At 40.2% G+C, this 115,343-nt stretch carries 118 protein-coding genes and 1 tRNA gene (2 of these 119 cut by a window edge); 73 read left to right on the top strand and 46 right to left on the bottom strand.

Annotated elements, in window-relative coordinates; genetic code table 11:
- The 3 genes from J4E76_RS18215 to htpG all read right to left on the bottom strand — a co-directional run.
- Nucleotides 1–967: the beginning of an ABC transporter permease gene (locus J4E76_RS18215; RefSeq protein WP_208506223.1), read on the bottom strand. It extends 1,541 nt beyond the left edge of the window; only the first 967 of its 2,508 coding nucleotides appear in the window; it begins with the start codon at nt 965–967; the stop codon falls past the left edge of the window.
- 182 nt (nt 968–1,149) lie between these two features.
- Nucleotides 1,150–3,651, bottom strand: coding sequence for an ABC transporter permease (locus J4E76_RS18210; RefSeq protein ID WP_208506222.1), 2,502 nt, complete (start codon nt 3,649–3,651; stop codon nt 1,150–1,152).
- A 200-nt stretch (nt 3,652–3,851) separates the two neighbouring features.
- Nucleotides 3,852–5,747, bottom strand: coding sequence for a molecular chaperone HtpG (htpG, locus tag J4E76_RS18205; RefSeq protein WP_208506221.1), 1,896 nt, complete (start codon nt 5,745–5,747; stop codon nt 3,852–3,854).
- A gap of 448 nt (nt 5,748–6,195) precedes the next feature.
- On the opposite strand from htpG, the gene J4E76_RS18200 reads away from it, so the two are divergent.
- The 12 genes from J4E76_RS18200 (at nt 6,196) to J4E76_RS18145 (ending at nt 13,904) form a co-directional block, all read left to right on the top strand.
- On the top strand, nt 6,196–6,423 hold the full coding sequence (locus J4E76_RS18200) for a hypothetical protein (RefSeq protein WP_208506220.1): 228 nt from the start codon (nt 6,196–6,198) through the stop codon (nt 6,421–6,423).
- A 13-nt stretch (nt 6,424–6,436) separates the two neighbouring features.
- Complete coding sequence (locus J4E76_RS18195) at nt 6,437–6,664, top strand: hypothetical protein (RefSeq protein WP_208506219.1); 228 nt, start codon at nt 6,437–6,439, stop codon at nt 6,662–6,664.
- 25 nt (nt 6,665–6,689) lie between these two features.
- The gene (locus J4E76_RS18190) at nt 6,690–6,923 is read left to right on the top strand and encodes a hypothetical protein (RefSeq protein ID WP_208506218.1); all 234 of its coding nucleotides are present in this window, start codon (nt 6,690–6,692) and stop codon (nt 6,921–6,923) included.
- 83 nt (nt 6,924–7,006) lie between these two features.
- On the top strand, nt 7,007–8,128 hold the full coding sequence (locus tag J4E76_RS18185; RefSeq protein ID WP_208506217.1) for a BF3164 family lipoprotein: 1,122 nt from the start codon (nt 7,007–7,009) through the stop codon (nt 8,126–8,128).
- On the top strand, nt 8,121–8,612 hold the full coding sequence (locus tag J4E76_RS18180) for a hypothetical protein (protein ID WP_208506216.1): 492 nt from the start codon (nt 8,121–8,123) through the stop codon (nt 8,610–8,612). Before J4E76_RS18185 ends, J4E76_RS18180 begins: the two co-directional genes overlap by 8 nt.
- Before the next feature lie 460 nt (nt 8,613–9,072).
- A complete protein-coding gene (locus tag J4E76_RS18175) occupies nt 9,073–9,432 on the top strand; it encodes a hypothetical protein (protein WP_208506215.1) in 360 nt (119 codons plus the stop codon).
- 87 nt (nt 9,433–9,519) lie between these two features.
- Nucleotides 9,520–10,749: a 6-bladed beta-propeller gene (locus J4E76_RS18170; protein WP_208506214.1), complete on the top strand. Its 1,230-nt coding sequence runs from the start codon at nt 9,520–9,522 to the stop codon at nt 10,747–10,749.
- The gene (locus J4E76_RS18165) at nt 10,734–11,294 is read left to right on the top strand and encodes a hypothetical protein (protein ID WP_208506213.1); all 561 of its coding nucleotides are present in this window, start codon (nt 10,734–10,736) and stop codon (nt 11,292–11,294) included. The genes J4E76_RS18170 and J4E76_RS18165 overlap by 16 nt, the downstream gene beginning before the upstream one ends.
- Before the next feature lie 435 nt (nt 11,295–11,729).
- On the top strand, nt 11,730–12,890 hold the full coding sequence (locus J4E76_RS18160; RefSeq protein WP_208506212.1) for a DUF4221 family protein: 1,161 nt from the start codon (nt 11,730–11,732) through the stop codon (nt 12,888–12,890).
- Nucleotides 12,891–13,019: 129 nt separating this feature from the next.
- Nucleotides 13,020–13,385 (top strand): hypothetical protein, encoded by a 366-nt coding sequence (locus tag J4E76_RS18155; protein WP_208506211.1) that lies wholly within the window; start codon nt 13,020–13,022, stop codon nt 13,383–13,385.
- Nucleotides 13,386–13,449: 64 nt separating this feature from the next.
- Nucleotides 13,450–13,668: a hypothetical protein gene (locus J4E76_RS18150; protein ID WP_208506210.1), complete on the top strand. Its 219-nt coding sequence runs from the start codon at nt 13,450–13,452 to the stop codon at nt 13,666–13,668.
- 11 nt (nt 13,669–13,679) lie between these two features.
- Nucleotides 13,680–13,904 (top strand): hypothetical protein, encoded by a 225-nt coding sequence (locus J4E76_RS18145; RefSeq protein WP_208506209.1) that lies wholly within the window; start codon nt 13,680–13,682, stop codon nt 13,902–13,904.
- A gap of 387 nt (nt 13,905–14,291) precedes the next feature.
- Here the strand turns inward: J4E76_RS18145 and J4E76_RS18140 are convergent, their stop codons facing one another.
- Together J4E76_RS18140 and J4E76_RS18135 are read right to left on the bottom strand one after the other, a co-directional pair.
- The gene (locus J4E76_RS18140) at nt 14,292–17,327 is read right to left on the bottom strand and encodes an efflux RND transporter permease subunit (protein ID WP_208506208.1); all 3,036 of its coding nucleotides are present in this window, start codon (nt 17,325–17,327) and stop codon (nt 14,292–14,294) included.
- A 5-nt stretch (nt 17,328–17,332) separates the two neighbouring features.
- Complete coding sequence (locus J4E76_RS18135) at nt 17,333–18,391, bottom strand: efflux RND transporter periplasmic adaptor subunit (RefSeq protein WP_208506207.1); 1,059 nt, start codon at nt 18,389–18,391, stop codon at nt 17,333–17,335.
- A gap of 62 nt (nt 18,392–18,453) precedes the next feature.
- Between J4E76_RS18135 and J4E76_RS18130 the strand changes: the two genes are divergently transcribed.
- Nucleotides 18,454–21,612, top strand: coding sequence for an efflux RND transporter permease subunit (locus tag J4E76_RS18130; protein WP_208506206.1), 3,159 nt, complete (start codon nt 18,454–18,456; stop codon nt 21,610–21,612).
- On the opposite strand, the gene J4E76_RS18125 is transcribed toward J4E76_RS18130, so the two are convergent.
- A complete protein-coding gene (locus J4E76_RS18125) occupies nt 21,581–22,825 on the bottom strand; it encodes a glycosyltransferase family 2 protein (RefSeq protein WP_208506205.1) in 1,245 nt (414 codons plus the stop codon). The two genes, J4E76_RS18130 and J4E76_RS18125, sit on opposite strands and share 32 nt — an antisense overlap.
- Nucleotides 22,826–22,941: 116 nt before the next feature.
- Between J4E76_RS18125 and J4E76_RS18120 the strand changes: the two genes are divergently transcribed.
- From J4E76_RS18120 to J4E76_RS18080, 9 genes are all read left to right on the top strand, one after another.
- On the top strand, nt 22,942–23,457 hold the full coding sequence (locus J4E76_RS18120) for an FKBP-type peptidyl-prolyl cis-trans isomerase (protein WP_208506204.1): 516 nt from the start codon (nt 22,942–22,944) through the stop codon (nt 23,455–23,457).
- Between the two features lie 62 nt (nt 23,458–23,519).
- Complete coding sequence (locus J4E76_RS18115) at nt 23,520–24,107, top strand: tRNA-(ms[2]io[6]A)-hydroxylase (RefSeq protein ID WP_208506203.1); 588 nt, start codon at nt 23,520–23,522, stop codon at nt 24,105–24,107.
- Nucleotides 24,108–24,235: 128 nt separating this feature from the next.
- Nucleotides 24,236–24,721: an RNA polymerase sigma factor gene (locus tag J4E76_RS18110; RefSeq protein WP_208506202.1), complete on the top strand. Its 486-nt coding sequence runs from the start codon at nt 24,236–24,238 to the stop codon at nt 24,719–24,721.
- Nucleotides 24,699–25,217: a hypothetical protein gene (locus tag J4E76_RS18105; RefSeq protein ID WP_208506201.1), complete on the top strand. Its 519-nt coding sequence runs from the start codon at nt 24,699–24,701 to the stop codon at nt 25,215–25,217. The genes J4E76_RS18110 and J4E76_RS18105 overlap by 23 nt, the downstream gene beginning before the upstream one ends.
- A 49-nt stretch (nt 25,218–25,266) precedes the next feature.
- Nucleotides 25,267–26,145 (top strand): DUF4097 family beta strand repeat-containing protein, encoded by an 879-nt coding sequence (locus J4E76_RS18100; protein WP_208506200.1) that lies wholly within the window; start codon nt 25,267–25,269, stop codon nt 26,143–26,145.
- Between the two features lie 3 nt (nt 26,146–26,148).
- Nucleotides 26,149–27,015 (top strand): hypothetical protein, encoded by an 867-nt coding sequence (locus J4E76_RS18095; protein ID WP_208506199.1) that lies wholly within the window; start codon nt 26,149–26,151, stop codon nt 27,013–27,015.
- Entirely contained in the window at nt 27,008–27,574 is a 567-nt protein-coding gene (locus J4E76_RS18090) for a hypothetical protein (RefSeq protein WP_208506198.1), read from the top strand. Before J4E76_RS18095 ends, J4E76_RS18090 begins: the two co-directional genes overlap by 8 nt.
- 2 nt (nt 27,575–27,576) lie before the next feature.
- The gene (locus tag J4E76_RS18085; RefSeq protein ID WP_208506197.1) at nt 27,577–28,353 is read left to right on the top strand and encodes a hypothetical protein; all 777 of its coding nucleotides are present in this window, start codon (nt 27,577–27,579) and stop codon (nt 28,351–28,353) included.
- Entirely contained in the window at nt 28,341–28,868 is a 528-nt protein-coding gene (locus J4E76_RS18080; protein WP_208506196.1) for a hypothetical protein, read from the top strand. Before J4E76_RS18085 ends, J4E76_RS18080 begins: the two co-directional genes overlap by 13 nt.
- 9 nt (nt 28,869–28,877) lie before the next feature.
- On the opposite strand, the gene J4E76_RS18075 is transcribed toward J4E76_RS18080, so the two are convergent.
- Nucleotides 28,878–29,375: a DUF4293 domain-containing protein gene (locus tag J4E76_RS18075; RefSeq protein WP_208506195.1), complete on the bottom strand. Its 498-nt coding sequence runs from the start codon at nt 29,373–29,375 to the stop codon at nt 28,878–28,880.
- A 129-nt stretch (nt 29,376–29,504) separates the two neighbouring features.
- Between J4E76_RS18075 and J4E76_RS18070 the strand changes: the two genes are divergently transcribed.
- From J4E76_RS18070 to J4E76_RS18055, 4 genes are read left to right on the top strand one after another with little or no spacing between them, the layout of a single operon-like run.
- Nucleotides 29,505–30,704 carry an acetyl-CoA C-acyltransferase gene (locus J4E76_RS18070; protein WP_208506194.1) on the top strand — a complete coding sequence of 400 codons (1,200 nt, stop codon included), beginning with the start codon at nt 29,505–29,507 and terminating at the stop codon, nt 30,702–30,704.
- 55 nt (nt 30,705–30,759) lie between these two features.
- Complete coding sequence (gene truA / locus J4E76_RS18065; protein WP_208506193.1) at nt 30,760–31,506, top strand: tRNA pseudouridine(38-40) synthase TruA; 747 nt, start codon at nt 30,760–30,762, stop codon at nt 31,504–31,506.
- A gap of 3 nt (nt 31,507–31,509) precedes the next feature.
- Nucleotides 31,510–33,291, top strand: coding sequence for an ABC transporter ATP-binding protein (locus J4E76_RS18060; RefSeq protein ID WP_208506192.1), 1,782 nt, complete (start codon nt 31,510–31,512; stop codon nt 33,289–33,291).
- A complete protein-coding gene (locus J4E76_RS18055; RefSeq protein ID WP_208506191.1) occupies nt 33,284–33,808 on the top strand; it encodes a hypothetical protein in 525 nt (174 codons plus the stop codon). Before J4E76_RS18060 ends, J4E76_RS18055 begins: the two co-directional genes overlap by 8 nt.
- Here J4E76_RS18055 and J4E76_RS18050 read toward each other — a convergent pair whose 3' ends face one another.
- Nucleotides 33,809–35,602, bottom strand: a complete 1,794-nt coding sequence (locus J4E76_RS18050; RefSeq protein WP_208506190.1) for an ABC transporter ATP-binding protein — start codon at nt 35,600–35,602, stop codon at nt 33,809–33,811.
- 150 nt (nt 35,603–35,752) lie between these two features.
- Here J4E76_RS18050 and J4E76_RS18045 point away from each other — a divergent pair, with 150 nt between their 5' ends.
- From J4E76_RS18045 to coaE, 7 genes are all read left to right on the top strand, one after another.
- A complete protein-coding gene (locus tag J4E76_RS18045; RefSeq protein ID WP_208506189.1) occupies nt 35,753–36,856 on the top strand; it encodes a Glu/Leu/Phe/Val dehydrogenase in 1,104 nt (367 codons plus the stop codon).
- A 66-nt stretch (nt 36,857–36,922) separates the two neighbouring features.
- Nucleotides 36,923–38,101, top strand: coding sequence for a transcription antitermination factor NusB (nusB, locus tag J4E76_RS18040; protein WP_208506188.1), 1,179 nt, complete (start codon nt 36,923–36,925; stop codon nt 38,099–38,101).
- A gap of 4 nt (nt 38,102–38,105) precedes the next feature.
- Nucleotides 38,106–38,411 (top strand): YtxH domain-containing protein, encoded by a 306-nt coding sequence (locus tag J4E76_RS18035; RefSeq protein WP_069842487.1) that lies wholly within the window; start codon nt 38,106–38,108, stop codon nt 38,409–38,411.
- A 12-nt stretch (nt 38,412–38,423) separates the two neighbouring features.
- Nucleotides 38,424–38,945, top strand: coding sequence for a DUF1573 domain-containing protein (locus tag J4E76_RS18030; RefSeq protein WP_208506187.1), 522 nt, complete (start codon nt 38,424–38,426; stop codon nt 38,943–38,945).
- 10 nt (nt 38,946–38,955) lie between these two features.
- Complete coding sequence (gene yajC, locus J4E76_RS18025) at nt 38,956–39,273, top strand: preprotein translocase subunit YajC (RefSeq protein WP_208506186.1); 318 nt, start codon at nt 38,956–38,958, stop codon at nt 39,271–39,273.
- Between the two features lie 6 nt (nt 39,274–39,279).
- Entirely contained in the window at nt 39,280–40,254 is a 975-nt protein-coding gene (locus J4E76_RS18020; RefSeq protein ID WP_208506185.1) for a hypothetical protein, read from the top strand.
- On the top strand, nt 40,247–40,855 hold the full coding sequence (gene coaE, locus J4E76_RS18015; RefSeq protein WP_208506184.1) for a dephospho-CoA kinase: 609 nt from the start codon (nt 40,247–40,249) through the stop codon (nt 40,853–40,855). The genes J4E76_RS18020 and coaE overlap by 8 nt, the downstream gene beginning before the upstream one ends.
- Here the strand turns inward: coaE and J4E76_RS18010 are convergent.
- Nucleotides 40,841–41,098 carry a hypothetical protein gene (locus tag J4E76_RS18010; protein ID WP_236017541.1) on the bottom strand — a complete coding sequence of 86 codons (258 nt, stop codon included), beginning with the start codon at nt 41,096–41,098 and terminating at the stop codon, nt 40,841–40,843. The genes coaE and J4E76_RS18010 overlap by 15 nt on opposite strands.
- 28 nt (nt 41,099–41,126) lie before the next feature.
- Nucleotides 41,127–41,504, bottom strand: coding sequence for a hypothetical protein (locus tag J4E76_RS18005; protein ID WP_208506183.1), 378 nt, complete (start codon nt 41,502–41,504; stop codon nt 41,127–41,129).
- A 284-nt stretch (nt 41,505–41,788) separates the two neighbouring features.
- Here J4E76_RS18005 and J4E76_RS18000 point away from each other — a divergent pair, with 284 nt between their 5' ends.
- From J4E76_RS18000 to J4E76_RS17990, 3 genes are all read left to right on the top strand, one after another.
- Nucleotides 41,789–42,574 (top strand): hypothetical protein, encoded by a 786-nt coding sequence (locus J4E76_RS18000; RefSeq protein WP_208506182.1) that lies wholly within the window; start codon nt 41,789–41,791, stop codon nt 42,572–42,574.
- Nucleotides 42,575–42,771: 197 nt separating this feature from the next.
- The gene (locus J4E76_RS17995) at nt 42,772–42,942 is read left to right on the top strand and encodes a hypothetical protein (protein WP_208506181.1); all 171 of its coding nucleotides are present in this window, start codon (nt 42,772–42,774) and stop codon (nt 42,940–42,942) included.
- Nucleotides 42,943–43,155: 213 nt separating this feature from the next.
- Nucleotides 43,156–44,406: a tetratricopeptide repeat protein gene (locus tag J4E76_RS17990; protein ID WP_208506180.1), complete on the top strand. Its 1,251-nt coding sequence runs from the start codon at nt 43,156–43,158 to the stop codon at nt 44,404–44,406.
- Here the strand turns inward: J4E76_RS17990 and J4E76_RS17985 are convergent.
- From J4E76_RS17985 to J4E76_RS17965, 5 genes are all read right to left on the bottom strand, one after another.
- Nucleotides 44,403–44,738 (bottom strand): hypothetical protein, encoded by a 336-nt coding sequence (locus tag J4E76_RS17985; RefSeq protein WP_208506179.1) that lies wholly within the window; start codon nt 44,736–44,738, stop codon nt 44,403–44,405. The two genes, J4E76_RS17990 and J4E76_RS17985, sit on opposite strands and share 4 nt — an antisense overlap.
- 60 nt (nt 44,739–44,798) lie before the next feature.
- Nucleotides 44,799–45,143: a hypothetical protein gene (locus tag J4E76_RS17980; protein WP_208506178.1), complete on the bottom strand. Its 345-nt coding sequence runs from the start codon at nt 45,141–45,143 to the stop codon at nt 44,799–44,801.
- Nucleotides 45,144–45,423: 280 nt separating this feature from the next.
- Nucleotides 45,424–45,499: transfer RNA gene (locus tag J4E76_RS17975), tRNA-His, on the bottom strand.
- A gap of 89 nt (nt 45,500–45,588) precedes the next feature.
- A complete protein-coding gene (locus tag J4E76_RS17970; protein WP_208506177.1) occupies nt 45,589–46,650 on the bottom strand; it encodes a hypothetical protein in 1,062 nt (353 codons plus the stop codon).
- A 65-nt stretch (nt 46,651–46,715) separates the two neighbouring features.
- The gene (locus J4E76_RS17965) at nt 46,716–48,056 is read right to left on the bottom strand and encodes a dihydroorotase (protein ID WP_208506176.1); all 1,341 of its coding nucleotides are present in this window, start codon (nt 48,054–48,056) and stop codon (nt 46,716–46,718) included.
- 65 nt (nt 48,057–48,121) lie between these two features.
- Here J4E76_RS17965 and J4E76_RS17960 point away from each other — a divergent pair, with 65 nt between their 5' ends.
- The gene (locus J4E76_RS17960) at nt 48,122–49,429 is read left to right on the top strand and encodes a DEAD/DEAH box helicase (protein ID WP_208506175.1); all 1,308 of its coding nucleotides are present in this window, start codon (nt 48,122–48,124) and stop codon (nt 49,427–49,429) included.
- A 73-nt stretch (nt 49,430–49,502) separates the two neighbouring features.
- Nucleotides 49,503–50,375 carry a DUF4097 family beta strand repeat-containing protein gene (locus J4E76_RS17955; protein ID WP_208506174.1) on the top strand — a complete coding sequence of 291 codons (873 nt, stop codon included), beginning with the start codon at nt 49,503–49,505 and terminating at the stop codon, nt 50,373–50,375.
- A gap of 18 nt (nt 50,376–50,393) precedes the next feature.
- Here the strand turns inward: J4E76_RS17955 and J4E76_RS17950 are convergent, their stop codons facing one another.
- Together J4E76_RS17950 and J4E76_RS17945 are read right to left on the bottom strand one after the other, a co-directional pair.
- The gene (locus J4E76_RS17950) at nt 50,394–51,311 is read right to left on the bottom strand and encodes a DUF1835 domain-containing protein (protein WP_208506173.1); all 918 of its coding nucleotides are present in this window, start codon (nt 51,309–51,311) and stop codon (nt 50,394–50,396) included.
- A gap of 66 nt (nt 51,312–51,377) precedes the next feature.
- Nucleotides 51,378–52,859: a M28 family peptidase gene (locus J4E76_RS17945; protein ID WP_208506172.1), complete on the bottom strand. Its 1,482-nt coding sequence runs from the start codon at nt 52,857–52,859 to the stop codon at nt 51,378–51,380.
- A gap of 185 nt (nt 52,860–53,044) precedes the next feature.
- Here J4E76_RS17945 and gcvP point away from each other — a divergent pair, with 185 nt between their 5' ends.
- Nucleotides 53,045–55,948: an aminomethyl-transferring glycine dehydrogenase gene (gene gcvP, locus J4E76_RS17940; protein ID WP_208506171.1), complete on the top strand. Its 2,904-nt coding sequence runs from the start codon at nt 53,045–53,047 to the stop codon at nt 55,946–55,948.
- A gap of 58 nt (nt 55,949–56,006) precedes the next feature.
- Here gcvP and J4E76_RS17935 read toward each other — a convergent pair whose 3' ends face one another.
- The 4 genes from J4E76_RS17935 to J4E76_RS17920 all read right to left on the bottom strand — a co-directional run bounded on the left by J4E76_RS17935 (nt 56,007) and on the right by J4E76_RS17920 (nt 58,697).
- Complete coding sequence (locus tag J4E76_RS17935) at nt 56,007–56,591, bottom strand: hypothetical protein (protein ID WP_208506170.1); 585 nt, start codon at nt 56,589–56,591, stop codon at nt 56,007–56,009.
- Nucleotides 56,588–56,929 (bottom strand): PadR family transcriptional regulator, encoded by a 342-nt coding sequence (locus J4E76_RS17930; protein ID WP_208506169.1) that lies wholly within the window; start codon nt 56,927–56,929, stop codon nt 56,588–56,590. Before J4E76_RS17930 ends, J4E76_RS17935 begins: the two co-directional genes overlap by 4 nt.
- Nucleotides 56,930–57,023: 94 nt before the next feature.
- Nucleotides 57,024–57,905 (bottom strand): lipoyl synthase, encoded by an 882-nt coding sequence (gene lipA / locus J4E76_RS17925; RefSeq protein ID WP_208506168.1) that lies wholly within the window; start codon nt 57,903–57,905, stop codon nt 57,024–57,026.
- 66 nt (nt 57,906–57,971) lie between these two features.
- Nucleotides 57,972–58,697 carry a hypothetical protein gene (locus J4E76_RS17920; RefSeq protein WP_208506167.1) on the bottom strand — a complete coding sequence of 242 codons (726 nt, stop codon included), beginning with the start codon at nt 58,695–58,697 and terminating at the stop codon, nt 57,972–57,974.
- Between the two features lie 59 nt (nt 58,698–58,756).
- Between J4E76_RS17920 and J4E76_RS17915 the strand changes: the two genes are divergently transcribed.
- A complete protein-coding gene (locus tag J4E76_RS17915; protein ID WP_208506166.1) occupies nt 58,757–59,164 on the top strand; it encodes an OsmC family protein in 408 nt (135 codons plus the stop codon).
- On the opposite strand, the gene J4E76_RS17910 is transcribed toward J4E76_RS17915, so the two are convergent.
- Both J4E76_RS17910 and ettA read right to left on the bottom strand, forming a co-directional pair.
- On the bottom strand, nt 59,148–59,855 hold the full coding sequence (locus tag J4E76_RS17910) for a hypothetical protein (protein ID WP_208506165.1): 708 nt from the start codon (nt 59,853–59,855) through the stop codon (nt 59,148–59,150). The two genes, J4E76_RS17915 and J4E76_RS17910, sit on opposite strands and share 17 nt — an antisense overlap.
- Before the next feature lie 62 nt (nt 59,856–59,917).
- The gene (ettA, locus tag J4E76_RS17905) at nt 59,918–61,597 is read right to left on the bottom strand and encodes an energy-dependent translational throttle protein EttA (RefSeq protein ID WP_208506164.1); all 1,680 of its coding nucleotides are present in this window, start codon (nt 61,595–61,597) and stop codon (nt 59,918–59,920) included.
- 96 nt (nt 61,598–61,693) lie between these two features.
- Between ettA and J4E76_RS17900 the strand changes: the two genes are divergently transcribed.
- The 6 genes from J4E76_RS17900 (at nt 61,694) to J4E76_RS17875 (ending at nt 68,045) form a co-directional block, all read left to right on the top strand.
- Nucleotides 61,694–62,929 (top strand): DUF349 domain-containing protein, encoded by a 1,236-nt coding sequence (locus J4E76_RS17900; protein WP_208506163.1) that lies wholly within the window; start codon nt 61,694–61,696, stop codon nt 62,927–62,929.
- An 82-nt stretch (nt 62,930–63,011) separates the two neighbouring features.
- On the top strand, nt 63,012–63,233 hold the full coding sequence (locus J4E76_RS17895) for a DUF2795 domain-containing protein (RefSeq protein WP_009196519.1): 222 nt from the start codon (nt 63,012–63,014) through the stop codon (nt 63,231–63,233).
- 162 nt (nt 63,234–63,395) lie between these two features.
- Nucleotides 63,396–65,147 (top strand): GMC oxidoreductase, encoded by a 1,752-nt coding sequence (locus J4E76_RS17890; protein ID WP_208506162.1) that lies wholly within the window; start codon nt 63,396–63,398, stop codon nt 65,145–65,147.
- A gap of 3 nt (nt 65,148–65,150) precedes the next feature.
- Nucleotides 65,151–65,774: a gluconate 2-dehydrogenase subunit 3 family protein gene (locus J4E76_RS17885; RefSeq protein ID WP_208506161.1), complete on the top strand. Its 624-nt coding sequence runs from the start codon at nt 65,151–65,153 to the stop codon at nt 65,772–65,774.
- Nucleotides 65,775–65,904: 130 nt separating this feature from the next.
- Nucleotides 65,905–66,096 carry a hypothetical protein gene (locus tag J4E76_RS17880; protein ID WP_208506160.1) on the top strand — a complete coding sequence of 64 codons (192 nt, stop codon included), beginning with the start codon at nt 65,905–65,907 and terminating at the stop codon, nt 66,094–66,096.
- A 248-nt stretch (nt 66,097–66,344) separates the two neighbouring features.
- A complete protein-coding gene (locus tag J4E76_RS17875; protein WP_208506159.1) occupies nt 66,345–68,045 on the top strand; it encodes a GMC oxidoreductase in 1,701 nt (566 codons plus the stop codon).
- A gap of 1 nt (nt 68,046) precedes the next feature.
- On the opposite strand, the gene J4E76_RS17870 is transcribed toward J4E76_RS17875, so the two are convergent.
- The 3 genes from J4E76_RS17870 to J4E76_RS17860 are packed head-to-tail and all read right to left on the bottom strand — an operon-like array spanning nt 68,047 to nt 70,923.
- A complete protein-coding gene (locus J4E76_RS17870) occupies nt 68,047–68,694 on the bottom strand; it encodes a response regulator transcription factor (protein WP_208506158.1) in 648 nt (215 codons plus the stop codon).
- Nucleotides 68,687–70,432, bottom strand: coding sequence for a tetratricopeptide repeat protein (locus tag J4E76_RS17865; protein ID WP_208506157.1), 1,746 nt, complete (start codon nt 70,430–70,432; stop codon nt 68,687–68,689). Before J4E76_RS17865 ends, J4E76_RS17870 begins: the two co-directional genes overlap by 8 nt.
- 2 nt (nt 70,433–70,434) lie before the next feature.
- The gene (locus tag J4E76_RS17860; protein ID WP_208506156.1) at nt 70,435–70,923 is read right to left on the bottom strand and encodes a hypothetical protein; all 489 of its coding nucleotides are present in this window, start codon (nt 70,921–70,923) and stop codon (nt 70,435–70,437) included.
- Between the two features lie 241 nt (nt 70,924–71,164).
- Between J4E76_RS17860 and J4E76_RS21235 the strand changes: the two genes are divergently transcribed.
- Nucleotides 71,165–71,377 (top strand): LuxR C-terminal-related transcriptional regulator, encoded by a 213-nt coding sequence (locus J4E76_RS21235; RefSeq protein WP_208506155.1) that lies wholly within the window; start codon nt 71,165–71,167, stop codon nt 71,375–71,377.
- Between the two features lie 336 nt (nt 71,378–71,713).
- Here J4E76_RS21235 and J4E76_RS17850 read toward each other — a convergent pair whose 3' ends face one another.
- The 7 genes from J4E76_RS17850 to queA form a co-directional block, all read right to left on the bottom strand.
- Nucleotides 71,714–72,445 (bottom strand): DUF1080 domain-containing protein, encoded by a 732-nt coding sequence (locus tag J4E76_RS17850; RefSeq protein WP_208506154.1) that lies wholly within the window; start codon nt 72,443–72,445, stop codon nt 71,714–71,716.
- A gap of 1 nt (nt 72,446) precedes the next feature.
- Nucleotides 72,447–73,496 carry a sugar phosphate isomerase/epimerase gene (locus J4E76_RS17845; RefSeq protein ID WP_208506153.1) on the bottom strand — a complete coding sequence of 350 codons (1,050 nt, stop codon included), beginning with the start codon at nt 73,494–73,496 and terminating at the stop codon, nt 72,447–72,449.
- Between the two features lie 2 nt (nt 73,497–73,498).
- Nucleotides 73,499–74,641: a Gfo/Idh/MocA family protein gene (locus J4E76_RS17840; protein WP_208506152.1), complete on the bottom strand. Its 1,143-nt coding sequence runs from the start codon at nt 74,639–74,641 to the stop codon at nt 73,499–73,501.
- Nucleotide 74,642: 1 nt separating this feature from the next.
- A complete protein-coding gene (locus J4E76_RS17835; protein WP_208506257.1) occupies nt 74,643–75,869 on the bottom strand; it encodes a nucleoside permease in 1,227 nt (408 codons plus the stop codon).
- Nucleotides 75,870–75,919: 50 nt separating this feature from the next.
- Complete coding sequence (locus J4E76_RS17830) at nt 75,920–76,702, bottom strand: DUF1080 domain-containing protein (RefSeq protein WP_208506151.1); 783 nt, start codon at nt 76,700–76,702, stop codon at nt 75,920–75,922.
- 53 nt (nt 76,703–76,755) lie between these two features.
- Nucleotides 76,756–77,418, bottom strand: a complete 663-nt coding sequence (locus tag J4E76_RS17825) for a 2-C-methyl-D-erythritol 4-phosphate cytidylyltransferase (protein WP_208506150.1) — start codon at nt 77,416–77,418, stop codon at nt 76,756–76,758.
- Nucleotides 77,419–77,483: 65 nt separating this feature from the next.
- Nucleotides 77,484–78,530, bottom strand: coding sequence for a tRNA preQ1(34) S-adenosylmethionine ribosyltransferase-isomerase QueA (queA, locus tag J4E76_RS17820; protein ID WP_208506149.1), 1,047 nt, complete (start codon nt 78,528–78,530; stop codon nt 77,484–77,486).
- 257 nt (nt 78,531–78,787) lie between these two features.
- On the opposite strand from queA, the gene J4E76_RS17815 reads away from it, so the two are divergent.
- Nucleotides 78,788–80,050: an ABC transporter permease gene (locus J4E76_RS17815; protein WP_208506148.1), complete on the top strand. Its 1,263-nt coding sequence runs from the start codon at nt 78,788–78,790 to the stop codon at nt 80,048–80,050.
- Nucleotides 80,051–80,124: 74 nt separating this feature from the next.
- Here J4E76_RS17815 and recA read toward each other — a convergent pair whose 3' ends face one another.
- Complete coding sequence (recA, locus tag J4E76_RS17810) at nt 80,125–81,144, bottom strand: recombinase RecA (RefSeq protein WP_208506147.1); 1,020 nt, start codon at nt 81,142–81,144, stop codon at nt 80,125–80,127.
- A gap of 93 nt (nt 81,145–81,237) precedes the next feature.
- On the opposite strand from recA, the gene J4E76_RS17805 reads away from it, so the two are divergent.
- The 11 genes from J4E76_RS17805 to J4E76_RS17755 all read left to right on the top strand — a co-directional run bounded on the left by J4E76_RS17805 (nt 81,238) and on the right by J4E76_RS17755 (nt 90,481).
- Entirely contained in the window at nt 81,238–82,278 is a 1,041-nt protein-coding gene (locus J4E76_RS17805; protein WP_208506146.1) for an aminopeptidase, read from the top strand.
- A gap of 10 nt (nt 82,279–82,288) precedes the next feature.
- Nucleotides 82,289–83,125: a DUF3108 domain-containing protein gene (locus J4E76_RS17800; RefSeq protein WP_208506145.1), complete on the top strand. Its 837-nt coding sequence runs from the start codon at nt 82,289–82,291 to the stop codon at nt 83,123–83,125.
- A 61-nt stretch (nt 83,126–83,186) separates the two neighbouring features.
- Entirely contained in the window at nt 83,187–83,873 is a 687-nt protein-coding gene (locus J4E76_RS17795) for a response regulator transcription factor (protein WP_208506144.1), read from the top strand.
- 2 nt (nt 83,874–83,875) lie between these two features.
- Nucleotides 83,876–84,973, top strand: a complete 1,098-nt coding sequence (locus J4E76_RS17790; protein WP_208506143.1) for a cell wall metabolism sensor histidine kinase WalK — start codon at nt 83,876–83,878, stop codon at nt 84,971–84,973.
- Between the two features lie 22 nt (nt 84,974–84,995).
- A complete protein-coding gene (locus J4E76_RS17785) occupies nt 84,996–85,706 on the top strand; it encodes an RluA family pseudouridine synthase (protein WP_208506142.1) in 711 nt (236 codons plus the stop codon).
- 167 nt (nt 85,707–85,873) lie between these two features.
- Nucleotides 85,874–86,320, top strand: a complete 447-nt coding sequence (gene rplM, locus J4E76_RS17780; RefSeq protein ID WP_208506141.1) for a 50S ribosomal protein L13 — start codon at nt 85,874–85,876, stop codon at nt 86,318–86,320.
- A 10-nt stretch (nt 86,321–86,330) separates the two neighbouring features.
- The gene (rpsI, locus tag J4E76_RS17775; protein ID WP_208506140.1) at nt 86,331–86,717 is read left to right on the top strand and encodes a 30S ribosomal protein S9; all 387 of its coding nucleotides are present in this window, start codon (nt 86,331–86,333) and stop codon (nt 86,715–86,717) included.
- 24 nt (nt 86,718–86,741) lie between these two features.
- Nucleotides 86,742–87,512, top strand: coding sequence for a 30S ribosomal protein S2 (rpsB, locus tag J4E76_RS17770; RefSeq protein ID WP_208506139.1), 771 nt, complete (start codon nt 86,742–86,744; stop codon nt 87,510–87,512).
- A gap of 95 nt (nt 87,513–87,607) precedes the next feature.
- Complete coding sequence (gene tsf / locus J4E76_RS17765; RefSeq protein ID WP_208506138.1) at nt 87,608–88,438, top strand: translation elongation factor Ts; 831 nt, start codon at nt 87,608–87,610, stop codon at nt 88,436–88,438.
- Between the two features lie 167 nt (nt 88,439–88,605).
- Entirely contained in the window at nt 88,606–89,406 is an 801-nt protein-coding gene (locus J4E76_RS17760; protein WP_208506137.1) for a LytTR family DNA-binding domain-containing protein, read from the top strand.
- A 109-nt stretch (nt 89,407–89,515) separates the two neighbouring features.
- Nucleotides 89,516–90,481, top strand: a complete 966-nt coding sequence (locus tag J4E76_RS17755) for a YceI family protein (RefSeq protein WP_208506136.1) — start codon at nt 89,516–89,518, stop codon at nt 90,479–90,481.
- Between the two features lie 130 nt (nt 90,482–90,611).
- Here the strand turns inward: J4E76_RS17755 and J4E76_RS17750 are convergent, their stop codons facing one another.
- The 6 genes from J4E76_RS17750 to J4E76_RS17725 all read right to left on the bottom strand — a co-directional run bounded on the left by J4E76_RS17750 (nt 90,612) and on the right by J4E76_RS17725 (nt 95,461).
- Complete coding sequence (locus tag J4E76_RS17750) at nt 90,612–91,760, bottom strand: 6-bladed beta-propeller (protein ID WP_208506135.1); 1,149 nt, start codon at nt 91,758–91,760, stop codon at nt 90,612–90,614.
- Nucleotides 91,761–91,816: 56 nt separating this feature from the next.
- A complete protein-coding gene (locus J4E76_RS17745; RefSeq protein ID WP_208506134.1) occupies nt 91,817–92,107 on the bottom strand; it encodes a hypothetical protein in 291 nt (96 codons plus the stop codon).
- A 616-nt stretch (nt 92,108–92,723) separates the two neighbouring features.
- A complete protein-coding gene (locus tag J4E76_RS17740) occupies nt 92,724–93,548 on the bottom strand; it encodes a mechanosensitive ion channel family protein (protein ID WP_208506133.1) in 825 nt (274 codons plus the stop codon).
- Between the two features lie 149 nt (nt 93,549–93,697).
- Nucleotides 93,698–94,672 (bottom strand): MBL fold metallo-hydrolase, encoded by a 975-nt coding sequence (locus tag J4E76_RS17735; protein WP_208506132.1) that lies wholly within the window; start codon nt 94,670–94,672, stop codon nt 93,698–93,700.
- Between the two features lie 2 nt (nt 94,673–94,674).
- Complete coding sequence (locus J4E76_RS17730; protein WP_208506131.1) at nt 94,675–94,848, bottom strand: hypothetical protein; 174 nt, start codon at nt 94,846–94,848, stop codon at nt 94,675–94,677.
- Between the two features lie 148 nt (nt 94,849–94,996).
- A complete protein-coding gene (locus J4E76_RS17725; RefSeq protein WP_208506130.1) occupies nt 94,997–95,461 on the bottom strand; it encodes a hypothetical protein in 465 nt (154 codons plus the stop codon).
- Nucleotides 95,462–95,719: 258 nt separating this feature from the next.
- On the opposite strand from J4E76_RS17725, the gene J4E76_RS17720 reads away from it, so the two are divergent.
- From J4E76_RS17720 to J4E76_RS17700, 5 genes are all read left to right on the top strand, one after another.
- A complete protein-coding gene (locus J4E76_RS17720; RefSeq protein WP_208506129.1) occupies nt 95,720–96,262 on the top strand; it encodes an RNA polymerase sigma factor in 543 nt (180 codons plus the stop codon).
- An 11-nt stretch (nt 96,263–96,273) separates the two neighbouring features.
- Nucleotides 96,274–97,140, top strand: a complete 867-nt coding sequence (locus tag J4E76_RS17715; RefSeq protein ID WP_208506128.1) for a DUF4097 family beta strand repeat-containing protein — start codon at nt 96,274–96,276, stop codon at nt 97,138–97,140.
- Nucleotides 97,141–97,144: 4 nt separating this feature from the next.
- Nucleotides 97,145–97,939: a hypothetical protein gene (locus tag J4E76_RS17710; RefSeq protein WP_208506127.1), complete on the top strand. Its 795-nt coding sequence runs from the start codon at nt 97,145–97,147 to the stop codon at nt 97,937–97,939.
- Between the two features lie 30 nt (nt 97,940–97,969).
- Nucleotides 97,970–98,896 carry a hypothetical protein gene (locus tag J4E76_RS17705; protein ID WP_208506126.1) on the top strand — a complete coding sequence of 309 codons (927 nt, stop codon included), beginning with the start codon at nt 97,970–97,972 and terminating at the stop codon, nt 98,894–98,896.
- Between the two features lie 139 nt (nt 98,897–99,035).
- A complete protein-coding gene (locus tag J4E76_RS17700) occupies nt 99,036–99,644 on the top strand; it encodes a hypothetical protein (protein WP_208506125.1) in 609 nt (202 codons plus the stop codon).
- A 59-nt stretch (nt 99,645–99,703) separates the two neighbouring features.
- Here J4E76_RS17700 and J4E76_RS17695 read toward each other — a convergent pair whose 3' ends face one another.
- Nucleotides 99,704–100,639 carry a carbon-nitrogen hydrolase family protein gene (locus tag J4E76_RS17695; protein WP_208506124.1) on the bottom strand — a complete coding sequence of 312 codons (936 nt, stop codon included), beginning with the start codon at nt 100,637–100,639 and terminating at the stop codon, nt 99,704–99,706.
- Between the two features lie 141 nt (nt 100,640–100,780).
- Here J4E76_RS17695 and J4E76_RS17690 point away from each other — a divergent pair, with 141 nt between their 5' ends.
- A complete protein-coding gene (locus J4E76_RS17690) occupies nt 100,781–101,203 on the top strand; it encodes a DUF2141 domain-containing protein (RefSeq protein WP_208506123.1) in 423 nt (140 codons plus the stop codon).
- A 1-nt stretch (nt 101,204) separates the two neighbouring features.
- Here the strand turns inward: J4E76_RS17690 and J4E76_RS17685 are convergent, their stop codons facing one another.
- Nucleotides 101,205–101,966 (bottom strand): DUF6503 family protein, encoded by a 762-nt coding sequence (locus J4E76_RS17685; protein ID WP_236017540.1) that lies wholly within the window; start codon nt 101,964–101,966, stop codon nt 101,205–101,207.
- Nucleotides 101,967–102,383: 417 nt separating this feature from the next.
- On the bottom strand, nt 102,384–103,592 hold the full coding sequence (locus J4E76_RS17680) for a sialidase family protein (protein ID WP_208506122.1): 1,209 nt from the start codon (nt 103,590–103,592) through the stop codon (nt 102,384–102,386).
- A gap of 144 nt (nt 103,593–103,736) precedes the next feature.
- On the opposite strand from J4E76_RS17680, the gene J4E76_RS17675 reads away from it, so the two are divergent.
- Complete coding sequence (locus J4E76_RS17675) at nt 103,737–106,847, top strand: hypothetical protein (protein ID WP_236017539.1); 3,111 nt, start codon at nt 103,737–103,739, stop codon at nt 106,845–106,847.
- Between the two features lie 4 nt (nt 106,848–106,851).
- On the opposite strand, the gene J4E76_RS17670 is transcribed toward J4E76_RS17675, so the two are convergent.
- The 3 genes from J4E76_RS17670 to J4E76_RS17660 form a co-directional block, all read right to left on the bottom strand.
- Nucleotides 106,852–107,295 (bottom strand): DUF4440 domain-containing protein, encoded by a 444-nt coding sequence (locus tag J4E76_RS17670; RefSeq protein ID WP_208506121.1) that lies wholly within the window; start codon nt 107,293–107,295, stop codon nt 106,852–106,854.
- An 80-nt stretch (nt 107,296–107,375) separates the two neighbouring features.
- Nucleotides 107,376–107,876, bottom strand: a complete 501-nt coding sequence (locus J4E76_RS17665) for a nuclear transport factor 2 family protein (protein WP_208506120.1) — start codon at nt 107,874–107,876, stop codon at nt 107,376–107,378.
- 62 nt (nt 107,877–107,938) lie between these two features.
- Nucleotides 107,939–109,585 carry a S41 family peptidase gene (locus tag J4E76_RS17660; protein WP_208506119.1) on the bottom strand — a complete coding sequence of 549 codons (1,647 nt, stop codon included), beginning with the start codon at nt 109,583–109,585 and terminating at the stop codon, nt 107,939–107,941.
- Between the two features lie 166 nt (nt 109,586–109,751).
- Between J4E76_RS17660 and J4E76_RS17655 the strand changes: the two genes are divergently transcribed.
- The 7 genes from J4E76_RS17655 to J4E76_RS17625 all read left to right on the top strand — a co-directional run.
- Entirely contained in the window at nt 109,752–110,504 is a 753-nt protein-coding gene (locus tag J4E76_RS17655) for a hemerythrin domain-containing protein (protein ID WP_208506118.1), read from the top strand.
- Nucleotides 110,504–110,914 carry a Holliday junction resolvase RuvX gene (gene ruvX / locus J4E76_RS17650; protein WP_208506117.1) on the top strand — a complete coding sequence of 137 codons (411 nt, stop codon included), beginning with the start codon at nt 110,504–110,506 and terminating at the stop codon, nt 110,912–110,914. The genes J4E76_RS17655 and ruvX overlap by 1 nt, the downstream gene beginning before the upstream one ends.
- Before the next feature lie 3 nt (nt 110,915–110,917).
- A complete protein-coding gene (gene def, locus J4E76_RS17645) occupies nt 110,918–111,478 on the top strand; it encodes a peptide deformylase (protein ID WP_208506116.1) in 561 nt (186 codons plus the stop codon).
- A 12-nt stretch (nt 111,479–111,490) separates the two neighbouring features.
- Nucleotides 111,491–111,898 carry a Dabb family protein gene (locus J4E76_RS17640; protein WP_208506115.1) on the top strand — a complete coding sequence of 136 codons (408 nt, stop codon included), beginning with the start codon at nt 111,491–111,493 and terminating at the stop codon, nt 111,896–111,898.
- Between the two features lie 86 nt (nt 111,899–111,984).
- Entirely contained in the window at nt 111,985–112,308 is a 324-nt protein-coding gene (locus tag J4E76_RS17635; protein WP_208506114.1) for a PadR family transcriptional regulator, read from the top strand.
- Nucleotides 112,309–112,340: 32 nt separating this feature from the next.
- The gene (locus J4E76_RS17630) at nt 112,341–114,959 is read left to right on the top strand and encodes an FtsX-like permease family protein (protein ID WP_208506113.1); all 2,619 of its coding nucleotides are present in this window, start codon (nt 112,341–112,343) and stop codon (nt 114,957–114,959) included.
- Between the two features lie 112 nt (nt 114,960–115,071).
- A protein-coding gene (locus J4E76_RS17625; protein WP_208506112.1) for a sodium:alanine symporter family protein crosses the window boundary here: on the top strand, nt 115,072–115,343 show its start. Its footprint extends 1,432 nt past the window's final position; the window shows 272 of its 1,704 coding nt (coding positions 1–272); its start codon is at nt 115,072–115,074; its stop codon lies off the right edge, out of view.

Raw genomic sequence — 115,343 nt, 5'->3', positions numbered from 1 at the left:
TAAAATTAATACTTGACAAGACTAGGATAAGGAAACCTACCGCTAGGAAAATTCTGACATAGGCAACATCCCCAACCGGACCAAGCCTGTTTCCTGAAGGAGGAGAATAAAGATAAGCCTCGTCAACTGGTTGCAGGTATAAGTCCCAAGTTCTCCCGTCCGACATGTACTGCTCATATGTTTGACCAAATACGCGTTTCATGGTAGCGGCTGTCCATTTGGGAGGGATGGCTTGTAGTTTTTCCTCCAACGCTTGTATGTCAGTACCTTCATTTACCAACCCATAGGTGACAAAAGTGGTCCAAATCCAAGTCCACTCTCGTTGCTTGATATGCTGATAAGTGCTCATGGAGGCAAGCATATCAAACTGAAGATGAGAATGCTTTGGGACCTCTTCAACAATTCCGGAAACCGTAAAAGGAAGGATTTCCTGACCCTGTTGTACTTCTAGCGTTTTGCCCATGGCGTCTTGATCATCAAAGTATTTAATCGCCATCTCTTTTGTGATCACAATGCTTGATGGATTTTTTAATGCCGTTTTTGGGTCACCTTCCAGAAGATTAAATGAAAAGATGTCAAAGAAATTTTCTTCTGCGATATAAAACTCTCGCTCGTTGAAAGTTCTTTGCCTTCCATTGTGAGGTTTATAAGTGACGATTTGGTCACCACTTTCATGAATACGAGTCACCTGTTCAAATTCAGGTAGGTCAGTTTTCAAGGCAACGGCAAGGTTTGGGCCAGTAGAGGCGAACTGATCATTCCAGTCTCCCCATATCATTGATTGGTTAATGCGATAGATGCGATCTCCTTTTTCATGAAATTTATCATATGACATTTCATCCTGAGCATATAACCCAATGAGGAGACAAGCGGTAATTCCTATAGATAGTCCAAGGACGTTCAAAAGCGTAAATTGCTTTTGTCTTTTGGCATTTCTCCAGGCTATTTTGAACATGTTCTTTAACATCGCAATCAATTTAATTATTCTAAATCAGATAATGCTTTCCAAAAGCAATGCCAAAAGAAAATGTACATTTTAAGATAGTAAGGGGCATTTTTGGTTTTGAAATTTGAATACTCTGTTCCCTCAAGAACAGTAGTGTTCGCTGGCGGTCGGTTATAAATGAGGGTGGATTTTAGAATAATTCTTTATTCATCTCTTAATACCTCTACAGGATTTGTGTTAGCCGCTCTTAGCGATTGAAGGCCTATCGTAATCCACGCTAAACCGAGCGATCCGATGGCAGCTCCAATAAACACTACTGGTGTGATTGGAGTGGTGTACGCAAAATTAGTCAACCAGTCTTTTACAAAAAGGTAGGCAAGAGGACTCGCAATAAGGAGTGCTATGAAAACCAGCACTGTAAATTCAGCCGTGAATACATACATCAATCTGTATACCGATGCACCCAGTATCTTCCTTACACCAAGCTCCTTTTTCCTTTGTTCTGCAGAGAAAGCGGCCAAGCCGAACAATCCAAGACAGGCAATGCTTAATGCCATTACTGTGAATACATTGAGTACTTGACCCATTTGTTGTTCGGTTCTGAATTGGGCTTCAAAGTTTTGATCCATCAGAGAGTACTCGAAAGGTACTCCTGGATTGATATCCGATAATTTGCTTTCAACATCCTTCAGTAGAGCGGATAGATCTGATGTCTTTTGAACAAAGTCCTTGTTTAGTCTGATGGAGATGAAGTCACGGCCACTTTCCCACATGAGATCATTGTCTTCATGAACAATCAGCAGTGGGCCAATTTCATACTTCACCGAGTTAAAATTGAAGTCTTTTACAACACCGATTACCTCGAAAAGAATGACTTCATTATTATCTACGAAAGTAATCTGTTTTCCAATGGGTGAATCTTCAGTATAATTTTCCTTAATTCCCCATCCAAAATCTCTAACAGCGGTCTCATTCAGGATGATTTTATATTTGTCAGTCTCTAACGTTTTATCAAAACTGCGCCCAGTTGAAAATTCTAAATCCAACATGTTCAAATACTCCTCCGAGGCCCTAAGTCTGTTGAGGTTTATGCCTTTGTTTTCCGTGTCATCAGCTGGTCTATAGTTATCTTCTCCCCATATGTTGGGAGGCACAGCGTCCGAAAGGCCTATTTCTTCAAAGGCAGTATTCGACTTCAATAAGGTTTGAAAAGTTTCTTGATTATTACTGTTAAGCAACTCGATGTTATGGATTTGTAAGATGTTATCACTATCAAATCCTAAGTTCTCATTTGATGCATAGTCTAATTGCTTCTGTACAAATAGCGCACAGATGATTAAGGCAATCGTGATTGTAAATTGAAAGACTACAAGTCCGTTTCTTACAGATTTCCCTTTAAAACCAGTACTCAACTTTCCTTTCAGCACTTCGATAGGGTTGAAGGAAGAGAGGTAAAAAGCGGGGTAGCTTCCGGTAGCTATACCCAGGAACAAAATGAACCCTCCTAAAAGTGCTATGAATGATGGATTGACCAATTTGGAGTAGAGTGAAAGACTCGTATTGGCTAGTGTGTTAAAGGCACTAAGGGAGACTTCTGTTGCCACTAAGGCAATGATAGTACTTACTAGCACAAACATGATTGACTCAAACATAAATTGCCTTATAAGTGCCCTTTTTGGAGATCCGAGAGTCTTTCGGATACCGACTTCTTTGGCCCGATTTGCAGAACGAGCCGTTGACAAATTCATAAAGTTGATGCTCGAGAGCAGCAAGATAAGCAGCCCCACAGCCCCGAATATTTGAACATACACACGGTCGCCTGATGGGCCAAACCTGTTGCCGCTTGAAGCAGACTGCATATAAACATCTCTGATAGGTTGCATGAATAATGACCATTCTTTTCCTTCCACAAATTCATCGAAGGTCTTTCCAAGTGCACGTACACCGGCCCATTTAGGTGGTATGGCCTGGATTTTTGCTTCTAGTGACTCGATATCGGTGTCTGGAAGCACAAGGCCATAGGTGCCAAATTGCGTCCACATCCACTGATATTCTCGTCTTTTAATATTTGGATAGCTGCTCATCGAGGTCAGCATATCGAACTGGATATGTGAATTGGTAGGCATATTGGCCATAACAGCTGTGACGATGAAGGATCTTACCTCTCCTCTTTCTTCATCGATTTTTAAAGTTTTACCAATAGGTTCTTCATCACCGAAATATTTTAATGCCATTTTTTCTGTGATGACCACGCTCAGGGGGGTTAATAGTGCCTGATCGACACTTCCTTCTAAGAGAGGAAGAGAGAAGATATTGAAGAAATTTTGTTCAGCAATCAAAATTCCACGCTCTCGAAATGAGACAAGTTTACCTTCGTCTGCTTGATAGGATACCAATTGTCTCCCAGGAGATCTAAGTCTTGTTACCTCCTCAAATTCAGGCACATCAGACCTTAGTGCTACGGCTAAATTGGGACCAGTTGAACCAAACTCGTCTTTCCAATCGCCCCATATCATTGATTGGTTAATGCGGTATATTCGATCTCCTTTTGTATGAAAATTGTCATAAGACATTTCCTCCAATACATAGAGTCCGATAAGCAGTGAAGCTGTTATGCCAATGGACAGACCGAGGATATTGAGCAAAGTAAATTGCTTGTGTCTGGTGGCACTTCTCCAAGCGATGGTAAGCATATTAATAAGCATGGCAGATCAATTTAGGAATTCTAGGGCAGCTAAGTCAAATAGGATGCCAATGGGTAATGTATCTCTGAGTTGACTAATGGCTGATTTTGAATTTCTTTCAGGTTTTGTGCTGTCCTTATAAGGACGGGAGTGTTCGCTGGCGGTCGGAATCAAAAAAGGCCACCCTTTTAAGAGTGGCCTTCAAGTATATTTCAAAACTATTACTTACTCAAAAGGTCGGTACTTCTTTTGATAAAATCTGTTAGGTCTTTCCCTTCTAGAAGTCCCTGAGATAAAAGTGCTAAATCAAAAGCTTGCTTCGCTACTTTCTCTTTTGTCTTATCTGTTTTCGCACTGATGATTTTATCCGCTAATGGGTGGTTGCCATTTACTGAGACATCATATGTATCTGGCATGGATCCGAACATGTTGAATCCCCCTCCGCCACCTGTAGCTTGCATTTCCTTCATTCTTCTCATGAATTCAGGCATAGTTACTGTTACTGGGGCATCAGAAGGAGACAATGGCTCTATGGAAACTTTATATGTACCATTATCAATTGCCTTTTCGAAAACACCTTTTAGGTTTTCTTTTTGCTCTTCAGAAATAACCAATTCACGCTTTTCGTCTTTATCGATCAGCTTGTCAACATTGTCGGCATCAACACGCTTGATTTGTGTATTCTCAAGCTTAGTCTCCATGTGATTAATGAAGTGACTATCGATTGGTGTATCGAAAACGATAACATCATATCCCTTGTCTTTTGCTGCAGCAATAAAGCTGTCTTGCTTAGCTGGGTTTGAAGCGTATAACCAGATTCTGTTCTTGTCTTTGTCTGTCTGGTTGGTCTCAATATGCTTTTGGTACTCGTCTATTGTAAAGTGTTTGCCTTCAGTATTTTTCACTAGGCCGAAGTCCTTCGCCTTGTCATAGAATTTCTCTTCAGAAAGCATTCCATACTTAACAAAGAGTCCTATATCATCCCACTTACTCTCGTATGACTCTCTCTCTTTTTTGAAGAGCTCACCCAGCTTGTCTGCCACTTTCTTTGTGATGTAGGCATTGATCTTTTTCACGTTTCCATCAGACTGCAAGTAACTTCTCGAAACGTTAAGTGGAATGTCTGGCGAATCGATGATACCATGTAATAGCATCAAGAACTCAGGTACAACATCCTTTACCTCATCCGTAATAAACACCTGACGAGAGTAGAGTTGGATTTTGTTCTTCTGAACTTCAAAGTCATTCTTAATTTTAGGGAAATAAAGAATACCTGTTAGTTCAAAGGGATAATCTACATTCAGATGAATCCAGAATAATGGCTCTTCTGAGAACGGATAAAGTTCTTTGTAGAATTTTAGGTAGTCCTCGTCCGAGAGCTCAGAAGGTGACTTTGTCCAGATAGGAGTCGTATTGTTGATGATGTTATCAACCTTAATGGTTTTATATTTTTTCTTGCCCTCTTTATCCTCGCCATCTTCAACAGACTCGTCCTTCTCACCAAATTTCACCTCAATCGGTAAGAACTTAGCGTATTTGTCAAGTATGTTCTGAATACGCATGTCTTCCAAGAATTCCTCAGAATCATCATTCACATGTAGAATAATGGTAGTACCACGTGTCTTTCTTTTGCCTGCCTTGATCTCAAACTCAGTGCTGCCATCACAAATCCATTTGGCTGGCTCTGCGCCTTCTTGATATGACAAACTGTCTATTTCAACTTTGCCGGCTACCATAAAGGCAGAGTAAAAGCCAAGACCAAACTTACCGATGATCTCTTTGGCGTCTCCGGCATCTTTGAACTTCTCAACGAATTCAGTTGCGCCTGAAAAAGCGATTTGGTTGATATACTTTTTAATTTCTTCGGCCGTCATACCAATACCACTATCACTAATGGTGATGGTCTTTTTCTTCTTATCGACAGCTACTTCAACCCTTGTTTCGCCAACCTCTCCGGTATATTCTCCTAGTGATGCTAACCTTTTGAGTTTCTGAGTAGCATCCACTGCATTGGAAACAAGCTCTCTCAAAAAGATTTCATGGTCAGAGTAGAGGAACTTCTTAATGATGGGAAAAATGTTCTCGGTGTGAATCGAGATAGTACCTTTTTCTTGCATAGCTATTTTGTCATTGTTTTAATCTGTAGCGACAATATCAAATGCCATACCAAGGAATGTAAGGTGACATGATGTCATTCTTGACTAAAGATTGATGTTTAATCGAGCTCTGCCTGACCCCTCTTGTTAGAATTGCTTTGCCTCCCTTTTAAAATGATCTGAATGGAGTTGGGGACAGTATTAGGGTTTATACTTGATAATTCACGAAATAAAAAGTATGTAAGTTATTACATAAACAGTTTATTATATATGAAATTAATAAACCAATTTTAAAAAGATTATAAAATTATTATTTCAGATCATTAAAAATGTTTTATACATACATAAGTAAAATATTAACTTGAAATAATACCAGATTATGTTTAATATCAATTCAAGATTTGCAAATTGTCGAAGGGGAATACCGAAAACCCTAAAACAGAGTAGGTGAAAATTTAAAATCATACACATGTTAAAAAAAATTAAAACAAGCCTGCTTGCAATTGCAATTGTGGGAGTGTCGATGGCCGGCTCAAGCAGTCTAAAGGCTCAACAAGCCCCTCCAACAGGAACTTGTTGCCCAACGGATTCTGGAGCAATCTGCTTTGTAGGACTTCTTTATAAAGTAGGTTATTACTATTTAACAGAAGGTGACTGCCCCGGTAATGGTGGTGGAGGAAGTATTGGAGAAAATTAAAACTTAAAACAAAATGAAAAAAAAGATAATAGGATTACTCAGTTTAATGTTTATCGGTGTTGCAATGTTTTCGACCGTTAAGGTAGAAGCTCAGACACCTCCTTCGGGTACTTGCTGCCCTACTCAGTCAGGTGCTATATGTATAGTTGGCACTAATATGCTCGAGAATTATTATTACCTGTCGAGCGGTGATTGTCCTAATCCCGGAGGTGGAGGTGGTGGAACCATCGGTGAGAATTAATGATGTTTAACAAATAGATAAAATTATGCGAAGTAAAATTGCAATATCAATAATGTCGGTCGTGCTATTAGCACTGACTATGGTGGCACCCAAACAGTCTCAGGCGCAAACAACACCACCTCCAACTAACGGCACTTGCTGCCCTACGCAGTCGGGTGCTATTTGTTTTGTGCTATTCTATATGGTAGACAACGCTTATTACCTATCTGAAGGTGACTGCCCTGGTAGTGGAGGAGGAGGCTCTATTGGGGAAAATTAATTTCACTCCAAATAGGTTTAACACCAACAATGGAGGTTGTACTTCGGTATAACCTCCATCTCAATCAATAGCAATAGCAAATTATGATAAAGAAACTTTCATTACTCTTTTTAATACTCATCATTGTTGGTTGTAAGAATACAGCCAGTTTTGATGTTCAAACTAGAAAATCAAGTGATGGATTCACCACGGTGAAGACCATTAAGTTTACAGATGACCTTGTCACAGTAGTCAAAAAGTTAGAGGCAAAACCACTCGATCTGGCTGAGCATGTGGTTTTTCCGATGTCTGTGATGTACAATGACCCTTATCTAATTATCAGCGATCTAAATGCTGATAGCCTCATTCATGTGGTCAATGCTTCTGACAAAAAATATGTTAAATCTCTCGGAGTTAAAGGTTTTGGGCCCAACGAAATCATGACGGCAAGCAAGGCCCTAAGTTTAAACAGTTCAAACCCTGGCTACGTGTGGTCTTATGATTTACAGCAAAGGCGGTTTTCTAAGTTTGACTTGTCCAAAAATAATGTCTCAGGCCTGGCCGAAAAGCAATATACTTTTAGGGAAGGAGATTTTACCAGCTTTCGTGTAGGGTGGTCTAATAGAAGTACACTTATTGGTTTAACAGTAGATGGGCTTTCGAGATTCACTGAGTATGATACACTGGGCAATGAATTGAAAAGGTATGGAGACTATGATGAGCCGCTCAGTCAAAAATATCCTAAGGGAGTGTGGGCACAGTTTTATCAAGGCCTCCTAAGAGCCAATTCAGAAAACACTCTTTTTGCACATTCCTCCATTTATATTGATCAACTTGAATTACTCAATATAGATGACAATGAAATCATTGAAATAGTCGGTCCCCTGGATATAGAACCTAGATTTGAGGTAGCTCGAGTCCAAGGAAGCAATGTGTTAGCAATTGACCCGAAAGAGACTCACCATGGGTATATGGATGTTTATGTTGGAGAACAGTTTGTATATGGTCTGTTTTCAGGTAAGAAATGGGATGGAAATCCAAATGGCAAAGAATTGTGCAATGAGATTTATGTATTTAACAAGGAGGGATATGTAGTTGAAAAACTTGTGTTAGACCAATTAATAAGGAGCATAACTGTAGACGAAAAGAATGGCTATATCTATGGGGTTTCTGCTAGTGAATTGCCAGACATTGTTCAATTTGAATATAAATACGGAGATGCCTAACAAGCTCATAATCGGTTTATCAATTTTGCTTATCACTCAATTTCAGAGTGTAGATGAAATTATAGTGTCCAAACAGTTTTTAGATCAAAACATTCAGGTAAAACCGGAATTATTGCAATTTCCTAAGGGTCATTTTACTTTAGTAAAGTACCTGAATTCGGGCTGTTCAACATGCTTTGTGGAAATGGAGCTGTGGAAAGATTTTGTGATAAAGAATGATCTTAGTAGTAGAATGGATATACTCTTTGTTGTAAGTGGAAGAGATAGAATTGACATAGATTATGTCTTTCATAAGTCGGAATTTAAGGTCAGTTATTTTTACGATTTGGAATATAAATTTTTTGATGATAACCAGATCAGTGCCAATAAGGATCATCAGACCTTGTTACTGAATAGTAATGGTCGAATTATTGAGCGAGGAAATCCTGTGGGAACGTCTTCAAGGAGCAATAAATTCAAATCACTAATTCTAAAGTCAAATTAACAATCTGGTGCTTGCCTGTCATTAGCCCTGCTATAACATTTTTGTTTTCTTACAAGTCTTGACGGGCAAAGTACTTTCTAGTGATTTAGATATTTATTCTTCTCTTTCCTTAGTCACTCCTGTTCCTACTCACAAGCCAATACGTCAAGGGCACAGGGTAAGGTGCTGTTAAGGTGCCGATGGATAGGTCACAATAATCAAACGTTATACAAAGAGAGAATGGGTGGTAGAATGTCATCAAGATCTGATTAAAGGAGAAAGACTAAAATGATGATCGCAAATCACTGATGATTGTTCCAAGTGATTCTTAGATTGTATTTCATTATTTAGAAGAAAAAATCATAAAAAATATTTGATATAAATAATATAATCATCCATCTTGTGTTTGCTGGCGGTTCTTTTATCATGGAGGGTGCCGAAAATCCAGAAATAGAGTAGGTAGTGATTCAATCATAATCAAATGATAAAACGACTATTCTTAGTATCAGCAATTTTGATGCTTAGTGCCTTCTTTGTAAATACCAGTTATGGCCTTTTTGGCACAGAGACATACACTACAACAATAATCAAAATCGAGTGTTCAGTTAGTGGCTCAGGAGGGGTCTCTGGTGAAGTTACCCCGGGTGGAGGCGGTGCTTCAATTACAGGTTCGGGCAATGTGGTCTATGCTCATTACTCTGGCAGAATCAAATCTTGCCCTGGCTGGGCATGGGGTTGCTATGATGCTGGTGCCATACCGGAAATAACAAATACTACACCCATTCAGCCTTGTCCAAATAGGGAGTCTGGCTCGGCTGGTGAAGTAGTAAACCATACTTAATACTCTTCACTTTTATATTGAGTTCAGCCTTAACCCTTTGAATAGGGGTTAAGGTCTGATGACTCTTCAGACCTCTAATTCAACCATATGACTAGAAAGACATTCTATGCCATTCTTGTTTCCACATCACTGATTGCTGGCTGTTATAGCGGTAATAATATAGATGATAGATTAAACACAGAAAGGATGAAGAATTTTACCTTGGTGGCGAGTTCTCCACGCAAGTTAATTACTTCAGAAGCTGTTGAATTATACCCTTCGCAGATTGATCGCACCTTTGGAAATGTATCGGAAGTATTTTTAAACCGAAGTTACATTGAATTAAATACTCCAAGTCATATTATAATTGGAAGGGTTTCTAAAATGAAGATGTCTAACGGATACATTCTAATCCTAGACGACAGAATTTCAAAATCGGCATTCCTGTTCAGGGAAAATGGAGATTTCCTGTTTGAGGTGGGCGTACAAGGTCAAGGACCAGACGAACATGATGAACTTATAGACATTGAGTTTAGAGATTCTAGAATATTACTAATGGATCGAGGCTTTAGAGTGTCTGAATATGACCTAAATAATCGTTTTATAGCTAGGAGTGAGATCCCCTTTTTTAGTCACTCAATGTTTTTGTTTGAAGATGGAAAAATGGCTTTCAGTAATAATACGACAGGTTATGGCGATTTGAATTATCAGATAATCTTTTTAGAGGGCCCCAAAATCTCGGATAGGTTTCTTAGGAATGAGGGTACTGCCATGTCAAAGTACACTTCACAGCCTCTAACTTCTAACCAGTCGGTTCATCAAGATTCTTTCTTGTTTTTTCAACCATGGGGAGTGGACATTTTTCAAATGTCTGGTGATTCCGTGGAGTTGAGATACAAAATTGTCTCGGATAATCAAGTGCCAACTTTTCTCCTGCAAGAGGGCAGAAATTTAGAGTCTCGGCAACATGAATATACATTTCTTTTTAATTGGCCAATTCTAGAGTCCCAAAAACATGTTTTGTTTAGGGTCCTTCACAAGGGGGCAATACTCACCCTCATTCATGATAAAAGCACAAACAAATTCAGTGGTTACAATGGTATCAGTGACGACCTGTTGTATGGCGGAGTAAGCGACTTTCCGATTTACGTGAAGGACAATCATTTCTACATTCCATTAGAAGTAGAACAGTTGTATGCAGTAAAAAAAGAGCTCTCCGGAGTCAAGGACAAAAAACTGCTTAGGGAATTGAAGAGTGCTCGACCAGAAGTGTTTAGGTTGTTGGAGGGGGTCAATGAATTAAGCAATCCAATTATAATGAAATGCGAAATTCGGTAGTCAAGGTATTGCTTTTGACACTCTTAGTTTCCTGCGAGCATAATGGCGGCCTTGAGAATAAGATGGTAGATCCTGACTATTTAGAAGAGTTGGATGGCTTAAGTATTTTGGATTCATTGACTTATGCCTTCGAAACGGAATCGCTGATAATGAGTGCTAAAATAATGGAGCTTTCAACAGGTTTAGAATTGAGACTAGAACATCTTGACTTAGAAAACAGGGTAATTGGTTATATATCGGATATACAATGTTCCACCTGCATTGATCAAGAACTTGAACTGATAAAAGAGGTTTATGGGAAAGAAGAATTTATTCTCTTTGCCAATTACAGCTCTATGAGAGACTTAAAACTGTATTTATTATTAAGGGATTTTGAATTCCCTACTTATATGATTCATTCCACGCTGTCAAACCTTCTAACTCGATTTACGAATCCGACTTTTTTTATTTTGGGAGGTGGTGAAAGCCCACGAGCAGTATTTTTTGCAAGTATTTCTACTCCTAATAGAAGTCGTGAATATCATGAGCTAATGGCTCACAGGTAATCACATGGTGTGGGCTAATAGGTTGGTAAGTTCTTTTTGCTTTTCTCACTTCCTACTGACAAACCAATAAGCCAAAGGCACAAAGTAGAGGGCTGCGAAAGTGTCAATGGGTGGGCTACAATAATCAGTTATACCAATGGAGGTAAGATGGCATGATGTCAGAGTGGGCTTTATCATGGTTGTGAATGATAATGACTATTAGTCTTGGTGTGTAATCGAGTCAAAGAAAATACCTCAGAGTAAATTAATATGTTTTAGATTATGTATAGAATATAGTTAAGAGCTTTTTTTTTTAATAAAAGCATTGAAGATTAATTCTATGACAAAATTAGATTAGAATTAGTAAAGAGCATAAAAGAAGTACTAGAAAGTATTTTAATAATTCAAAAAAGTATTTATATTTATCGCAAGAGTTGAAATTATTAACTGTTTACCATGAATAGAGTGAGGTTTTCAATCGCTTGCCTGATTTTTTATGTTATACTCTTTTCAGCTTGTAGGGAGAGAGAGAAAGGGTTTATTGAACCTATATTATTGAGAGAGTCCGGGAAGAAGATGACGGTAAAAACCCAAGTTGTCGAAATTTCGGTCCCTGAAGGTGTTCCAGAGTACTTTCCAATACTTTCTATTCTTGAAGATTCTGAAGGTGCTTTTTATGCTGGGTACCATGAAAGAGTTCATGCAATATCTTTCTTTTCCTTATCGCAGCAAGAATATTTGTCCTCGCTTAGTCTAGAACAAGAAGGACCTAAAGGGATTCGGACGGTCAATGCGATAGATTACTATTCTAGAGATAGTATTTTTATTCTCTCAGATTATTCCATCTACTTATTGAATGCAACGGGTGATCTGTTGAATAAATGGGATTTCAGATATGGAGAAGACCGTTTTTCCAATCGTTACATGTTTGATGGATATGGGAATTCAAGTTTCTCATATGACGACACAGACAAAAGCTTTCTAATGGGCTTATATAGTACCAGTATTTCTGGGACAGCCAGTCCTGAGGAATTTTATGGAACTAGCTTGATTGGGAAATATGAACTTTCTTCTTCAGAAATGAAAGTGCTTCCTTTCACTTTTCCTGATGAGTATCGCGAGTATTACTATGGATATCTAGATCAACCAGTAATCAGTCATATTGGATCTAAGTCATATGCCAGTTTTCCAGCTCTATCAAAGGTTTTTGAATTTGATAGGGATCAGGAAACGGAAAGAATATTTACTATGAGTTCTGAGTATATCGAAGATGAGACGCAAAAAATGGATTTCGACCAAACTGTGCAAGAAGATGCTAAAATGAGGCATGCTATAATGAGTCCCGATTATGGGATTTTATTGCCCTTAGTAGACAGGAAGTTGGTGAGGCTTTTTAGATCTAATTTTCCAAATAACAATTCAGATTTCAGAGATGCCAATAGAAAGAAGCCTGTAAATCTATCGGTTATTGACCTTGAAAATTCTACGTTTTCCGAATGGCAACTTCCCTTCAGTATGGTTAATCACAATTTGGCGTTTTCAATTAAGAGTGAAATCTGGGTTCAGTTTTTTGTTAATGAACAAGGGGTATGCAAGTTTTTTAAAGTTACAATTTAATAAGGAATTAATATGAGAATTATTCGATGGAATATGATTGGATTGTTGTTTTTGACCTTATGTTGGTCATGCGGTTCTAGCGTTGATAACAATAATTTAGATAGTATAAGTCCGGAAGAAATTAATCAGTTGAACAAGGTATATAGTGATTATATAGTGTCAGATGGTTTTGTACCTAAAAACGTTGTGTATTTGATTTTGAGGGAGTGCGGGTGTGTTAAGGAAAACATAGCATTTTTATCAGAAAGGGTTCATGAATTAAATGAATCAACATTTTTTATAATAAAAAATCCAAGTGGACATGATTTATGGACTGAGTTTAAAGGGGTCTTAGACGACTCGGATGCTCATTATTTAATTGACAATGAGGGCCTATTTGAGTCATTAGGATTAGTATATGCCTCAGATAAATACATCCTCTATAAGAACGGAAAGATTGAGTTTATAGACATTTTCGGGAAGGCCAGTTATGATGATTTTTTGAAAAGAATATAAAAGGTATAGCATTGGGGATTCCGAAAACCCATGAATAGAGTAGGGATAAATAAATCGTTTTATTATGAATAAAAATATGAAAATGCTTTCTGCAGCCATGTTGTTGAGCGTAGGAGCATTGATGCTTAGTCCAAATCAGGTGAAGGCATATGAGTTTGGTGACCGTTACAAAATTGAGAAGTGTACCACAGATGAAGGCAAAATGGGTGGAAAATGTGGAGCGACAGATCCTTCAGGTCCCTGTGATGAACAGACAGTATGTGAAACCCCAACAATTGAGTAAATGTGAATATCATGAAAAGAAAAATAAAAATTAGATTTATGTCCATGCTAATGCTTTGTGCATTTGGACTGTTGTTATTTAGTCCTTTTGAAGCTCAGGCTTTTGAGGGTGATAGATATAAGATTCGTTTTTGCGTTGACAATGAGGGCGGTATTGGTTTTACCTGTAATAAGGTAGATCCTAATGGACCGTGTGTCGAAAGCCAGGACTGCGTAATAGATCCTGAGATTGAGTAAGTAATGGCTCGGTTCACATCGTTGAATTTGAGCTGTCTGTAGGGCTCGCAATAGATAAATTGAACTATAAAGTTGAAATTTTGTAGGTGCACCCTTTGAACAGTTTCTGTATATACGGCTTCAAATTTGAAGTATTTTAAACCTCAGCTCAAAAGCTGAGGTTTTCTTGTCTGTGATTTGATTGAGGTTAAGTTTTGCCTGTACTTTAAAATACTTTCTATTCCTTCCGAATTCAATTCTTCATTTTGATATTTACATTGTGGTTATCAGAGATGAGTAAATATGGTTTGAAGAAACTGTTCATTCTGGACCTTACGCTATGACAAATTCGAAGTTTTTCATTTTTGCTATTTGCGTAAAGGAGGTGACATCCATTACTCACACCATTCATTTTTTGCTACTCACAAACCAATACGCCAGCGGCACAAAGTATAGTGCTGTGAAAGTACCAATCGTTAAGCCCCCAATTACTGAGAATACTAGTGGTCTTTGCAGGTCAGCACCAATACCTGAAGAAAAGATCACAGGTAATAAGGCTAGAATGGTAGTGATGGAAGTCATCAGAATTGGCTTGAGTCTGATCTGACCTGTTTTTGCAATTGCTACTGATAGAATTTCTTTAGAAGAACTCTTTTGGTTAGGGACTACTCTGAGTCGGTTGATGGTATCGATTTTCAGAATTGCATCATTCACCATGATGCCCAGCATAACGATAATGCCAATGGCAGACATTACGTTTAATGTAACACCAGCAAGCTGAAGCACCAGCAAAGCCCCTAGAATACCAAGTGGGAGCGTAAAGATGACAATCAGAGGTTGCACCAATGACTCAAACTGAGCTGCCAAAATAAAATAGAGCAGCGCCACAGAGATAACAAGAATAAAAATCAACTGGCGAAGGTTCTCCTGATCTTCAAAAAAGGTGCCGCTAAAGTCAACTACTAAGCCATATTTGGCTGCGACTTTTGGCAGTTCATTGGTGAGTTTTTCTATGTCGTTATCAGATAATGACTCCCATTCCAAAGATTGATAAGGCCCAGTTCTATCTGCGGTGATGTTCTTTTCAACCTTGATAAACTCAACCTTGATGAATTGAGAAAGAGGATATTGTTGTCTTTCCCTACCAGTGACATAAACATCTCTTAGTTGCTGTTGTAGGTCTCCTTTTGACCTTTGAATCTTAATTGGAATAACTTCTCCAAAACGCCTGATCTCCGTTACTAAAAAGCCATCCAATGCATTGGCTAGTGCGCTTTTGAAGGTGCCCTCAGGAATACCATAAAATGCCAGGGCCTCATTGTCAATTGTAGCTTCAAGAGACTCTTCAAAAAGAAAGCCTTTACCCCCTTGGGCTGGAGTGTTAGTGAGTTCTAGAACGTCTTGCTGTAATGACGATAGATCATCTTCACTCATCAGCTCACCTTGACCTAGGTTCTTCCATTTAGCAACAAAATATTGTCCTTGAGATTTAAATATTTGGTCAAAAGCATTGGGGGCATCTTCGATTTCTGTTGAAGCATTGGGGTGCCTTTGCAGGAAGAAATTGGAGATCCATTGCTCGGTCTCGACTTTCTCTTCGCGTGTGCTGAATTTCAAATAGACTTGAGCATTCTCGACTCTGCCATCTTCGACAGCCAATAGAAACTGACTGATACCAATATCAGATTCCGTAATAGCCTCTACCTCTAGGGCATCAATCAAATCACCGACTCTGGTTTTATTGACTTCAGCATCGATCGGTTCATTCCAATTGATAGTTAGAAGGGTTTCCGTTTTTTCAATATCTGGAAGGCCCGTTTTTTCAAACCCGATTAGGATAAAATAGGTAAGCGGTATCAAGCCGATCAAAAGGATAAAGCTTATGACTTTGAATTTCCAGATCAGATTGTAAAAGGCTTTATAAACCTTTAATATAAGCCTGAAGAATAAGCTGTCTTCTTTGACTTGTCCTTTAGATTTTTGAAAGAATATGCGATAGAGCAGGGGTAACAAGATGAACGCAACCATTAAGGAAGTGCCCAGGATTATTGCAACAGAAACTGCTTGGTCATAGAAGAGCGCCCCAGACAGACCATTTAAGAAAACGAGAGGAACAAAAACCGCCAAAGTGGTTAATACCGAACTGATCAGTGGTGCCATTACTTCATTCACTCCACTTATGCAGGCTTCGATGATGTCAAGCCCGTCCTTTCGTTTTCGAGTAATGTTATCGATGACAATGATTGCATTGTCGATAAGCATTCCTAGTCCAAGTGCAAGTCCACTTAAGGAGATAATATTTATCGTCAGTCCTACTGCTCTAAAAAGCAGGAAGCTAATCACCAAGGAGACTGGAAGGGTAATCCCCATAATGATTGGCATTTTGAAATTGCCCATGAACAGAAAGAGCACTCCAAATGCGAAAATGCCACCATAGATCAAGCTGGTAGTCAAATTGTCAATGCCGGCATTGAGTAAGGTGGATTGGTCTTGGGTCAGTTCGAAATCGACATCAGGATAATCAGTTTTGAATATTTCAATTGCTTCGTAGACCAAAGGAACGAGCTCAGTCATCTTAGCGCTATTCTGCTTGTGAACAGTAATGACCAGTCCTTCTTGTTGGCCAAAAAGGTGGTAACTCAGAACTTTTTCTGTCTCGAACTTGACATCGGCTAATTGTTCAAGGCTCACCACTTCTCCATTTGGAGTAGATAACGGTAGCTTTTTAATTTCTTCAATGTCATCCAGTCGATTGGCCATTCGAACAAAGTATCGGTACTGGCCATCTTTAATCGAAAGTTGACCAAGCTCTCTGTTGGCGCTATTGAGCACGCTTTCGATTTGGGACTCAGATATGTTCAGTGCAGAAAGCTGTGCAGCGTTGGGTTCTATCGAGATGAATTGCTCGCGATAGCCATTAATATCTACAATGGATACGCCTTCAATCTGTTCGATTCGCTTTTTTAAAACCCGTTCGGAGAGTTGTGATAAAGCGACTAGATCAGAATCATTCTTGGGCAAAACCTGTATCCTAATGATCGGGATGTCGGATGTATTGATCCGAATAATTCTTGGTCGATCCATATCACGAGGGAGAGATTCCTGAAGACGATCGACTTTTTCATTGATTTCTATATAGGCCAAATCCATTCGAGTACCATAGTCGAATTGAAGCTTAATCAATCCTGTTTCGCTGCTAGCTGTACTTTCAATGGATTTTAGGTTATTCAGTGAGTTTAACTCGCTCCGAATGGACTTTAGAATACTGTTTTCAATAATCTGTGCCGGATTGTTTGGGTAGTCGACTTTGATAACTACCGAGGGTACTTCAATGCTTGGTAGTAGTGAAACAGGAAGATTCCTAATGGCGAGTACACTAAAAAATAGTATACCTATAAAGGACAAAAAGACGGCAATGGGTCTTTGGATCAGGAATCTTACCATCAGCCTTAGTTGTTATTGCCAATTTCAGTGGCTATGGAAACTTGAGCATCATGCGCCAACTGAAGGTTTTCAGAAACGATGACCTGATCACCATCATTAAGACCGCTTAGAATTTCAATGTCAACTCCGTTGTCTAAACCCACTTCCACATACTTCCACTTGGCAAATCCATTTTCATAAGTAAATACGACCTGCCTTCGAGATTTGATAACCAAGGCCTCTCTAGGTACTATGATGTTTTTCGCCTGGGGAACCCGAATAATTGCATTGGCATTCATTCCGGGTAATAAACCTTGTGTTTCTCTAAGCTTGAGTTTCAGTTCTATCATGCCATTCTCATCGACCTTTGGATTGACTTCTTTTAGGTAGGCCTCAAATGATTGATTTTTGAAGGCTAATGGATAGATGTCTGCGATCAAACCTAATTTTAAATGCTTGTAGTCTGATTCGAGGATTTTGGCCGTTAGTTCAAGGTTTTTGTCATCGTAGACTACGCAGAGTTCTTTTCCTGCGCTGATTACATCTCCCTTCTTTTCTTTCATTTCGGCCACAATTCCATCAATTGGAGACTTTATAATGGTGTTGTCTAGGTTGATCTGTGCTTCACGAAGATTAATTTCCGCATCTCTAAGGCCAGCTTTTAAAGTCATAGTATTGACCACCACATCGTTCATATTGCTCAACCGACCCAAAGAGTCATCTCTAAACGTGATATAGGCTTTTTCATAAGCGACTTGAGCTTTTTCTTTGGCAAACTCCTGTTGGGTGTTTTCAAGTTCTCCAATCACTTGCCCTTTACTTACTCGGTCTCCATTCTTAATACTGAGCCTTTCCAAATAGCCAGAGCTCTGGAATGAGATTTTTAGCTCGTTTTCAGAGCTGATTGTTCCCGATGAGTTGATTAGGAACTCAAAAGGACGATAAGTGGCGGTTGCTATGGCGACAGATGTTGGTTGAATATCCTTTCTTAAAGATTCAACATCTGGTTCTTCGAACTCAGTCTTTTGAGTCTTACATCCACAAATAGAAATGACAAGAAAACCTAAGAGTAGTTTTTTAAACATATTGGTTAAAAATAGTGCTAAACCAATGAAATAAAAACCAATTTTTTCGGTAAAATTACCTGATGCCTTTTATTAATCGGCCTTTCAGAGTTATTGTTGCTTTTTTGGTTTTGGCCATTATAGGAATTGCCTTGATTCCTAGACTGAGTGTTAATTTTACACCGACTTACGTCAAACCAGCAATTACAATTACTTACAGCCTCCCTAACTCCTCCCCGGATATTGTGGAGCGGCTTGCTACCTCACCTTTGGAAAATGCGCTTTCGCAGCTTGAAGGGACCAATAAGGTGACGAGCGTGTCTAAATATAATGGAGGGTCAATAGAAATATCCTTCGATAAGGGCGTTGATGTTGACTTTAGAAAATTTGAGGTAAGCACCATCATCAGGAATATTTACAGGAAGCTTCCCGAAAACATGTCCTATCCTCGTATTGAACAGCGGGGTGGTGAGAATCAGAACGAGGCTGAACGAGCCATACTTTCCTATTCTATCAACGGGCCATACGCTTCTTATAAGTTGCAGCAGGATGTAGAAGAGTTTGTGAAGAAGCCACTTTCACAGCTCAGAGATTTGAAACAGGTGGATGTGACGGATGGCAATTCTTTGCAAATCACGATTGACTTTGATGTGCCTACCTTGATTCGGTATAACCTGACCAAAGCTCAGATTACTACTGCACTTAATTCAATGAATGATGCTGTTTATGCAGGGATGGCAGCAATGTCTAATGGGCAGCAATACTTCTTGAAAACCTCTGGTCAAATTCCAGATATGCAGGCATTAGAGAGCATTGATATAGCAATTATCGAGGGCAAGGCAATCGCATTGAAGGATGTTGCTCGCTTGTATTTAGAGGAACAAAAGCCAAACTCCTACAGACGAATAAATGGCCGAAATGCTGTTTATCTGAGTATATATGCTAGAGAAGGGGTAAATAAAGTTTTGCTGGCGGCAGAAGTTAAGGAGACGATCAATCAATTGGAGGATGGTTTACCTGAAGGGGTTGAAATTATTTTAGAAAACGATGATACTGAGTTTTTGGCCAAGGAGATGAACAAAATCTATATAAGGACAGGCCTTTCAGTACTCATTCTGGTTGTCTTCATCTTTTTGATTAACCGAAACCCCAAATACCTCTTCACTCTCTTTTTAGGAATCATTGTCAACTTGTGTCTGACTGTCATTATTGTTTACGCATTGAAAGTGGAGCTGCACATGTACTCCATTGCTGGTGTTACCATTTCCTTTGGTCTGATTGTGGACAATGCTATAGTGATGTTAGACCACATGCACCGAAAAAAGAATGCTAAGATTTTCCTGGCTCTTTTAGCCGCATCGTTGACTACTATTATGGCCCTTTTACTCGTATTGTTACTGCCAGAAGATGAACGAAGAGATTTGACCGATTTCTCAATAGTAGTGGCGATCAATCTTGGTGTCTCATTACTCATCGCTTTATTCTTTACTCCTTCACTTTACACCCTTCTTTTCAAAGAACGACTCTCCATGGGCCGTATTCAGACTTATCATAGACTTCGAAGAAAGGTAAGGTGGTTTAAGGCTTATATGAAATCAATTGCTTTTGTGGTAAAATACAGGAAAGCATTCATTGTCATTGTAGTCTTGGGTTTTGGCTTACCTGTGTTTAAGCTACCGGTACAATGGGAAGGTCAAGAGTGGTATAATAAAACGATTGGAAGCGACAAGTATCAAGATGAGATTAGACCTGTCACCGACAAAGTATTAGGTGGTGCACTACGTAAGTTCGTCAACGAAGTATATGCCGGTTTTAGATATGGTTCTCCTCAGCAAACCAGACTCAACGTCAGTGCCAGACTGCCTTTCGGTACTACCTTGGACGATGCCAACTTTGTAATCTCAAAAGTAGAGGAGTATCTAGTCGGAATTGAGGGGGTTGATAAATTCATTACCAACGTTTCTCGAGGTTATGCGACTACCCAAATCACTTTTACCGATGCATATGAAACCTCGGCCTTACCTTATCAATTAAAGGGAAGACTCCAGGCGCGATCTATCGATCTCACAGGTGTAGCGTGGTCCATTACAGGTGTGGGACAAGGTTTTAGTGCCGGAGGAGAGCGGGGTGAAACACCGAGTATGCGTGTTAAAATGAAAGGATACAATTTCGATGAACTCGAAAGACAGGCGGAATTGATGGCTGATAAACTCGAAGAACATATTCGAGTCAATGAGGTCAATACTAACGCACAGGTCAGCTGGCGTAGCCAAAATACCAGTGAGTATGTCCTTGATTTTGATATCGATCGCTTGGCAACGGCTGGCATCAATAGAGGAGATATTTTAAGAATGTTATCTGACTTAACAGAGCCTATGCCTGGTAATTCTTCGGCAGCCGCCAATTATAACAATGAAAGATTGCCAGTTTATATCAAGGCTAGTAATGCCGAAGCCTTTTCAAAATATGACTTGACCGAGCAGTCTCTTCCATTGGACACAGGACGGTTTATTAAAATAAAAGACTACGCTTCCTTGTCTTTTGAGCGAACAGCAAATGAAATTCACAAAGAAGACAGACAGTATTTAAGAGCACTCACCTATGATTATAATGGTTCTTTCAAGTTTGCTCAAAGGCATCGAGATGAAAAGATTAAAGAAATGAATGCTGAAATTCCCGTGGGTTATGTCGTTGAAACGCAGGATAACTACTTCAGTTTTCAGAGAGAAAAAAGACAATATGGGATTTTATTAGTACTGATCGTTGGTATCTTCTTCATTTGCTCCATTCTTTTCGAAAACCTAAAGCAGCCGTTTAACATCATCGTAACTATTCCTATTTCCTTTATTGGCCTGTTTTTGATTTTTAGCCTCTTTGATTTTCCTATGGACAATGGCGGTTATGCTGCCTTTATATTGCTAGGTGGTTTGGTTGTCAATGCCTCAATTTTTATCGTTAATGATTTCAATAATTCGAGATTAAAGAATGAGAATAGGGCTATTCTGAAAGCGGTTGTGGGAAAGGCCCAGCCTATACTTCTCACAATTCTCTCCACTTGTTTTGGCCTGATTCCGTTCTTACTTGAAGGTGAAAATGAAGTCTTTTGGTTTTCACTGGCCATCGGTACGATAGGGGGGCTTATCTTCTCTATAATTGCAGTGTTTGTTTGTCTCCCAGTTTTTCTTTCAAGGAAGAAATCAAAGTCTTCGGTTAGTGAAGAGCTTGTTCCCGAAATTGCGTAAGAAGCATAATTTCATTGTCCAAGTCTAATTTCAATAACCTATTAGCAGCAAAGACGATCGGAATATTCTCATAATAACTATCCCTCACAAAGTGAACGAACTTCATACACAGAAAGCCGTCAAACCAGATGAAGAACTGTTTTCTAAACTGTCCTATATCCTTGCAGTTTGATTTGATCAACTCAATCTTGGCTTCAAATTCATGTGTTTGCACAAAGGCCCTCGGAATTGAGGGGAGTTGCTTTATTACAGTCATGACTGCACTTTCAAAAAACTGATCTACTGAATCGATCAAAGTCTTGAGTTCATCAAATACTTTGGGATCATAGGTGAGATAATCTTCAGATGCTTGGTCAAGCCAATCTTGTTGAGCTTTACCTGTACCAAAAGGTACGCGATCAGAGGTTCTACATGAGGGATAAACAGATGCTCCCATTACCTCGACAAATTTTTCATGAGGTATAATTTTATGTAAAAAGTAAAAGTCTTCTCCCGCCTTACGTTTGTTCATGCCACCATGCTTGGCGTAAGTAGATGCTTTTACTAGCATACATGAACCAATAGTTTGGATAGCGAAAGGATAACCCGAAAACTTCAGTCCTTCTACATAGTAGTATAAAAAGAGCTCATAATTGATGATCCCTTTTCTGAGCTTATCATTGCTTTCATGCTCGAATTGGTGTTCGAAATGAACTTCGCCCAGCCCTGCATTAGAATTAGTGAACTGCTTTTCTATTTCACTTAAATAATTTTTTGATACCCTACAGTCAGCATCTAGGCATACTATGGTTCCATTGACACCGATAGAGTCGAATCGTCTCAGAGCTTCATCCATTCCTATCTTTCTGGCTAGCCCAACCCCCGCCTGCTTTTTCGGCATGTCCAGCGCTTTAATGATTTGGAATGTAATGTCATCTCTATTAACAGACTTGTTCCATTCTGTAAATGCTTTGATGGTATTACGGTTCTGTTGGACCACTTCATGATTTTGACAGTCAACACTTTGGTTGACAATAGTGATTACCTCTACTGGGAAACTTGGTCGATCGCTATCTAGTAAGGATCGAAGCGTTCCTATCAAATCGGACTCATTATGACAGGGAATCACAATGATCATTTGACAAAGTGAGGACAATGGCTCCAGAATGATTGGTGCTCTAACTGCAAACCTTTTGAAGTAATTGTCGATATGGACCTTGTTCGGAGTACTCATTTATGTCCAACCAAATTGACTTTTTTTAACAGTTCCATTTACAAAGTTTAACGCTATACCATTGATGATCAAAAACGAGATTAGCGTACTTCAATTCGTAATCAAAACAAAACGCAATGAAAAAACTACTGTTAATCGCTAGCCTGGTTCTAATATACTCTTGCAATAATGATGATGCCGAACCTTATGATCCAATTGTACAGTTACAAACGGACCTGAATTTAATAGATGCACACTTAGCTAATAATGGTCAAGCAGTGGTTATTCACCCTAGTGGAATTAGATATACCATTGACAACCCGGGACAGGGAGACTTTCCGGTAGCAGAAGATTCTGTAGCTACCCAATATGATATTTACACGCTAGAAGGCCGACTTATAGATACGACAAATGAAGATCTCGCTCGAGCCAATGGCATCTACACACCTGGTAAAACTTACGATCGCTTTGAATTTCTACTCGGAGGTGGTTACATAATTGACGGCTATGAAATAGCAACTAGACTTTTAAATACAAATGCCGAAGGCACATTCTATGTTCCGTCCACACTAGCCTATAGAAACACCCCTGGTTTTGGTTTGGAAAGTAATGCGATACTCAGGATAAGACTTAAAGTGCTAGAAATATTCTGATTTCAATTACATTTATTCTTCCGAGTTGGGCTTTATATACCTCGGAGCAATCCTATAATTGAATGAAGTATTCTGTTGAAGTATTAAGCGCATCATCACAAGCGTGGGTTGATGCAGTAATGAATGATTTCCCTTCCTTTTTGCAAGACCACGCTGATTGTGAGCGGAAGGCCTCGGCAATGGCTATGAGTCTTATTGCCAAATACCCCGATAGAGACTTCATCATTCCTGATCTCATCGATACAGCTTTGGAAGAGTTAGAACACTTTCAGCAAGTTTATGAGGTGATGAAACAGAAGAATGTGCCATTACCTGCTAAAATGGAGCCTGACATATACATACATCAATTGATGGAAGAAGCTAAGGGAGGCTCTTCTGATTCTCGTTTCTTAATACGACTTCTGTTGGGTTCAGTAATTGAATGTCGCGGTTGCGAACGGTTTAAGTTGGTTGCAGATAATATCGAAGATCCTGTCTTAAAAAAGTTTTACAAAGAGCTCTGGATATCAGAAGCTAAGCACGGCAATATCTACGTTAAACTTGCACTGAACTACTTTGATGAAGATCTAGTCTACACTAAGCTCGAAGACCTTATGCAGAAAGAAGCTAAGATTTTGGCTGGTTTAAAGATTAGGCCTGCTTTGCACTGATTTTCCAAAAATCCCAATTTCCTTTCCAACCTTTTACTCGCTATAATACACTTGCTATTAGAAAGCATAGTTGAGTGACACCTGTTGAAGAAAAACGTCTTATAAAAAAGTGCATCCGGAATGATCGGATGGGGCAACGCGTACTTTATGAGCAATACAAAGTAGCAATGTTCTCTACAGCGTATAGGATCACAAACGATGTCGATGTTGCACATGACGTGCTTCAAGAAGCCTTCGTCAAGGTATTCATCAACTTATCGAAATACAAGGGTAATGGCTCTCTGGCAGGATGGATTAAGACAATTGTCGTTCGTTCTGCGCTTAAGGAGCTTAGAGGGTTGCACCTTCATTTAGAGGTGGACGAGAACATCGAGGATCCGGTGCAGTTTGATGATACACTCACTGGTGAAATGCTTGCCAAGATGATGGCTTCGTTGCCTGATAAGTGTAGGGCAGTCTTTTGTCTTATCGAGGTAGAAGGATATTCACAAAAGGAAGTTTCGGAGATGATCAACGTTCAAATTGGTACTGTGAAATCTCAGCTGCACTATGCGAAAAAATTATTGAAAAGGAGTCTTTATAACAGTGGTTATGGATTACACAACAAAGGATAAGAACCTAAAGAAGTCAGTGGAAGACTTACCAGTTTTATCTCCCAGAGAAGGTACTTGGGAAAGCATAGAAATGGAGTTGAAGGGCATGGAGGTCCCTACAAAAAGGGTGTTGCCATATAGAGCTGTTGCTGCCGTGATATTGATGGTTTTGGTCTCTGCTTATGGCCTTTGGAGGTATGGGGATTCGACTGATGCAAATATTCAATTTTCGGAAGAGTTGGGTGTTTTCGAAGGTTTCTTGCCTGAAGACTTAATAGAAGATGTAGCGTTTGACGAGTTTTTGGCAGAGGAGTGCGCAGACACAAAGGCAGTTTGTGAGGATGAAAGTCTTCATCAATTGCTTGATCAACTACAGGCATTACGGTCAGAGGCCATGGAGATGGTTGAGTTAATTAATGACACAGGGTATGACCAATACCTTATAAAGGCAAAGAGTCGTTTGGAGCGTGAAAATGCTCAGGTGAAAAGAGAAATTATGGCATTGTTAAGAGGGTGAAATGAGAGTTCGAAATATATCTTTTCTATTTGTGTTAACAACTTTTTTGATGCTTTTGACCCTTTCAGAAGGACTGGCCCAAAAGATGGTGAAAGTAGTGACCAAGACCATTTCACAGCGCTTAGAAACTCCACTTGACTCTGGTATTCTGGTTCAAGGCAAAAAAGCAGAAGTGCAAGTGATGGGCTGGGCCGAAAGCTTTATCAAGGTTGAGATGGATTTGGTGGCGAAGCATTCCAAGCTTGAAATAGCAAGGGAAGAGCTTGAATACATTCAGTACAAGATTTCAAAAAAGGATGAACGTTATATCATTGAGAATTCTTTCTTTTCAAACCGTACTAGATCAAGAATTAAAAGTAGTCTGAGTGTAGTATATAGGATTTTTGTACCCATTAATACCAAAGTGGTGATCAATAACCAGTATGGTACTGTCAGTGCGGCAAATCTGTTCAATAGCATACTTTTCGATGTTAAATTCTGCGATGTAAATTTTGAAAGACTCTTTGGGGAAATAATTGCAAAGGGTGAATACAGTGAGTTCAGAGGTAAAAATTTTGATGCATTACTAAGTGTCAATGTGAAGAGGAGTGATATCGAGTTCAAAGAGTTTGCCGGGCAGGCAGATATTAAGAACAACTATGGGGATATTCAACTTCATCCATCACCTATGCTCAAGTCATTGGGAGTAGAGTCAAGACATGGCAAAGTAGACGTATTTGTCAACTCGCTCAATGCCTTCAACTACGATGTAAGAGTTAACTCTTCTTATATCAACTTGCCGAATACCGAATCTAATTTTGTCAAGTCGAATGAGAGCAAAAGTGAATTTCACTTCCAAAAACGAAATGGATTAAATAAGGCAAATATCAACATCACCAATTTGCTATATCCTGTATCCATAATGGCCTTTAACCAAAGCAATAATTAGAATATGAGAAGCTTTTTATATACGTCCATTATGCTAGTGGTCATTTTGTGTAATTGCTTTTCACAGCAGGACACCTTGAAAAAGAAGGAGGAGGTTATCCTGTCTTCTAACCTTATGGATAAAGCAGAAGGTTCAAGGGTTGAATATCGCTTAAAGCAAATATTCAAGTATACGAGTAGGTGGGAGCGCAAAGAACTTTTCAGAGTAGGATTTACTCCAACATTTTTGACTATACCTGGCGATACCAGAGTAGAAAGCCCGGGTTTGAGGTTGTTATTAAGATACGATAGGAAAATATTTAGTCCGCAGTTTGCCATTGGAGCTGAGGGGGTACTTAGACTCTATGGGGTTGGTAATAAAGGTTATGATTACCGCTTAACTGCTGGTGAGCTGGGAAGGCAAGTGCATCTTTTTGGGTCCTCCTGGAACCATGGATCATATTTCACCAACATATTTACTACTGATCTTTACTTCAAATTCTTTTATCAGCAGAAAAGACGATTGTCTCTAAAAGCCAGTGGTAACAATTTTACAAGTCCCTACTTCTCATTCAAAATTAAAGATGCATTCGCCTTCACACGTGAAAGAATATTTAATATTTCACCACCTACATCAGAACTAGGCAATGGTCAGTTGATAAATATTACTGATGATAGAAGGCTAATGGTAAGGCCAGCCTACTATATGATCGGCTGGGGTGTCCAAAGGCCGCTGCTAGGCTCCTTATGGGCCGAATTACAATTGGGCATAGGGGGGCGATTACCTGGTGTTGATACTGACTTCAGACACTTCCATAAAGATGCTGTATATGAGTTCAATCTCTTTATTGGATTCGATTTTAGTAAAAGAAAACGTATTAAAAATGACTAAGAAACCCCTATTCAACCTGACTTTTCTCTGGCTCCTGATTACTGCTTGTGGAACCGAAGAGATATATGACTTTGATCGATTGCTGTCGGAAGAAACCGCAATGATTCAAAACTACCTTCAGGAGAATGATCTGTCTGTAGAAGAGCACCCCAAAGGGTTCTTTTACAAAGTTATTTCGGAGGGTAATGATGATATGCGGGCTCAGGATTTGGATTGGGTTGAATTTGATCTTAGTGTCTATGACCTAGACGGGACACTCTATTTTAGTACTGATAGGAGTGTTGAGCTGAGAGAAGGTATTAAGCCACCATACTACTCTAACCCGTATCGGATTAGAGTTTATGATTTTCCTAATAAAAGGCCATTAGAAGCTATTTATGATATTGCCCAGTTAATTGGTTTACGGGGAGAAGTCGAGGCCTTTATTCCTTCTAACATGGCCTTTGGTCTTACCGGATATAGAAACAGTATCGGTGGAATCAATGGTGTAAGAAATATTAAAATTGATGCTAATCGGATCATTCGATTAGAGGCTAGAATCACACGAATTTCACAATAACTATGATTAGATATCTACTCTTATCTATACTCGTCTTCGCGATTCATGCTGCCAAAGCACAAAGCGATACCCTAAAAGTTTCCGAAGAATATTACAAAGAAAGGGACCCCAACCTCATTTTAGTACCATCAAGTAGGTTAAGGCCTTTGTTTGATGAATCTCAAATATTAAAGGTAGGTATTGGAGTACAATCCATTAGTGGCAACCTCGCGAACAGTGTCAACAATGGAAACTTTGTTTCTATCGATTTATCGTATGAAAGAAAAATTAAAAAATCCCCGTGGTCAATAACGACTAATATAGCTAACCATAGTGTTCTCAGGAGAAACAGTGTGTTTCATACTCCACTTGGTTTCTACAATTCTACTATGATATCAGTGGATGAGTGGGAGTACACTTCCAGTGCAATTAGATTTCAGCTAGATCTGGGTGTGAAGTATTACTACAGACAAGATAAGAGACTTTCTAGGGGTATTGGTGGTAATAATTTGAATGGATCTTACTTCGGTGCCACGCTGTGGAATGGTCTGGCGCAATTTACCGAAGTGGCGACAAGGTTTCGTAATATCGGTGGTAGGTCTGTGATTACCAGAGAAGCTAAACAAGAAAAACTTTCTTTGGCCGCTGCATCACTTTACTTGAGTTGGGGTAATCAAGTTAGAATTTTAAGGAGAGCGTATTTAGATGTCAATATAGGCCCTGCTTTCGAAGTTTCTGAACCTTCAAATTGGTCGATCATTATGAATTTAAAATTAGGAGTGGCATTATGGAAAAAATAAAAAAACGATTAGGGCTTTTAGCTTGTATTTGCCTTTCCCTAATATTAGCCTGCGAGGAGGAAGTACTATTTGATTTTGATGAGCATTTGGCAATTGAATTGGCCGAAATAGACAATTTTCTATCTCGAAATGGCATTGCAACGGAGACCCTGGAGAATCATGCTAGGCTTAATGTAGTTGCAGAAGGGAATGGTATAATTCCACAAGATTTTGATACGGTAAGGTATCTCTTCTCAATTTATGATTTAGATAGCACCTTGTTGATCTCAAACCGTGAGGAGTTTTCTTCAATTGCCAATCAGTTTTGGTTTATCTCTGATACAGCAAGTTTTGTTGCTTACCCTGGGTGGTCTGAACAGACATTGCTAGGTTTCGGCTTTTTAGGTGTAAGTCTAAGTCAAGAGCAATCATTAATCCAACTATTTATGCCTTCATATTTAATTCAGAACACATTAGGAATACCCGCTGACACGCCCGTGATGATGGATTTTGAGGTGGTTGAGATTTTGCGTTGAGTGATGGTATTACCTAATCCTATCTACCGATTTAATCAGTTTTTCGTCTTTTCGGATGAATCGGTTAGATAATACATTAAGTACCATAGCTACGGCCGAAAGGAAGAAGCCGATTGAAAAACTTCCCTGTGCCGGGTTCAGCATTTCTTCAAACTGATAAACTTTGTAGAAGGAGACACCTAAGGTCGCTGCCATAAGGAGGGCATTAAGTGCACCCAACTTCATTTGATTCAGCCTGTTTTTGAACTGGAAAATTGAGATGAATGCAACTAATGAAGCTGCAATAGCCAAGGCAGCTATATACCAAGTTCCTCTTGACTCCAAAATGATGTCGTCCGCCCCGTCAGTAGGCGTTCCGCCAAAATCGACAACTTCCATTTTTAATGCTGTGACTATGATGCCTTTTGAGGCATCCGGGCTTTGTTCAAACCAAATAGGGTAGGCAAGAATCAGGGCCATACAAAGGGCGACTAATAACAAAAGAACAGTTTGAAATCTTTGAATCATGAGTTTCTCGTTTGAGCTGCAAATATAGCCAAAAGCGGAGCTAATTTTGAAAACGGAACTACGATTTGATTCAAGTCGTTTTCAGAGCTAAAGCAAATTGAGTTAATTCGTAGCGCGTAAACTTAAGAGATGGAATCGGCATATATAGTAGACATTGTAAGAACCCCAATTGGTAAATTTGGAGGGACACTCGCTTCAGTCAGACCTGATGACCTAGCGGCACATGTGATCAAAGCTTTAATGGCAAGAAATTCAGCCTTTGACCCCAAACTGCTCGAGGACGTGGTCTTTGGTGCAGCAAACCAAGCGGGAGAGGATAATCGGAACGTGGCCAGGATGGCGGCCTTAATGGCTGGCTTGCCTTTAGAAGTTGGAGGGATTACCGTAAATCGTCTTTGCGCTTCTGGATTGCAGTCCATTATGGATGCTAGCCGTGGATTGATGGTGGGAGATGGTGAAGCCTTTATTGCAGGCGGAACTGAAAGTATGACACGTGCGCCTTTCGTTCAAGGTAAGTCAGAGATGGCCTTCTCTAGAGCAACGAATATGTTTGACACCACTATTGGTTGGAGGTTTCCAAATCCTAAACTCTCTGCACTTCACTACCCATATGCCATGGGAGAAACGGCTGAAAACGTTTCTGAAAGATGGAAGGTGAGTCGCGAAGCACAAGATGAATTTGCGCATCAAAGTCAACAGAAATATCAGGCTGCCCATGAGGCAGGGAGGTTTAGTGAAGAGATTGTTCCTGTTGATGTTCCTCAGCGAAGAGCTGATGCTATTCATTTTGATAAAGATGAGCACCCAAGACTCTCAACCTTGGAAAAACTGTCTACACTGAAGCCTGCCTTTAAAGAAGGCGGGACAGTGACTGCAGGAAATTCATCGGGAATTAATGATGGTGCTGCGGCTTGCTTGGTCGTTAACGAAAGAATACTAAAAGAACTTAACCTAGAGCCAATGGCTCGGGTGAAATCAATGGCCATTGCCGGAGTATCTCCTGAAGTAATGGGCGTAGGACCAATTCCGGCCACTCAGAAGGCTTTGAAAAGAGCAGGCTTAACGACTAATGACCTTGATCTAATAGAGTTGAATGAAGCTTTCGCGGCACAAGCCATTCCTTGCATGCGCGAACTTGAACTTGATCCCGAAAAAGTGAATGTCAATGGTGGTTCGATTGCCATTGGCCATCCACTTGGTGCAAGTGGTACGAGAATCTCTGCCACCTTACTTCATGAGATGCAAAAAAGGGAAGGGACTAAATACGGCCTTGCTACAATGTGTGTTGGCGTAGGGCAGGGTGCAGCAATCATTTTCGAAAAGTGTTAATCTTTCGTAACTCGTAACTCGTAACTCGTAACTCGTAACTCGTAACTCGTAACTCGTGGCTCGCTATTTCATCGACATCAGCTACAATGGCTCCAACTATCACGGTTGGCAGGTGCAGGCCAATGCTCGAACTGTCCAAGGAGAGTTTCAAGAATGCCTATCCAAAGTGCTGCGAGTTCCAACGGAGATTATGGGAAGTGGTCGTACAGATACAGGAGTCCATGCCAAGCAGCAAATCGCCCATTTTGAAAGTGATGAGCCGATAGACACAAAAGATTTAGCATATAAACTGAATAGTATTTTGCCAGATACGGCGGCAGTTCAGGAGATTAGGGGTGTAAAAGCAGATGCTCACGCGAGATTTGACGCCACCGAAAGGGCGTATCAGTATTTTATTAATAAGAAAAAGTCCCCCTTTTATAGTGGTTTGAGTTACTACTTTAGTCAGCCATTGGATTTGAATCTGATGAATGAGGCTGCGAAGGAATTAATTGGCAAGCAAGACTTTGAAAGTTTTAGTAAGGTAAAAACCGAGGTGAATAACTTTATTTGCACCGTAACACGAGCAGAGTGGATTATTGAAAACGATCAGCTCGTTTTTCACGTAAGGGCAAACAGGTTTTTGCGCGGTATGGTAAGGGCGCTTGTTGGAACGTTACTAGATGTTGGACAACAGAAGATTACCGTAGAAGATTTTGTTAATATTATCAAAGCCAAAGATCGCAAGGTTGCGGGAAGGGCTGTACCACCTCACGGATTGTTTTTGACGGAAGTCAAATATCCTGAGTCAATTTATCTCTAACGATTGGAACAAGAGAAAGTAAAAGTCAAAACCGGAAATCTGGTTGATTTTCAAGTATTAAAAAGGCTATTCCAGTTTGCAAGGCCGTATATCAAGCAATTCTACTTGTTGGTATTCCTTACTATTTTTCTGGCAATGCTCACGCCAATCAGACCGTACATTGTTCAGCGAGCCATTGATGAATTTGTGCCGGCTGGAGATTATGATGGATTGGTCTTTATGACAACCATTCTCATTGGCCACATCATTCTTTTGGCCATTGTTCAGTATTCTCACACTTATTTATCTGGCTGGGTAGGTCAGGTTATCATTAAGGACATTCGAGTAAAACTCTATAGGCACTTGCTCAAATTGAGGTTAAAATTCTTCGATAAAACGCCTATCGGAAGATTGGTCACCAGAAACGTTTCTGATATCGAAACGCTATCCAATGTTTTTAGTGAAGGTATTGCTGCATTGATTGGCGACCTTCTCCAACTCGTCTTCCTGATGGGATTTATGTTCTATCTCGATTGGCGATTGACATTGGTGAGTTTGTCAACCCTACCCTTATTGATCTTCAGTACTTATATTTTCAAAGAGAAGATTAAGGTCACCTTCAACTTGGTAAGGAATGCGGTCTCTAACCTAAATTCCTTTGTACAAGAACATGTGACGGGGATGAACATTGTCCAGATTTTCAATGCTGAAAAGCGTGAAATGGACAAGTTCAAAGCCATTAATAACGAGCACACCAAGGCACATATCAAGTCGGTTTTATACTATTCTATCTATTTTCCAGTCGCTGAAATTATCCAAGCCATTGCCATCGGTATGGCCGTATGGTACGGAGCGCGGGGCATACTGATTAACTCGGATACCGGTCCAGGTGTGATCATCGCCTTCATCATGTACATTCAAATGTTCTTCCGTCCGATTAGAATGATTGCTGACCGGTTTAATACCCTTCAGATGGGAATAGTGAGTTCGAATCGAATTTTTGATTTACTGGATAGCGAGGACAATATTCCGGATGAGGGCGATTATAAACCAGATGAGATTAAAGGAAATGTTTCTTTCAAGAATGTCTGGTTTGCTTACAATGATGAAGACTATGTTTTAAAAGATATTTCATTCGAAGTAAAAGAAGGAGAGACTATTGCTTTGGTAGGAGCCACAGGTGCTGGTAAATCTTCTGTAATCAATTTACTGTCTCGCTTTTATGAGATTAATAAGGGCGAAATCGATATTGATGGTCGAGACGTTAAAGATTTCGATCTCGGTGCGCTACGACAGAAAATCGGGGTAGTTCAGCAAGATGTTTTTCTCTTTTCGGACACAATCCGACATAATATCACTTTGGGCAATCCTGACATCCCAGATAGTAAGATGATTGAGGCTGCAGAGTTGGTGGGTGTCAATAAGTTGATCGAAAGGCTTCCAGGGGGGTATGATTACAATGTAATGGAGAGGGGTTCAACACTGTCCGTTGGACAAAGGCAACTTATCTCTTTTGTGAGAGCCATGGTCTACGACCCGAAGGTGATCGTTTTGGATGAGGCCACTTCCTCGGTGGACACAGAAACTGAAGAACTTATTCAACACGCGATCGAAGAGTTGATGAAGGGGCGTACGGCTATTGTCATTGCGCACAGACTATCTACCATTCAAGGTGCCGATAAGATTATTGTTTTAGACAAGGGCGAAATTAAAGAGATCGGTAATCACCAAGAGCTCTTGGATAATAAGGGCTTCTATGCCAATCTTTACCAAATGCAATACAAAGAAGTTTTATCTCATGAGTAAAGGGAAAGTCACCATTTTAGGCATTAGTGCCATCATCATTATTACGGCCGTTTATTTCTATCTAGGAGGACTAAATAAGGTTGAGTACTCAATTGAGAATGTCAGTGATTATAACCTCATAGGTGTTGCTTATCAAGGCAAAGCAGACAGTTCGGCAGTTGAGGAAGCATTTTTTAGAGCTAAGGAATTTATCGAAGATGAAATAATTGAGGGGACATTAGTTGTGATACACTACAATGACTCTACGTTAGCCGATGATGAACAGAAACTGTTTATCGGGATTAAATTAGACCAAGGGCTAGCCTCTATACCGCATGGTTATAGTCGGATTACCATTCCAACCAAAAGGGCCGTTCGTGCAAGTATTGAGGCACACAATGTGGTGATGCCAAGCCCTAAGACAATCGAAAATAACATTCGGGAAAAAGCTGCAGAAGCTAGTATCCGACTTCAGGATTTTACTATTGAGCAATACGTTTCTGCTAATCAAATAATAATAGATATGCTGGCTAAATAGCTAGATAGGCTCGGCCGATTCCTCTTGCTTTAGCTGCTTTTCATACAATTCTTTGTACACTCCATTTTGAGCTAGAAGACTCTCGTTTGTGCCTTGTTCTATGATTTCTCCATCATCCAGCACAATGATCTTGTCTGCTAACTTGGCAGAAGATACGCGGTGCGATATGATGACAGTAGTACGGCCTTCCATAATACTTGCCAGACTGTTCAGAATGGTGTTCTCAGTATTTGTATCTACAGCCGAAAGGGCGTCATCAAGAATAAGGATATTGGGGTTTCGGACTATTGCCCGAGCGATGGACGCCCTTTGCTTTTGCCCTCCAGAAAGTGTGATGCCCCGCTCTCCTAACATGGTTTCAAAACCTTCTGGAAAGTCAGCAATATTATCATATAGGTCAGCATCTTTCGCTGCCTGAAATACTTGCTCTTCTGTGATGTCATCATTCCCGAAAGCAATATTATTTTTGATCGAGTCAGAGAAAAGGAATATGTCTTGAGGCACATAGCCCATTTGACTCCGTAGACTAGGGATGTTATACTTTTTAATATCCCGACCATCTACACCAACTGAGCCGGAAGTGGTATCATATAATCTGAGCATAAGATTGGCAATTGTACTCTTGCCAGATCCTGTAGTTCCGATGATGGCAATTGACTGGCCTGCCTTCACATTGAATGACACATTTTTCAGTGCCTTAATGCCTGAATCAGGGTAGGTAAAGCTAACATTGTCGAACACTAGGTCACCAGCGATGTCCTTTTCGAGGTTTTCAGTTGATTGAATGTCGTTTTTCTCTTTCAAGAATTCATTGATCCGTTTTTGAGAAGCAGCGGCACGTTGGTTGATGCTAGTGATCCAGCCAAGAGCCGTTACAGGCCATGTTAGCATATTTACATAGATCACAAACTCCGCAATGTTACCATAGGTGATTTCTCCATTGATCACTTGAGAACCGCCTATATAAATGGTCAGTATAACGCTGAGTCCAATTAAGGCCATGATGAGGGGAAAGAATAGAGCGTTTACAAACGTGAGGCGTAATGATCGATGCTTATACTTTTCACTTTCTGTTTCAAAGCGCTGAGTCGAATCTTGCTCTCTAACAAAAGCTTTCAGTACCCTAATGCCTGAAAATGCTTCTTGCACACTTGTAGATAGATCAGAAAGGCTTTCCTGTATTTTTTCTGAGCGTTTATTAATAATGTTATTAACGAAGTAGATACTGATAGAAAGTATGGGCAGAGGTAGGAGGGCATAAAATGTCAACTCGGCATTCACCCTTAACATTTCGTAAATCACCATCGGGAACAACACCAAAAGGTTGATTCCATACATAATGCCCGGCCCCAGGTACATTCTTACTCGACTCACGTCTTCAGAAATACGATTCATCAAATCGCCAGTATTGTTCCTTCGGTAAAAACTGAGAGGCAGATTCTGATACTGTTCGAAGATTTCGTTTTTAAGGTCGAATTCAATTTTTCGCGACATCACAATGATGGTCTGCCTAACCAAAAAGAGAAAAAATCCTCTTAAAAGGGCCATCAGAATCATTAAGGCTCCCAAAACAAGAATACCTATCTCCAATTGTTCAAATACTCCCGAGCTCAACTCTCCCCCTTCGAAGAGTCGATATAGGGCAAAGCTCTCAGTTACATAATCAATGGCATAACGTACAACCCTTGCTGGCCAAACAGCAAAATAGTTTGAGACCACTAAGAAGATGAATCCCAGGATTAGAAGGTGCTTGTACTTATAAAGATACTTGTTGAGGTGCCTGAGTTCTTTCACGATATTCTTAACAGAAACAACCGATTAAAGGTTGCCGAGGGTGCTTTTATTCTTTAGAAAATGTCGATTAATTGGTTAGTTTTGCGCTCCGTCAAAAGACTGTTTCGGCAGATCAAAGGCAAATATAAAGTAAACTCTAATATGAATGTAATGGATGAAGTAGATGTAACCGAAAAAGCCGGTGGCATATCCATCTTTGAGCAAACATCTAAGATGGGTCATGAGCAGATCGTTTTCTGCCAAGACAACGCAACAGGTCTTAAAGCAATCATTGGTGTTCACAATACAGTACTAGGCCCCGCGCTTGGAGGAACGCGATTCTGGAACTACGCTACTGAAGAAGAAGCCATTGTTGATGTACTAAGACTTTCTCGAGGGATGACGTATAAGGCTGCTGTTTCGGGATTGAATTTAGGGGGTGGTAAAGCCGTGATTATCGGTGATGTTACCAAACTAAAAAACGAAGCATTTTTACGAAGATTCGGAAAGTTTGTGAATAGCCTTGGAGGAAGGTATATCACAGCTGAAGATATGAATATGAAGACCAGCGATATGGAATATATCGGTATGGAAACTAAGCATGTTACCGGACTTCCAGTAGAAATGGGGGGTAGCGGAGATCCGTCACCTGTAACAGCCTATGGTGTCTATATGGGAATGAAAGCTGCTGCTAAGAAGGCCTATGGATCGGATAGCCTGAATGGCAAGAAGGTTTCTGTTCAAGGTGTTGGCCAAGTGGGAATGTACTTGGTTAATCACTTAGTGAAGGAAGGAGCTATCGTGTCTATTACTGATATCAACCAAGAAAGACTAGCTAAAGTGTCTAGTGACACTGGTGCGACAGTAGTTGGTATGGACGAAATTTATGATTTAGACGTAGATATCTATGCACCATGCGCTATGGGAGCTACCTTAAATGATAATACGATTGGTAGGCTAAAAGCTAGTGTAATCGCTGGTGCTGCTAACAACCAATTGGAACACGAGGGACGTCATGGCCAAATGCTGATTGATGCTGGCATATTATATGCCCCTGATTTTGTAATCAATGCAGGTGGAATTATTAATATCTCTGGTGAATTGGCGGGTGCTTATAATAAGCAACAAGCCTATTCATGGACAGAGAAAATCTATGATACTACTCACAATATCTTTGCATTAGCAACTGAGAAAAATATACCAACTCAAGATGCTGCAATGAAATTGGCAGAAAAACGAATAGAAGACATAGGAAGAGTAAAACTTTCAATGTAATATTATGTGGGTAGTTGGAAATGCTACCCACTACTACTTAATTTTATAGTTCTTATACTTTTTGCAATGCTCAACAGGAGATCATTACGAGTAAAAGCCATGCAGACCATTTTCGCCTTCGGTCAGTGTAAAGAGGCTAACTACAATATAGGCTTGAAGGAGATTGAGGAAGCTTTTCAGCCTGACTTGAACTCGATGGAAGCTCCAGATCATGACCTATTAAAGGCAAATCATGAGCAAGCAAGAGCGGTGCTTTCAGAAAAAATCATTCAAAGACCATTGCCTGATGGGTTGACAGTTTCAAAAGAGGCACAGTCGGCAGCCAACCTGGCACACAAAAATTATCTTGCAAATACCAAGGATGACTTATCGCGGCTCAAGAAATCGATGATTTTAGATGCTGAGTCTCTAGTTGATCATTTTCTGTGGGTTATTAGCTTGCTCATAGCTTGGTCCGATTTAAGCAAGTCTGAATCAGACAAGAAACAGAAGCTATCGCCTGAGAAACTTCTGGTAGGCGATTACAATTTATCCCAGAATAAGGTCATCGACTTTTTCAGAAAGTCATCAAAAGTTCAAGTAGCTCTTGTCAAGAAGGATATGAGCTGGGAAGGCGAAGAAGATAATCTTAAAAGCTGGTACAAAGATGTTCTTAAGAAAGACGAGACATTTAGCGCTTATCGGAGAACGGCCAACCCTAGTTTTGATCAAGATAAAGAGATTATAGATCATTTGATCAAACAAATCATTTTCAAAGCAGATGTTATCCTTTCTTACTTCGAAGAGCAAGATATCCACTGGGTTGAAAATAAATCTATCATCAGGAGTTTGGTTGCCAGATCTGTCAGAGATGTTGAAGAAGATACCGAACCAAAGACTTTTGATCTGCCTGACTTTTCTAACAATTGGGAAGAAGACAAAGAGTTTTTTGAAAAGATACTTGACACAACCGTAAAGCACGATCTTGAGTATAGTGAAATGATTGCGGCTAAAACCAAGAACTGGGAGATTGATAGATTGGCAAATACTGATCAGATAATACTAAAAATGGCCATTTCCGAAATGATGAATTTCAGAAACATCCCTGTGAAGGTGACCATTAATGAGTATATTGAGCTCTCAAAAAATTATAGCACGCCCAAGAGCAAGCAATTTGTAAATGGAATTTTGGACGTGATATCAAGTGACCTTAAAGAAAATGGTCAATTGAAGAAATCGGGCAGAGGCCTGTTAGACAACAAATAAGATTATGAGTAAAGGGTCAAGTAGTTTATTGGCATTTGTGATTGGCGCTGCAACAGGAGCCATATTGGGGATATTATATGCGCCAGATAAAGGTTCTAACACAAGAGATAAGCTGTCTTATCAGTTAGATAAGTATAAAAAACAATTGGAAGACTTATTGGAAGACCTGATTAATGGGAAAGTTGAGATTTCTTCTACTGCCAAAAAGGAAGGTCAGAAAGTGGTTTCGGATGCACGTCAAAAGGCTGAACAGCTTTTGAGCGATGTTGATGACTTGATAGGTCAGATAAAATCAGGAGAGAAAGAATAAAAATTTAAAACTATGAAAACTAAAATTACACTTCTAAGTGCTCTAGCATGCATTGTAATGCTTAGTAGTTGTGGAAATGCAGAACTTGAAAAGCGCGTTGCAAACCTTGAAAGAAGAATTAATCAGATGGAAAACGGAAATGTTGTTAGGAATACTGCAACACCTACACCATCCGCGCAGGCTATTGAAACCAGTGTCTCATCAGGAGCCTCATTCCAATGGGATAAGACGGTACACAACTTCGGAACTATTAACCAGGGCGAAGTGGTGAATTTCACCTATAAATTCACAAACAATGGTACAGAAGACCTTTTGGTACAAAGTGCCTCAGCTTCTTGTGGATGTACTGTGCCTAAAAAACCTACAGGACCAATTGCTCCGGGAGAGCAAGGTGAGATTGTTGTGAGATATGACAGTAAAGGAAAGTCAGGTCAGGTAAGCCCTGTAATCACTATAGTGGCTAACACCAATCCAAGACAGACAAGATTAAGCTTAAGAGGATTCGTTCAAGTAGGAGCGGTACCTCAACCATAAGACAGATTTAATGATATATACAATTTTAGCCCAAGCAGAGCCCCAAGGAAGTGGTTGGATGTCTCAACTACTTCTATTTGGAGGTATAGCGTTAGTGTTTTACTTCTTTATGATTCGTCCACAGCAGAAAAAGCAGAAGGATCAGAAGAAATTTATCAACGAAATAAAAAAGGGAGATTCAGTGGTAACCATTGGTGGTGTACATGGTAAAGTGTATGCGCATGACGATGATACGATAACCGTTGAAGTTGATAAAAGCACTAAAATCAAATTTGAAAGATCTGCCATCTCATTAGAGGCGAGTAAGCGTGAGACTGATAAATCTTAAGCTCACTTGAAAAGTGCAGAAGACATAATTGAAAAATTAAAAAAGTCTTTTCATACACCAAGTAGGAAAGACGAAAAAGTTAAGGTGGTAGTTGTATGCATAGTCATATCTACCACCTTTTGGTTTTTTAGTGCACTAAATAAGGAGGACTATATAAGTCAAATCAACTACCCAATTGAAATTGAATTTGACCAAGAAGCCTATATAGCCACCCGGGATCTTCCTACTAGAATTCCAATTGAAGTTACGGGAGGAGGTTGGGACCTTATGACAAGGTCTTTTGGATTCAATATGAATCCTATAACTGTCTCTCTAGATAGACCTGATGAGTCGGATCACGTCATGACTGCTTCTTTAAGAGGCCAATTAACTCCTCGATTAGACCCAGTTGTCATTAATTACATTCTCAGAGATTCTATCAAGTTTGATATACAAAAGAAGGTTTCTCGAACATTTAGATTAGCACTAGATCCGTCTTCTATCAGCTTAGATGATAGTCATAGGATTTCTTCTCCAATAAGTATTCAACCTGATACAGTCGTTTGGACTGGGCCTGAACGCATCATTAGAGATTTAGATCGGGTTATATACTTAGAGGCTAACTTGACAGAAATTGACAGAGATGTCTCTGAGGAAATTGATATTCCTACTACCCCTGAATTTGTGGTACCGCAACTTGAATCTGCTTTATTGAGCTTTGAAGTGGTCCGTATGTTAGATATTAGTGACAATGTACTGATTTCTTTACTCAATTTCCCTGATAGCACTTGGCAGTCTTCAGATGCCTTTGCCGCTATTCGCTATAAAATTGCAGAGACTTATTTTGATGCAATTGATACTGCAAGAGTCGGAATAGTGGCCGATTTCAATGATATGAATCCAGTTGATTCATCCATAGTATTGAAGGTTGGTATGCGTGATGAGCACGTTGAAGAACTGGAAATCGTCTCATCTACTATTAGGGTTATAAAAAATGACTAGACCACTGCTTGTTGGCATTACAGGAGGGATTGGCTCGGGTAAAAGCACAGTTTGTCAGATTTTCGAAGTGCTAGGTGTCCCTATTTATTACGCAGATGATCGGGGCAAATATCTCCTGTCAAATAATTCCAGTTTGGTTGAAAGTGTGAAGAGAGAATTTGGTGCCGAGAGCTATTCAAAGGACGGACAGTTAAATCGATCTTACCTGGCAGATGTTGCATTCTCTAATCCCACAGAACTGAAAAAACTTAATGAACTGGTTCACCCTGCCGTAGCTACAGATTTTGCCGAATGGGTACAAAGTCATCAAAATCATCCCTATGTTTTGAAAGAAGCAGCCTTGCTTTTCGAAACAGAATCATACAAATCACTTGACAAAGTCATCTGTGTCTTTGCTTCAAAAAAGACTAGAGTTGAGCGTGTCTTATTAAGGGACCTTCAAAGAACACATGAGCAAGTGGATCAAATAATCGGGCAGCAGACCAGTGACGGGGTTAGAAGGGAACTGGCAGATTATAGCATTCAGAATGATTCTGACAGTTTATTAATTCCACAAGTCATGAAAGTTCATATGCGAATACTTGATTCAGCTAGCGACTGACTTAATGTTGATCTGATCAGCATAGAATTTCATTCTTGTATGCTGATAGTCTAGTAGCTGTATCTTCTCAATCAGGTCTTGCTTGTGATTATAGAAAACCTCTAAGTATTCATTCTTGTAGAGGTAGAGATTTACCTTATAGCCGTAATACCGAATTGAAAGTATGAAAGTCCCGTCAAGAAACAGCAGTCGTGTTTGTTCGCTTGTAGATAATTTCAGAAAATCTTCCATGCCTTGGGACATAAGTGAAGTTAAGAAATTCATCCAATAATCACTGATGCAGAGTATGATAAAAAAGGCGTTTTGTGACGCAAGATGTTTTGTAGATAAAGATATGATGCCCCTTTTCTCTGTAGCTGCTAAGGTCAGATTTGAATACAGAACTGTGCTTATTAAGTCGGCTTAATATACCGATCGCTTTCTTGAATGAGTTGGCTTTCCAGTGTCTGAAATGTTTGCACTCTAAATCTCCTAATACCTTGCTTTGAACACTCTTCAAGGTCGATTCCGAACTGATGCCTATTTGCCAAATATAACTTTGGTCTGAGCGGAAAGTATTTGAATCCATCCAGTCCAGAATTTCATTGAAAAGCGAGTGTCTTTCAATGGTAAAGTCAAATGCATAAGCCAACTCGGAAGTCGAATTCATGGGTTGCTTGGGCCTTAAGTAATGAGAAAGTTTTCTCTACTGTCTCAGGAACAGTTCGGTTAATTAAACATATAAACATCATAAAATCAAGCAATTAGAATTTTTGAGGGTAAGAGAATGCTGTTATTGGCCAGATTCAATTAGTCTAAAGCGTGGCTATAACTAGAAAAATACCCAAAAGTGGGTATTGTCAGGTACTTGACGAAATCCTAACATGCATAAGGAAATCAGGCTTCGAATTTTAGAGTTATAGGGTGTATGAAGTCTTTTTCTAAACAAGCTCAATGAGAAAGATTAATGTAAAGCAATTCTTGAAAATTCTTAAAGGTGAAGACCTTGAATTTAGAATTTCCCCCTTTCCCTTCACATTGAATCAATCCATTCACGTGGCAGGCATTCATTTACCCTATGATTTAGACTTCAAGAGCTGTTTATTTGATGATGTGGTGTTTACTGATTGTCGATTCTCCGGAAATATTATGATGTCGGAAACTACAGTAAGGAGTCTGTCTTTCGATAAATGTCGACTTCATGATATCGAGATAGTTTCATCATCTATGGACCATTTGACTGTAGGGCAGTCAAGCGAATTAAAAGAATTAACTGTCAAGTCCTCAGACATCAACAGTATCGTAATAGAGAATAACCCCATCTACGAAACAATTCACATCGGTTGCGAGAATAATGTAAGAGACTGTCTCATTTCTGATAATGGGGAACCAGAGCATAATTCGTTTTCTACGAAAGTGTTTATCTGTCCTGAAAAGTTCGAGAATATTACCCTAAATAACCTCACTACTGAGGCACTGCACATCGGAACGTTTGGAGAATATGCAAAATTCACCGTCAAGGATGTAACTGCCGAAGTAGTATTAATAGACGGTTGTTCTGCTGAACTTTCGAAAGTTCGGTTTGAAAATGTCCAACCACGTGACGCTTCTGTTAGTGCGCTCCACTTTATTAACACCCCCTTTGATCCAGAGGTATTTGGAGACGGTGCTTTTAGCAACTACAAAGTGACCAAAATTCACCATCAAAATGTGGATGCCTCCTCATTACTCGTCAGATGATTCTGAGTAACTGATGAACATATAGTATTGTTCTAATTGCACTATATCAATGCCAAGTTTAAGGCTTCTTAGAGTTACTGGATAGCTTTTGCTTATATCATTTGCATATACTTCGAATGTGTCACATTTCATGTAATAGATTGACTTTCAATTGAGTGAAATCAATATATTGGTTCCCTCAATTAAATAAATCGACTATGAAAAAGACAATGCTATTATTATTCGCCCTTACAGTTTTAACATTTGGATGTGCTGATGCCTCAGAAGATACCATGCCAGATCCTGTAGTCCCAGAAGTACAATTAGATGACCAAAAGAGTGAAGGGACGGAGAAGAAGGGAAGAAGTATGCTTCGCAAGAAAGGCTAAATCGTAATTTTCTTACATACTTGGACGGCACAAGAATTTGTGACGCAAAAGAGTGTGCAAAACAATTAAGTTTTACGCTGAGAATTCTGGTATTTTCATTACTTTAGTCTTTAGATAAGTAATAAAAAACAGCCTTTAGGCGTGATTAGAGCACTTTACATACTAATAATTTTCACTTGCACTCAGTTATTTGCTGTTGGTCAGGAAAAAGATATGTATGATCTTCTGTATGATGCGGAGGCCATGATTGAAGAAAATCCTGAACAATCCATAAAACTTGCCCAAAAAGCATTTGATATGGCGAGGGCTAAATCTGATATGTACGGTATGGTCACGGCCAAGGCGACATTCGGATTTATTGGGATGAGCACCAATGATTATGAGTCTTCATTTATTAATTACAGTGATGCACTTGAATACCTAGATAAGTGTGATACGGTGGATTTATTTAAAAGGACTATAATTTTAAATAACCTTGCCATAATCAGGTCTAGTTATGACGACCATGACGGTGCAGTTGATCTCTACAGAGAGGCCTTAAAGAGTGCGCAAGAATATGTCACTAATTACAGAGAGATAGCCGAGGAATATGGGGATTTACAGCTTTTGATTGATCTGCCTTATGACATGGCTACTGAGCTAAAAAATGATGGAAAATATTTAGAGGCGGGTGAAATTTTAGTGGACTTATGGGAGCAGTCAGAATTTAGAGACGATTCTGTTCTTTTAGCGAAGGTTGTAATTGAATTAGGGCTCATAAAACAGGAGAATAAAGAATATGCTGGAGCAGGAGAATTCTTCTCAATTGCTGCATTTAATGAGAGTGTTGATCCTGTCTTGAGGTCTATTGCCATGCACAACTTGGCGGAAATTTATGTTGCACAAGAGGATTATTCTAAGGCCGATCGTTATTATGCTGAAGCACTGGAGTTAAAACAAGAGCATTCCAGTAAGAGATCTCAGTTTATTACTTTATTACATCAGGGAGAGCTTTACTCTATAAGAGGTGATCAGGTTAACGCAATAGCAAAATGGGAGACAGCAGTAAATACATTTGATGGGATCAAGAATGATCCAGATATGTTCATCGTCTATGATTTGCTCCAAAAGGCTTACCGTTCTACGGACCTGAATAAGTCAATAGAATATAGCGACCTATACGCTGCCAATTTTAAGAACTGGATGACAGTCCAAAGTTCTCAACAAGATTCAGCTCCCACACTTCAGGCCTTTAATTCTCGTATTGATACCATCCTTGCTGATAGAGCTTTAAAGGCCGAGCGCTTGGCGCTGTTAAGACAATATTGGCCACTAGGTGTAGTTGCTTTGTTACTTATCATGCTATTCGTTTATGTTGTCCAGTTGAGTTTCAACAAGCGCAGAGAGCGTGTTTTGGTGGCCAATCTCAAGGCGGATAGAGCAACTGTTGCTGATGAGATTTTAAATAGAATTCGAAGAGACTAATTCTGGTCTTTATTTCCTTCTACATATAATTCGTACAAGTCTTGAATACCTTTACGTAGCCTGTGATTTTCTTCCAGTGCATCGAGTTCCGTATCACTGAGTTCTCGTTTAATAGGGCCTTGATTTAGAATAAACCAGTGAATGTTTATTTCCGGATAGGCACGAAGTATGTTCTGGACTGCATCATAACCGGGCTTAGTATTTTCTTTAATATAAGCATCCACCGTTGGGGCTGTCAAGAAGACTTTTCGAGCAAAGGCAGCGGTGTTGCCATTCTCAAAATGTTCAATGATCCATTTAATCTTTTTCCCAGGGTGTTGGTCAAGGTCCATTAGTACTAAGATATAATATTTAGGTTACTCATCAATAAGTACTCATCAGTAGGCCAGGTTTCAGTGTTCCTCTGTCAATTGTATAAGTGCGATAAGCTGATGGCTCACGGCAGATTGAGCTCGGCCCCTTTCAATTTCTAAGGAATGATTGAATATAAAAGCCCAACGCTCGCTAACCGATTCTTTTATTGAAGAAAGTATTTCCTTAATGTGTGCAGCATCAGTGGCTCTTAACTCTGCTTCTATAAGCTGGAATATGAATTCTATTTCATCTCCTTCGAAGCTATCAATTGGCTGTTCAGTTATGGTCTGTACCAGATCGCCTTTCAGGTACAACTTATAATCTACTTTGAGTCTATCAAGTAGAGGACGTGTGTTTATTCTATCATTGAGTTTACCTTTCAATGTTCAGAATTTAGTTAAGTGAAAACCAAAAATAGTGTAGGTCAAATTCAAATTAATCAAATGGCGCGATAGAATTCTGCTATTCAGGTAATTTCTTAAATGAGCATTAGACAAGGTGAAATGACACTTATGGTACTATTTCGATTTATCTCAGACCTTTAAAAAGTATTATAAAGAGACTAGGTCAAATAGAGTAAAATTATTTACCGAAGGATGGAAAATAATGAGCAAAGAAATAAGCATAAAAAAAGGAGAGCTTTAAAAAGCTCTCCAGAAAGGTGGGTGGAAGATGGGACTCGAACCCACGACCCTCGGTACCACAAACCGATGCTCTAACCAACTGAGCTACAACCACCGTGATAGTTCATTGCTGAACGGGCAGCAAATGTAATTTATTTTGAAATAAAATCAAGAATGATAACTAATAAAAAGTTACTCAAAGGCATTATAAGTAGGACTCAATTTCCTGTATTTGCCTTCTGAGAATATTGAAAATTTTGTCTCTAAACTCTTTATCGGAGATTTTTTCATGATTGCTCTGAGATGATTTCTCTTGAGATATTCGCCTTAAATTGATAGCGTCTATTGCATCTTGATTACCATTGATTTGTGAATTGAAAGTTTTTTTCTTGATCCTAATATTGAATGGCTCACTTCTGTATTCTTCCCCATATACTCTACTAAATATCAGAGCATTTCCAGACGCCCGAATATTCCTTTCAAAAACCTCTTTGTCCACTTGCGCCTTGATTGATACTCTTCCTTGGTTTTTGTGATAGGTCTTTTGATCGATTCTGGTAGTTACTTGTGGGACATCAATAAACTCAAAGTCTAACGTTATTGTGTAGGCGAATTCCATATTCGGATTTGCTATGTTCTCAAAATAGTAATCTACTTTAGTGCCTCCAAATGCCTTAATATCATTGACCAAGACAGTGTTGAGTTGAAACATAACTGGTTCCAATTCCTCAAACCCTTCTAGGTCATACTTTATCAAGACATTATAAGAAATTTGATCTTTTAAACTGTTAACAGTTTTTTCGACTTCTTTATAATTTGGGTCTAAAGCTTGAACGAATTTCAGGTTGGACAGAGCGACTATCTTAGATGTCTGATTTTCTTCACTCATAAGACGGAGGCCAGAAGAATAGTAATTATCTAACTCAAGGCCGGCTTTTTGAAGCATTTGATTTTCACCCTTGAGAGTTGGTGATGTGCCGTACAATTTTTTGATTAAGGCCTTAGCGAGACTATAGCCTGAAGCAGCTTTTAGGGCTTCCCGATTTGGCGGAAACTCTGGATTGCTTAACTCTTTTGTTAGTGTATATATGTGTGTCAATTGTAGCTCGGTATAGCTTTTCTCAATTTTCTTTTTGACAGATGCCTTACCAGCTTTCTTGGTGTTTTTTTTGATTAATCTCTCAAATTGAATTATGGACTGGCCTTGACTCGCCAAGGACCCAAAGAGTAAAAATATAGTGAGCAGCGTGAGCCTCTTAATTGGCATATCTTAAGGTTTGAGCCATTAATAACGACTAATTAACCTGCCAAATCAAAAGAACCGGTGATAATTTAGTCTCTATCAAATTTCAACCTCATACCGCTGCCAACTTCTACTAAATTTCCTTCTTCGTAGGCAACCTGCCCATTGATTATTGTATGAGTTACGGCAGACTTAAAGGTATGCCCCTCAAATGGAGACCACTGGCATTTGTAAAGAAGACTTTCTTTAGTGACCTCACTTGGTTCGGCCAAATCAACTAATACAAGGTCTGCATAGTAGCCTTCTCTGATATAACCTCGCCTTTCTACATCAAAGAGGTCAGCAACCGCATGAGAAGACTTCTCAACAATCTTCTCCAGAGTAATCTTGCCTTGGTGATGGAGGTCTAACAGCGCTGTAAGCCAATGTTGTACAAGCGGACCTCCAGACGGTGCTGAAAAGTAACTGTTTTGTTTCTCCTCTAAGGTATGAGGCGCATGATCCGTAGCTAATACGTCTATTTTGTTACTAATCACTCCCTGAAGTACAGCATCTCTATCAGTAGACTGTTTGACCGCTGGGTTCCATTTAATGAGTGTGCCCTTTTCGGCATAATCTGCATCTGAAAACCACAAGTGATGTACACATGCCTCAGCAGTTATTTTCTTCTCCTTTAGAGGGATGGTGTTGTCGAAAAGCTCTAACTCTTTCGCAGTGGATATATGCAAAATATGTAATCTCGCACCAGTGCTCTTGGCTAGGTTTACAGCAAATGAAGAGGAGGCATAACAAGCTTCCTCGTCTCTTATTACAGGATGCATGGCAATCGGCACTTCTTCTCCATATTGAGCCCTTGCCGCGGCAGTATTCCTTTGGATAACCTCTTCCGACTCGCAATGGGTGGCAATGAGTGTAGGGGAATTGGAGAAAATGGATTCAAGAGTTTTTTGATTATCCACAAGCATATTCCCTGTGGAAGAGCCCATAAAGATTTTGACACCACAAATGTTTTTTGGGTCAGTCTTCAACACCTCTTCGAGGTTATTATTGGAGGCACCCATATAGAAGCTATAGTTGGCCAGACTGTTTCGAGCAGCAATATCATACTTGTCTTGCAGAAGCTCTTGTGTCAGGGTATTAGGAACCGTATTAGGCATCTCCATAAACGAGGTGATTCCTCCAGCCACAGCGGCCCTCGATTCTGTATAGATCTCCGCTTTATGGGTAAGCCCAGGCTCTCTGAAATGGACCTGATCATCGATCAAACCGGGGATAATGATTTTGCCGGTAGCATCAATTACACGATCAGCTTCTTTATGCTGAAGGTCCTTGCCAATTGCTTCAATTACCTGGTTGTTTATAAAGATGTCAGCTTCAAAGATTTGGTTTTCATTAACCAGCGTGCCGTTCAATATGAGGATGGATGCCATTATGATTTTATTTTGCGGAGTGTTTCGCGTAATTGCGTTGTAAAACAAACACGAATCCACTTAAAATGGCAGTAGAAATTCAAAATTTTGAAGATTTAAAGCTGAATCGGCAGATTTTGAATGCCATTGAAGAGTTGGGGTTTACCAATCCAACTGAAATTCAAAGAAAGGCAATACCCATAGCCTTGGCAGGTCATGATTTGTTAGGAATAGCGCAAACAGGTACGGGGAAAACTCTGGCGTTTGCTACTCCTTTGATTATGAAAGCTAAATATGCTCAAGGAGAACACCCTAGGGCATTGGTTTTAGCGCCTACACGCGAATTGGTTATTCAGATTTCGAATCATTTCACTTCTCTTGCCAAGTACACTGATTTAAGAGTAGTTACACTTTATGGGGGGCTTGGGCCTAAACTTCAGTTAGAAGCACTGGAACAAGGGGTCGATATTATTATCAGCACACCAGGCCGCTTTCTAGACTTATATAAGAAAGGGGCAATTTACCCGAGAGGTATCAAAACACTTATTCTGGACGAGGCAGATAAGATGATGGATATGGGGTTTATGCCCCAGATTCGAAATATCCTTGAGCTTATACCTGTCAAGAGGCAGAATATGCTCTTTTCTGCTACAATGCATGATAAGGTAGTTACGCTTACTGAGGAGTTCTTAGAATTCCCAGAAAGGGTGGAAGTGGCTCCACAGGCGACAGTTGCCGAAACCATAGATCAGGTCTTGTATGAGGTGCCAAATTTCAGAACTAAGCTTAACCTTCTAACTCACTTTTTAGAAGATGATTCTTTTGAGCGAGTAATTGTGTTTGTCAAGACTAAGACTATAGCTGATAACATTGCTCATTACCTAGATAGAAAATCACTGGGTCAAGTAAGAGTTATTCATGCCAACAAAGGCCAGAACTCTCGTATTAATGCGATGGACGAATTCAAGGAAGGGCATATTAGGGTTTTGGTTTCTACTGATGTCACAGCACGTGGAATGGATGTCTCAATGGTCAGCCATGTAGTAAATTTTGATGTACCACTGATTTATGAAGACTATGTTCACCGAATTGGGCGAACGGGTAGGGCTCAGAATGAGGGGATGGCCATCACCTTTGCCAATAAATTGGAGATGCAACATATTCCTCGGATTGAGCATCTTATCAAAGAGAAAATAGCTCAGAAGAATATTCCGGATCAGGTAACTGTGGAAAAAACACCATTTGGCGAAGAACAGGAGATGGACAAAGCCATTGATGATATGCGGAAAAGAGCGGACCCCAGTTTTAAGGGGGCATTTCACGAGAAGAAACAAAAATTTCGTGACAAGCCTGGAGGAGCCAAGCGAGGTAGGGGTCGAAAGAAGAGGAGATAAGCGGGTTTTGATCCAATTCCAGAATATTCGCTAAATTGACTTTGTCAAAATTTAAACAACAACTCAGAATATTATGAAAGCAAAGATTCTTTTTACCTGTGCGTCTTTATTGACGCTGTTCATTGGCAACATAACCGCCCAAGACAAAAATTTTAACCTGGATGAGGTCTATAACCTAGCCTCAGATGGTACAATTCACCTCAAGTCTGAAGACGCTAATGTGAAGATTACAGGAAGCGATCGAAGTGATGTACATGTGGTAATTGATAGAACTGAAACCACACGTGGGGTTAGATCTAGCAGATCGCGATTCGATATTAAAGTAGAAGAACGTCAAGGTGATTTATACATTACGGAGTCAGCACGCAGAGGTGTTACTTTCCAAATCGGCTCTTGGCGTGTTGATTATGAGATTGAAATAGAGATGCCTCAAACGGGATCCCTAAGAATCAAAGGAGATGATGATGATTATGTGATTCGTAGTGTCAATGGAGAGATATCCATTGAGACTGACGATGGAGATATTGAATTGATAGAGTGTAATGGCAACAAGTTCGACTTGCAGCTAGAGGATGGCGATTTAAGAATGGACGGAGGTAAGGGCTCGTTATATGTTAATGTAGATGATGGTGATATAGATTTGCGCAATGGCAATTTTGATACTATTGAAGTGTCTGCTGAAGATGGTAATGTATCGTTAGAGACCAGCCTTTCTGACAACGGGGTTTATGAAATCAGAGGAGATGATGCTGATATTGATTTTGTTGTCCTTAGTGGGGGCGGTGAGTTCAATGTGTCGAAAGATGATGGTAGAATTTCTGCGACTTCTGCCTTTGATAAAATTCAAGAGACGGAAAGAAGAGCCAAGCTCGAACTGGACGGTGGTAAAGCCGATGTGGATATAAGAATTGAAGATGGAAGAGTGAGACTTTCGACAGGGAAGTAAGCTTAATCTAAGAAATATTTATGACGCTGATTCCCTTGGGATCAGCGTTTTTTCTTGCTCATCCCAATACCAATCACTAAGTATAGCACCACCTAGTTTTTGGTTACGATCCATCAAGGACTCGACTTTTTTCTTACTTAAATCAGAATCGAGAGTTAGGCGCTCAAAATCTTTGAAAAGAGATTTCAAGCCATCAAGGATATTGAAGTATTGAAGGTCTCCAAAACCATGATAACGTTGCCATCTGAGCATTTTACCTACCAGTTTTCTAGAATCATTTTCTCCTTCTTGGATTAGAGAGATCATTTTTTGTTCGATTTCAGTCAGGCCACTTTCTTTATTGGGGAAACGTTTAAAATGAGCGTCTAGGGCATCAGGTAGATATTGAAACTCTGATAAACTCATCAGAACGTAGTTGTACATTTCTGTGGGATCACTCGAGCAATAGGCTTCATAGACATCACTGCAAAATTCGAACTCGCGCGAACCTAATTTTAGTCGAGTGTCGAACAGTTGAGGGTATTGATCAGCCGCTATTTCTCCAAGCCCGAAGAGCCTATCCGATTCATCTATTTTACCTGGGCAAACCAATGATACTGTGCAGTTGAGATTCTTTCCATGCAACCAATGGATTAAGGCAACCATATTGATTTGACAGAATAAATCGTACTCAAACCACAGCACTATTTCATCTAAGTCAGAAAGTGATTCTTCCATGGCTTTAAATGATGAAACAACTCCTTTCAAGTATTGGCCATTTTTCAATTGATACTGAGTACTCATGAACCGATCTCGCTCAGTCCAGAAGGAGTCACTTCCAAATTCAGCGTTCACAGGACCTTCACTTAGCACATCCCTCCAGACGTAGGTATTTCCTTCAATTCCTGAGTTTTTGAATTGGTGTAGCGTGCTATCTCCGTTGAGTATATGTAACATGTTGGGCATAAAAAAAAGGCTACTCGAAAGTAGCCTTAATCTGTTTTTATTCAAATGCTTGTTCGATTAATCACGAGAACCGTAATCCATGTCATCGGTTCTGTCGACCGGAGTTCTGTCATCTCTATTGGCCAAGATCCAAGCGGTATGGAATACCAGCTGAGCTCTCTTCGCCATTACGTCAAACTCGATCTTGTCCACTGTGTCTGTAGGACGGTGGTAATCGGCATGCACACCATTGAAATAGAAAATGATCGGAATACCTTTCTTAGCAAAGTTGTAGTGATCAGAACGGTAGTAAAATCTATTTTTGTCAGCCGGATCGTCATAGCGATAGTCAAGATTTAACCCTGTATACGTGATGTTAGCATACTCAGAAATGATCTTTAAGTGACTGGATAATTTTTCTGATCCAATGGCATATACATATTCTCTGTCATTTTCATGATCTGGGTCTACACGACCAATCATATCAATGTTGAGGTTATTGACTGTCTTCTCAATTGGGAATAGTGGATTGTCAGCATAATAGGCTGATCCTAGCAATCCTTTTTCTTCACCCGTAACATTTAAGAAAAGGATACTCCTTCTTGGTCTGTGGCCTTCATTTGCTGCCTGTACGAAAGCTTCGGCAATTTCCATAACGCCAGTAGTACCTGAGCCGTCATCATCAGCCCCATTGTTGATCACTGTGCCATCTTCGTTTTGACCAATATGATCATAGTGAGAAGAGATAACTAGTACTTCATCTTTCAGGTCGGTACCTTCAAGAAAGGCTACCATGTTCTCAGTGCTAAGTTCAGCCAGTTTTTCCTTCACCATAAAGCGAACTGTTCTTGGTTTGATGCTGGCCGGGTTATCTGCCGCAGCATCAATTTTGGCAGCAGTAGTATTCAAAAGTTGAGCACCCATGGCCTTCGTAACATTGAAGATCATACTCTGATTGGCACCTAACTCCTTATTGAACCTTAATCTACTTTTTAATCTAAATCTTGCTTGACGAGGCATTGTTTGCATAAACTGCTCATCATTAGAACTCATTACGAAGATGGCTTTTGCGCCAGCCTCATTCACTTTCGTTAGTAACTCTCGTGAGATGGTAGTCATCATCACACCTTTGTCTTTAACGTCCATGCCGCTTAGATCATCACCATTACCGATGAATACAGTCGAAAGCTTCATTTCTTTGTCCATATTGGCACTACCTGAGAAAATGAAATCAACGCCATTCATCTTCTTCTTGCCTTTTATCTTCACATAGACATCTGACCAGTCTGACTGGTACATACTGAACTTCTGACGGTAAGCTCCGTCAGCTGGACCTTGAAGCCCGAGATTTCGGTAAAAACCTTCTAAGTAAAGAGAAGCCTTCTTTTGGCCCTCAGTTCCTGTTTCTCTTCCCTGAAAGTCATCAGAAGCAAGCACTGTGAGCTTTTTTCTCATGTCTTCCGGTGTAATGGTCTTTCCGTATTTCACAGATACGTCTTGAGCAGTAGCTGCGAAACCTAAAACCAACAATCCTAAAAAGGATGCCTTTAATTTCCTCATTTTATAAACAATTTGATGTTACAATTTATTAGCGGGCTAAAGCTAATCATAATTTTAAAACAGCCGTATTTTCTTATTTCAATGGTCTTGTTTTTTGATTTGATATGCAAGGAAATCAAGGCTTTGTGGCTTACATTTGTTCATCTTTTGGAAGAGAGGAAATTACAACTTATTGGAATTCGGAAATGACTAAGATTAATTTAAACCAGGTCCCAAAATTCGAGGACAGACATAACAGCCCCCAAGATTCTGAAATAAAAGAAATGCTTGAGGTAATTGGTGCAGATAGTGTTGATACACTTATCAATGAAACAGTGCCTGCAGGTATCAGAATGCAAGGAGCAATGAATTTGCCGGCAGCTAAGTCTGAATTTCAATTCTTGAACGACTTGAAAGTTATGGCTTCTCAGAATAAGCTATTCAAGTCATACATTGGTATGGGTTACTATGGGACAATAGTGCCGGGTGTAATTCAAAGAAATGTACTTGAAAATCCAGGGTGGTATACAGCCTATACACCTTATCAGGCAGAAATTGCACAAGGTAGGCTTGAAGCCTTGATTAACTTTCAGACCCTCGTTATTGATCTAACAGGTATGGAAATAGCAAACGCTTCTCTGCTAGACGAGGCGACTGCAGCTTCTGAGGCTATGACCATGTTTGCTGGCTTAAGAAAGAAAGATAAGAAGACGGCTAATAAGTTTTTTGTAGACGAAAACACCTTCCCACAGACTTTGGATGTATTGAAAACTCGTGCTATCCCAGTAGGCATTGAGCTTGAGATTGGAAATATTGATCAAGTTGACTTGACCGATCCAGAACTATATGGCGTGCTTTACCAGTACCCTGGAGGTGATGGAAATGTAAGAGATTTTAGTGCTTTCACAGAGACCGCAAAAGAACAAAACGTATTTGTTGTAGCAGCGGCTGACCTTATGTCATTGGTGCTATTGACACCTCCTGGTGAAATGGGTGCAGATGCGGTGATCGGTACAACCCAACGTTTTGGTGTGCCAATGGGCTTTGGTGGTCCTCACGCGGCATACTTTGCTACACAAGAAAGCTTTAAGAGGCAGATTCCTGGTAGGATCATAGGAGTGTCTTTAGATAGTCACGGTAATAAAGCCTATAGAATGGCTTTGCAGACGCGTGAACAGCATATCAGAAGAGAAAAAGCTACATCCAATATCTGTACTGCACAGGTATTATTAGGTGTGATGGCAGGAATGTATGGTGTTTACCATGGGCCAGAAGGTTTGAAAGGTATAGCCAGTAACATTCACGGGAAAGCAAAATTGCTTAGTAACGGATTGGGCGAGCTTGGTTTCAAACAATTGAATGATGTATTCTTTGACACTATTCAAATAGAAGCGGAGATCGAATTTGCCTCTAAGGTTAAAGCTATCGCAGAGTCGAACGAAATCAACTTCAGATACTTCGATAATGGTAATATTGGTATTGCAGTAGATGAAACAACTACAGTGGCTGATTTAGAAGCGGTTCTGAATGTATTCGCAGAGTCAGCCAGTAAGTCAATGGACTTGGATGTGGCAGCGATGTCTACAAGTGTTGAAATTAACTTTCCTGATGGATTGAACAGGACAAGCGACTTCTTAACTCACCCTGTTTTCAATCAATACCAGTCTGAGCACGAAATGCTTCGCTATATCAAGCGATTAGAGAATAAGGACCTATCCCTAGTTCATTCAATGATTTCCTTAGGCTCTTGTACAATGAAACTGAATGCCACGGCAGAAATGGTTCCGGTTACATGGCCTGAATTCGGAAATATTCATCCGTTTGCCCCAAGTGATCAGACTAAAGGATATCAACAGATGTTTGGTGATTTGGTAGATTGGCTATCAGAAATTACAGGCTTTGATGACGTGTCATTGCAACCAAATTCTGGGGCACAGGGCGAGTATGCAGGTCTAATGGTTATTAGAGCATATCACCAAAGCCGTGGAGATCACCATAGAAATGTGGCTATCATTCCTACGTCTGCACACGGAACTAATCCAGCATCTGCTGTGATGGCAGGAATGAAAGTGGTGCTTGTTCAGTGTGACGAAAAAGGAAATATCGATGTTGAAGATTTGAAGGCTAAAGCAGAAATGCACAGCGATAACCTTGCTTCATTGATGGTGACTTACCCTTCAACACATGGAGTGTTTGAAGAAAGCATCAAAGAGATTTGTGATATCATCCATCAACACGGTGGTCAGGTATATATGGATGGTGCTAATATGAATGCGCAGGTAGGTTTGACTAGTCCTGGCTTGATTGGGGCGGATGTGTGTCACCTGAACCTTCATAAGACATTCTGTATCCCTCATGGAGGCGGAGGCCCAGGTATGGGGCCAATCGGTGTAAGATCTCATTTGGCACCGTTTTTACCGGGTAATCCAAATGTAAAGAGCGGTGGAGATAAAGCTATTACGGCTATTTCGGCTGCACCTTGGGGCAGTGCTAGTATCCTAACGATTTCTTATGCATACATTGCTATGATGGGTGCCGAAGGCCTTACAAACGCAACCAAGATTGCAATACTGAATGCTAACTATATCAAAGCCAGGTTAGAAGAGAAATTTCCAATTCTTTATACTGGAACACAAGGCAGGTGTGCGCATGAAATGATTGTTGATTGTCGTGATTTCAAAGCTCAACACGTTGAAGTTGAAGATATCGCCAAGCGTTTAATGGATTATGGATTTCATGCACCAACAGTATCTTTTCCGGTGGCAGGTACTGTAATGATAGAGCCAACGGAATCTGAATCTAAAGCTGAGCTTGACCGCTTCTGTGATGCCATGTTAGGTATCCGTGCAGAAATACAGGAAGTAGCTGACGGCAACGCTGAAGTAGATAACAATGTTCTTTCAAATGCTCCTCACACAAATGAGTCGGTATTGTCTAGTGATTGGAATATGCCTTACTCTAGAGAGAAAGCAGCCTTTCCAGCCGATTATGTAAGAAGTAATAAGTTCTGGCCGTCAGTAGGTAGAATTGATTCGGCTTATGGCGATAGAAACTTAATGTGTAGCTGTATTCCAGTTGCGGATTATGCCGAAGAAGAGGCTATGGCATAGGGAAACTTAATGAAGAAAATAGGACAAAAACGGCTACCATTCGGTAGCCGTTTTTGATTCAGCCATGTTGTAGCTCACTTCGATGGAATCCAATATAAAACCAATAGGGCAGATAAGTTATCCCGAAAAGTAGAATCGATATAATGAGCAAAGTCTGACTTATAGTGGCCTGTTGGATGGATTTTAGCTTTAAAGCTGAAGTTTCCTTGTAGTAGTCCTGGTATATTTCATTCCTTTGTTCAGAGCTTATGTCATCAATATTCACTGTTAAATATTGATCTGTAAGGCTCTCTCTTCTACTGTCAACAAGGGCATTGTTTTGGAATGATAGAACCGCTAGAAGTACGGCAAGGCAAAAGACGAGAGCGCTGACATACCCTCCGACATAAGCTGTTTTCTTAATCATAATATTTTGAGTTTTTGTGGTTAAAAATTCTAAATCTTGTTGAACCTGAACAGGTTCTTGTGGTAATACTTTCTCTAGTGCTGTATGGAAGGCATCTTCAAAATTGGTTCCGACTTCCATTTGTAATTCGATCTCACATGAGATATGGTCAAGGAGGTCATCAATAAGAGCCTGATCGGTAAACTGCTCAGTTCTTAAGTACTCCTTGATGATTTCTGTTTGATGTGGGTTGATCATGAGACAGCTGGTTTTTCCTTTCCAAAAAGTAAGCCCAAGGTTGCCTGAAAATCTATGAGCTCGTTAAGGGCTGGGACTACCAGTCCCGTGCCTTCCTTAGTCAGAGAATAATACTTACGAGTACGATTACCTACTAAAACCGACTCGGTAGTCAAATAACCCTCTTTGGTCAAACTATGAAGGGTCGGATATAATGATCCCTCTTTGATCAGAACCTTTCCTTCAGTCTTCTCCTTTACATGTTGTACAATCTCATAGCCATACATCTTGTCGTGCTCTGAAAGTAACTTCAGAATGATGGGCTTCAGAATACCTTTTAAAAGTTCTCTTGAATACATAGAACAATAATACATCATAATATGATGTATTGCAAATTGAAACAAAAAAAACCACCATGACAAGTCGAGGTGGTTATAAGTATTTTCCTAGAAGTTAAACATGCACATGTCTTTCGGCATGATAAGAAGACCTTACCAAAGGACCGGATTCCACATACTTGATCCCTCTTTTAAGTCCTTCTTCCTTAAAAAACTCAAACTTATCTGGGTGCACATAGTCAATAACTTCATGGTGCATCTTTGTGGGTTGTAGATATTGACCCAAAGTAAGAATGTCCAATTTTACCTCGGCCAGATCGTCCATCAGCTTAAAGATTTGCTCATCAGTTTCACCTAAGCCGAGCATTGCACCTGATTTGGATCGCTTACCAAATTCTTTAATTCGATGAAGTTCTTCCAAGCTCCGATCATACTTGGCTTGCGGTCTAACACGTCTGTACAGATCTTGCACCGTTTCCATGTTATGAGATACAACTTCCTGTCCACCTTCAATCATTCTCTCTAATGCTTCCCAGTTACCCTTGACATCTGGAATGAGTGTTTCAATAGTAGTGGTTGGACTTAGCGCTTTGGTTTGAACAACGGTCTGGTACCAGATTTCAGCACCTCTATCTTTTAATTCATCCCTGTTTACCGAGGTGATCACCGCATGTTTGACGCCCATGGTTTTGATAGCCTCAGCGACTCTTTTTGGTTCCTCTTGATCATATTCTGGGGGTCTTCCGGTTGCCACAGCACAGAATGAGCATGACCTTGTACAGACATTCCCCAAAATCATAAAGGTGGCTGTTCCTGCACCCCAGCACTCACCCATATTTGGGCAATTACCACTCTCACAGATAGTGTGGAGCTTGTTTTCGTCAACCAGCTTCCTGACTTTCGCGTATTCAGGTCCTATTGGAAGTTTAACACGAAGCCAGTTTGGTTTTCTTTTTCTCTCTTCAGTTTCCTTAGAAACGACAGGTAGTTCTATCATAACTTTCTCCTCTGTCTATTGAAACACAAATGTAAGTCAAAGGTTCCAAAAAAAAGTGCTTATGGATTATCTTCTGCGCCCGAAATAAATGGCCATAAAAGCAGAGGTGAATACGCTATTATTACCCGCCACCGGAAGAATATTGATTTCGCGGGTATAAACGTCTAACGTAAATCCAACTTCGACCCCAAAAACTCTTTGCTTGGTAGAGTTTGTCTCAAAGGTTAAAGAGGCTTTTGCGTGAGCACCTAATACGAACTTAGACTGTCCCAGACCTCTAAATGGACCAGCATTCGCTATGATCCTATTAAAGCCATGTCTGGTGTCATTTGGATCATATTGCTCTTTCTCATTTCCAACCAATTCAACAAAGTAAGGTATTTCCATGCCAATAGAGGGGCCTGCGGATAAAAGGCCCGTTATTCTTGCGCCTTGCTGAGGAGCTTTTTTAAATAATATTTTTTCTCTGCCGTAAGTCGGTCTAATAGCCAGTAGGTAGTTTGACTTACCAAATACGAATGTGCTTCCAGTTATAGTTGTCTCCTTTCCTTCTCTCGCATGTTTGATATTGACAACCTCAATACCATAGTTCATTAGATTTCCTTCACTCAAAATTTTCGAATGTCTGTAATAGAAACCACTGATTAAGCCCCCGTGCGTGGCCTTACTTATCCCAAATACATTTTCTATGGAATAGTCTTCACCACGTGCTTCGTCATTCTGTTGTGCAAAAGCACCAAATCCAATAATTAAGAGCAACGATAACAGGATACTTTTAAGGAATGAATGCATACTATTTTGTCGGTAGAAATAAGGTCTCTAAATTAACGAAAAATAAAGCTGCTTAGTTTATGGCTACTATCAAATCTGAATATTCGGGAGGCCTCAGAACCTCTGTTACACATGTGAAGTCTGGAAATCAATTGATGACCGATGCCCCAGTAGATAACAATGGTAAGGGAGAGACTTTTTCGCCAACCGATACCGTGGCAGCTGCCCTGGGTAGTTGCATGATGACAGTCATGGCTATTGCGGGTGAAAAAGAGGGTATTGATTTGAAGGGTATGCATTTGGAAACTACTAAAGTTATGTCCGCTTCTGCCCCTAGAAAAATAGCAGCATTGAAAGTTGAATTCTTTTGGGACAATTGTCCACTGAGTGAGGAAAAGCGTGAATGGCTCAAAGAAATAGGAAGAAATTGTCCTGTTGCCTTAAGTCTTCATTCAGATTTAAGACAGGAAATCAATTTCCATTTTTAGTTATCCAAGTGACCATTTTGCCAATATCCTCAGGATTTTTGTGCTTGAGCTTATTCTTTCTTGCATACTTTCGGAGTGATTCCGAATAGCGTCCAAAGAAATCAAAAAAAGCTGTTTTTCCAGAAGGAATCACTTTCCATTCATTCCCGGTGTTGAGGTAGTTATCAGATTTTGCCACAACTTTATCATATAGGTCTCCCATTTGAGTTGAAGCATCATAAGTTCTAGGAATGTACTCGAGGTAGTACTTTACCTTTACATACTCAGAAGTGTATATATCTCTAATAAATCCTCCGTACTCACTTTCAGGCCAAACTAATCTTTGGTTGGAGAATTTCTGTGCTGGGGATTCTCCATTCGCTTCAAGTTCGAAGCTACTCACAAAATTCCAGGCTATAAGAGAGTCTCCATCACTTGATTCAAGTACTTCATTCTCCATATTGTATAGATAGCGACCCCGAATGGTATCGCCCTTAATCAACACAATTGTTGCCATCCTAGGACTTTCGTCAAAATACCTATTAAATTCCACTGCTGTCCCGATTGGGATATGACTACGAATATTACTTCTATTATTACTAGAGCCATCTCTAAGGTTGAAGGCTACTTCTGAGTTACCACTTAAACCAAAGTTTTGAGCGCTTAGTCCAAAGGATAATAAGCTAAAGAGGAGTATACAACTGATTCTCATAGATCTAATTTAAGGATTTATACCTTGTAAAGAACGTTTTTCAACTTAAAAGCAACAGGGCACTAGCCCAGTTTCTTATATCTAATTCTGGTTGGGTCAACATCCCCGAGACGTTTTTTACGGTTCTCTTCATATTCCGAATAGGTGCCTTCAAACCAATAAACTTGTGAATCGCCCTCGAAAGCAAGAATATGCGTGCAAACCCTGTCAAGGAACCATCTGTCGTGAGAAATGATTACAGCACAACCACCGAAGTTGTCTAAGCCTTCTTCCAATGCACGCAGAGTATTGACATCCAGGTCATTTGTAGGCTCATCCAGTAGAAGTAAGTTGGCACCTTGTTTCAGGGTAAGTGCCAAATGAACCCTGTTGCGCATACCCCCAGAGAGCTCACTTACTTTCTTGTTTTGGTCAGTTCCATTGAAATTAAAACGGCTGACATAGGCACGTGAGTTTATTTCTTTTCCTCCGAGCGTTATCAGCTCATTGCCTTCTGAAATTACCTCCCAAACCGATTTGTTAGGGTCAAGCTTTGTGTGTTCCTGATCTACGTAAGCAATGTCCACCGTTGTTCCGACTTCGAAATCTCCAGAGTCAGGTTGCTCCCTACCTGTAATCATGTTAAACAGAGTGGTTTTTCCAGCACCATTAGGTCCTATAATTCCAACTATGCCACCTTGAGGTAATGAAAACTCCAGATTTTCATACAGTAATTTATCTCCGAAGGCCTTTGAGACCCCTTTTGCTTCAATCACCTTAGACCCTAAGCGAGGACCTGCTGGAATGTAAAGCTCTAATTTCTGTTCCTTCTCGGCAGATTCTTGGCCAACTAATCGATCGTATGCACCCAAGCGCGCCTTGGATTTTGCCTGGCGTCCTTTTGGAGACATGCGGACCCATTCTAATTCTCTCTGAAGCGTTTTTTGTCTCTTGGATTCTGTCTTCTCTTCGTCTGCTAATCTCTTTTGTTTTTGATCAAGCCAAGAAGAGTAGTTCCCTTCCCAAGGAATTCCTTCGCCACGATCTAATTCAAGAATCCAACCGGCCACATTATCTAGGAAGTATCTATCGTGAGTTACTGCAATAACGGTTCCCTTATACTGTCTTAGGTGCTGTTCTAGCCAATGGACAGATTCAGCATCGAGGTGGTTCGTAGGTTCATCAAGTAACAACACATCTGGTTCTTGAATCAGCAATCGACATAGCGCCACCCTTCTTTTTTCTCCACCAGAAAGGTTTTTAATAATAGCGTCAGCGGGAGGAGTTCTCAAGGCATCCATCGACCTTTCTAACCTTGAATCGAGTTCCCAGGCATTAACTTGGTCAAGCTTTTCCTGAACTTTTCCTTGGTCTTCAATCAGCTTGTTCATCGCGTCTGGATCTGCCAAAATCCCAGGGTCCGCAAATTTAAGATTGATGTCTTCGAATTCTTTTAAGAGGTCAACAGTTTCTTTAGCACCTTCCTCGACCACCTGTTTTACAGTTTTCTCCGGGTCAAGATCGGGCTCCTGCTCTAACATGCCAACAGAGAAACCCGGTGAAAAAACAACTTCTCCCTGATATTCTTTGTCCATACCCGCGATGATTCTGAGTAAAGATGACTTACCAGAGCCGTTTAAACCGAGCACACCAATTTTAGCCCCATAGAAGAAGGAAAGGTATATGTTCTTTAATACTTGTTTATTGGGAGGGTAGACTTTGCTGACGCCTGCCATTGAAAAAATGATCTTATTATCACTCATTTGGCTGATTTTGGATCAAATATGCTAAAAAATATGCTTCAATTCAGCGCAATAAATTGAATTAACTATTTTCGAGCCCGAATAGAAAAATCAGAGTTGGAAAAGAAAGATTACGGATACGTTCTTGATGGTAAAGTTTACAGGAAGGCCTTTATGGAATTTCCTGACTTGGAACTTGGTGAAGTGAAAGAAACCGAGGAACAATCATTGATACATTATTATGAACGTTTTGAGATTGCTGTCAAGAAAGTTTCAGAGGTAAAGGAGAAGATCGCTGCAAATACGAATAAGGGATCATTCTTAATTCAGGTGGAACGTCTCATCGATACACTTCATGGTTTTGATGCCATTGGAGATTTTGAGTCCCTGTATGTCACCTTGCATGGGTTGCAGACTGAATTGATTGAATACGTTGAAGCCAATCGGCAAAAGAATTTAGAGATAAAAATAGCCCTGCTGGACCAATTAAAGGAGGTTGCAGAAAGTCACGACTGGAAGGCCTCTTCCACAACCGTTAAGGAAATTCAAGGTAAATGGTTGAAGACTGGCGCTGTTGCGCAAGAGAGGAGAGAGGAAATCGAAGGGGCTTTTGAAGGACTTGTTCAGAAGTTCTATGAAAGACGTTCTGCATTTTATGCCGACTTAGAAAAGATGAGTGAGGAGAAGGAAGCAGCCTTTGAAGAATTTTTAATCAAAGCCGAGAAGCTGAAAGCTGAGAAGGACATCGTATCTCTCCGTAAGTCCATCAATTCATTTAAAGAAGAGTGGCAGGCATTAGGTAAGATAAAGCCTAGTAAACACAATGAGTTTTGGCAGAAATTTCAAGAAATAATTAAGTCGGCCTTGAATGCGGCAAAAAAGCTTGAGAAGAAGAAGGCAAAATTGAGTACTAAGGACAATCAAAAACTGAAAGAAGAGATTTTGTCCGAACTTAAGAAAGCCAATGAGACTCTAATACCTAAAATTGATTTAAACCTTATCAATAAGAAATGGAAGGGAGTTGGCAATACAGATAAGGATGTTTCAAAAGAACTTTCGTCTCGATACCTGAAGCTTTCAGGAATGATTTCTGAGAAGAAGTTTTTGAATTCTCTGGTTGAGAAAAAGTCAAAAAAAGGCACCTCAGAATCGGATTTAAATAAATTGCGAGTACGATTACTAAGAGGACTTTTAGACAGAGATTATAACGAACTTAAAACATTCGAAGAAAACCTGGGCAAGTTCAACATGGCCAGTGGTTTGGATAATTTATTGGATCGAAAACTTGCTCAACAGAAACTTAAGGTAGAGATTAAAAAAGAGATTCTAGCTGAACTAAAAAAGCTAAGCTAGCGTATTGAAAATAATTGCATTTAAGCATTTGAATTTTAGGAATTTATTCTATTCTTTTGCACGCCATTAAACGAGAAGAGAAATGTACTGGACATTAGAACTTGCTTCATATTTGGAAGATGCCCCTTGGCCCGCCACCAAGGATGAATTGATTGACTTTTCAATTCGCTCTGGTGCACCACTAGAGGTTGTCGAAAACCTTCAAGAGCTTGAAGATGACGGACAGCCATACGAAAGTATCGAAGAAATTTGGCCGGACTATCCGACAAAAGAAGACTTCTTCTTCAATGAAGATGAATATTAGAAAAAGCCTCGACATGTCGAGGCTTTTTTATTTTCCCTCTGTTTGACACTGCCATAGGTTAAAACTTCCTGTCATTTTTAACGCTTTCTGTTTATATTTCTAATCTATCCCAGAATACGCGCTGGATAAGATTGTATAAACTTTTACTCAAGACTATTCTCAATGAATTTAAACCTTAAAGCAAAACAGGAGAGAACCTATGATGCTATTGTGGTTGGGTCGGGTATCAGTGGAGGTTGGGCCGCTAAAGAGCTTAGTGAAAATGGTCTCCAAACGCTGGTATTAGAACGTGGTCGTAAAATCGATCACATCAAAGACTATCATACCGCCACCATGGATACTTGGGATTTACCCAATAGAGGTAGAACATCCAAGGAGGTAATCGATAAAGATTATCCGAAACAAAACAGAACTGGTTATACCACGGCAGAAGCCCACCGTCACTTTTTCGTAAAAGACAGTGAACATCCATATCAGGAAGATAGTCGATTCGACTGGATGAGGGGCTATCACTTAGGAGGAAGGTCCATCACATGGGGGCGACAGAGCTATAGATTAAGTGATATAGATTTCACAGCCAACCAAAAGGATGGTTTCGGTGTAGACTGGCCTGTCCGTTATAAAGACATTAAGCCTTGGTACGATTACGTAGAACGTTATATCGGTGTCAGTGGTGAGAATAGAGGCTTCAAACAACTGCCTGATGGCAAGTTTCTTCCTCCAATGGAGATGAACTGTGTGGAAAAGGATTTCCGCAAAGCAGTTGAAAGCAAATGGAACAACCGATGGGTGACTATTGGTAGAACTGCCCACCTGACTGAGCCTTTAGCTGTCAATCAGCCAGACCATAAAAACCCAGGAGGGAGGGCACAATGCTTGATGAGAAACAGATGCATGAGAGGATGCCCTTATGGTGGTTACTTCTCAAGTTTGTCTTCAACTCTTCCTGCTGGTGTTGAAAGTGGTAACCTCACGATTCAAACAGATGCCATTGTACATGAAGTCATGTATGATGATAAAACGGGGAAGGCTACTGGTGTGAGAGCCATTGATCAGAATACCAAAGAGACTACAGAGTATTATGCAAAGGTGATTTTCCTTTGCGCATCTGCGATTGCCTCTGCAGGTATTCTCATGCAGTCTAAAAGCCAGCGTTTCCCGAATGGTTTGGGTAACGATAGCGGAGAGCTAGGGCATAATATCATGGACCACCATTTAGGTGTTGGTGCTTACTCTACTGTAGAGGGTTATGAAGATAAGTACTTCAAAGGTCGAAGAGCAAATGGGATTTATATTCCTAGATTCAGAAACTTAGGAGGCAAGTCGAACAGAAAAGATTTTGTTCGTGGTTATGGCTACCAAGGAGGTGCTGGCCGTGATGGCTGGGGCCGAACAATAGCAGAAATGAGAAATACACGTGTGGGCGGAAATATCAAAGATGCGCTGATGGAGCCAGGTGGATGGACCATGGGTTTCATGGGCTTTGGTGAAGTACTACCACAGCACAAAAATCATATGAAACTAGATTATGAAAATCTAGATCAGTGGGGTTTACCTCAGATGAGATTTGATACTGCTAACTTCCATGACAATGAGTATAACATGCGTAAAGACATGGCGGCTGCAGGTGCTGAAATGCTTGAAGCAGCTGGTTTTAAGAATGTCGGTACTTATGACAATGGACCTAACATGGGACTCGGTATTCACGAAATGGGTACAGCAAGAATGGGTCGTGATCCAAAGACTTCGGTTTTGAACAAGTGGAATCAAGTACATGCATGTAAAAATGTATTCGTTACTGATGGTTCTTTTATGACTTCAGCAGCTTGTCATAATCCTTCTTTGGGTTATATGGCATTCAGTGCGAGAGCTGCGAATTATGCCGCTGATCAAGTTAAAAAAGGAAACCTGTAAGCCATGGAAAGAAGAAAAGCATTAAAAAATATCGGTTTTGGTTCTGCAGCACTATTCTCATCGAGTATGCTGTTTGGTGCTATGCAAGGTTGCTCGGCGAAGCCAACTGTGGATTGGATTCCAGTTTTCTTCACACCAGAAGAGGCTGCTCAGATGGAAAAAATTTGTGAAGGCATTGCGCCTAAAACAACTACTCCAGGAGCGATTGAGGCTGGTGTGCCCAATCATTTAGATCAGGCATTCTCCGTATTTAACACTGAGTTAGAGTCTGAATATTTCAAAAGAGGGTTGTCGGTTTTTGTAAAGAACTTTGACGAAAGTCAAGACGTATCTTTTAACAAGGCAACCACAGAACAAATCACAGATGTGATCAATAGCTATTTTAGAAAGTATAATGATGATCCTAGTATTCTTAGGAACTATCGAGAAACTTTTAACGATGCAGGGGAGAAGAGTGATGAGTTCGTAGAGGCACATTTTGTGACTACGGCAGTTGATGCAACGTTCAATAGTTATTACACTTCAGAGCTGGTAGGTGAGACTGTAATGGCCTATGACCCCATACCAGTCAATTACAACGGATGTATTCCGCTTGAGCCTGGGCAGAAGTCCTGGTCAAGTGTGTGATCATCATAAATCGAACGAAAAGGCCCCGCTCAACACGGGGCTTTTTTATTTCCTCTTGAGTGTTTTTTTGGTCTAATGGTAGTCATGGCCACCTACAACTTGCCTCTCGCTGAAAGATGAAGCCTATTTAGTGTATGTAGGAGTAGGAGTGTTTAATATCTTCACTACGCTGGCAACGAATGGCTTAGGAGAGCAGTATCTCAGGCATGGACTAGGGAAGTTAGGTGCCAACACCTATGTGACTTTTGAAGGGATCAGCATGGCGTATTCGAGTCGTTTCGCTACCATTTTTCTATCGCTAAAGGAAAGGGTAAGCGATTAGATCGATTCATGAGGTTATTTCTGCCACCTGGTTTATTAATGACTTTGTTTTCACTTTTTTTAGTACCAATGAGATAATCTATAGCTGGTATTCAGGTGAGTCACTTAGTCGTGCTCATTAAGGAAATTGTGTTAAAGTGCTTAGACCTGCCTTTGTATGATTACCTACCTACCTTACTGGGAGAGTCAGAGACTTTTATTATAGCCAACTTATAGCTTTCTTGGACATGGTAATTAAGAAAGCTGAATATGCAAAATCGTTTTGATGCAATAGTTGTAGGTTCCGGGATTACTGGGGGATGGGCAGCCAAGGAATTGACTGGAAAAGGCCTGAATACCTTGGTGCTAGAACGAGGAAGAAATGTTGAGCATATAAAGGATTATACCACTGCCAATAAAGACAAGTGGGATTTGCCTAACAGGGGCAAAGTCACACCAGCAGAGATGGAAAAAGACTATCCAAAACAGGGTAGAACCGGCTATACTATAAATGAAGGAGGAAAACACTTCTTTGTGAAAGATAGCGAGCATCCTTATCAAGAAACTCGAAGATTTGATTGGATGAGGGGTTATCACCTAGGTGGAAGGTCAATTACATGGGGCAGGCAGTCCTATCGCCTGAGTGAAATGGACTTTGAGGCAAATGGTCGAGAGGGAATTGCAGTAGATTGGCCTGTGAGATATAAAGATATTAAACCTTGGTACGATTACGTAGAAAAATTTATAGGTGTAAGTGGTGAAAAAAGGGGCTTCAGTCAATTGCCTGATGGACAGTTTTTACCACCTATGGAGATGAATTGTCTCGAAAAGCACTTTATGGAGGAGGTAGAATCCAATATCAGAGATCGCTTTGTAACTATTGGTCGTACAGCTCATTTAACCGGCCCTTTGAGTCATGAGAATCATGGAGGTAGAAGTAATTGTTTGCACCGAAACCGCTGTAGGAGGGGGTGTCCATATGGTGGTTATTTTAGTAGTCTTTCTTCCACATTACCTGCAGCGGAGGCCACTGGAAAATTAACAATTACCACGGATGCAATTGTACATGAGATAATATATGATGGAGATAATCAGCGAGCATCAGGTGTTCGAGTTATCGATGCAAAAACAGGAGAGTCTCGAGAGTTTACCGCTAAGATTATTTTTTTATGTGCATCAGCAATTGCATCAGCAGCTATTTTAATGCAGTCCAAAAGTGATAGGTTTCCAGAAGGAATGGGCAATGATTCAGGAGAATTAGGTCATAACATAATGGACCATCATTTGGAAGTTGGAGCCTATGGCAAATTTGAGGGTTTTGAAGATATGTATTATAAGGGCAGAAGACCCAATGGTATCTATATCCCTAGGTTCAGGAACCTGGATAAAAACTCACTTACTGAAGATTTTAAGAGAGGATATGGCTATCAGGGTAGTGCTTCGCGTGAAGATTGGACAAGGAATATTGCAGAAATGAATGTTGGTGGAAAAGCCAAAGAAGCACGATTTTATCCTGGTGAATGGACAATGGGTTTGGAAGGGTTTGGTGAATGTCTACCCGATCACAGTAATCAGATGACATTGGACTATGATATAAAGGATCAATGGGGTTTACCCACGATTAACTTTGATGCTGGTTTTGGACCAAACGAGTTAAACATGCGAAAGGACATTGCCGAACAGGCTGCGGAAATGCTCGAGACGGCAGGTTTTAAGCAAGTTGAAACCTATGATTTGGGCGCTAACATGGGGCTAGGTATTCATGAAATGGGTACGGCCAGAATGGGGCGCGATATTAGGACTTCCGTACTTAACGGATGGAATCAGATTCATTCAGTGAAGAATGTCTTTGTAACGGATGGTGCTTTTATGACATCATCCGCCTGTCAGAATCCATCTCTTACCTATATGGCATTTACGGCAAGAGCTGCAAATTATGCCGTGGATCAATTGAAAAAAGGTAATCTCTGATTTATAACTCAAAGACCTCGTTTTGGATCGCCCACTTGGCAAGGCCAACTGAATTCTTTAGTTCTAGCTTCAATAGAATATTAGCTCGATGACTTTCCACAGTATGAGTACTAATGGATAGCTCATCTGCTATTTCACCAGTGGTCTTTTCCTGACAGATGAGTTGAATGATTTCCAATTCTCGTTTGGTGAGAAGATCTTTTTTTGCAAAACTACTAGAAGACTTTCGGTTACCAGCATCAAAGAAAGTTGACATAAGCTGTGGGTCGAAAAAGTTTTTACCCACTTGTACCTCTTCAATAGCTTTAAGGATGTTTTCCTTACTCGAGTTTTTCAATAGAAAACCGAAGGCCCCGTTTTTAATCATACGTTTTGCCAGCCGAGGGTTATCGTGCATACTCAAAGCAATCACCCTGATGTTCGGATAATGCTTGTTTAGGTATGCTGTACACTCCAAACCATCCATTTCCGGCATATTGATATCCATCAAAACCATATCAACTGGTTTTGATTCCACTAGTTCTATCACTTGATGACCGTTTAAAGCTCCCCCGGCAAACTCGAGATTTTCTGTGTTGTTAATGATTGCCTCCATGCCATCAATGATGACCTGATGATCATCGGCAACGGCTATTTTTATCTTATCCATAGTGTGGTATTGTAATATTAAAGATCGCTCCTTGACCAGGAGACGTCTCAAATGTCAGTTTCCCTTTTAATATGTCTACTCTTGAAGCAATGCTTCGAAGGCCGAGCCCGGACTTGACTTTCGATTTTTCGAAGCCTTTGCCATCGTCTTTATAAGTGAGTATATAATCTTGCTTAGATTTTGCTAACTCGATAGACAGCTTTGTCGGATCAGCGTACTTAAGGCTGTTGTTGATTAATTCCTGAACAACCCTATAGATCAATACTTCTTTAGATTCGTCATAAGCACCTTCTTCATAATTCAGCGCCTCTTCAATCAAAATGTCTGTCGAAGCCTGAACATTATCTAAAAGATCCAAAATGGCTTCCTGAAGACCGAGCTTGGTAAGACTTGCCGGGATCATATTGTGAGAAATTCTTCTCACTTCTGTACAGGCGTTATCGATTTGTTCAAGAGAATTTTTGAAGTCTTCCTTGGCCTCTACCTTGTCTTGGAAGTTGGTGAGCCGGAGTTTGACACTGGTCAACAGTACGCCAATACCATCATGTAAGTCCTTGGCCACTCGCTTTCTTTCATTTTCTTCTCCAAGCACCATGGCTTGAAGGTTCTCAAGTTTTTTCTTCTGAATTGCTCTGGAGAAGAGGAGGTAGGCGATGATCAGAACGATAATCATGATAATGATTACTACACCAAAAATTTTAGCCCTTCGTGTAGCGAAGAAGGCCTGCTCTTCTGCTTCATCTAACTGTTTATCCGTTCTATAGTCCTCAGTAATTTTTGCTACAGATTGGGTCTGTTGGTTAGCCAAAAAATTAACTACTGTGTCATACTTGCTTTGCATATAGAAAAGGGCCTTCTCATAATTACCCAATCCTTTATGAGCTTCGACTAGCAAAGAGTAGATTCGATTATAGTGTTGCCAGTCGTTGAAAGCTTGAATAGTAACCAAATTTTCCTCTAGAATAGGAATAGCCAAGTCCATCTTTTTTTGAATGATTAATATCTTCACTAGCTCATTTGAAACAGCAATTTTCATTTGATCAGGTCCAATTTGATCATAAAGTTGCTTAGCGTTTTCAAAGTATTGTCGGGCGCTATCTATCCTTGGTAATACATTGTAGGAGTTGCCCAACATATAATTGAGATTGGCTAGGAGAGCGATTTGATTATCACCTTCTATACTTTCTATACCCTTTTTGTAATTCTTTACAGCTTCTTTAGTATCTCCCGAACGGAATTGGAGACTTCCTAATGCATAATAAGACTTGGCAAGTTCAGAGGTGAGTCCGTTTTCTTCTCTTATGGTAATAGCCTGGTTAAAATATGATGTGGCTTGGTCTACTTCTCTAAGTTGTATGTATATATCCGCTATCCGGTCATTGATATCTGCTTCTTTTATGGGTTGACCTGATTCTGATATTATTGGCAATAAATCTATGTATACTCTAATCGCACTGTCGTACTCAGTGGCAAGTCTGTAATTATAACCTTTGTAGAGTTGAAACTTTATGAACTGATCAGAATCAAGCTGATTTTGATCAATCTGATCTAAGTAAAGCCGGGCAGAATCTTTTTCGCTGTTTAGCAAAGATAGTATAAGTTCAAGGCCTGTTTCTGGGTTTCGTGTTCTTTTGAATTCAGTCTTAAGACTATCAACATCATTGGATTGGGCCATTGATGAAAAGGGTAAGCATAGCCATATGGCTATGCTTAAATATTTAATGAACTTTATTTTCAAATCTATGCTGTTGGAGGCGGAGGAGGCATTACTATTTCGCATTCGTCTGTAAAAAACATCGGAATTCCCGTCTCTGGATCTACATATCCTTGCTGAGCAATTGGGTTATTCGGGTTCGCTTGATTATACTGATCGATCACCTCTTCTGTGGTTTGCATCTGAAAAAACAGCTGAGTTTCGGTTATATCAGTATTGAAATAATAGGTATTACTGATTACCATCCTTTTAATGTTTTTATCAAAAGCGACTGCCTCAAACTTTAGTAGATTATCAGTTGGCATTTCATCGAAATATTGACCATCCTGATAGGGACTAGTTACTACCAAGTTTTTATAAAAATAGAGATAGTCCATAATTCTGTAGGACTTTCCATTGTGCATTTGGATATGTGGTCTAAACATAACAAATGGCATGTGTGTCATAATCTTTTTGGGAAGATCCTTCAGTTTCTTTAAAGGAGTGCCCATTGTCGGTGGGTTGTTAGTAGTCATTACCTTGCGTTTATTTTAGTTGAACAATTAATCTACGATGACTTTACGTCATTCACAATGAAGGTATATCATAATCAATGAATTCAACTAGTGGCAGAGACCCAATCTCTAATCTAGCTGAATTCAGCTAGGTAAAAATCGTCTAGCTGAAAACCACTAATTTCTGTTACAGGGGTATTCTACTAAAGGGCCCTCGTAGTTTTTTAGTCCCTTTATAAGAGACTACTTTGACTGGCTGACCATGAAACACCTCCGACTAAAAATAGATTTTACTAATCGTGAATTTGAAATAATAAATCTACTAGCTGAGGGTAGCAGGGCTAAAGAGATAGCAAATGAGTTATTCGTCTCTGAGTTAACAGTGCGGACGCACATGAAAAATATTTTAAGAAAGTCACACGCGCGCAACACTACAGCATTAGTGGCTACATGTATCAGACAAGGCCTTATCTAGCAGTCGGGCTTTTTTGATCCAACTTGGGTATCAAGCAATTGATGCCCTTTTTTTGTGAACTCGTCAATTCTCAGCATTGGTTTAGGAAATTCTTTTTTAAGGTGACGTTTTGTCTACATCCTTTATTTGAAAATGGGCATTAGCGCCTCTACATTTATCATATGCTCAACGTTGGTAGTTGGGTAACCAAATGTTAGTCAGTTATCAGCTGAAATCCGTGGTGAAAATTTGGATGAAGTTGATTTATTTAATAGTAGTCAAACTATTTACCTTGAAAAAGCCCTCACATGGAGGGCTTTTTATTTGATTACTTTTCTATAGGGGTACTAATAATGGCTAGAGTTCTCGTATCCAGATATTTCGAAATCTTACAGGGTTACCATGATCCTGAAGTATTATAGAACCATCTCCATGTGCAGGATTTTTTGGGAATCCTATGTATTCGGTAGTTCCTAATAGTCTTTGATGATTTTGCACCACTATACCATTGTGGATTACAGTTACATAACCATCGGCCACTTTGACTCCATCTTCATTAAACCTTGGTGCATGAAAAATGATGTCATAGACGTTCCACTCACCGGGGGCTACTGTGGCATTAACTAATGGGATGCTTTGCTTATAAAGAGAAGCGGCCTGTCCATTTGAATAGGTTCGACTCACATAGCTGTCAAGAACCTGTACCTCATATCTTTCTTGTAGAAAAACACCAGAGTTGCCTCTGCCTTGCCCTTCTCCCACAATTTCCATCGGGGCGCTCCATTCGATATGTAACTGTACATCACCAAACTTTCGATTGGTCATAATATCACCTGTGCCTTTAACTACTTCTAAATGGCCATTCTCAACTTTCCATTGAGCCGCGCTGCCATCTTTTCGAGACTTCCATTCGTTGAGGTTTTTACCATCAAAAAGGACAATGGCATCGGACGGGGCCGCTCCATTTCTGGCAGGTGTTACTTTACGAGGTACGGGGTCCCAAACTTCTGTCGCCTTTGGATCCGTAACTTGCGCGAAAGCAGTTGCTCCACAATAAAGTATGATGAGGGTTATTGAAAGCTTTTTCATGTTATTCTATTCCTAAAAGGTTGTTAAATTCTTCATCGTTAATACCGGCATCGGCAAAGTCATCAAAGCTCTTTTCTGTCGCTTCAATAATGAACTGGTCAATGTATTCAGCTCCTTCTCTAGCACCTTGCTCGGGAGATTTAATGCAGCATTCCCATTCCAGCACCGCCCAACCGTCATAACCGTATTGAGTCAACTTGGAGAATATGGCTTGAAAGTCAACTTGACCATCACCAATCGACCTGAAACGGCCTGGTCGATCGATCCAATCTTGGTAACCTCCGTAAACTCCCGACTTTCCACTCATATTGAATTCAGCATCCTTTACATGGAACATGCCGAAAAACTCATGATAGTGATCGATATAGGCGAGGTAGTCTAGTTGTTGTAAAATGAAGTGGGAGGGGTCGTAAAGTAGCTTGACTCTATTGTGCTTACCGGTTGCTTCATAGAACATCTCAAAAGTTGTTCCGTCATGAAGATCTTCTCCTGCATGCACTTCATAGCAAACATCCACTCCATTTTCATCGAAGTGATTGAGTATAGGCTCCCATCGCTTCGCAAGTTCTGCGAATCCTTTCTCTATCAAGCCTGCCGGTCTTTGTGGCCAATTGTAGAAGTAAGGCCAAACCAGAGCGCCTGAAAAGGTAGCATGCACGTCTATGCCTAAATTCTTTGATGCCACTGCGGCCTTTTTGACTTGATCAATAGCCCAGGCATTTCTCTGCTTTTTGTTAAGCCCTTTTGGAGCGAAACCCTTGAACAGTTCTTCATAGGCCGGGTGCACCGCAACTAGCTGTCCTTGCAGGTGTGTTGAAAGCTCGCTAAGCTCTAACCCATGGTTAGCAAGTGTTCCCTTCAATTCGTCACAATAGGTCTTGCTTTCGGCAGCCTTGTCTAAGTCAATCAATCGGCTGTCCCAAGTTGGAATTTGCACAGCTTTATAACCCAGGTCACTGGCCCATTTGGCAATGTTGTCGAGCGAATTAAATGGTGCTTGATCATCCGCGAACTGTGCTAGGAAAATCGCAGGTCCTTTTATCGTTTTCATAACTAGTCTTCAATTTCTGTCCAAGTGTTACCGTTTCTGTTAGATTCCAGAACAGCCTCGATGAATTTCATCCCTCTAACCCCATCTCTAATTGTTGGGTATGCTCCATCCGCATGTGCTTCGCCTCGGATGGCTTTGGCAGCTCCGATGTAAAGATTGGCCATTGAGTCAAAGATGCCTTCTGGGTGTCCTGGGGCCATTTTAGTACTCTCTTCAGCAAACTTGCTGGCATAAACATGCCCCGGCTTTAACACATGTACAGGTTCCCCTTCTTGTAGATGGTATAGGTAATTAGGGTCTTCCTGTTCCCACTTCAATGCCCCCTTAGTTCCATAGACAGAAATACGAAGGCTGTTTTCTTCCGCAGTTGCTATCTGACTTGCTCTCACAAGACCCCGAACATCGTTTTCGAATTTTAACATACTAGTGCCATCAATGTCTAGTGGATTGTCATCATAGAGCATATTAAGGTCAGCTAAGACTTTCAATGTTTTCAGACCAGTGGTATACTCAATCATATTAAAAGCATGCACGCCAATGTCTCCCATGCAACAACTTTGACCTGCTTTTGCAGGGTCTAAGCGCCAGACTCCTTTACGCTTTTCTTTATCATGAATTACAGGATTGATCCATCCCTGGTAATACTGTGAATCGACTTTCTGAATATCACCGATAACGCCATCGGCAATCATTGACTTCATTTGTCTCACCATAGGGTAGCCTGTATAGGTGTGAGTGAGCATAAAGACGACTTGATGCTTTTCTACGAGCTCTTCCAGTTCGATGGCTTCTGCCGCAGTATTTGTGACAGGTTTTTCGCAGATGACATGGAAGCCTGCTTGGATCAGCTGCTTGGCCATAGGGTAATGCAAGAAGTTAGGAGTGACTACCACCACGGCTTCTATACGCTCGTCAGCCGGAAGTTCAAGTTCCTTTTCTATGAAGGTGTCAATGTTTGGATAAGTCCTCGATGGATCAAGCTCCAACTTGTTGGCAAATGTGAGCGCATTATCATAATCTGTATCAAATGCACCGCCAACTAAAGTGTATTCTTCACCTATGTAGGTGGCAATTCTATGAACAATGCCTATAAAAGAGGAGAGACCTCCTCCGATCATTCCTAGTCTAATTTTTTTGTGACCCATATTACTTGTCGTATTCTACAGTTTCGTTTTTAAAAGCGAAGAAGAAAATCAGGAATACTAACACAGCAAATCCTGCTGGTAGTAACCAAATGCTCTGCCAGTCGTGCACAGTTCCTTCAACATAATAGGCTGATATTTTTCCGGCTGCCCAAAAACCTATGAGCATACCCACACCATAAGTGGCCAGGGTAATCATTCCCTGAGCAGCACTTTTGTACTTTGCTCCAGCTTTTGAATCGGTATAAATTTGACCCGATACGAAGAAGAAATCATAACAGATTCCGTGTAGGGCAATGCCGATTAATAACATAAATACAAGGCTGTCTGAGTTGCCATAAGCAAAAAGTACGTATCTCAATGCCCATGCAAGCATACCGAATAGGAGTGTTTTTTTAATGCCATACTTCTTCAAGAAGACTGGTAATAGGAGCATGAACAGCACTTCGGATATCTGTCCAATCGTCATCTTTCCTGTAGCGTTGCTTACACCAATTTCTGTTAAGAAAGGATTGGCTTGCTGGTAGTAGAAAGCAAGTGGGATACAGATAAGAATAGAAGAGAAGAAGAATACTGCAAAGTTTCTGTCTTTCAATAGTTTCAAGGCATCCAAGCCGAGAATATCTCTTAGTGTTACTTTGGCTCCTTTTTCAACTGCAGGAGGTGTTTGTGGCAATGTAAAGCTGAAAAGTCCCAATATGCCTGAAGCAATTGCTGTCATTAGGAATGTGTTTTTGAGCATGCCGGTGCTTATGCCTTCGGCAGAATCCCATGAAAAGACAAAGCTGATAACGAGCCCAGCCAGAATCCAACCTATCGTTCCAAAGACTCTGATGGTAGAGAACTGCTTTGAAGGGTCGTCCATCTGGCGGAAGGCCACAGAATTAACCAATGCCAGGGTTGGCATGTATATGATCATATAACCAAGCACATAAGGATAGAATACACTGAAATCTGAGGCTTGAGACATCATATAAAGTAGTCCAGCACCGATTAAGTGGAGAACCCCTAAAATTCGCTCAGCATTGAAGAACCTGTCTGCAATTAATCCAATGATAAAAGGTGCTATTATGGCCCCCCAAGATTGAGTAGAGTAAGCCAAGGACACTTCACCATCCGTTGCCGAAAGATTATTTAGTAAGTAGGTTCCCATGGTTACGAACCATCCTCCCCAGATAAAAAATTGGAGGAACATCATTAGACTTAGTCTCATGGTGGTTCCAGTATTCATTGTACTCATAATTATTAGTTTTAGTATATCTTGAGTGCCTTTAGATTCCTCTATTTGGAGAGGTCTTTCAGCATTACTTTTCTAAACTGAATGGGATGACTTTCGCTTTGAAGCGCTATGTATCCATCCTTAAGAATTTTACCGTCCTGCTTAATTTCTTCTTTGAAGTTATTCACTACTCCTCCACCAATCACAGGGTTTGAGTATTTGATTAATGTGTCGCCATTGATGATATGGGCAATCTCTTTATCGCCTCTCACTAGGATGTCAATAGTTACCCATTCCTCATTATGATATGTTGGTGCATTGGCAGTAACGCAATGCTGTGAGGTAAATTGATTGTCGATATCTACATGTGTACCGGGTGTGCAGAGACTACCAGTAGGTCTGTCTCCCGTGCTAAGTCCTCCTAAAAACTGGGCCTCCAATGAGATTGGGAAGTCTTGTTGGTTATTCATAGACTCAGGTGATTGCGCATGAAGCATTACACCGCTATTCTTCTTCGCCCAGAGTTCTCCTCCCTCAACCTGTTCACCAATAAAACGGTATTCAATTCTTAGCAGGTAATCAGAGAATTTGTCTTTGTAAAAGAGGTGCCCAAAGCGATTGTCGAAGCGATAATAGTTGTCGTAAGAGACGGTCAACAATCCATCAACTACTCTGAAAGTCTCTCCATAATTTTCACCCACATCGTAGCCTGTAATTTTTGGTGTCCAGCCTTCAAGGTCTTTGCCATTGAAAAGCTGAATCCACTCATCTTCTTTCTGATTGCAGGATAGAAGGCAGCAGATGACTAACCCGAATAGGGTAAGGGAGGAAATAGCGCGTTTCATCATAAAAATTAGAGCAATAAGATAGGGAAAATCTATCTGAATTCAAGCGAGTTTTATCCGACTAAAAACGACTCAACGACCAATAAATCTTCTGGGGTTGTGATTTTGATGTTTCTATAGTCCCCATCAATTAAATGGATCGATTTTCCACTGTTTTCAAATACTGACGCATCATCAGTGAAGGTAGGTTGAAATGGTACTTCGAATGCCGTCTTAATGAGGTCAAGCTGAAAGGTTTGTGGTGTTTGGATTAAGCGAAATGCCGCACGATCCACAGATCGGTTAGAACCCGAAGAGACCTCTCTTAGTGAATCCTTTAATGATACTGAGGTGATGGCATTACCGTGACTTTCAGCTTGCGTAAAAGACATTGAGATTATAGACCGGTCGATCAATGGTCTGACGCCATCATGAATGGCAACAAGACCTTCTTTATCTTCTATACTGTTCAATCCATTTTTAACTGAATTGAAACGCGTTTCTCCACCTTGGATAATGTTGTGTAGAATTCTAAAGCTATACTTTTCACAAAGAGTCTTCCAGTACTGAATTTGTTGCTCAGGAAGTACAAGTACAATCCTGATACCATCAAAGTTGAACGCTTCGATCGTATGCATCAAGATAGGTCTACCATTCAAGAGAAGAAACTGCTTGGGTAATTCACTCAGCATCCGAGTGCCGCTTCCTCCTGCAACAATAATCGCGTATTTCCGCATAGTTAAAATTAAAAAAGCCTTCCTAGTATACTAAGAAGGCTTTCGATTTTCTTGTTCATTTTCGATCAAATGATCAACATGGCGTCACCATAACTAAAGAACCTGTAATCTTCTTTAATAGCAGTTTGGTAAGCTTCCATCATTAAGTCATATCCTGCGAAAGCTGCTGCTTGCATCAAAAGTGTTGACTCCGGCAAATGAAAGTTAGTTACCAAAGCATTACAAATTTTGAATTCGTAAGGAGGGAAGATGAATTTATCCGTCCAAGCAGAATTAGCTTTCAGTCTGTCGCTCGCAGAAACTGAAGACTCTAATGCTCTCATGGAAGTGGTTCCGATAGAGCAAACTCTTTTCTTGTTATCCAAGGCTTTGTTTACGATGTCAGCAGTAGGATCTAAAATCGTGTAGTTTTCAGAATCCATTTTATGCTTTGTCAAATCTTCCACATCAACAGGTCTGAAGGTGCCAAGCCCAATGTGAAGTGTAATAGGGGTCACATCTACACCTTTGATCTCTAAACGTTTTAGCACTTGATGTGTAAAATGAAGTCCTGCTACTGGAGCAGCAACAGCACCTACATGCTTGGCATAAATAGTTTGGAATCGCTCTCTATCTTCTGGCTCAGTCTCTCTAGGGATAGTTCTTGGTAGAGGAGTCTCTCCAAGTGTGTCAATCGTCTTGTAGAATTCTTCGTCACTACCATCGTATAGGAACCTGATGGTTCTACCTCTAGAAGTTGTATTGTCTATTACCTCAGCTACTAACTCGCCTTCTCCAAAATAGAGTTTGTTGCCAACTCTGATTTTTCTTGCAGGGTCTACCAATACATCCCAAAGGTGCATTTCTGAGTTTAATTCTCTAAGTAAGAATACTTCGATTTGAGCTCCTGTCTTTTCTTTCTGCCCATAAAGTCTGGCTGGAAAAACTTTGGTGTCATTGTTCACCATTACGTCTCCTTCATCAAAGTAGTCAACGATATCCTTAAAGACTTTGTGTTCAATTTCGCCAGTGTCTCTGTGCAACACCATCAATTTTGACTCGTCTCTATTTTCTACAGGATATTTAGCGATCTTGTCTTCTGGAAGCTCAAGTTTGAAAGCTGATAATTTCATAAAGGGTTTCTAGTTAAACCTTGGATTTCAAATAGCTGGCAAAGATATGAATATTTGGTTGAGCTTTGCATCTATTCTGTTGGAAATCTGCTATTAAAATGTTGTGATTTTACGATTGGACCAGGTCTTCCGCTTAACCGAGTAATGCTCCTTTCAATCAGCAGAATAGTTTTTTTAACCAAATTCCGTTTTAAGGCGTTTACATTTTTTGATTCTTTACGTTGTAAAAGTATTGTTGCTTTAAAAGCGCTTCTCCCATGCGATTAGGTATTTTTCTAAAATTGTTTGCAGAAAGTATAAGGTTTGCCATGCAGGTATTAACCACTAATCTGCTCAGAACCACACTTTCATTATTAGGCGTGACCATTGGTATCATGTTGATTACCTTGGTTTTTACGCTAGTAGACTCTCTAGAAAAGAATATTAAGGATAGCCTTGACTTCTTAGGTTCTAATGTGGTTACCGTAGATAAATTCCCGTTTGGAGATGGTCCGGATCCTGATTATCCATGGTGGAAGTACTTTCGAAGACCCAACAATAACTACGGAGAGTATGAATTTCTAAATGCCAATCTAAAAAATGCTACTGCGGTCACAATCGTGGGTAGAGCATCTAGTGTAATCAAAAAAGGTAGTAGCAGCCTTAGTAGTACTGATATTTGGGGGATTACCTATGAGTACAAAGATGTTTATGAAGTTGCTGTGGAGAAGGGAAGATACTTTACGCAACAAGAAATTGAAGGGGGAAGAACTGTCGCACTAATAGGTGATGAAGTAGCCAAACAGTTGTTTCCTAATGAAGAAGCAGTAGGTAAGGATATTAAGGTTAAGGGCTACAAGGTGCGTGTGATTGGTGTAATGGAACGAGAAGGCGAGAGCTTTATCGGTACTCCAAGCAGCGATGATCGTGTGTTTATTCCCTATAAGATGTTTACTAAGATGTATAACATCGGTCGAATCTTTGGTATCAATCCATCCGTAGCTGTAAAGGGTTATGATAGTGATATAGGCCTTGTGGAGCTTCAAAATGAAATGGAGGGCATGCTGAGAAAGGTTCGTGGGTTGAGACCAAAAGATGAAACTAATTTTGCACTTAACAGACCAGAAGCTCTTGCCGATGCTCTTGGAGGGATTTTCGATGTATTGGGGATTGCAGGTTGGGTAATAGGTGGTTTTGCAATACTCGTAGGAGGCTTTGGAATTATGAACATCATGTTCGTGTCAGTTCAAGAGCGTACCAAACTAATCGGTATACAAAAGTCACTTGGTGCTAAAAACTACTTCATCCTTTTCCAATTTTTGTTTGAGTCTATATTCTTATGTCTACTAGGAGGTGTGGCTGGAATTCTTATTGTCTACCTGTTGACCTTTATACCATTAGGAAATTTGGAAGTGATGCTTTCGACCAAAAACATTCTACTGGGAGTGGTTGTCTCAAGTACGATTGGTATAGTCTCAGGAATTATTCCTTCGGCAAAGGCTGCACGACTTGATCCTGTGGAGGCAATGCGATCGGCATAGGTTTCAAGTAAAAGAAATGAAAAAGGCCTCTGCGAAATTCTCGCAGAGGCCTTTTTACTAAATGCTGTTTTTACTTATTCCGCAGTAGCTTCTTCTACCTCTCCGTTAATAACAGCCTTAATTCTGTTTTCCAATTCTTCGGATAGTTCAGGATTGTCTTCAATTAGAGTCTTCACTGAGTCACGCCCTTGTCCAAGTTTCTCTCCGTTATAAGAAAACCATGACCCAGCCTTTTTGATGATCTCGAATTCAACACCCAGGTCTAAAATCTCTCCAGACTTAGAAATGCCTTGACCATACATGATGTCAAACTCAACAATCTTGAATGGAGGGGCTACTTTGTTCTTTACCACTTTGACTCTTGTGCGGTTACCCATCACATTGTCAGCACTTTCTTTGATCTGGCCAATTCTTCTGATGTCAAGTCTAACTGAGGCATAAAATTTCAATGCATTACCCCCTGTAGTCGTCTCAGGGTTTCCGAACATCACACCAATTTTTTCTCTCAACTGGTTAATGAAAATACACGAACAACCAGTTTTGTTAATGGTTCCGGTAAGCTTTCTCAATGCCTGTGACATCAAGCGGGCTTGAAGTCCCATTTTGCTTTCTCCCATTTCACCTTCAAGTTCTGCTTTCGGTACTAGGGCTGCCACAGAGTCAATCACAATAATGTCAAGTGCGCCAGAACGGATTAGGTGTTCGGCAATTTCTAGAGCTTGCTCTCCATTGTCTGGCTGAGAGATAAGTAAGTTTTGAGTATCAACACCGAGTTTTTCAGCATAGCCTCTGTCAAATGCATGTTCAGCGTCTATAAATGCAGCGAGGCCACCTTTCTTTTGAGCTTCGGCAATGCAGTGTAAAGTAAGAGTCGTTTTACCTGAAGATTCAGGTCCATATATTTCAATTACACGGCCTCTAGGTATACCCCCAATTCCTAGTGCTATATCTAGTCCTAATGAGCCAGTCGGTATAGATGGAAGATCAACGACTTTTTCATCGCTTAGCTTCATAACGGCTCCTTTGCCGTATGATTTTTCTAACTTATCTATTGTTAATTGTAATGCTTTTAGTTTTTCGGAATTCTCACTCATCTTTATGGGGTATTTGTGTTCAGAATAGTCTGTGAAGATAGTGGGAAAGACTACAATTAGCAACGATACATTAAGGCTTATTTTTGCACCCCAATGAAGGTTAAGAAAATACTCAAGAGAGTGGGTTTAGTACTGCTGGTATTAATTGCGACAGCAGTGATTTGGCAGTTCGAATTGGTGAACTATGGGCTGATGCAATTACGAGGTCAGTTGAGAGTAATCAACGAAGCTGTGTCATTGGAAGAGTATCTTCAAGATACGACAATCACTGCCGATCAGAGAGCAAAAGTCCAAGTCATTCTAGAGGCGAAGGCCTTTGCTTTTGAAAGGTTGGGTATCAATTACTCAGAGAACTACTCCACCATTTTCGATCAAGAAGGTAAACCTTCAATGTTTGTTATTACTGCCTGCGAACCATTTGCCTTTCGACCAAGGCTTTGGAGCTTTCCTGTCGTGGGTAAGTTTCCGTACAAAGGGTTCTTCAATAGAGAAAAGGCTGTTGAGGAGGCCAGAAGGATTCGAGAAGAAGAGGGGATGGAGGTTGGATTGAGAACGGCAGGAGGATGGTCTACATTAGGTTGGTTTAAAGATCCGGTTTTATCAAATATGCTGAATAGGTCTGAAGGTGATTTGGCAAGTTTAATTATCCATGAACTGACACATGGTACCCTCTTCGTTAAGGACTCTGTCACATTTAATGAAAACCTGGCTACGTTCATAGGTGATAGAGGAGCGGTCCTATTCTTGGAAGAAAAATACGGGCAAGACAGTAAGGAGGTCAATGACTTCATTGCTAAGAACGCAGATGAGGAGACTTTTAAAAAGTATATGTTAGGCGCTGCCCAACGACTTGATTCATTATATCGTTCAATAACCGATTTAGAGTTGGGAGAAAAGCAGGAGCTAAAGACAGCATTGATTGATGAAATCAAATTGAATTTTGATACTGTTGACTTTAAATCACAGCGTTATGTCGGCTATTTTGATAATTTTACGCCAAATAATACTTTCTTTATGTCGTTGCTAAGGTACAATTCTCAACAGGACGTTTTAGCACTCACATTAGAGCAAAAATTTGACGGAAACCTTCTTGCATATTTGGAGCATCTCAAGACACAATATCCCTCTCTTTGAAAATACTGGTATGGCATTTGTCATAAAGACTGGAAAGTTTAATATGAGACTAATTTTTTTGATCCTTTTTATCGGTGTTTTTCAGCTGGCTAGTGCCCAAGATTATGCTTTGACAGATGATATGCCTTTCAAGCCAGGCGAACGTCTTCAAATGAAAGCATCTATAGGCTTTGTTAAAGCTGCAGAAGCGACCTTTAGCGTAAGCGACATTATTTATACAATCAATGATAGACCGACTTGGAAGATTGATATCAATGCAAAGACCTCAGGTATTTTCGATTTCTTTTCACCAGTAAGAGATAATTGGGGTACCTATTACGATACTGAAAAATTGATCCCTCAACGATTCTATCGATACATCAGAGAGGGTCGCTTTAGAAAGAACGAAATCCTTTATTTCCATCACGAAAAAGACTCTGTTACGGTAAATAAGCTTCACAAGGAGACCAAAGTGCTTGAGCGTACTGAGGAGTATGCCATACCGCACAATGTTCAAGATATGGTGACAGGCTATTATTATCTGCGATCGATAGACTTCAATAAACTTAAGGTTGGGGAAATCATTACCATAATGACCTTCTTTGATGAAAAAGAGCAACCCTTTAGAGTGAAATTTACAGGGAGAGAAGTGATCAAGACGAAGTTCGGAAAGGTAAAATCAGTTGTTCTTGTCCCTATTATTGAAAAGGACAGCCTATTTGAAGAGGACAATACCTTGAAGGTTTGGCTTTCTGATGACCTCAATAAAGTGCCGCTTAAGTTTCAAGCAAAAATATACGTTGGCTATCTGCGAGTAGAACTGAAAAAGGCTGAAAATCTAAAGCATCCAATGGCCATTGTGGAGTGATTGAAAATTTGTTGCTAGAGAGGTTATATTTCATATATCTTTGTTAGACAACTAAAAATCCATGACAAATAAGCAAAACCCTAAAGTACTCGTTGTTGATGACGACCACGATATCCTAGAATTGTTGAAATACAATCTCAAAAAAGAAGGGTATGAAGTGGAGATTGCTGAAGATGGTATCAAAGCTGTTTCTATTGCCAAGAAGTTTTTGCCCGATCTTATTCTCCTAGATATCATGATGCCTGAGCAAGACGGGGTTGAAACCTGTCGCCAGATAAGAGAGATTCCTGAAATGTCTGATGCACATGTGACTTTTTTAACGGCAAGAACAGAAGAGTACTCTGAGGTAGCTGCTTTCGAGGCAGGGGCCGATGACTACATCACTAAGCCCATTAAGCCGAGAGCATTAATGAGCAGAATCAGTGCCCTTTTTAGAAAAGAGAGTAAGAATAAGAAGAAACCACAAATTGTTGCAGGTAACCTTACTATTGATCGCTCCAGCTATATGGTGAGTGCCAATGGCGATAAGTTTACCCTACCGAAAAAAGAGTTTGAACTACTGTACTTCTTAGCCCAAAATCCTAACAAAGTATTTAGTCGTGATGAGCTACTTCAAAATATCTGGGGTACTGATGTTTATGTATTGGCTAGAACTGTAGACGTCCACATTAGAAAGGTGCGAGAGAAAATTGGTGATGGATACATTTCTACAGTTAAGGGAGTAGGATATAAGTTTGAAATAGCCTAGTCATGTCTTTAAATTCCAGAGTAGTGGCCTTAGTCTTAGCCGTGATTGTGGCTCTGGTGACTACGGCATTCTTATCTCTGGTGCCTGAAGTTTCTGAAATAGCACTTTTAGTAACCGCGCTATTGTCCTTTGGAGCGACTTACCTTCTTGTTTTTATAACATTCGAGTTCTTAGTATTCAGAGAAATAGGTGAGATATATAAGGTGTTGAACAAGATGAGGAAGAAAGATTTCTCATTTATAGATGAGGGAGAAAGCTCTAATACTAACAACCCTCTAAAGAGAATAAACCGTGAGATTTACACTTATGGTGTTAATCGAAATAAAGAGATTGAAGACCTTAGAAAGTTAGAGGCCTTTAGAAGGGAATTTCTTGCTGACGTTAGTCACGAGCTAAAAACACCAGTTTTCGCTGCGCAAGGTTTTGTACATACTTTATTAGATGGTGCAATAGATGACAAAAAGGTGCGTAAGAAATTTCTTAAGCGCGCAGCAAAAAGCTTAGATAACCTCGATTCTTTAATCCATGACCTCTTGACCCTTTCTCAAATCGAGACAGGAGAAATAAAGATGCATATGGAACACTTCGATATTGTCCGTACGGCACACGAAGTGATTGATCAGTTAGAAAACAAGGTTGAGAAGAGAGGGCTCGTCATCGGATTTGATGAAGACTACAACCATCCCATATTTGTTCATGCTGATGCAGAGCGAATCTATAGAGTCTTGATGAATCTTGTTTCCAATGCCATAAAGTATACTGATGAAGGCAGTATTGATGTTGGCTTTGAAGTAAACGAAAGTGAGGTACAAGTCTTTATTCGAGATACGGGAGTTGGTATTCCTCCGGAAGACCTTAGCAGAATATTTGAGAGGTTTTTTAGGGTTGATAAATCAAGGTCTAAGGAAAGGGGAGGTACCGGTTTAGGACTTGCCATCGTTAAGCACATTCTAGAAGCACATGATACAAAAGTGAGTGTGACCAGCACCGTTAAGAAAGGCTCGGTTTTTAGTTTTAAACTTCCTATTGGTCAGAGTACACAAGAGATGGAAGAAGAAGCTCGTCTAGAACTTGAGTTACTAGAGCAAGAAGACGCTTAGTTCTAGCTAATTTTACCAATTCATGAAAATCAATTTTGAATCATTAATCATTTATGAGGATGATAACTTTATGGTTGTCAACAAGCCTCCTTTTATGGCTTCGCTAGAAGATCGTAATGATCCTCTGAATTTACAGAAGCTAGCCAAGAAATATAATGAAGAGCTCTCGGCATGTCACCGACTAGATAAGGAGACTTCAGGATGCATATTGCTGGCAAAAAATAAAGAAGCCTATCGGCATGCCTCTTTACAGTTCGAGCACCGCTCCATCAAGAAAATATATCATGCCTTTGTTCATGGCATACACGAGTTTAGAAACGAAGTGATTGATCTTCCCATCTATGCACTTAATAAAGGAGTCACTAAGATTGATTACTCAGTAGGCAAGCCTGCTAAAACCACCGTAAATACATTAGAGCTTTATAAATATCATTCGTTGGTTGAATGTATTCCTGAAACTGGCCGAATGCATCAAATAAGAATTCACCTCTCGCAGAGTAAGGCTCCATTGATCAATGACGAGATGTATGGGGGTGATCCGCTATTCCTTTCTCAGATAAAAAGGAAGTTTAAACTCAAAAAGGACACAGAAGAACTACCTTTGATCAAACGTTTCGCGCTCCATGCAAGAGAACTGGTTTTCGACAACTTAAAGGAAAGAATATCAGTAGAGGCACCTTATCCAAAGGACATGAAAGTTTTGCACAAACAACTGGCAGCAAATAAGCATTGATTCTCGACTTGACTACAGTGTATTTTGACTCGCCAATGAGATGTCCAATAATTCTGAAAAGAATTATTAATAGTGGTGTTGGAATTGAAAAATCAAACTTCTATCTTTGTGTCCCTTTTTAAGGGGAGGACTGAATAAAGTATTAAAAGTCAATTAAATATACTGAAGTGGATACACTAAGTTATAAGACAAAATCGACCAACAATGCAACTGCAGATAAGCAGTGGGTCTTGGTTGATGCCGCCAACTCAAAAGCATTGGGACGTTTGGCAAGTGAAGTAGCTAAAATGATTAGAGGCAAGCATAAGCCAGGCTACACTCCGCATGTTGATTGTGGAGACAATGTAATCGTTATCAATTGCGATAAAGTGAAGTTGACAGGAAAGAAGTGGACTGACAGAGTGTACCTTTCTTATACTGGCTACCCAGGTGGTCAAAAGGCAACAACACCAAGACAGTTGAAAGATAAATCTTCTACGCTTTTAGTTGAAAGAGCGGTAAGAGGTATGTTGCCTAAAAGTAGATTGGGAAGAAGCCTCTTCAATAATCTATATGTATATGAAGGAGCTGAGCACCCACATGAAGCTCAACAACCAACAGTAAAAGAATTATAAGATCGCTTCAATGGACGTAACAAATACAATTGGAAGAAGAAAGACATCTGTAGCTAGACTATACATGCAGCCAGGTAATGGCGACATTAATGTCAATGGCAAAACTGTTAAAGACTACTTTAACTCTGATGTTTTAGAAATTATTGTAAGACAGCCTTTAGTAAAAGTTGATCAGGCTACACACTTTGATATCAAAGTAAATGTAGATGGTGGCGGACCAAAAGGTCAGGCTGAAGCGATTAGACTAGCTATATCAAGAGCACTTTGCGAAGTGGATGCTGAGCATAGACCTGCCTTGAAAAGCGAAGGTTTCATGACACGTGACCCTAGAATGGTTGAGCGTAAGAAGCCAGGAAGAAGAAAAGCGAGAAGATCATTCCAGTTCTCGAAACGTTAATTAGAATTTTTATCAAGTTATATAATGTCGAAAATTACAAATAAAGACTTACTTGATGCTGGTGTTCACTTTGGACACTTGACGAGAAAGTGGGATCCTCGTATGGCACCTTACATCTTCATGGAGAAGAATGGTATCCATATCATCGATCTTAACAAAACCCTTAACAGCCTCGAAGAAGCATCAAATGCTGTTAAGAACATCGTTCGTTCTGGTAGAAAGGTGATGTTTGTAGCAACTAAGAAGCAAGCGAGAGCTATCGTTTCTGAAGAAGCACAAAGATTGAACATGCCATTCGTTACGGAAAGATGGTTAGGTGGTATGCTAACAAACTTTGCTACCATGAGAAAGTCTCTCAAGAAATTGTCAGGTATTGACAAATTAATGAAAGACGAAAGCTTCAGAGCACTTGCAAAGCGTGAGCGTTTAATGAAGACCCGTGAGAAAGCTAAGTTGGAAAAATTATTAGGTGGTATTTCTGACCTAACTAGATTGCCAGCGGCACTTTTCGTGATCGATGTAAAGAGAGAGCATATTGCAGTGGCAGAAGCTAAGAAATTGAACATTCCTGTTTTTGCACTTTGCGATACTAACTCTGATCCTACTAAAGCTGATTATGCTATCCCAGGCAATGATGATGCATTCAAGTCTATTGAAATCATCACTAAAGCTTTCGGAAAAGCTATCGAAGAAGGTTTGTCTGCCCGTAAGGAAGACAAAGAGGAGAGAGAAAGAGAAAGAGCTGAGGAGGAAAAGAAAGCTGTTGATCAGCAACCTGAAAAACAAGAATCATAATATTTGATTGAATCATAATCAAAATTGAACATTGGATTCGCTTCGATGTTCAATTTTTGTTTTAACCAATCTGTAATTAATAAAACACTATAAAAATGGCTATTACAGCACAAGAAGTTAATAAACTAAGACAAATGACCGGTGCCGGTATGATGGATTGTAAAAAGGCATTGGTAGAAGCTGAAGGCGACTTTGACAAAGCGATTGAAATTCTTAGAAAGAAGGGCCAAAAACTTTCTGAAAAAAGAGCTGACAGAGAAACTAAAGAAGGTAGTGTATTTGTAAGAGTTAGTGAAGATGGTTCATCTGCTCACTTGGTAGCTTTTACTTGTGAAACTGACTTCGTTGCTAAGAATGATGATTTCCAAGCTTTAGGTAACGAGATTGCTGATGCTGCATTGGCTAACAGCCCTGCTGACCTTGCTGCTTTGAATGCTTTAAACTTAGGCGATATTACTGTTGAAGCTAAAGTAACTGAGCTTTTGGGTAAGATCGGTGAGAAGCTTGCCGTTACGGCTTACGAAACTATCTCTGGTGAGAAAGTTGCTTCTTATATTCACTCTAATGGTAAACTTGGTGTACTAGTAGCTATGACAGGCGCTGGTGATGCTGATGTTGCTGATGCTGGTAAAGACGTAGGAATGCAAATTGCAGCTATGAATCCTGTAGCACTTGACAAAGACGGTGTTGATTCAGCTGTTGTTGAGAAAGAAATCGAAATCGGAAGAGATCAGGCACGTCAAGAAGGTAAGCCTGAGGCGATCCTTGACAAAATTGCACAAGGTAAGCTTCAGAAGTTCTTCAAAGAGAATACATTGCTAAGCCAGTCATTCGTGAAAGAGCCCAAGCAATCTGTTGCTCAGTACCTTGATTCTGTAAACAAAGGTTTGACAGTTTCTGCTTTCAAAAGAGTATCTATCGGGTAGGTAACGATTTGAGATAAACAAAAAAAGGGCCTCTTTCTTAGAGGCCCTTTTTTTGTTTAAATGAAACCTAAGATACAGCTATCGAGTAAGTTCTTATTGTTCCCTGTCGTGAATGTATGATAACTCTAGAACCCCAACCGACTTATGGTAAAAAGTCGCCCCTGCTAATGTCCTTTTTCTGTTGGACGATAATTGCTATAATTTTTACCACGAAGACTGATTTCTATTATGAGCTTCAAGACATTTCTACTTCCTGGATTCATCTTTCAATTCATCATTTAGCAACGGCTTGGACGTGGGTGTTGCTAACCCCTGTTTTATACTTCATATATCGAAAAGTCTTTGGAAGTCGTCATTCCCTAATCTTCAAGGGAACTTCCCTTTTAGTCTTAGCTATAATATTAGGGTCTTTTCACAGAGCTACAGCCCTTACGCTTGATGCCGCTTTCAGAAAGTACATGGGGTATATCGATGGTTCGATAATTGACAATGTGGTCAAAATGGACTCGGTCTTAGTGCCAGGAATGTTTGATAGTGCGTTGACATTTGTGATTATGCTAGCTGCATTTTATCTACTGGATCAAGTCTCCAAAGCTAGAACCAGAGATCAAAAGCCAAAATATGAGACTAAACAAAAAGAAGATAGACTAATGGTTAAACATGATGGAGTATATGCCTTTATCAATCCGTCTGATTTAATTGCTGTAACTGCAGCTGGGAATTATGTTAAGCTCCAGTTATCCAATGAGAAACCTATCCTTATCAGAGAAACAATTACGAGTTTTACCAAGAATTTGGTTGGTCAAGAATTTGTGAGACTTAATCGATCGACAATTGTGAACCTATCGAAGGTCCAGTCTTTTAAGCATAAGGTCAATGGAGATTATACGCTTATTTTAATTGATGGTTCTGACTTTACTACTAGCAAAAGATATGGGGATTCTTGGAAGAGAGTTCTGAGTCAGTAATAAGAGTCACCACTTTATAAATAACACTCATCACATACTAAAAGAATAGCTGCCTGTTTGTAGTGTTTTGATCGTATCCTGAGGAATAAATCAAAACACTGTTCAAACAATGAAAAAGCAGATTATTACGCTGGTAATATTATTTTTAGGACCTTTTCTTACGAATGGTCAGATCAAGGAACTACCACTAAACAATCCCGAATCAGCAATTTCTTTCTCAGTCGGTTTTGCTGGAGGAATCACACGCATTGAGGGGAGGTTTGATAAATTCTCCGGAATTATCGGATATAAGAGCCCGAATGATTTGACATCTTTATATGCAAATGTTTCTATAAGAGTGTCCAGTCTTAATACCGGTGATAATGAAAGGGATGCAGACCTTCAGGGACCTGGATATTTCAATGCTGCCGAGTTTCCAGAAATCACCTTTAAGAGTGAAAGAGTAGAACAGCGGGCGGGTCAGCTGGTAATGATTGGTACATTCACAATGGTTGGTAAGACAGTTCAGTTAGAGATACCTTTTGAGAGAACGCACCCCGAACCTCTGGCTTGGGTATTTGGAGAACCCAGAATTGCGGTTCGTGGACAGGTAAATATTAATAGACTCGAATTTGGTATACCTAAGAGAGGTTGGGACAATGCCCTTCCATCCTTGGGATCTATGGCACTGTCGAAAAATGTTAGAGTAAGCCTGTCTATAATGGGTATGGGCGAAGGGATTAGTGGAATGATGGTGGCAATAGCGAACAATGAGGGCGCTGCGTCAGCTATCCAAAAATACAAATCACTGGAGCGAGAATATGGAGAAGATGAGAATACTTATTCCTTTGGCGGAAGAACAATTGTGAATGTTACTCTTCAATTGACAAGAGCAGGCAAGCATAGTGAGGCAATTAAAATTGGTCAGTTTGGTATTCAAATAGATCCAGAGAGTTTTTTAACACACTATGCCCTCGCTGGAGCCTATGAAGCCAATGGGGATAAAGCAAAGGCGATAGAGGAGTATAATAAAGTATTGGCCTTAAACCCTCATTTTACTAGAGCACAAGAAGCCCTTGATAAATTAAAGAAATAAAGTAGAGTGGTTTACTGTGGTTGTATAACATAAGCGGCCCCGATGTATCGGAGCCGCTTTTTAGTTTTATAAAAGATGTTCTATATCGACTGGTTCTTTTTGAAAGAAGCAATTATAGGTAATGCGATTTCTATAGGGTAGAACCAAATACTAGAATTGGATTGTTGTTATTCAATTTCATAACACTCTTTAAACTATCAAGTTTATCAGACTTGAATGGGACTTTAGGATTTTTCGAAATATATTCTTCATACTGGCTCATTATATCAGAATCAAGAATTGAAATGTAATTAGATCCATTATTAACGGGATGACCGTTAATAACAAAAAAGCCACCATCAAGATCATTCTTTATCCCTCTGTATGTCTTACTTTTCCCTGTATTGTAATCAATTAGGACTGAGTTATCTTTTCCTTTGTATATGTAAGTGAAACCTAAATTTTCGTGAAGGACAAAGGGATTTAATTTTAAATAGGGAAATCTTATGTCTTCAATATTATGATTAACACTTGTGAAAAAAGATTGATCTATGTCTATACCAAAATCTAGTTCAATTTCACGAGGGATTTGATCTTCATTTATTTCGTAAATAGTATTTGTGTAGTTAGAAAAAAGGTAAACTTTGTCTTTGTGCTGGACAAAGGAGTCTCCGGTAAGAATTGGATGATAAGTAACATTACCTAGTTCAGCAATAAGCTTTGGATTTTCATTTCTTTTCATCAAGATTATTCCTGTTCCCAAAGTCTTGTGGTCGGCAGTTTCATTTACTTCGTCTGGAGAGTAGAATAGATAATTTCCTTTCTGAGTAACTTCGAAATCTCTACAAATTATCCTTGCTCGTATTTCTTCGACAAAGGTGCCGTATAAGTCATATCGTAATACTTTTCCTTTTCGAATATCGAAAATGTCTATAGTCTTATCGAATTCATTTATATCAAAAAAATCAATTTTGGAATATTCACCGGGTCCATTTCCGATAAACTTTATTTTGCCATTATAATCACCTTCTTCAGTGAAAATTGTTATCTGCTCTCTACCTACATCCAGTACAAAGTATTTTTTGTCAAATAGGTGAACATCTGATATAGCACCAATGAAAGAAGCATTACCACTCTCGAGGGGAATGTAATCCAACCGAGTGATAATTTCAGACAAGGGAAGTTGTTCTGTTTTTGCATTTACATTAATTACTATTTTGTCCGTTTCTTCTTTTCTATCTGAACAACTAGATAGGAGTATTATGATAAAAGCGAAATAATAGCGTTTTAAGTTCTGCATCATTTAATTTCGACAAATTTTAAGCGCTGACTGAATGTCAGCCCAAGTTTTACATTTTATGTACGATCTGGAAATGTGAGAATGAACCAATCACTATCTCTCCATCCATCACAAGAGGAATTGCCCTGTGAATCCTTGTTGCATGCATTATCCGGATCTGAATGTGCGCAACAATTGTATCTTCCAAGAGCTCCTGGTATGCCCTGAAATACCCATACAACTGACATTGTCGCGCCCGTCATCCAATCGGCCCTCATAGGAGCGGCTGTCGCATCTCTTCCTGTATTTACGAATGTTAGCATAAGGAATGCAATTCCCATTAAAACTATACTTATTTTCTTTTTCATATTGTCCTTTTAACGTGGTGATAAATCTGCACAACCAATTCCCGTTGAGTTACATCCATTAGATGCTACACTTGACAAACAGCAGTCTCTTGAGGCTGTTATAGGCATTGGGCCATATGGAGTCCATGTCAATTCAGTCCAATAAATTTTACCTTTTATACTTCCACATGTCCACCCATCTGGTAATTCACATGGGTCTCCCTGTTGAGCATTTATACTAGTACTTAGACCAATTGCCACTAGTAAAACTAGTGATGTTAAGATGTTTTTGAATTTCATAGTTTTCTTTAATTATTCGCAATCTATTCTTTTTCAAGACTTTAGGTGTTTCTCTTTGGTGAGCAACTCAATGAAGAAGTAGCAAGAGTAAAGTCAAAAAAACGTTTTTGCTCTTTCTTCATTCTCGAGAAAGAGGGCTAGGCCCCTTTTGGTATAGTTGTTGAATTGAATATACAAAAATAATTTATCATGAAATAAATCATATTATATATAATTATTTTTTCTAAATAATAAACAAGAATTTACTTTGAACTGTAATGAGTTGAGGGTAGGAGACAAAAAAAGCCCCTTCTTAATAATAAGAAGAGGCCTAATCGGGGTGTTAATAAGTTTTTAATTATCCATTATGCTGATACAAGTGCACATCTCTTTGTGGGAATGGAATAGTAATACCTGCTTTGTCTAGGGCATCTTTGGAGCCTTCCAAGACATCGAAGTATACATCCCAATAATCTGCTGGGTTACACCATGGGCGCACTGCCAGGTTGATGGCGCTGTCCGCTAATTCTGCTACTCCTACAAATGGTGCAGGTTCAGCAACGACCTTGTCATGGTTCTTCATTACTTCTACCAATAGGGTTCTGGCAAGCTTTACATCCTCATCATAGGCTATGCCGATGGTCAAGTCTACTCTTACACTGTCTTTGGCCGTCAGGTTCTTGAGGCTTCCATTCGATAAGGCTCCATTAGGAATGATAACTAACCTATTATCTGGAGTAAGAATTTTAGTCACAAAGATTTCAATCTCTTCTACCACACCCAAGTGTCCTTGGCCTTCAATAAGGTCTCCTACTTTGAATGGTTTGAATATTAGAATCAATACGCCACCTGCGAAGTTTGCCAGTGTTCCCTGAAGTGCAAAACCAACGGCTAAACCTGCGGCACCAATTATAGCCACAAAAGAGGTATTCTCTATACCGATCATATCGGCAACAGTTACGATGAGCAGTACTTTGAGAATCCAGTTAATAAGGTTTGAAATGAATGGACGAAGCGTCACATCAATATTACGCGCTTCAAAGGCTTTGTTAATAAGCTTGACCGCAAATTTTATAAGTCTGAGACCAATGATTAGAACTAGAATGGCCAATATGATTTTTGGTCCACGTTGCATTATTAGCTCAACCGCCTGGTCGTAGTATTTTTCGAAATCGATATCCATAATTAGATTGTTTTAGTTCAAACTAACTATGCAACTCGTATGCCTTAGTGGATAAAGACTGTTTTGGAGTCTATAGGGTGTATTCTTGCAATTGAAATGAGTATTAGATTCTCAAATTTGACCTTGATTCTAAAAATGGGAATCGAGTTTCAGAAGGTAAATATCTGTCCTTCTCTTGCAACTTTGTAACCAGCGTCAATAACGGACTGATGTTCAGGGCTGCCTCTGAAGAGTAGGGGATTAGTGTGATTAAAATGAATAAAGTGAACCTTAGCCTTATCTTCAGCAGAGAGGTTTTCGAATAACTTCATGCTTTCTTCAACAAATGGATGAGGTATTTCGCTCATATCTCGACCAGAGATTTCTCCATTTTTGAAGAATGAAGCATCTAATAGTGCTGTGTCTACTGACTTAATGAGTTCCTTAATATCCATATCCCACTTCTCCCATTTGTCAATGTCTGGAATAAAGAGAATGGACATGTCGTTGGATTCTATTTTAAATCCAACAGTTTCGCTGAACTCATCACGGTGAGGTACTTGATAAGGAGTCACCTTGAACGATCCGATGGTAGTGGGCTCTTGATTGGTTATAGATTTAAGGTCAATATTCTCTAAAGAGACTAGTTGACTCCAAGGTCCATTGGTACTTAAGTATTCATGCATTTTTGGCATCGCATACACCGGTGTGTTCTGAGTGCCCATTGCTTCTCTACCCATATGCATTAACCCTGTATAATGTCCCATATGGGCGTGAGTTAGGAATATTCCATCGTAAGGGTAGTTATCTGTACTTGATACCTGATCCATTAGCTGAAGCTGTTCCTTAAAATCAGGGGTGGCTTCGAACAACCAACGCTGATTGTTCACGGGGTCTATCAAACCGAGAGATACGGCATATGTTTTTCTGGCCTTGCCCTCTTTTATGAGGTCCCATTCTTTCTGTTGACCAGCTTGGGGGTAGCCGGCATCCTGAGCAACACCCAGGACAATTAAATAAGGCTCATCGGCAGGTAATTCCGTAGCGACATATTCCTTATTGGATTGACAAGATGCCAAGCATAAGAATAAAAAAAGAGCCAATAACGGCTCTAAGTTTAAGGTTGAAAAAGGTGCTTTCTTCATGATTAACTACCGCAACCTACGCAATCAAAGCTAGAATCCATTGGCTTAACACCATTGAGCTTCATTGTAAGGTTGTGGATTTCGTCTTTGATGTCCATGTCACTAAACATGTCACCAGTTAGTTTGCCATTTAAGTCAGCAATCTGTACTTCTAATTGTTCTTTAGTTAATTCCATTGGGGTAATTGAAATTGGGTTATTGGTCTGATAGGTATTTCAATTTAAGGTTTCCTCGTTGAAAAACAAATATCGGTACCTACATAAAATTTGCATTTCTTTTGGTTTACGTCATACTGAACTTGTTTCAGGATTTACACTTTCCTAATTATCGTGCTCGCAGTTCTGTCCACCCAATTAACGCTGGTCCATTCATACTTTCAACCATGAACCCTGTATCTAGTTTGAATTTCTGAAAGACATGATTTTCTCCGAAGTTCTGCCACACTTCAAAAGAAAAAGATGATTGACTTGGTATTATATTGAAGGTCCCTTGAATCGAATCCTGCTGAGTAATTTGGACGTTTTTAGGATTAAGCAAGATCACTGGGTATCGTTCCAACCCAGATACCTCTACTTTAATAGTTTGTTTTTGACCCATCTCGAAAATCGGAAATTTGTTGTTGACAGAGTCAGATATTACAATTGACCATTCGTAGTAATTAGGGTCACTTTTGTCGGTATACAGAGTGTCAGTCCAATGTTCAAGGGTCTCAGTTTTTTGGGTTGTTTTTGGATTGCAAGATGACTGCAACAATAAGATACCGAAAATAAATGTAAGTGTCTGTTTCATGAGGTGCTAATATCCAATTGCCAATTAAATAAATCAATGAATGGGAGATTCTTTATGTCATTCTAAAGGCTTTCTCTTAGCTATGAATTTGTCGTTGAGTTTTTACCCGATAGGTGGTTTCTTCGGCCTGCTCTGAATGAAGTAAGTGACATGCCCTAAAAAAAAGTTTAAATTGCCTGTAACCATTCTTAAAAGGTAGAGTTTCCCCCACTGAATTCTTAACATAAAATATTGGATTCACTCTCAGACAACACATTAATGCTCAAGGTTAAAGCTGGTCAACTTGATCAACTTGGGTTGCTTTTCGAGCGACATAATAGACCTCTTTATGGGTTCTTTTATCGTTTGACCGCTGATGGCGCCATTAGTGAGGATCTTGTGCAAAATGTGTTTGTGAGAATTATGAAATACAGTCATACCTATAAAGGAGATGGCAAGTTTACCACCTGGATGTATCACATGGCTAGAAATCTTTTTGCCGACCATTATAAGAAGCAAAAGAAAATGGGCTATAAAGAAGATCCGGAAGTAACTGACAAGTATTTCAGAGATGAGTTCAATGCAGAGGAAAAAAGAATTAAGGAAGAACAACTTGACATGTTGCAGCTGGCAATGAACAGGCTCTCGGAAGACAAAAGAGAGGTATTGGTGCTAAGTAAATATCAAGGTATGAAGTATCAGGATATTGCAGAGGTTTTGGAGATTACTGAGAGCGCAGTCAAAGTGAGAATCTTTCGGGCCCTCAAGGATTTGAAGGCACAGTACGAGAAGTTGGAAGTTGTGAATTCACAAGGGACTTAAAATAAAGAATGATGAAATATCTATTGAACATACTGGTCATGCTAATGCTATCATCCACTGTGATGGCACAAAGGGATACTGAGACAATAAAAAAGAGTTTCAATGTAACAGATGCTAATGCCGACTTTTGGTTTTGCCTGTGCAATATTAATGGAGGTGTTACAGTGGAAGCCTACAATGGAAGCACTATTGAACTAGAACTAAAAAAGCAGATAAAGGGGAGGTCTCAAGGCGATGTGAAGCAAGGTATGGAAGAACTGAAAATGCTGGTCGATGAAGGTGATGACTATGTAAAAGTATTAATGCAGTCGCCAAATCAAGAAATTATAGAGAGAGATGATCCTCTTGCATGTGGGTGGAATTGGAATGGTAAAAGGAGAAGGGTAAACTATGACTTTCAGTTTGACTATATAATCAAAGTACCTAAAGGCATTAGCGTTAAGATATCTACTGTCAACCAAGGCGATCTAGATATAAGAAATGTTGAGGGAAACATTTATGCCAATAACGTCAATGGCGATGTGACATTGGAAGACATTCAGGGCGATACCAAAGCAAGTACGGTCAATGGTGTACTAGAGGTGTCCTATGTAAAAATGCCCACTGAGTTCGGCAGTTTCGATACAGTAAATGGAGATATACTTATAGAAACTCCGGAGAATGCCAATGGGGTATTCAATTTTCAGACCCAATGGGGTAAGGTGTACAGTGACTTAGATTTTAATGCTAAGCTCGCACCTAAAGTCTCAAAAACTTCTGGAAAGAATGGCACTATGTATAAGATATCAAATTCTAATGGCTACCAGCTTGGTAAGGGCGGACCAACCATGGAGTTTGAGACTTTGAACGGAGATATAAGAATTAGCAAGAAAAAGTAAGGATATGGACGAGCAATATATGTCACTCATTACTGATTATATCGACAATAATCTTTCGACTGAGAGAAAGCGTGAGTTCGATACCTACGTTGCCGAGGGGCACATTGATATGTCCGAAGTCGAAGCAATTAAAGTGCTCCAGACGAAAATGGAAACCGCTGATACGCCAGAGCCATCTGTTGCAATGACCGACAATTTCTATCGGATGTTGAATGATGCAAAGGCGCAGCCGAGCCCTAATAAGAGAGAATGGAGCCTTGAGCGTGTTTGGCAATTGCTCTTTGGAACTAACAGCGGAAGGTTAGCATTTGGCATGGCTGTACTGCTGATTGGAGTTGTGGCGGGAAGAGGTTTTTCAGGCAATGCTTATCAAAACGAGTTAAAAAATCTATCAAGCCAGATGTCTGAAATGCAGCAAATGATGTCTATGGCTATGCTAGAAGAAGAGTCTGTATCTGAGCGGCTCAAAGGGGTACAAATGAGTAGTGGACTAGTGAGTTCCAATAAGGAAGTAACTGATGCCATGTTTGTAACCCTTAACAATGATGAGAGTACTAACGTGCGAATGGCTGCTTTGAACCTGTTGTCTGAATATGCTGACGATCCAGCGATTAGAGAGGGTTTGATAAATAGTATATCAGAACAAGAATCTCCACTAATGCAGTTGGCCTTGGCCGAACTGATGGTTGAGTTGCAAGAGCAAAAAGCAGTAAAAGAGTTTAATCAAATTATTGAGGGTGAGTATACTCCTGAGGAAGTGAAAACAACGTTGCGTGAGAGTGTGAACAAAATCATGTAATCAAAAAAAAGGAAAAACGAGATGAAAAATATGAAAACAATATTGATGGTTTTAATAGCTGGGCTAATGATAAAGCCAGCTTTAGGACAAGATATAGATGTAAAAGTAGATACACGCCAGTTAGAGGCAAGTGTAGAGCGCATTGCTGAAACGGCTGTTGAGCACGTAATAGGAAGCTTTGGAAATGACCATAAACATGAAGGTCAACTGCAAGAGCAATCCACACAGGAAGTAGAAATTCCATTGACAAGTCCTGGAGAAAGAGGAACTCTTAATGTTGAGTCTAGAAACGGAAGGATCAAAATTGTCGGCTATGATGGTCGTGTTGTGAAGGTTAAAATGACCAAATACGGAAAGAAAGTTGATAAAAATACTTCTAAGGATGGGATGAGATTGATCAGCAATGGTGGTTTCAATTTTGAAGCTTCGGAACGTAATAACAATGTGAAGGTTGAAAATGAAGGCTGGAATTCTCGTGTCGATTTTGAAATTCAAGTGCCAAAAAACTTTGACTTAAAGCTGCGCAGCTATAATAATGGACATATCAATGTTGAAGATATCGATGGAGAACTGGATGTAGAAAGCTATAATGGTCCTATAACCTTATTGAATATCGGTGGGTCAGCATCAGCATCCACTTATAATGGTGCTGTTAAAGCAACATTCACTTCGGTGACTGCTGACGTGCCAATGAACTTCGATACCTATAATGGTGATGTAGACATCACGGTTCCAGCTGGAACCAAGTTTTCGACTAAAATGAGAACGAATAGAGAGATTTATACAGATTTCGAGTCATTTAGTTTAATCCAAACAAAGCCTACTAGAAATAGAGATGAACGTAGAGGAGGAACATCTATCAAGTTTGAAAATTGGGTGCAAGGTGCATTGAATGGTGGTGGTGCTGAGGTAACCATGAAAACCAGAAATGGCAATATTTATATTCGAAAGAATTAATTCAAAACAATCAATAGTATTAAATCCTGCGAGTGGAAATTCGCAGGATTTTTTTATTTTTGAACTCCTCAATACGGTATAGATAAGTAAAGCATCGACTCATTACCGGCTTCGATAAAATCATATTGACATGAAAACAATGAAGAAATTATGCTTGCTAGTAACTCTGGCACTATTTGCTTTTAATACCCAAGCACAAGATGCAAGCAATAGGGTTAAGATACTTTTTGATAAATATGCTGCTATACCTAACTATAAAGTCGACATTACTTATCAGACGAGTAATGACAGAATGGGATTCTCAAATACGCAGAAAGGAGTCTTAGTAGTTGAGGGAGAGAAGTATATACTCAAATTCGGTCCTAATGAAACATGGCTGAATGATGGAAAGACTGAGTACGTGGGCACTAAAGAAGAAGACCATTCCCAAATCATGTATTTCTGCCCCGGTAAGAATTCTGAAGCCATGATTGACTTTGGGAAGTTGACCATATTTTACGGTACAGGTCATAGATCAAGGATTGAAGGAAGAACCCTTACGCTTACGCCTACAGAGGAAACGACATATGTGCAAATGTATATTGAAACAACAGGGGAGGATATCCTATCATTATCCCTACTTGATGATTTTGGTACAATGCACAAGTATACCCTCTCAGGATTTACCACCGAAACTGCCGGTACTAAGTTTGTGATTGATCCTTCTGAATACGAAGAGAAGATCTTTGAAAGAGAAGGCTGCCAATAGGTGTTGTTTGAAAAACATTGTTAAGCCCCGCCCCGAAACTTCGGGGGTCGGGGCTTTTTTTATGATCTTCTGTGATTGACGTCTAATTGAAATACGTCATTTCGTTGGTAGTGACCAGTAACATCCAAAGCCATTTTCTCTTCATAGCAACGGTTCAAGTCAACTTGAGCAGTAAAGACACCTTCTTGATCCCAGACAGGCTCCATAATATAATGACCGTCAGGTCCTACAATACAGCTGCCTCCATTGAGGAGCATATGCTCTGGTTTATCTTTTAGGTCATCAGGTAAGACCAGTTCGTCTGGAATATCTTTGACACGCATGATTTGCCCAACGCCCACTGCAAAGCACCTGCCTTCAAATGCGTATGATCTAGTAGCAATTTGGAGCATTTCATGAACTTTCGGCCAAACGGCAATATGAATATGTTCACCAGAGTTATGCATGGTCTGCCGAGTCAATGGCATCCAATGCTCCCAGCAGATAAGGCCTCCAACTCTTCCGATGGCTGTGTCAACGGCTTTCAGTCCAGCACCATCACCCTGGCCGTAAAGCAATCGCTCAGTATGAGTAGGCATCAATTTTCGGTGGTGATTTGCCAACTCACCTTTTTCATTCCAAGTCAAAAGGCTATTGTAGATAGTGCCATTGCCTGGTCCTGAGGTGACCTTCTCATTAATGCCCATAACCACTACAAGTCCCAGTTCTTTGGCCCACTTACCAATTTGAGCCACTTCAGGTCCATTGACATCTAAGCTGTTTGCGTAAGTCTTTGCAAATACTTCTTTTGTTGGTTTAAAATCCCATTTGGCGTATTCATCGCAATAGTCTATCCAGGCTGGGTAGCCGGTAAACCACGTCTCACCAAAACTGACCAAGTCTGCGTGCTGGGCACTGGCTTCTTTTAGAAGATGTTCTACCTTCTCCAATGACTTTTCAACATTCAGATAGACAGGTGCTGACTGTACCACACCAATATTAACCTTTTGTTTCATGCCTCGATATTACGCAATCCGAAGTGGATAGAAAAGACACAATTATTTCTATGGTCATAAAGAAGTCAAAGAGGGCTAAGCTGATAAGTTTGGACGCTAATCGACAGATCTGTATGTAACTAGGTATCAAAATAAGGTCCTATGAAAACAATGGTTATTATGTTGCTCTGTTCAATTTCGATGAACACGGTTTTGACACAAACGAATGAAAATTACACTCTTCAAGTAAAGATCACAGGTATTAAGAAGGTCAAGGGGAAAATTGGCTTATGTCTAATCACGGATAAAAATGAGTTTATGAGCGACTGTAGTTATTATCGTGAATACGAAGTGACAGGTATAACAATGGAGGTGGAATTGCCAAACTTAGAGGCAAATCAATACGCGGTAACAGTCTATCATGATGGAAATTCGAATGATAAATTGGACACGAACTTTTTAGGAATACCCAAAGAGCGCTATGGTTTTTCGAATAATCCAAGCACGAGATTTGGGCCACCGAGCTTTAAGAAATGCCTTTTTAGGTTAGACTCAAATATGAAGGTTGACTTGCGTTTACGGTAACCTACTTGATCACTACATTTTCGTTAATGATTTTTGACAATTCGATCAACTTCCCATCATTATAGAGTTCATCGATGGTCATGATGTCAATGGATTCATCCTCCGGCTTGAGGTTGATGTAATCTTGTATTAACATACCATTTACTCTTCTGGCATTTATTGCCTCTCTAAAGCGCATGCCACCACCATCGGTATGGTATAAGTAGGCCAGGTAGTCCATGCTATAATCTTCAGTATCGAACCAGTATAAGAAAACGTCATCGAAGTCTTCGCCACCACCTTCTTGCTCAAAAGTCACCTTTATTTCATGATAAGTTTTGCCCTTTATTTCTGTTTCTCCCAGATAGGTCTTGTTTACAGCGGGGTCATTCAACCCGAATGGTAGTCTAAAGAAATAGATCACAGAGTTGACTGAGCGAGTATAGGCTGCTCTTTTCTCATCAATCACATCAGTAGCTGCACCATTGGTATACCTAATCAGCGTGTCATTATCCATTCTGTCAAGGACAGTAGCACCAAGACTGTCTATTTGAGTTCTAGTGTATTCATACATGCCGTTATTGTTGACGTATGTATAGTCTATATCACGAAATGTTAGTGAGAACTCTGCATTTCCTAAGCCTCCCATTTGATGGAAGTCAATTGATTTGTCAATTACCTCTTGCACCTTGGACCTAGGTTCTTCGGTCGTAGATTCTTTTTGCTTCGGGCTACATGAAATGAAAAAAATACCTAAGAGTAGCAGTAAATAAGTTTTGGTCATTTTTGGCAAGTTTTCTGGGTGTACGAGTAGACTAACAAATGGTTGAGTGTTTTGATTTCTTGACAATCAAGCTGACATGTACACGACATTTGTACAAATCTAAGAATAAAAAAACCACCCCAACATCATCGGGGTGGCCAATAAACACACACAATACCAGAGGCTATGGAACCTCTAGATTATCTTTATAAACTTGAAAACAAGTCTTTTAGTTCAATACTTAAGCGAAGAAATAGCAAAAAAATCATTCCAACAAGTTTTTAAGATCAATTCAAGCAAATAGGAAATTTATTAGTAAAAGGTCTTTGAATAGTTCAACTCCTAGAGGCGGAATCGCATAATTTTGAATACAGGCATGTTACGTGAATATTGTGGGTTGGTACACACTCTAAACCAGCTCAGTTTAAGGAGGTCCAATTATAATAATAACTTGATTTCAGCACTTTTGACCACCGACTGACCATCTTGAGATTCTGTCCACGCCAGCACTACGTTCCCGCCTTTATGACTAATGACGGGAAATCCACTTGCTCTGGCCACCGAAGTTTGGGCAATTGATTGCCTGATGATTTCATTTCCATTCTTATCGAATAGCGCAAGCATAACATTAGCAATGTCGTCATTAGTCTCCAGCCAACTCATCGCTAAAGTATCGTTGGAGAGAAATGAGATGCCTACTCTACCGAGGGTATTGCCTTGGCTAATTACCTTAGGAGCATTGAAACTATCTCCAGCGTCAGAGGATATCGCCATTTTAACTTCCGCATACCCTTTTGCCGCAGTAAACCAGGCTAAAGCAACCCGGTCTTCACTCGCTGTGATTGAAGGGCCATTAACTGGACAGCCACTGATTTCCCAATTGTCATTAAATACTGGCTTCGGCTCAGTCCATTCTCCGCTTAGGTTCCGGGTCACATATATATCACGAATTTCGTTTTCCGATCGATCGCGATAGGCGACAATCATTCCCTTACTTGTCATGGCGGCACTCGTCTGACAACAGTCACAGGTACGATCGTCAAGCTCCCAATCTGATAACATCTTTCCTTGGGAGTCGAAAATGCCAGCACGGAGTGTCATGGCACCTGAACCGCCATGCTCGTGATCATGGCTAACCTTTGTATTTCTACCGTCTAGCCAAGTGGCAAAATTCTGATTGTTGGGTAAGGCTCTCATGCTTACAAAGCCATGTTCTGCTGAGATACCGTCATTATGGGGAATGAATGATTCTGACCATGTAATCCCATTGTCCTGCGATTGACTAATACGGATGTCATAGTCATAAGTACCCTCAGATCTCTTTTGTAGCCAGTGGGCGGATAGCGTGTTTTCATTCGCAATGAAGGAAGGGAAATCTGCCCAGTTGACAAACCAGTTATTTCCCGAACTAATAAGTTTTGGCTGGGTCCATTCACTTTCCTCTAACATTGAAAACTTAAATGCTACACCTTCATCAGTCCTTTCTAGCCATGACAAGTAGACATCTCCATTTTCTGATGTATAGAGGTTGGGAGTGAGGCTTTGATCAGATACAGGCAAATCAAATAGGTTGATTTCTAAGGAGGGATTGCTCTTTTCACTACAAGAGAATAATAGAACAAGGACTAATATGCTGAACTTTTTCATAGACGAGTGACAACTAAGATAGTAAGAACGAATTGAGCATCTTTCTTACTTCTAGATTTTTTGATGATCCCATCTATCCAATACCAGTTCCATTCTATCCGATGTATTCTTATTTTTCAGATGTTAACCGAAACCATTATACCCATGCGCATCAAGACCGCACTCTTATTCTTAACAGCTCTTTGCTTAGTCACAAGCCTTCCAGCCCAAAAAATGGATATGTCCATGTTGAAAGGCATGAAACCTCGGAGTATAGGCCCGGCAGGTGCTAGTGGTAGAATCACTTCTTTCGATGTTGAACTGAGCAACTCAGATGTCATATATGCAGGGACGGCTGCCGGAGGACTTTGGAAATCTGAAAACGGAGGGTCAACATGGGACGTCATTTTCGATGATGGTAAATCAGCTTCTATAGGGTCTATAGCTATCAATCAGAACAACCCTAATGAAGTTTGGGTGGGTACTGGCGAGGGTAATCCAAGAAACAGTATGAATAATGGTGCAGGCCTTTATAAAACCATTGATAGGGGGAGGACCTGGACCTTCTTAGGCCTTGAAAAAACCAATGGTATTCATCGCATTATTTTAGACCCTAGTAATCCGAAGGTTGCAGTTGTTGCCGCTACCGGAACGCCTTGGGGAGAAAACCCAGAACGTGGTATCTATAAAACCATTGACGGAGGTCAAACATGGACGCAAACCCTATATGTGGACGTGAAAACAGGTGCTGCTGATTTGGTGGTAGACCCAGCTAATCCAAATAAAATGATCGCTGCCATGTGGGAACACCGCAGGTGGCCATGGTTTTTTAATTCGGGAGGACCAGGCTCGGGTATTTATGTAAGTCTTGATGGTGGCGATACATGGACCAAAAGAACATCAGAAGATGGTCTACCTAAAGGTGAGTTGGGGAGAATTGGTATCGCTTTCGCTCCTTCAAATCCCAATCGTGTCTACGCCTATGTAGAGTCTGAGTCGAATGCAATTTATCGATCCGATGATGGTGGTTTCAAGTGGGCCAAAATTTCTAAAACAGGAGATCGTAACATTGGTGGAAGACCTTTTTATTATGCGGATGTATATGTCGATCCGAAAAATGAAAATAGAGTGTATAGCATTCACTCTACGGTGACGGTATCAGAGGATGGAGGCAAGACTTGGTCGAGTTTCGTTCCTAGCAGTAGGGTACATACCGATCATCACGCCTGGTGGATTCACCCTGAAGACCCCACCTTCATACTCAATGGACATGATGGAGGTTTGACTTATACGCGAGATCGAGGAAAGAATTGGCATTTCGTAGAAAGCCTACCACTGACACAGTTCTACCATGTGCGTGTGGATAATGACATTCCCTATAATATTTATGGTGGAGCGCAGGACAACGGCTCATGGAGAGGGCCTAGTCAGTCTTGGTTCAAGGGAGGCATTAGAAATTTCTATTGGCAGCGATTGAGTGTTGGCGATGGATTTGATATGGCACCAAACCCTAATGATAATCGTTACGGTTGGTCTATGGGGCAGGGCGGTAACCTGAACTATTACGATCGTGTATCTGGTATTCTTCATAAAGTAAGACCTATTCACCCCGAAGGTGTTGCTCTTAGGTTCAATTGGAATGCTGCCCTTGCTATTGACCCCATTGATAAGAGCGTTGCCTATTATGGAAGTCAGTTTGTCCATAAAACCAATGATGGTGGTAAGTCATGGGAAATCATTTCTCCTGATTTGACCACTAATGATCCAGCCAAACAAGATTATAAAACGGGTGGACTTACTTACGATAATACGGCTGCTGAAAACCACACCACTATATTGGCCATCAGTCCAAGTCCTAAACAAGCTGGAGTAATCTGGGTGGGAACGGATGATGGAAATGTTCAACTAACGAGAGATGGTGGCAAAACATGGAATAATGTTGTCAAAAACATGAAGGGGCTGCCCGAGAATAGCTGGATTGGTCAAATCCAGCCATCTGAATATAATGCGGCAGAAGCCTTTGTGGTAATTGACAACCACCGAATGAATGACTGGACACCCTATGTATACCATACAAAGAACTTTGGTCGTACCTGGTCTAGGTTAGTTGACGATTCAGAGATGAGAGGTGCAACGCTAAGCTTCGTTCAAGATCCAATAGAGCCTAAGCTTATGTTTACAGGAACAGAGTTTGGCCTTTGGGTGAGCATTGATGGTGGAGATAATTGGACCCAATGGACAAATGGCTACGGTACTATTCCTACGCAAGACATGGTGATCCATCCAAGAGAGCATGATCTTGTCATCGGTACTTTTGGTAGGTCTTTTTGGGTACTGGATGATATCAGGCCATTGAGAACTATGGCCTCTCTCAGCTTAGGACAAGTGATGGACAAGCAACTTCATGTATTCGATACTCCAGATGCCTATCGGGTTTTCCAAGGAGAATCGTTCGGCTACCGTGCTAATTTAGTAGGAGAGGCAATTTTTGAGGGTCAGAACAGACCTTTAGGAGCTATGGTTAGCTACTATTTTAAAGGGACTGATAAGAAGACAAACAATGTGAAAGTAGAAATACTAGATCAGTCAGGAAAGGTCGTAAAAACGCAAAACCAAAGAGCTTCTAAAGGGGTGAATCGCTTTTATTGGAGGATGGATACCGATGGAGAGAAGCTTGCCCGGCCTGTTGGTAACCGGAAATTCGCTCGAGGTCCTGATGTGATTCCTGGAACCTATACCGTTCGGATGACCTACAACGGGGTACAGTCCGAAAATACAGTTGTCGTTCATGCCGATCCAAGAATCGAAGTGGACGAGCAGGCCATGCAAACCAAAAAAGCTTTCATGGAAAAGCATGGGCAGCTACAAGCTAAGGTTGATAAAATGAGCAACGACTTGCGTAAAGCCAAAGAGCTGGTTGACTTTGTTAACGAAAGGGTGAAAGATGAGGATAAGGAGACTAAGTCCGTGGTAGAGAAGGAAGGTAAGGCTTTAGTTGAGGCTATTGATAAAGTCTACTATCAAATCAACAGTAAGCCCGTAAAGCAAGGTATTTATCGCGATGGGACCGTCTTGTCGGCTCAAGTGAGAGGGCTGTCGGGAGCAATGCAATCGGTTCAATTACCACTAACCAAAAATCAAGAGGTTGCTATGTTCCTTCTCGAACCAGCAGTAGCTACCATGGAGGAGAAAGTAAAATCAGTTTTACTCACGGAATTCGGTAAGTATAAAGCCCACATTAAAGCAACTGGGCTCAGTTTGATTCCTGAGAAGTAGATCATCAATCATACACATAACGCCAGGAGCCATCCGCTTGGCGCTTCCAAATGGAGTGGAACGTTCCGGTGTTTTCGAACTGCTCCCCATTCTCTCTGATGCCCTTGAAAAAGGTAGGCCCCCAGGTATAGGCCATGGATAGGTCATCAGAAACGTCAACGAAGGTAGGTTTCCAGGTAAGGGTTAGAATTTGTGTTGTGGAACGCGCATAATAAGCATGGATTGAGTCTTTACCTGTAATCAGTCGGCCACCACGACTGATACTTCCATCTTCAGCAGCAAAATGAGCAAAAGCTACTGCACGACCTTCTTTGGCTAACAGATCATTAAAGGCCTGTTCCATGGCGTAGATCTCTTCAATGACCTCCTCTCGAGTAAGGTCATCGGCTTTTTTAGGTGAACAGCCGACAATAACAAAAATGCATAGTAAGGCTAAAAAACTCTTCATGACTCCAATGTTTATCGAATAAGATAAAGTTATGAGGTCAGAACTCGAAATGGATTTTTATAAGCTTAATGGTTAGGCGATTAGTGGTTTAAAATCTTGCCTTTTTGGAAGTCAGCCTCTCCAATAGTGCCATTTTCGTCAGTGTCTGAATCTATGAAAATCTTCCAAGTGCTGCCCTCTTTTTTGAGTGTGACATTGAACTTGCCATAGTAAGATTGGGAGTTACCAGCATTATATCGGGTGAGTTTATAGATTCCTATTTCATATGCCCAATTACCTTTGGCAGCTCGATTCAGGAAGCTGAATTCAATCCTTTGCTTTACTTTTTGTGAGTTCCACCGATTGAAATTCTCAAGGTTTCTGTCCTTATACTCCTGACCAATAAACATAAGACCATTATTAGAGGAAACTCTGATGACATCATTTGTATGTATCTGATTGAAAAGAGTAGCATCTAAATCTTGATACGCCTGCATAAAATTGAGCCAAACGTCTTTGTCGATAGATTCTTGAATGGAATCGTCCTGCGAAAAGACAGGCGTGCATAAGAGCAATGCTGCTGCAAAAAATAAGTACTTCATTCTAATGACCTTTTGACCAAAACGGAAAGCGAAGAGTTTTGGTATTAATACTTTCTGTGAACCTAGCGGGTTTGTAACAATACTCCGTTTGATTGATTTTGTAGTAATTCAGGATTTCTGAAGAGTTCTATGGCCTGACGATAGACTTCATTGGTTTCATTATAAATTTTGTAGAAGGCATCATCGTCATAAATATCACGTGCAATCCTGGCCTTAACTAAGTAACTCAAGAGATTTCGAGATTTATCAAACTGCCTTTTGCTATATCGAACGCCATTCTTATTGCCCAGAAGCACAAGGTTCTTTAACATATCAGAAGTGACCTTAAAGTTAGCATGATAGTCCTCAAAACTCATCTCCTTAAGTTCAGGGTGATTATCTCTATAATCTAGTGTATACTCTCGAATGGTGTTACTGGCCGAAAGCCTATTGATGTAAGAGCTGTTATCCGTTGTGTCTAGTGCTACAAAATAGTCAGGCATAATACCACCACCACCATAGACTGTGCGACCATTCGAAGTCTTGTAAGCTAGGCTCTCATCAAATTGAACACTGTCTTTTACAAATAACTCGCCAGACATGTAGCGGTTATAATAATCTGAGTTATAGTCCTTTTCTCCATCGTCATAAGGTTTCTGAATAGAACGACCGCTAGGTGTGTAATATCTGGCGATGGTCATACGAAGCTCAGAACCGTCCTGTAAATCAAAAGGTAATTGAACAAGTCCTTTCCCAAAAGATCTTCTACCCACTACTAAGGCCCTGTCATTGTCTTGTAAAGCTCCAGCTACAATTTCGGAAGCCGAAGCACTGCCTTCATTTACTAGCACTACTAGAGCTCCATCTTTGAAGATACCATCATTGGTGGCTCTGGCTTTACTGTCATACTTAGTGCTTTGCCCTTTCTGACTTACAATGACCTCACCACCACTCAAAAACTCATTGCTCATGCCAATAGCAGCACTCATATAACCTCCAGTATTATTCTGTAAGTCAAGAATAAGCTTGGTCATGCCCTGAGATTTTAGTTCTGCCAGGGCTTTCTTGAATTCATCATAAGTAGTTTCGGCAAATCGATTGACTTTGATATAGCCCATTTCTTCGTCAATCATATAGCTGGCATCCAAAGAGTATTGTGGGATGGCACCTCGTTTCAGTTCAAAGGCTAACAATTCAGATTCGTTCTTTCTTACCACGCCAACCTCTACCTTAGAGCCTCTAGGTCCTCGAAGCATATCGAATACCCTTCGATTATTCATTCCTATACCAGCGATATTTTCACCGTCTACAGAGACAATTTTGTCACCCGCAATGATACCAGCTTCCTCAGAAGGTCCGCCTGGTAGAGGAGAGACAACGTAAAGTGTATCTCTCAGTAAATTGAATTCTACACCTATGCCGTCATAAGTAGCTCTTAATTGCGATGCAGCTAACTCTCTTTCCTTAGGGGGAATATAGATGGTATGCGGATCGAGCTTGTCCAGCATGTTTTCGATCGACTCCTCGATAAGAGATTCAGTATCTACCGAGTCGACATAATCGTTTTCAATATATTCGAGAAGCTCTCTAAACTTCTGAATCGAAGCCAGATACTTTCTGTCCGTTTTGGGTTCAGCATATTCAGAACCTATGACTATACCAACGATGACCGCGATGGTTAGAAGTATAGGTAGCTTGATGTGGTAGGATGAATTTTTGTAATCGCTCACTTTTGACCTTTTATTAATTCACTAAAATATGAATTTGACCTTAAAACATGGGTAAATGTCATAGTATGATTGTAACGAAACGTCTTAATTTGTGTTCAGTTTTTTAGTCGTTTGGCATAGAAAACTATGACCTAAAATCGTTAGATTCGTTAATCACGTAGACAAAATGGAAAAAATACTCAAGCGAACCATCACCGACCTTGTGTCTGAAAATCATATTAGAGCGTCTGTGCTTTACTATTTCGGAGTCAAATTCTACGATTACAAGTTGGAGACACTAGAAGAGGTTTGTTCAAAACTGGGTATTAATCCAGACTCCTTAATTAGCAGCCTTGAACTAGTGATCGATGAAAAAGAATCTACTCAAAAGCAACTAAAAGCTTATCCCGCAGAGCTTGTAGTCGAATACTTAAAGCATGCGCATTACCTCTTTATCAAGAAGAGACTTCCTTATATAGGTCAATTGATTGACGGTGTCGAAGAGGTTAATTTCCGCTATAAATCACTGTCTACAGACCTCAAGTCTATCTTTCCCATGTTTGTCGAAGACTTCATTCATCACATCCATGAAGAAGAAGACACCATGTTTGCTTATGTAGGAAGACTAAATCGTTTTCTGAATGATGAAAAACCTTCTTCCGAGACTTACTATATGATGGAATCATTTTCGCTTCAAGAATTTGCGATGGAACATGAGGTGCATGAAAATGAAATGGACGGTTTTAGAAAGTTCACAAATGATTATCAATACTGCGAAGAAGCAGATCTCCACATCAAGGTACTTTATACAGAACTACAACGTTTTGAGAGAGACTTGTTAATTCACGCGAAAATTGAAAACGAGATTCTCTTCCCCAAGGCCATGCAATTGGAACGTTTGGCTAAGCTTAAGTTTTACGATTTGTCGAAATTGAATTAATGGGTAGAATCCTTGCCATAGACTATGGCACTAAAAGAGTAGGTCTTGCGGTTACCGATCCTTTGCAAATTATTGCTTCAGCTTTGGATACTATACATTCCAAAGATGTAATTGCCTATCTAAAGGCTTATGATACTAGCGAAGGCATAGAATCTTTCGTCCTGGGCATGCCGAAGAAACTTGACGGGACTCCTACTAATGCAACACCACTGGTGAAACAATTTCACAGGCTATTAAAAAAGAATTTTCCTGAAAAACCCGTTTATTTGCATGACGAAAGATACACTTCGAAAATGGCATTGGATGCTATGATCGCTGGCGGTGTAAAAAAGAAGGACAGAAGAGAAAAGGGTAATATTGACAAGGTGAGTGCCACCATTATTCTTCAATCTTTTCTGGAAAGCAAATAGCATATGATTTATCCAATTGTTGCCTACGGGGATAACGTATTAAGGCAAGAAGCAGAAGACTACCCACAAGATTCACAAGATTTGACCGCTCTGGTTGAAAGCATGTACGAGACAATGTACAATGCCAATGGGGTTGGCTTGGCGGCTCCTCAAATTGGGATGTCTCATAGAATTTTCATCATCGACTCTACCCAAATGGGAGAGGAAGAAGAGGCAGCTAAAGGTGTGAAGCGTGCTTTTATTAATCCTGAAATCCTTGATGAGTATGGCAATGAGTGGTCATTTGAAGAAGGGTGCCTGAGTATTCCGGATGTTCATGCCGAAATTCTGCGCCCTGAAAAGTTAACCATTCACTACTATGATGAACTTTGGAATGAGCATGAGGAAGAGTTCGATGGCCTTACGGCTAGGGTAATTCAGCATGAGTATGACCACTTAGAAGGTGTATTATTTACTGATTACGTCAAAGGGTTGAAGAAGCAAATGCTGAGATCTAAATTGGTTGGAATCTCCAAAGGTAATGTCAGTGTCAAGTACAGAATGAAGTTTCCCATTAAACGGTAATAAATGATGAGAATGACCAAAGTTTGCTTTGCATTACTAATACTAGCATTCACGGCTTGTCATTCTGATATTAAGATTAAAACAGGCGAGAACACTGATTCTCCCGAGTTAAGTGTTGAACCTCCTTTTATACACACCGTTTATTTTTGGTTCAAGGAAGGTGTTACTGATGCGCAAATACGAGACTTTGCGAGGGCAAGCATGGGTCTGAGAGAGATTCAAGGAGTTTTAAAAGTTTATGATGGAACTCCGGCAGCAACGGATAGGCCGAACCTTGAGAAGAGCTACGATTATGCGCTCGTTGTGCTCATGAAAGACTTAGCTACTCACGATGCTTATCAACAAGATAGCATCCACCTAAATCTTCTGGCTACTTATTCAAGTATGTTTGAGCGTGTTTTGGTCACAGACATAGACTAGAGACAATCCTTTTCTCATTTTTTTTGTAACCTAAAACTCATTCCTAAGTATTAGTCTTATATTAGTTTGACAAATAAGAGTGAAATATGAAAGGAACCCACTTAGGCGAATTTGAAGAGCTGGTACTACTTACCTGTGCGCTTCTTGTCAATAGTGCCTATAGCGTTACTATTGGAGCCGAGATAGAAGAACAAACGGGAAGGACAATTACTCTGTCTACCGTGCACACCGCTTTATATCGTTTGGAGAAAAAGGAGTTTGTTGAGTCGTATATGGGAGGATCGACAGGTGAAAGAGGGGGGAGGCGTAAAAGACTCTATAGAATTACTGCGGCTGGTTTTGATGCACTTAATCAGGCCAAGGACATTCGTGGAAGAATGTGGAATATGATGCCGAATTACAAATTCTAATTTCACCTATTAGTTTGACAAATAAGATTGAAATGAAGAAGAATAAGCCACCGAAGTGGGCAGATCGTTTCCTAAAACTCTTTTGCTCTTCGGAGTATTTGGAAGAGGTACAGGGGGATTTGCATGAGTGGTATAAAATAAGGGTAGGGCAGAAAGGGTCGGTCAGGGCCAAGCTACTTTACTATTATGATGTGATTACTTACATCAGAGGATTTAGGTTAAAACGAATCAAAGAAATGGAACGAAACAACAACATGCTATTGCTCAACTATCTTAAGGTTGCCGCAAGACAATTCAAAAAGAACTTTTGGTACTCATCACTTAATGCCATCGGGCTTACCATAGGTATTCTTAGTTCTTTACTCATCTCTCTCTATATCCTAGATGAGTTGAGTTATGACCGTTTTCATGTAGATCATGAGAATATCTATCGGTTGGTGAATCATAACCCTAAGTCCGGTGATAAGAGTCAGGCTACTCCGTCCCCATGGAAAATAAATATGGGGTCAGATTTTCCAGAGATAAAAGCCCATACTCGATTGGGTCAAGATGTAGTACTTATTAAACAAGAAGGGCAGAACTTCTTAGAAAATGATTTTTACTGGGCAGATGAAAACTTCATGAGCTTTTTCAGTTTTGAAGTCTTACAGGGCAATAGAGAAATTATGCTGACTGAGCCAAACAGTATTGTGCTCACTGCTTCTAAGGCATTGCGATATTTCGATCGCCTGGACGTAGTGGGTGAACAACTCCCCATAAAAGTCTATGATGGCAATAAGGACTTCTTAATGAAGGTAACTGGGGTGATAGAAGACCTTCCGACCAATTCTCATTTGCAGTTCGACTTTTTGGGATCAATGCCAACTACCCGAGAGATGTATGGAAAATTCGATAATTGGTGGGGTCTCAATTGGTTAAGTAGTTATGCAAAATTAGAATCGGAGTCGGACTTAGAATCGGTCAAGGTCAAGGTTCCTGGCTTCTTTGATAAATATCAACGAGAAGGTGCCTCAGAGACGAATGGAATCATCTTTCAACCTCTTGCCGATGTGAGGTTAAACTCGTCTGATATAAGTGGTAAGGCTGAAAAGGGAAACAAAGACTATATCTATCTCTTTGGTTTTGTAGCCGTCATGATCCTTTTGGCTGCTTCTATTAACTACGTAAACCTGACGACTGCAAAATCATCCTTACGAGGTAAAGAAGTAGGAATGCGTAAGGTTTTCGGTGGAACTAGAAGACAGGTGGCACGACAGTTTTTTATTGAATGTGGCTTTCAGGTAGCAGTTGCGTTGGTTCTTGCCATGGGACTGACCATGTTGGTCTTACCACTATTCAATGAGGTAGTAGGCAAGCAAATGTTACCAAAGGACATATTCCAAATACCAGTTTTAGCCGTTTTAGCCTTCATGTTTGTAGTTATTTTGGTGCTATCGGGTATTTACCCAGCCCTTGTGATGAATCGGTTCAGACCGGTGGATGTCGTAAGGGGCAATATGTTGGGTGCACTCGGCACCAAGTCATGGGTAAGAAAATTCCAGGTGTTAATACAGTTTTGTATTGCAGCATTTCTTATTTCAAGCACATTGATTGTTTTCAATCAGATGCAACACATTAATCAATTTGATAAAGGCTTCAATGCGAGCCAGCTTATCTCAATTCCTGTTGACGATAGGGGGATGCAGGAGAAGTTAGTATTGATCAAAGACAGAATGAGCCAGGTTGAAGGGGTGAGTCAGATATCCGCGTCAGGAGAAAGTTTGCCGAGTCAGATGAACCATACCTTGGGCTTTTCTTGGGAAGGGAAGACCACTGAAGAGAATATCGGAATTCACCTGGTAGCCATAGACTATGACTATTTGCAGACGATTGAGGCAAGCTTGCTTATGGGACGAAATCTTTCAAAACAGATTGTTTCGGATTCCGTGGCAGTATGTCTCATCAATGAGTCTGCCTTTGAGAAGACAGGATGGGAGTCTCTTGATGGAAAGAAGGTAGGTTTTGATAACGAGTCGAGGGTGGTAGCAGGAGTGATAGAAAACTTCCACTATAATTCACTTCATAGTACTGTTGCGCCTACAGCATATGTATTATTGCCTCCAGGTTCTAGAGCTAGTCCGGATAACCTAATCCTCAGGTTGAATACTGAGCAGGTAACTGTAGCGCTCGATGGAATTGACGAAATCTGGAGAGAGTATAGTGATCAACCATTAGATTTTCGATTTGTGGATGAGTCATTTGCTAGCCTCTATGGTGACGAGCAAAAGTTTGTTAAGGTGGTACTGGGATTTTCTATCATTGGGATCTTTCTCACAGTTCTCGGTCTAGTTGGCTTGGTTTCGTTTATGGCGGAAAGACACTCTAGAGAAATCAGCATCCGCAAAGTACTGGGTGCTACTATCGGGGAAGTATTGGGCAGATTCAGCAGTCAGTTCGCTGTAATTTTTATTGTTGCCATGGCTGTGGCATTGCCATTGAGCTATCTTGCCATGGAAGAGTGGTTGCGAGGGTTTGCCTTCCCAGTGAGTATATCTTGGACCGTCTTTTTAACTGCCGCTCTAGTATCAATTCTGATAACATTGTTGAGCGTGGGAAGTCAAAGTTTCAAAGTGGCTTCATCAAACCCTATCAAGTATTTGTCGGATCATTAGTAAGTATTTAGAGAAAGGTCCCTTCTAAATCATATCAATAGGGATTATGTCTTTGCCGAGAAGGCATAATCCCTATTTTTGTGCCTTCATTCATTAGAATTGAGCAGTTGATATGCAGCAAGTAGATGATTTCCTGAGTTTAATTGATAGTTATATAGGTAGTGCGGGTTGGTTTCCATTTGCCCTTTTAGGCGTTGGGCTTTTCTTCACCATTTACCTTAAATTCCCCCAGATAAGATTTTTCAGTTTCGCAATCAAAGTGGTCAAAGGTAAGTTCGACCGCAAGGATGACGAAGGAGATACATCACACTTTCAGGCACTTACCACGGCTCTTTCCGGTACAGTAGGCACAGGAAATATTGCGGGTGTTGCTTTGGCGCTTCA

Origin of the sequence: Roseivirga sp. E12 (assembly GCF_017592825.1) — a bacterium.
Classification (GTDB): Bacteria; Bacteroidota; Bacteroidia; order Cytophagales; family Cyclobacteriaceae; genus Roseivirga.
Note: the sequence above shows the minus strand (reverse complement) of the source record. Positions and strands in the feature narration are given on the sequence as shown.

Excerpts from the sequence above, each read along its gene's own strand:
- rpsI (WP_208506140.1), top strand. The coding sequence starts at position 86,331 with ATGGACGTAACAAATACAATTGGAAGAAGAAAGACATCTGTAGCTAGA.
- J4E76_RS18165 (WP_208506213.1), top strand. The coding sequence starts at position 10,734 with ATGCGAAATTCGGTAGTCAAGGTATTGCTTTTGACACTCTTAGTTTCC.
- nusB (WP_208506188.1), top strand. The coding sequence starts at position 36,923 with ATGCTCAACAGGAGATCATTACGAGTAAAAGCCATGCAGACCATTTTC.
- J4E76_RS17695 (WP_208506124.1), bottom strand. The coding sequence starts at position 100,639 with ATGAAACAAAAGGTTAATATTGGTGTGGTACAGTCAGCACCTGTCTAT.
- J4E76_RS17825 (WP_208506150.1), bottom strand. The coding sequence starts at position 77,418 with ATGCGGAAATACGCGATTATTGTTGCAGGAGGAAGCGGCACTCGGATG.
- J4E76_RS18070 (WP_208506194.1), top strand. The coding sequence starts at position 29,505 with ATGGAATCGGCATATATAGTAGACATTGTAAGAACCCCAATTGGTAAA.
- J4E76_RS18185 (WP_208506217.1), top strand. The coding sequence starts at position 7,007 with ATGATAAAGAAACTTTCATTACTCTTTTTAATACTCATCATTGTTGGT.
- J4E76_RS18085 (WP_208506197.1), top strand. The coding sequence starts at position 27,577 with ATGATTAGATATCTACTCTTATCTATACTCGTCTTCGCGATTCATGCT.
- J4E76_RS17860 (WP_208506156.1), bottom strand. The coding sequence starts at position 70,923 with ATGACTACTAACAACCCACCGACAATGGGCACTCCTTTAAAGAAACTG.
- J4E76_RS17745 (WP_208506134.1), bottom strand. The coding sequence starts at position 92,107 with ATGAAAAAGAAAATAAGTATAGTTTTAATGGGAATTGCATTCCTTATG.
- J4E76_RS17805 (WP_208506146.1), top strand. The coding sequence starts at position 81,238 with ATGAAGGTTAAGAAAATACTCAAGAGAGTGGGTTTAGTACTGCTGGTA.
- J4E76_RS18080 (WP_208506196.1), top strand. The coding sequence starts at position 28,341 with ATGGAAAAAATAAAAAAACGATTAGGGCTTTTAGCTTGTATTTGCCTT.
- J4E76_RS18045 (WP_208506189.1), top strand. The coding sequence starts at position 35,753 with ATGGATGAAGTAGATGTAACCGAAAAAGCCGGTGGCATATCCATCTTT.
- J4E76_RS17655 (WP_208506118.1), top strand. The coding sequence starts at position 109,752 with ATGGAAAAAATACTCAAGCGAACCATCACCGACCTTGTGTCTGAAAAT.
- yajC (WP_208506186.1), top strand. The coding sequence starts at position 38,956 with ATGATATATACAATTTTAGCCCAAGCAGAGCCCCAAGGAAGTGGTTGG.
- J4E76_RS17815 (WP_208506148.1), top strand. The coding sequence starts at position 78,788 with ATGCGATTAGGTATTTTTCTAAAATTGTTTGCAGAAAGTATAAGGTTT.
- J4E76_RS17635 (WP_208506114.1), top strand. The coding sequence starts at position 111,985 with ATGAAAGGAACCCACTTAGGCGAATTTGAAGAGCTGGTACTACTTACC.
- J4E76_RS18030 (WP_208506187.1), top strand. The coding sequence starts at position 38,424 with ATGAAAACTAAAATTACACTTCTAAGTGCTCTAGCATGCATTGTAATG.
- J4E76_RS18180 (WP_208506216.1), top strand. The coding sequence starts at position 8,121 with ATGCCTAACAAGCTCATAATCGGTTTATCAATTTTGCTTATCACTCAA.
- J4E76_RS18095 (WP_208506199.1), top strand. The coding sequence starts at position 26,149 with ATGAGAAGCTTTTTATATACGTCCATTATGCTAGTGGTCATTTTGTGT.
- J4E76_RS17910 (WP_208506165.1), bottom strand. The coding sequence starts at position 59,855 with ATGAGAATCAGTTGTATACTCCTCTTTAGCTTATTATCCTTTGGACTA.
- J4E76_RS18090 (WP_208506198.1), top strand. The coding sequence starts at position 27,008 with ATGACTAAGAAACCCCTATTCAACCTGACTTTTCTCTGGCTCCTGATT.
- J4E76_RS17945 (WP_208506172.1), bottom strand. The coding sequence starts at position 52,859 with ATGAGGAAATTAAAGGCATCCTTTTTAGGATTGTTGGTTTTAGGTTTC.
- J4E76_RS17790 (WP_208506143.1), top strand. The coding sequence starts at position 83,876 with ATGTCTTTAAATTCCAGAGTAGTGGCCTTAGTCTTAGCCGTGATTGTG.
- coaE (WP_208506184.1), top strand. The coding sequence starts at position 40,247 with ATGACTAGACCACTGCTTGTTGGCATTACAGGAGGGATTGGCTCGGGT.
- J4E76_RS17840 (WP_208506152.1), bottom strand. The coding sequence starts at position 74,641 with ATGGGTCACAAAAAAATTAGACTAGGAATGATCGGAGGAGGTCTCTCC.
- J4E76_RS17710 (WP_208506127.1), top strand. The coding sequence starts at position 97,145 with ATGGACGAGCAATATATGTCACTCATTACTGATTATATCGACAATAAT.
- J4E76_RS17685 (WP_236017540.1), bottom strand. The coding sequence starts at position 101,966 with ATGACCAAAACTTATTTACTGCTACTCTTAGGTATTTTTTTCATTTCA.
- J4E76_RS18130 (WP_208506206.1), top strand. The coding sequence starts at position 18,454 with ATGCCTTTTATTAATCGGCCTTTCAGAGTTATTGTTGCTTTTTTGGTT.
- J4E76_RS17890 (WP_208506162.1), top strand. The coding sequence starts at position 63,396 with ATGAATTTAAACCTTAAAGCAAAACAGGAGAGAACCTATGATGCTATT.
- J4E76_RS17785 (WP_208506142.1), top strand. The coding sequence starts at position 84,996 with ATGAAAATCAATTTTGAATCATTAATCATTTATGAGGATGATAACTTT.
- J4E76_RS17845 (WP_208506153.1), bottom strand. The coding sequence starts at position 73,496 with ATGAAAACGATAAAAGGACCTGCGATTTTCCTAGCACAGTTCGCGGAT.
- J4E76_RS18005 (WP_208506183.1), bottom strand. The coding sequence starts at position 41,504 with ATGAATTCGACTTCCGAGTTGGCTTATGCATTTGACTTTACCATTGAA.
- J4E76_RS18035 (WP_069842487.1), top strand. The coding sequence starts at position 38,106 with ATGAGTAAAGGGTCAAGTAGTTTATTGGCATTTGTGATTGGCGCTGCA.
- J4E76_RS17850 (WP_208506154.1), bottom strand. The coding sequence starts at position 72,445 with ATGAAAAAGCTTTCAATAACCCTCATCATACTTTATTGTGGAGCAACT.
- J4E76_RS18100 (WP_208506200.1), top strand. The coding sequence starts at position 25,267 with ATGCTTTTGACCCTTTCAGAAGGACTGGCCCAAAAGATGGTGAAAGTA.
- J4E76_RS17835 (WP_208506257.1), bottom strand. The coding sequence starts at position 75,869 with ATGAATACTGGAACCACCATGAGACTAAGTCTAATGATGTTCCTCCAA.
- J4E76_RS18160 (WP_208506212.1), top strand. The coding sequence starts at position 11,730 with ATGAATAGAGTGAGGTTTTCAATCGCTTGCCTGATTTTTTATGTTATA.
- J4E76_RS17670 (WP_208506121.1), bottom strand. The coding sequence starts at position 107,295 with ATGAAGAGTTTTTTAGCCTTACTATGCATTTTTGTTATTGTCGGCTGT.
- J4E76_RS17795 (WP_208506144.1), top strand. The coding sequence starts at position 83,187 with ATGACAAATAAGCAAAACCCTAAAGTACTCGTTGTTGATGACGACCAC.
- J4E76_RS17735 (WP_208506132.1), bottom strand. The coding sequence starts at position 94,672 with ATGAAGAAAGCACCTTTTTCAACCTTAAACTTAGAGCCGTTATTGGCT.
- J4E76_RS18010 (WP_236017541.1), bottom strand. The coding sequence starts at position 41,098 with ATGTCCCAAGGCATGGAAGATTTTCTGAAATTATCTACAAGCGAACAA.
- J4E76_RS18195 (WP_208506219.1), top strand. The coding sequence starts at position 6,437 with ATGAAAAAAAAGATAATAGGATTACTCAGTTTAATGTTTATCGGTGTT.
- J4E76_RS17935 (WP_208506170.1), bottom strand. The coding sequence starts at position 56,591 with ATGATCAACCCACATCAAACAGAAATCATCAAGGAGTACTTAAGAACT.
- J4E76_RS18120 (WP_208506204.1), top strand. The coding sequence starts at position 22,942 with ATGAAAAAACTACTGTTAATCGCTAGCCTGGTTCTAATATACTCTTGC.
- tsf (WP_208506138.1), top strand. The coding sequence starts at position 87,608 with ATGGCTATTACAGCACAAGAAGTTAATAAACTAAGACAAATGACCGGT.
- rpsB (WP_208506139.1), top strand. The coding sequence starts at position 86,742 with ATGTCGAAAATTACAAATAAAGACTTACTTGATGCTGGTGTTCACTTT.
- J4E76_RS17930 (WP_208506169.1), bottom strand. The coding sequence starts at position 56,929 with ATGTATTCAAGAGAACTTTTAAAAGGTATTCTGAAGCCCATCATTCTG.
- J4E76_RS17995 (WP_208506181.1), top strand. The coding sequence starts at position 42,772 with ATGAAAAAGACAATGCTATTATTATTCGCCCTTACAGTTTTAACATTT.
- gcvP (WP_208506171.1), top strand. The coding sequence starts at position 53,045 with ATGACTAAGATTAATTTAAACCAGGTCCCAAAATTCGAGGACAGACAT.
- J4E76_RS17640 (WP_208506115.1), top strand. The coding sequence starts at position 111,491 with ATGACCAAAGTTTGCTTTGCATTACTAATACTAGCATTCACGGCTTGT.
- J4E76_RS18210 (WP_208506222.1), bottom strand. The coding sequence starts at position 3,651 with ATGCTTATTAATATGCTTACCATCGCTTGGAGAAGTGCCACCAGACAC.
- J4E76_RS18000 (WP_208506182.1), top strand. The coding sequence starts at position 41,789 with ATGAGAAAGATTAATGTAAAGCAATTCTTGAAAATTCTTAAAGGTGAA.
- J4E76_RS17915 (WP_208506166.1), top strand. The coding sequence starts at position 58,757 with ATGGCTACTATCAAATCTGAATATTCGGGAGGCCTCAGAACCTCTGTT.
- J4E76_RS18115 (WP_208506203.1), top strand. The coding sequence starts at position 23,520 with ATGAAGTATTCTGTTGAAGTATTAAGCGCATCATCACAAGCGTGGGTT.
- def (WP_208506116.1), top strand. The coding sequence starts at position 110,918 with ATGATTTATCCAATTGTTGCCTACGGGGATAACGTATTAAGGCAAGAA.
- J4E76_RS17895 (WP_009196519.1), top strand. The coding sequence starts at position 63,012 with ATGTACTGGACATTAGAACTTGCTTCATATTTGGAAGATGCCCCTTGG.
- J4E76_RS17730 (WP_208506131.1), bottom strand. The coding sequence starts at position 94,848 with ATGGAATTAACTAAAGAACAATTAGAAGTACAGATTGCTGACTTAAAT.
- J4E76_RS17875 (WP_208506159.1), top strand. The coding sequence starts at position 66,345 with ATGCAAAATCGTTTTGATGCAATAGTTGTAGGTTCCGGGATTACTGGG.
- J4E76_RS17970 (WP_208506177.1), bottom strand. The coding sequence starts at position 46,650 with ATGCCAATTAAGAGGCTCACGCTGCTCACTATATTTTTACTCTTTGGG.
- htpG (WP_208506221.1), bottom strand. The coding sequence starts at position 5,747 with ATGCAAGAAAAAGGTACTATCTCGATTCACACCGAGAACATTTTTCCC.
- J4E76_RS17720 (WP_208506129.1), top strand. The coding sequence starts at position 95,720 with ATGCTCAAGGTTAAAGCTGGTCAACTTGATCAACTTGGGTTGCTTTTC.
- J4E76_RS17985 (WP_208506179.1), bottom strand. The coding sequence starts at position 44,738 with ATGGACCTTGACCAACACCCTGGGAAAAAGATTAAATGGATCATTGAA.
- queA (WP_208506149.1), bottom strand. The coding sequence starts at position 78,530 with ATGAAATTATCAGCTTTCAAACTTGAGCTTCCAGAAGACAAGATCGCT.
- J4E76_RS17725 (WP_208506130.1), bottom strand. The coding sequence starts at position 95,461 with ATGAAACAGACACTTACATTTATTTTCGGTATCTTATTGTTGCAGTCA.
- J4E76_RS18175 (WP_208506215.1), top strand. The coding sequence starts at position 9,073 with ATGATAAAACGACTATTCTTAGTATCAGCAATTTTGATGCTTAGTGCC.
- J4E76_RS18190 (WP_208506218.1), top strand. The coding sequence starts at position 6,690 with ATGCGAAGTAAAATTGCAATATCAATAATGTCGGTCGTGCTATTAGCA.
- J4E76_RS17700 (WP_208506125.1), top strand. The coding sequence starts at position 99,036 with ATGAAGAAATTATGCTTGCTAGTAACTCTGGCACTATTTGCTTTTAAT.
- J4E76_RS17690 (WP_208506123.1), top strand. The coding sequence starts at position 100,781 with ATGAAAACAATGGTTATTATGTTGCTCTGTTCAATTTCGATGAACACG.
- J4E76_RS17955 (WP_208506174.1), top strand. The coding sequence starts at position 49,503 with ATGAAAGCAAAGATTCTTTTTACCTGTGCGTCTTTATTGACGCTGTTC.
- J4E76_RS17990 (WP_208506180.1), top strand. The coding sequence starts at position 43,156 with ATGTATGATCTTCTGTATGATGCGGAGGCCATGATTGAAGAAAATCCT.
- ettA (WP_208506164.1), bottom strand. The coding sequence starts at position 61,597 with ATGAGTGATAATAAGATCATTTTTTCAATGGCAGGCGTCAGCAAAGTC.
- J4E76_RS18105 (WP_208506201.1), top strand. The coding sequence starts at position 24,699 with ATGGATTACACAACAAAGGATAAGAACCTAAAGAAGTCAGTGGAAGAC.
- lipA (WP_208506168.1), bottom strand. The coding sequence starts at position 57,905 with ATGATAGAACTACCTGTCGTTTCTAAGGAAACTGAAGAGAGAAAAAGA.
- J4E76_RS18145 (WP_208506209.1), top strand. The coding sequence starts at position 13,680 with ATGAAAAGAAAAATAAAAATTAGATTTATGTCCATGCTAATGCTTTGT.
- recA (WP_208506147.1), bottom strand. The coding sequence starts at position 81,144 with ATGAGTGAGAATTCCGAAAAACTAAAAGCATTACAATTAACAATAGAT.
- J4E76_RS18075 (WP_208506195.1), bottom strand. The coding sequence starts at position 29,375 with ATGATTCAAAGATTTCAAACTGTTCTTTTGTTATTAGTCGCCCTTTGT.
- J4E76_RS17960 (WP_208506175.1), top strand. The coding sequence starts at position 48,122 with ATGGCAGTAGAAATTCAAAATTTTGAAGATTTAAAGCTGAATCGGCAG.
- J4E76_RS17760 (WP_208506137.1), top strand. The coding sequence starts at position 88,606 with ATGTCCTTTTTCTGTTGGACGATAATTGCTATAATTTTTACCACGAAG.
- J4E76_RS17950 (WP_208506173.1), bottom strand. The coding sequence starts at position 51,311 with ATGTTACATATACTCAACGGAGATAGCACGCTACACCAATTCAAAAAC.
- J4E76_RS18170 (WP_208506214.1), top strand. The coding sequence starts at position 9,520 with ATGACTAGAAAGACATTCTATGCCATTCTTGTTTCCACATCACTGATT.
- J4E76_RS17920 (WP_208506167.1), bottom strand. The coding sequence starts at position 58,697 with ATGCATTCATTCCTTAAAAGTATCCTGTTATCGTTGCTCTTAATTATT.
- J4E76_RS18110 (WP_208506202.1), top strand. The coding sequence starts at position 24,236 with ATGGGGCAACGCGTACTTTATGAGCAATACAAAGTAGCAATGTTCTCT.
- J4E76_RS17755 (WP_208506136.1), top strand. The coding sequence starts at position 89,516 with ATGAAAAAGCAGATTATTACGCTGGTAATATTATTTTTAGGACCTTTT.
- J4E76_RS17715 (WP_208506128.1), top strand. The coding sequence starts at position 96,274 with ATGAAATATCTATTGAACATACTGGTCATGCTAATGCTATCATCCACT.
- J4E76_RS17630 (WP_208506113.1), top strand. The coding sequence starts at position 112,341 with ATGAAGAAGAATAAGCCACCGAAGTGGGCAGATCGTTTCCTAAAACTC.
- J4E76_RS17705 (WP_208506126.1), top strand. The coding sequence starts at position 97,970 with ATGAAAACAATATTGATGGTTTTAATAGCTGGGCTAATGATAAAGCCA.
- J4E76_RS17870 (WP_208506158.1), bottom strand. The coding sequence starts at position 68,694 with ATGGATAAGATAAAAATAGCCGTTGCCGATGATCATCAGGTCATCATT.
- J4E76_RS18150 (WP_208506210.1), top strand. The coding sequence starts at position 13,450 with ATGAATAAAAATATGAAAATGCTTTCTGCAGCCATGTTGTTGAGCGTA.
- J4E76_RS17675 (WP_236017539.1), top strand. The coding sequence starts at position 103,737 with ATGCGCATCAAGACCGCACTCTTATTCTTAACAGCTCTTTGCTTAGTC.
- J4E76_RS17830 (WP_208506151.1), bottom strand. The coding sequence starts at position 76,702 with ATGAAACGCGCTATTTCCTCCCTTACCCTATTCGGGTTAGTCATCTGC.
- J4E76_RS18135 (WP_208506207.1), bottom strand. The coding sequence starts at position 18,391 with ATGTTTAAAAAACTACTCTTAGGTTTTCTTGTCATTTCTATTTGTGGA.
- J4E76_RS21235 (WP_208506155.1), top strand. The coding sequence starts at position 71,165 with ATGAAACACCTCCGACTAAAAATAGATTTTACTAATCGTGAATTTGAA.
- ruvX (WP_208506117.1), top strand. The coding sequence starts at position 110,504 with ATGGGTAGAATCCTTGCCATAGACTATGGCACTAAAAGAGTAGGTCTT.
- J4E76_RS17885 (WP_208506161.1), top strand. The coding sequence starts at position 65,151 with ATGGAAAGAAGAAAAGCATTAAAAAATATCGGTTTTGGTTCTGCAGCA.
- J4E76_RS18125 (WP_208506205.1), bottom strand. The coding sequence starts at position 22,825 with ATGAGTACTCCGAACAAGGTCCATATCGACAATTACTTCAAAAGGTTT.
- J4E76_RS17750 (WP_208506135.1), bottom strand. The coding sequence starts at position 91,760 with ATGCAGAACTTAAAACGCTATTATTTCGCTTTTATCATAATACTCCTA.
- J4E76_RS17680 (WP_208506122.1), bottom strand. The coding sequence starts at position 103,592 with ATGAAAAAGTTCAGCATATTAGTCCTTGTTCTATTATTCTCTTGTAGT.
- J4E76_RS17665 (WP_208506120.1), bottom strand. The coding sequence starts at position 107,876 with ATGAAGTACTTATTTTTTGCAGCAGCATTGCTCTTATGCACGCCTGTC.
- J4E76_RS17740 (WP_208506133.1), bottom strand. The coding sequence starts at position 93,548 with ATGGATATCGATTTCGAAAAATACTACGACCAGGCGGTTGAGCTAATA.
- J4E76_RS18140 (WP_208506208.1), bottom strand. The coding sequence starts at position 17,327 with ATGGTAAGATTCCTGATCCAAAGACCCATTGCCGTCTTTTTGTCCTTT.
- J4E76_RS17800 (WP_208506145.1), top strand. The coding sequence starts at position 82,289 with ATGGCATTTGTCATAAAGACTGGAAAGTTTAATATGAGACTAATTTTT.
- J4E76_RS18055 (WP_208506191.1), top strand. The coding sequence starts at position 33,284 with ATGAGTAAAGGGAAAGTCACCATTTTAGGCATTAGTGCCATCATCATT.
- J4E76_RS17965 (WP_208506176.1), bottom strand. The coding sequence starts at position 48,056 with ATGGCATCCATCCTCATATTGAACGGCACGCTGGTTAATGAAAACCAA.
- J4E76_RS18200 (WP_208506220.1), top strand. The coding sequence starts at position 6,196 with ATGTTAAAAAAAATTAAAACAAGCCTGCTTGCAATTGCAATTGTGGGA.